This window comes from Thiothrix fructosivorans (assembly GCF_017349355.1).
Taxonomy (GTDB): Bacteria; Pseudomonadota; Gammaproteobacteria; order Thiotrichales; family Thiotrichaceae; genus Thiothrix; species Thiothrix fructosivorans.
In genome coordinates, this window is the sequence record NZ_JAFMPM010000006.1 from 1,199,059 (window position 1) to 1,312,580 (window position 113,522).

Genomic DNA, 113,522 nt, shown 5'->3' on the forward strand with positions numbered 1-113,522 from the left:
CCACGCCTTGTGCATGGTTGCCAGCGGAGGCAGCCACTACCCCGTGGGCGCGTTCTTCCGGCGAGAGCAAAAACATTTTGTTGAATGCGCCGCGCAGCTTGAAGGAAAACACCGGCTGCAAGTCTTCGCGCTTGAGGTAAATGTCATTGCCTAGCCGCGAGCTTAAGCTACGCGCTCGTTCCAGCGGGGTTTCAATAGCCACGTCATAGACGCGAGCGGTGAGAATGCGTTTGATCAGCGATTTGTTCATAATTCCAACTTTTGCGGCTCTGCCTTTACGTGTGGGCTAGTATATTGCAAACTTCGGTTTGCGAAAGATTTTTACAACATCACAGGAAAGTTTATGAGCCAAGATGCTATGAAAAAAGCGGCAGCAGAAGCCGCGCTGGTATACGTCCAACCGGGCATGATCGTGGGCATTGGTACGGGTTCGACCGCCAACCACTTCATCGACCTGCTGGCAGGGATCAAACACAAGGTGGAAGCGACCGTTGCCAGCTCCATCGCCAGCGCCAAGCGTTTGGAAGCGCACGGCTTTCGCGTATTGGATTTGAACGATGCAGGGCAATTGTCGCTGTACGTCGATGGCGCGGACGAGTCCAACGAAGATTTGCATTTGGTGAAAGGCGGCGGCGGTGCATTGACCCGCGAAAAGATCGTGGCGGGCGCAAGCGATAAATTCGTGTGCATTGCCGACGATTCCAAGTTGGTGAAAACGCTGGGTAAGTTCCCATTGCCGCTGGAAGTGATTCCGATGGCACAAGCGTTGGTGGCGCGTGAAATGGTGAAACTGGGGGGAAATCCGGTGCTGCGGGCGGGTTTCACCACCGATAACGGCAATATTATTATCGACGTTCACGGGCTGGAAATTACTGATGGGGTGGCAATGGAAAACCGCCTTAACCAGATTCCGGGCGTTGTCACCAACGGCTTGTTTGCGATTCGTCCGGCGGATGTGCTGATTTTGGCAGGTGCAAACGGTGTAAAAACCTTGGTCTAAGCACGCTCAATGCCAGCCCCATTAAAGGATTCGATATGAATGCAGTATTAATGTTGCATTTATCATCACTGTCATATAGATTAATCAATAGATAAAATCTATATGGTTGGGGGTTGTGGATATGGGGCTGTCTTTGCAAAGATCCGGCACGGGATTACTCGTGCTGTGCATGTTGGTGTTATTGCACGGGTGTATTTCACCCAGTAATGCAGTGATTGAAGGGTTAGGCACGCCAGATCCCACGCAATGCAGCAGTTTGCCGAGCGTGGAGGATGGCGCATTATATGCCCCCCGTGAAGCCGTCGAATTGGGTTTGGATGGGCGCACGCACCCCGATGTGTTTTACGCGGCTTGGTCAAAACTCGATACCCGTTCTGACTTGCGGTTTCCCGAAGATGGCTATGACGGCGATGGCTACGAAGATAAGTTGTTGGTGTCGCGCAAACAAGCCGATGGCAAGGTGCGTACTTGGCAGCTTTTACCGCAATTAGATAATAATTGTACCGATGTCGAAAAAATCCGTATTCACAGTTTCGACGTAGCCCCCAATGGGCGCAGCTTGTATGTATCCATGGCACGTACTCCGTTGAGTGGTGCAGGGCGCGATACTCACCTTGGCATTTACCGTTATGACCTGAAAACCTTTGCGTTAACCAAGTTAAGCAAAGATGATGCCACCCATTTCAGTTACCCCACTTACATCGGCAATGACCCTGATACCAAGCATGAAATGCTGGTGGTGAGTAAAACAGTTGCGAAAGATGAAATCCCCGTTAACTACGCTCGCAAAGAGTTGATGCAGGATGAGTACGACCGCGCTCCTACCCCGCTGATTCACAAGATGGACGCGCAAACGGGCGAAACGATTCGCATCGGTTTCAATAATTCCCACCAGACTGAACCGTTTGTGATGACCGGACATGATGACATTCGCATGGCGGTATTTACGCAGTGGGAACACCAAGCCTCAGTGAACCGCTTCGCCTTGTGGAAAATGCAGATTGATGGCAGCGACGAATTCACGTTCTTTGGGCAAGAAAGCTCGACCGATAAAAGTGGTGCAAATCTGTTTCAAGGGCGTGAAGTTAAATCAGGGGCTTACAAAGGCTACGTGTTGATGACGCAAGGCAATCGTTCGGATAAAACGTTTGCCACCGAAGGCGACGTGGTGATGACGTATCGCCATCATCAGGAATTACGCAGCGATAAACTTAAGTTGCAAGCCGTCACGAAGGTTGGGGCAACCGATACCGAGATTGCCCGCAACCCTGAACATTACAACGACCAGAGTTTCATTTATTCCTACCGCTACAGCAGTGAAAATACTTACCAACTTTATGTGAAAGATTTTCCAGCGGATGCCAAGCAGCCTGCGTCCACGGGACAAGGGGAACAATTAACCCCCGATACTAACGACTACCATTTTGTGCAAGCCCGCAGTTTTTATCCGCCAGAACGCGAATTGGTTGCTCCGACCGACAGCCAAGATTTGGGTGAAAATCGCGTGTCATTCACCAATTCGCACTTAAACGGTAAATCTGGCTTTTTGGTGCAAAACCTGACGCAATCGGATAACGGCGTGCAACATCAGTTGGATGGCGTTGCGCCTGAGGATATTTCGCTACAATTTTTCTTGCCATCGCACCATTTTGGCAGTTCACAGACGGTTGGCTTACAAACCAGCCCAGAAATGAGTATTCCCGCCAGCGATTTCATCCAACCAGAAGCCGATGGCTCACTCGGTGTGGTCATGAAAAATGGTTTGTATGTGTGGAAGGTGAATAAAAAGTTTGAACATAACGGTAAGGATATTTGGTTGCCGGTGCGTGCTGAACGTCAAGAAGTCAATTTTGTGCCAAACCGCGTGAATGCGTGTAACCAATGCCATCAAGAACGCGATCAAGCCAATATTGATAAATATGCGACGTATAACTCGATTGCAGCGCAAAAAATGCGCGGTAATCTGACGGGCGTAACGGATATTTCCGATTACGATGCGGCAAAAGACGTTCCCGATTTTCACCGTGACATTATGCCGTTGCTAACTAAACCGGCGGCGAATGGTAAATCCTGTGCCAGTTGCCATAGTGCAGGCACGAAACTCAATTTATCCAATGCCAGCGGTACGGAAGCGATGAATGCCACCTACCGTACTCTGGTACAAGGCGCACATAAATTGGCGGATGGTCGCAAGATTCCTTATTCCAATGCCAGCATTAATCCGCTAGGCATGGATGATAATTACCAACCTGCGCCGCTGTTGTGGAGCTTGCTGCTCAATAATGATTTGAGTGTGCCGGAAGATGCGACACATCCCAATGACCGTAGTCGTAGTTTGGAGCGAGCCGGGGATTACGGTGCAACGTATGATGCGGCCGTGGAGCAGACGATTACTGACATTAATACGCAGTATGACCATAGCCAGCATTGGTCAGCAGAGGATATTCAAACGTTCATTACCTATTCTGCCACGCAAATGCCAGCGGGGCTGTCGGATCGGATTGCCGACAACTTTACCCCCAAAGGTACAGATTACCGTAGCGGTGCAGCAGGGCAAAAAGCCTACCAAGCCTTGGTGCGCAATTGCTTCAGTTGCCATAATAGTTTCACGGGTGCGGCTGGCGGCGGTATTGAAGACCCGGATTTTGGGTTGCCACTGGAGAAAAGTTTCAGTAACAACACCGGGTTGCGTGATAAGCGGCTGCGTTTCATGGTGCATAACCACGTCGCCAAGAAAGATGATACGGCGTACTCCATGTACGGTTGGCAAAGTAACTTGAATACGTCGATGTATGAAACCTTGCTATCCGCCACTTATCGGCTGGACTTTAACAACCCCACTGAATCGGAATTGCTGGCGTATGCCTTGGGTAAAGACCCACAAGGCAATGCCCTCACCGCGCTGACGCATCATGTGAAGCATCAAGCGGTATTGGATGAAGGCAGTGCCGATTACCTCGCGATTAAAAACTGGGTAATGGGTGAGTGGACAGGGATTACCAATACGCCGCCGCAATTAGAGGCAGTGCCGGAAGGTGCTATCACGATTCGGGAGTATGACCCGCCTGCGTATTTGCCGAACGTGATTCGTTGGTCTGACCCCGATGCGTTAAATGAGCTATCACAAATCTTTTTGGATGGCAGCAGTAGCAATACGCATACGTTCCGCGATGCGATGCTGGCGTTGGAATACGACAGTTTCGATTCAGCACGCCTGAAAACCTACGCAATTTTGGGGGATCGTGGGCAGCAAGCGTTCCGCTTTAAAGTGACGGATGGTCAAGCAAGCAGTGTGTCGCAAACCATTCCGGTTACGGTGACATCGGATTATGTCGTGCCTCCACCGGTGAGTAGCTTACCACCAGCGTATGCGTTTTATACCGTGCGTGATACGGGCGGGAATCCCAACGCAGGGCAGTTGCGGAAACTGAGTTATGACCCTGATAACCCAGCACTGCCAAAGGATACACTGATTGGCACGATTGCAGGTTATTCCAATAATTGGACGACGGTGTATCGGCGTGCCAATAAAGGTTGGTTGTATTTCGTGGATCAAGCGGCGCAGCAAATCCATGTTGTTGATGAAACCAATGCACAAGTGCTGTTTACGATTACCTTAGACCATGAGCCAAACCGTGAAACCGATACGCACAAGCAAACCAACTACTTGATTTGGTGGCGTCCGGCGGATGGGTTAGATCATACCAGTGCTAATTGCCCCGATGGTGAGTTGCAAGGTTTGCTGGAATCCAAACTCAGTAATACCAAGAACGGTGACTTTTACATTGGCTTAGGGTGCGGCGACGGGGCAGAAACGGTTGTGCCTGAATACCGCACGCGTTTAAAAGACGGTGCGAATACATTGGCAGTGTATACGTGGAAACGCGCCACCTTCATGAGCAAATGGGTCAATGACGGGGTGGATCGTTTCAATGTCTTGAATCTGGAAACGGGTAAAGACAAAGCTTTGGGTGATTTTAATTTCCCCGAACAAAGCGTTACCTTGAATGACGGTAGTTTACTGACGTATCCCGCTGCGACTTATAACAATGTCCGTGCGGTGGTGGTGGCGGAAGATGGCGCTTTCTACGGCTTTAATAAAGATGCGAATGAGCAGCCCGTGACGTTGTTCAACTTTGACCCGTTGCAGGACATTCAACAGCCTGTGGTGACGCCGGAATGGGTGCAAACCTATTTCAGCAACTACGTGAATTATGGCACACCGTTCTTAGTGATTGAGCCGCGCAGCCATGTTGTGCCGTAACAATTTGCTGCGATTTTACGGGATTTGCTTGGGCGTTAGTGGTTTGCCTGCGCTCAGTGTCGCTGAGGGTATTTTGCCGGATGCGACAGGGATTCAGGCAACCTATACCGTTGACAGTGGTGAAGGTTTGGGGGCGGCGGTGGCTTGGGATGTTGGTGAGCGGTGGCGGGTGCGTGCTAGCGCGGCACATTTCAGTGGTCAGCAGGAACACTTGATTAGCTTGATCCACTTTACCGAAGACCGCGAGCGTACTGATGTTGGTGTGTTTGTAGAGCGCAAACTGGCAGGTGACAGCGGTTGGTATGCTAGCGTAGGCGTGCTGCATCCTAATCACGGGACACGTTGGGATGCGATGCCCGCCACTCGCGCCGCTTATACCTTGAATGGTCGGCAATACGCGGGCAGCCATTTGAGTGAACCGGAAGGGCGGGTCGATTATGCCAATCTTGTTCCGTATGTCGGTTTGGGGTGGCAAACCCCGCAGCGTAGCGGCTGGCAAGTGGGAGCAGAGCTGGGGGTGTTAGCGGGACTTGATCCAACGTTTAGCATTCATACCGATAACCCTTACCAGCTTCCTTATCTGGAGCAGGATTTACAGGCAGAAGCCGATAAATACCTTGCCACGACACAGGCTGAGACGCCGCTTGCTGGAGAGCAAGCGTTAAAAGCTAGCGTCAGCCTTCGTTACTCTTTTTAGGCACTTAACCATGAATAACTTCAAAATACCCGTTGTGTTGATGCCGATACTGCTGACGTTAGCCGCTTGTGGCGGCGGCAGTAGCGCGACGCTTAGCCCGGTGGCAACAACAACTTCAGTTGCTGAAAACGTTGTGACCCCGACGGCGGTGGTGGTTACACCCACTCTGCCTCCAACAGAGGTGACCCCTGTAACACCAACGCCGCCCCCGCCCGTGGTGACGCCAGAGGATCCATCATCGACAGATGAAGACACGTCCACGCCCACGTTTGCAGCGGATAGCGGGCAAAATAGAAGTTACCCCTTGGCGTGGTCGGCAGATGGCGCGTTATTGTTAGCAGCTAACCGTGACAATGTATTTAAAGTGTGGGAAGGGCATTACACTATTTTGCGGCAAGCGGTGGCAGGGCATACCGATTGGATCCAAGCGCTGGCGCTCAGTGCAAATGGCCATTTGCTGGCAACAGCGGGGCGTGATACTCGCTTACGCTTTTGGGTGAATACGGACGGAAAACTCGGTGGTTTCGGTGAAGTGAATCCACAAATCGGTACGATTCGGGCGCTGAACTTTAGCCCTGCGGGTGACTTTTTGGCTGTGGCGGGTAGTCATGGGCAGATTCAAGTGTGGGATGAGCGACATCGGCAAATACAAGCTACGTGGAATGCGCATACGGGGATTATCTATGCTGTGCAATATTCACCGGATGGACAATGGTTAGCCACAGCAGGGGCGGATGGGCAGGTACGTTTATGGAATGCAACCACGGGTGAAAAGCTGGCTGATCTTGGTCGTCATGCCGGTGCTGTGTATCAACTTGTGTTTGTGGATGGTGGTAAGCAATTGCTGAGTGCAGGGGGTGATGGGAAAATTTTGCGTTGGGATGTGAATAACCGTCAAGCATTGGGGACAGTAGGGGAGCATGGCACGGCGGCGGTGTATGCCTTGGCATTAGCAGCGGATGGCGTAACCGTGGCTTCCGGTGATGCGGATGGTATCGTAAAGCTTTGGTCGTTAGATGCCGTGGGGAATGCCACTCGACAGATCAGCGTGGCGGGCAGTGGGGCAATTCATGCACTAGCGTTTGAGCCGACCACGGGGTATTTGGGCATCAGTTCGGAAGATGGCATATTGCGGGTCTGGGATGTGTTGTCTGGAGAATTGCAACGCATGATGGCTACAGCGGGAACAGAGGGACCTTCTGAACCCGATGCTGTTGATCATTCTGCTGACATTTCTAAGCAGTTAGCAGGCTTGCTGTTCGACGGAATGCGTCCGGTATTGGCGATGGATGAACTCTTGGTGCAGCCGGAACGTTTCGCCAATGTATTTTTGCTGGGGATTAACCAAGCGCCATTGGATTGCCCGAAGGGAACGTACCGTTTCACCTTTAGCGATACGGATGCGGATCAGCGTTATGCCAGTGTTGGCGATGATTTTGCGGTGGCGACAACGGCTTGTCAGGAAGATACGGTTGCGTTGACCGGTGATTACGGTTTGCAATTAACCGCGACAAATCGAACGGCAAGTGTGCAATCCACTGGCACGGACGTGCGTTTGCAGGGCTTGGTGGTGGATGATGGTCATTTCCCGGTGACGGCGGATGGACGTTTGCATTTCGAGGTGAATGAGCCGTTGGATGGCGTGAGTACGATAACGACGGATATGCTCAGTCAGCAGCTTGGGTTGGTGATTAAGGATAAAGGCACTTATGCTTTTACACAGTTGCAAGTGCAGATGAGGTCTGACCCCGTGTCAGAAGAGCGCACCGTGACCTATGCTGCTGAATTGGCGTTACAAGGTTTGCGCAACAGTTTCGTCAGTAACGGTCATTATGTGGTAACAACGTTAGAGCCGTTTAAGTTTTCGGTATTTGATGCTTATCCTTATGCAGGCAAGTGGAAAATCCAGCAAGTGAATAGCCATAATAACGGTCAAATTACCCTGATTACCGTGCTAAATAGCCAGAAAGTCCGTATCGAAACGGATAAACGTGCTAATGGTGTGATCGAGCATACCGAGGAACTCGAATGGCAAAACTTGAGCGAACCCTTGCAAGGCAATTGAGTGCTGCTGTATTGCTTGGTTTGACCAGTATCGGTTGGGTGTTGGTACTGTATTTGGGAGAGTGGGTTGTTTTATTGCACATCTATGCGGGGGCAGGTGATGCCGTCGTGCTGCGTCAGGAAATTGTGGCGTACCTATTAGGTGCTGGTGCGGAGAGTTTGCCCAGTATGAATGCTTTAAATCTAGCAGAGGCTCGCCATTTGTTGGATGTTAGGCGTTTGTTTGCGGCGTTGGAAACCCTGTTTTATGGCGTGTTAGCTGTCAGTGTGTTGTTACTGGTGTTACAACGCCATTTTGCAGCGGGACGTATGTGGTTGCTGACGAGCTATGTGGGTTTGATTTCGATTTTGTTGCTGGGTTTATTGATCGCATTGGGCGGATTTGTACCGCTATTTGTCTGGTTGCATTCGGTGGTTTTTCCAGCGGGAACGTGGGTATTTCCTGATAACAGTGTGTTAATTCAGTTGTTCCCGCTGGCGTATTTCTTGCGCTTTGGTGTGCTTTATACGGCAGCGTTAGTGCTGATTTTTACAGGATTGCTGATTGGCAATCATCGCAGATCACGTTAACGGCAAGCAGCCAACATCACCTGATTCCACTTGGCGGAATAGTCCAAAGCCACTGCCAGATAACGGCGGTGGTTTTCCCCGTACAGCGCATCCGTCACCCCATCCAAACATTCTGTTGGGCATTTGTCGCGTACTGTCGCGAATACCTCCGCCGCAATACCGGGCACGGTGGCACTGCGCCCCGCATTGCACAAAAAATAGCGCTTACCTTGCTGAATACTCGCCGTTGCGTCAACAGTGGGATTACGCGCTTGCAACAGCGGTAATTGCTTGGCGTAGTATTGTTCTTGCGTGCCGCTGATTTCCGCCGCCGAGGGAATGTGTACACCGGTGTCAGCGTCAGACGCGACCGGCTCATGACAACCCATCAACGCGGTCGTACACAGCAAAGCTAACAAAGTCTGTTTCAAGAGGCAGCTCCTTTTCGTAAACGGAATAACGCATAAACCCCCGCCAGCAAACCCCATTCCAACGGAATTGAGCCGCCACCGCCGCTACTGCTGCTATCCGAGCTGAAGGTGTTAGGCGTAACCGTAAGGTTAGCACTACCGCCGTTCGCCGTCCGCGCTTGCGCAGGATTCGTCGCCGATAACGCAAAGAAAATATTGTCGCTGCATTTCACGCGTACATAGGTTTTTGTGCCGAGGTTGCTGGGTAAGGTGATGGCGGCGTTGCCATCGTTGGGGGTATTGCTCAATAAGGTAGTGAAGGTCGCACCATTGTCTGTGGTGGCAGCAATATCCACTGCGCTGCAATTGATCGGTAATTGCGTTGTGCCTGCCACGTTCCACGCCACGTTTTGTACACTGCCCGCTGCGAGGGCGGTGGTCGTCGGCGCGGTCACACTGAAGGCACTGCCGGTATTTTGCACGTTAATGTGCATATCATCGTAGCCCGTCCCGCCCACGCCATCGCGTACCAATAAGCGGAAATTGAGGGTGCGGGTGGTAACGGGTAAGACTTCACCCGCTGATTGCACGCGTCCGGTGAGGTCGGACAGTTGCGGTATGGTGCGTAAGGGCGTTGCCGTCGGCAAATGTGCCCGAATCAGCGCATTATTGCCCAAGTCTACGTTAACGTTGGCAGCCGTTCCCGCATCGACTTGTTCCCACGAATAGCTGAGGGTATTGCCATTTACGTCCGCGCCTGTGCCGTTGAGTACGAAGGGCGTTCCAGCGGGAATGGTGTAATTTGCTCCAGCATTCGCAGTGGGGTTGCTATTTTTGAGGCTGGTTTTAGCGGCGCAACTCGCCCCGCTCCCATTGTGTAAGTAATCTTGAATTTGTTGGATGGATGCCGAGTGCATCATGCCATCGCTATCCACTTGGAGGTTATCGCTATTGCATAAACCCGTGTAAGCCATGATGCTGCTGCCACTGCCGGATTCATAGGCAGTCAGTCTTTCGCGATTGCTTCCAGAACACGCGCCGAGCGTACCGTTGAAGGTATGCGTTGCGCCCAATTGATGCCCGATTTCGTGGGATACATAGTCAACAATAAACGATTCCCCTTCTGGCTCGGTCAAGCCGGTCGCGCCTTCTGCTTTGTACGCGCCGCATACGGTGGCAACGCTAGCCAGCCCGCCGCCGTCCGTCGCGAGCACGTGACCAATATCGTAACTGGCATTGCCCAGCACTTTATCCAGTACGGCGGTATTTTCTTCCAACAGGAGGGCAGGGTTGTGGTTACTATACGGGTCGGTAGTGGCATCGCGGTAGACCAGATTCGTACCGCTCACCAGCACTAGGCGGATGGCAAGGTCGCGTTCGTAAATCTGGTTAATGCGGTTGATTGTGGTGACAATCGCGCTGTACGCCGCGCTTTGGCTGCCGTAGAACGCGGTATATTCCCCCGTTGCTGCCATTGCAATGCGGTAGCTGTGCAAGGTTTCCCCCGCTTTGGCAGCTACCGTGCGGGCGGCTGTACCTGTGGGGCGAATGGGGGCAAAGCTGGGCGGCGTGCTGTGTGCTGTCTTGGTGCATGACCAATCCCCGCGCCGAAATGCTTCCAAATTGGCACTTTTGCGGAAGCTGCGGTACTGACGCGTTGTGCCATTGGTGTGTGGATCAATAAACAGCGTGTCGCCGTTTGCCATATCCAGCATGGCGTGGAAGCCTTGCGGGGTTATATCCAGCACACCGCTAATGACTTTGCCATCCGTACCGCGCACTTTCCACGTTTGAATATCGGGGTGTTGTGCGGCAATGTCGGGTGCTAATACCTCGCTGGGGGTGGCAGTGACTTGCGCAAAACCGCCATCCGGTAATGGCAGGCTCAGCGTGGGCAGAGTGGCTTGTGCGGGTAATTGCGCTTCATCCAATGCCAGCAAACGGTAGTGTTGCAGTGGGGTAACGTTAGCGGTTTCAGTGGTATTGCGTGCTTGAATATCTTGCCACAAGGCAGGATTGGCGTGCGTGCTGTTGACCCATGCCAGCGGTAAAATTGCCCATAAAGGATTCATTAGAGCGTGTCCCCATTTGTTTATATGCCCGTTGTTTGGTCATTATCATAAACGATTAAGTTCATTTTATCGACGCAATAAGACATAAATTGCGCCAGTGCCACCATCGACGGGTCGTGCCGAGTGAAACGCTAGAATCCGTTCATGTTGGCGTAACCAGTGATTGATCTTGGTTTTGATGACTGGCCCTTTGTGGTTGGAACGGTTGCCTTTGCCATGAATAATCCGCACGCATTCGCCGTGACCGGGGTGCGCATCGTGCAAGAATTGCAGCAATTGCACTTTGGCATCCCGCGCACTTAGACCGTGTAAATCAAGTTCGCTGGCAATGCGGTAATGCCCTGAACGCAGTTTGCGCACAATACGGTTTTGCAAGCCGGGTAAGTAGTAACTGAGCATGTCACCAGGCTGTATTTCGATCGGGTCATACGCATCTGAGAGCATATCACGCAAGACTTGGCGCTCGTCTTCGAGGGTCTTGATGGGTATAGCAGGCGGTTTTGCGCTATGATGGGCTACATGGTGTGTGTGTCGTAGCGGCTTCACATCCAGCACGGATTCACGAAATAAGGAAAACTCTTCAGCACTCATGGACATACTGCTCAGTAACGATGATGGTGTCAACGCTATCGGTATTAACCGCCTGCGCGAAGCTCTACTAACGGTCGGCAATGTTATCACAGTTGCACCCGATCAGGATTGCAGTGGTGCGAGTAATTCACTCACCCTGCGTAACCCTTTGCGTCTTAGCCAACACGGCGCACAGGTGTATAGCGTCAATGGCACACCCACGGATTGCGTGCATCTCGGTTTGGGATTATACGCCACTGACCCCGATATGGTGATTTCCGGCATTAATGCTGGGGCGAATATGGGCGATGACGTGCTGTATTCCGGCACAGTCGCTGCGGCGATGGAAGGGCGTTTCTTGGGGTATCCATCCCTAGCGGTGTCATTAGCGTCGTTGGATCGCAGCCCCTTGGTGCATTACGATACTGCCGTTAAAGCGGTGTTGCATTTGTTGCCGTTTGTGAAAACGTATCCTGATGCCGCCAATATGATCCTCAATATCAATGTGCCGGATGTACCGTGGGAACAGGTGCAAGGCTTTTGCGTAACGCGTTTGGGGCAACGCCACCGTTCTGAACCGGTGATTCGTGCCGAAGACCCGCGTGGCAAACCCATTTATTGGATAGGCCCGCCCGGTGCAGCGGCGGATGCGGGGGAAGGGACGGATTTTTATGCGATACAAGCCAGTTACGTGTCGATTACGCCGCTCCATGCCGATTTAACCCGGCATCGCGCACTCGCCGAGACAGCGCGTTGGTTGGAGGCTTGCCATGCAGCCCCGTAAACTCGATATTCAAGGTATTGGCATGACTTCGCAGCGTACTCGCAATCGCTTGATTGCCCGCTTGCGCGAACAGGGCATCAAGGATGAAGCCGTGTTGCAAGTGATGCGTACCACGCCGCGTCACCTGTTCGTGGATGAAGCCTTGGGTAGCCGCGCTTATGAAGATACTGCTTTACCGATTGGGCATGGGCAAACCATTTCCCAGCCGTATATCGTCGCCAAGATGACCGAATTGCTGTTGGCGGGCGACAAGCCACCGCCAAAAGTGCTGGAAGTTGGCACAGGTTCGGGTTATCAAGCCGCCGTCTTGTCGCCATTACTGGCAACCGTTTTTACGGTGGAGCGTATTGAGCCGTTGTACCTTGCGACCAAGGCATTGCTGCACGCATTAGGTTATCGCAACGTTTACCCCTCCTTGAGTGATGGCAGTTGGGGCTTGGCGCGAGAAGCACCATTTGAGGCTATTATTGCCACTGCTGCGCCGGAAACTGTGCCGCCGGAGCTGCTTGAGCAATTGGCGGTAGGGGGGAAGTTAATTATTCCCGTCGGTAAGCAAGGGGTATTACAAACCTTGCAAGTGATCACGCGTGAAACGTCCGAAAGTTACACAACGGTGACGCATGAGGCGGTGCAGTTCGTGCCAATGATTCAAGCAAAGACGTAAACGAAAACGAACGTTATTGGAATATTGAGAAATATTTTCGGAAATTTGGTATATATTCCAAAGTTATTTAAGAATTATGTGAGTGTCCTCACATCCCCGAACCCCAAATAACAGAAGGTATAACTATCATGCATAGAAACATCAAACTGGTTACTGCCACGTCACTGCTGGCATTGACCGCTGCCGCTTGTACCCCAAACCCTTACTATGGTAATACAGGCTCAACCGCTTATAATACTGGTAATCGTAGTACTGTAACAGCCGGTGGTGGTAACGGTTCGGGTGTGCCAGTGACGCATACGCATTGCGGTCGCACGCATACGCATGTCATGCCTGCTGGAACGCATCAGCACGGTGATGGCTGTACTGCCACTAGCGGTGCGGCGGCGACAACCAATACCACGGCGTACAACAACAATTACGGTGGTAACTACGGCACACAGCCACAACAACCCGCGACGAACAATTACGGCGGTGGTTATACCGCGCCGACAACAGTGCCTTACTATGATTACAGCGCGGGTACAAATACCAGTAGCACCTACACAGCTCCACCTGCCAATAATAGCTACAGCAACAATACGGCTGGCAACTACAATTCCGGCACAAGCGGCAGCTATTACGATTATGTAGCTCCAAAGGCATCAACGAATACGTCGGGTTATCGTTCCACGCCGCCAGCGGCTACCGCTAACAATGCAGTATCGGGTGCAGGTTCATACACTGTGCAGAAAGGTGACACGGTATTCCAAGTGATGCGTAATACCGGTGTTTATTGGAAGGACATTATTCGTCTGAATAATTTACAAGCACCCAACTACCCACTTAATCCGGGTCAGACATTGAAGCTTAAGTAAGTTGCTGGACTGATCGCGATGCAAAAGCCCGCTGCCTGTTAGCGGGCTTTTTTGTTGGTTAGCTGATTAGCAAACATCACTCTCGCAAGGGACATCTTTTTTGTCTTTTGCGGAGGCTTGTGCACTTTTGTCAGCACGTAAGTAGTTTTGCAAGACGCTCGCGGTCACAGCGCCCATGTGCGTGCCCGCAATCTCACCTTCTGGGTTAACCACGAAAGTCGTTGGAACGCCATACAGCAGACCGAGTGCAAACATGGTGCTGTCTTGGGTAGGAATGACCGGATAGGTGATTTTTTTCTGCGCAACAAATTCTTTCAGCTCGGCAGCCGGGGTTTCGCCCGCTTCCATACCTAGCACGACCAATTTGTCTTTGAAGCGTTTTGCCACGCTGTTGAGCGCTGGCAACTCTGTAATGCAAGGCCCGCAGTAGGTTGCCCAGTAATTGACAACAACCCATTTGCCTTTGTAGTCGGAAAACTTGTGACTTTTGCCATCAATGTCTTTGAAAGCGAAATTTTCTACTGGCGTCAGCTTGTCAGCCACCGCCTTCGCTTTTTCGACCGCACCAGCATTCACTGATGCAAACATCAGCACGGCAAGGGCAATCGCCCGCGTAATTAGTTTCATGTTGAACCCTCAACTTCAATTCTTTAACACACTCTCGATAACCCGCTGTTGACTATTTGCCATTATGGTGCGAGCTAGGGGTTAACCCTAATTGTAGGAGGCATTGTTGGAAACTGCTTGGCTGTTTCCGATTGAATTTTATAAAAATTCAGCCGCTCCGTTTTTACATTGCATCATCAGTTTATTTATAGGCTGTTGATAACAAGCGCATAAGGCTATGCTTATGTCTTTTTGAGTGCAAGTTGTATTTGTACGACAAAATTCCGAGCACCCGCTTGATAAAAATCAAGTTGATGCTCGGAAGTCCAAAAATGTGCGTAGCGTAGCTGCCCTAATTATTTGCCTAAACGCACGTATTTACGTAGTGCGACCGCCCCTAATAACATGCTCAACAATAGCTGCGCCCACTGTGTCAGTGTCGGTACAGAAACACTCTTGACGGTTGGCGTAGTGGGCTTTTCCAGATAATCCGGTATGCCGTTATTGTTTGCATCACCCTTTTCTGCTGAGGTAGGGATGCCGTCGTTGTCATCGTCTTTGTCCAAGGCGTTGATGACACCATCACCGTCGGTGTCGAGTGCTTTGCTGACCGTGGCACCGATTTCGTCTTTATCTAAAATGCCATCGCCGTCGGTGTCATTGCTATTGGGGTTTGTGCCCAAGGTTGCTTCTTCGGCGTCGGTTAGACCATCCGCATCGGTATCTTTCGGTGTTGTATCGGTGCTACACGTTGCTGGGCAGCCGTAATTACCGGCGTAATTATCGGTATCCATTGACCCCCAACCCAAGTTGACGAGGCTATTACCCGGATTTGTTCCCACAGAATTGTTCGGCGCATCAGCCGGTTGATTGAATGCATCGGTGGCGTTGTCAATCAAACTCACTGATCCCAAACATGCGCCTTTGTTGGCAAAGCTGAACACTTCGATTTCTTTACCGGCTTGCCACAGCATGGCTTTGGCATTGCTGATTGCGGGGGTAAAGGAGAGGTAAGAAGCCGCCGCATCTTCTGTCGGGGCATGTACGCTGGAGTTATTGCTCCACGACAAGCCGGTAAAGGCTGATTGCACATCCGTTGGGGTGAAGGCAGCAGCATCTTTGCCGATGGGGGCTTTCAGAGTGACTTGCGCACTGGTCAGGCTATTCGGTGATGGTACGCTACTGGCGTACATGTAGACGTGGTAGCGTTGATCTGTACCACTCCAACCGATCCGATAGTAGGCTTTGTTGGCCTCCGGTGTTGCTGGTGGCTGCGTGCAGGTGTCAACCGTGGTTTCGACATTGATCGTCAGATTGATGCTGGCTTCGGTTTGGTTGCCTGCGGCATCGGTAATCCGGTAAGTCAGCGTATCCGTGCCGGTGTAGCCTGCTGTGGGAATGAACACAATCTTGTTGTTCACGACCGTGGCGGTACCATGCTTGGGCGCACCCACAACCGTCAGGGTAACGCTTTGTCCGGCGGGAATCGTGTCGTTTGCTAAGACATCCAGCGTCATACCGCTAGCGGTTGCTTGCACGTCGAAGTTGTCGGTTTGTGCGACCAATTCCGGTGGCGGCGTAACAGTCGTGAGCGTGACGCTGACTGTGCCCGTGCTTTTCGCACCATCTGGATCGGCGATGGTATAGGTGAAGGTGTCCGTGCCCGTGGCATCCGCTTTCGGAGTGTAAATCAGGCTATTACCGCTTTGCGTAATACTACCTTTGCTGCCTTGTGTGAAGCTGGCAATGACCAGTGTGTCGCCGTCGGCGTCACTATCGTTTTTCAGCACGTCGATCGTCACTGCTTTACCCGCGCTGCTTTCTGCGGTGTCTTTGTTCGCAACGGGGGCGGTATTGATGACGGTTGTGCCGCCGCATTCTGCCGCTGCACCGTAATTACCGGAATAGTCATTGTCGTCGGTAACACCCCAACCGGCGTTAGCAAACTGGTTGCCGGGGTTCGTGCCAGCGGAATTGTTCGGCGCATCGGGTGGTTGGTTGAACGGGTCGGTGTTGTTATTCATCAACGCGACACTGCCCATGCAAGGCCCGGTGTTTTTGAAGCTGAACGCCTCTTGTTCCACACCTGCTTTGAACGCAAAGGCACGGACATCAATCGGCATGAAACTGAACGACAGATAGTCAATTGCTTTGTCTTCACTAGGGCCAAAGACTTCTGAACTCAGTGACCACGTAGTGCCCGCTTTCGGTTTGATGTCCGTGACCGTGAATTTGCTTGTACCTGTCGCATGAGGCACACGCAAGGTCACTTGCCCGGTCATGCTTAAATCAGGATTAGGTGCAGTGGTGGGGCGCATATACACATGGTAACGGCTATCTGCGTTATCCCACGCCACTCGGTATTCCACACTGCCCGCAACCCCCGCAAATGCTGTATGAGCAGCCGGTAGCAGTACCAGCAACGCTACACCCCTTGAAACAGCTTGTCTGATCGATTTTTTCATTGTTACCGACTCTCTATTTTGTTTTTGGATTAAAGTCTGTTGAGATCAAGGCAATTGTTGCCTAATAATATAGTTTGCACTAAACGTGCTGTTCACCGGATGCAGCAATACATTACCCAGCAGCAAGTCAACGTCATTGGATGGGCCTGCAAAAATGCTCAATCCATCCATATTCGTATCCGTTGCTTGATAGCCGCTCAATTTGTAGTTGGTGGTGTAAACGCCATTATCCCCCGCCAACAACACATTGCTGAGTATTGAACCCGCATCATTGCTTGGCCCTTGCGCAATCAAGAAACCATCTGCATTAGCATTGCCTGCCCACAATAACGCTTGCTCACCGGACACTGTTCGCGCATGACTACCGTAAGTTGGCGTGGTTGCTCGGCTGAAATCCACCGTGTTGGGCGTATTGCCCAACGCGATAGGTGCTGCGCTCATTGCATCCAAATGGTTGCGGTGATGTACCGATACGTAGTACTTACCCGGTGTTACACCATCGAGCATGAACGTCGTGCTACCAGTTTGCGCGTCCATTATGTCACCGTCTCGCTGAACCAAACCTGTCACTTCAGCTATGCGTAAGGTTGGGTTATTGGCATCATGCAGCACGAGTTGTACCCAATCGACCGGTGCATCGTGCCCACTGGTATCCAGCAGCGTACTAGCCACCTGTTGACTACCGGCATGGGGGAGGGTGCTTGTCTTGTAAGGTGCGGTGCTTGGCAGCAATTTTTTGGTACGCAAGGTATCACGCATCAGTTTCGTTTGGGTGTCATACGCCCCTTGCAACACCACACGGGCTTGCAGATTAATTACTGGTGTGTTGCATAACGCGGGGCAGCCGTAATTACCGGCGTAATTATTGGTATCTGAACTACCCCAACCGAGGTTAGCAAACTGGTTGCCGGGATTGGTATCCATTGAATTCGGAATAATGTTGAAAGGATCACTGGCATTATTCATCAGCGCGACCGCCCCTAAACACGCGCCACTGTTGGCAAAACTAAACACTTCCAGTGCTTTACCGTCTTGCCACTGGAAGCCTTTTGGATTGCTGGTATTCATAGTGAATGACAGGTAATCAGCGGTTGTGTCTTCCTTGGGCGCATTGATACGGGAGCTTTCTGTCCACGTAATGCCGCTTACGGCAGACGTAAGATTGCTCACTTTGAAGCTATCCGTACCACTAGCGTGTGGCATTTTGAGCGTAACCTGACTGGTTAAACTCATATTGGGGGTAGGCATACTACCGGGGTGCATATAAACATGGTAGCGCTGATCGGTTTTATCCCAGTTGACGCGGTAATATACGCTGTTCGGCACGGGGGCAGGCGGTGCGGTAGCACAATCCATTGGACAACTTGCCGCCTCGCCGGTATTGCCGAGATAATCGTTGTCATCACTCGAACCCCAACCTGCGTTAGCAAATTGGTTGTTAGGGTTCGTATTGGTCGAGTTTTTAGGATTGTTGGGTGGCTGGTTAAACGGGTCGGTGGCATTATCCATCAACGCCACAGTACCAATACAAGGGCCTGAATTTTTGAAGCTAAACGCTTCCTGTTCTTCACCGGCTTTAAACGCAAAGGCTTTTGCATCCAGCGGGGTGAAGCCAAACGATAAGTAATCAAACGTTGGGTTTTCGATGGGTGCAGTCACTTGTGACCCTAGCGCCCACGTTGTACCGGGTTTGGATTGCAGATCGGTAATATGAAATTGACTCGTACCTGTAACGTGTGGAACACGTAGCGTCACTTGTGCGGTGAGGCTTAAATCAGGGCTAGGTGTGCTGCTGGCACGCAGGAAAACGCGGTAACGTGCTGCATCAGCATCCCACGCGATGCGGTAAGTCACGCCGCCATCCGCAGCCCATGCCGCCGTACTGATCTGTATCAGTAGCAGACAAGCGAGGGTGGATAGTCGTGTGGTTAAGGCGTTTACACGCATGATTATATCTTTATTCTAGGTTTGATTAAGTAGCCGAGGGCGGGAAAACCCGCCCCCAAGCTGCGTCTCATCAAAGCAATCGCGGTTTAAGGCAATTGCTGATTGATGATGTAGTTTGCACTGAAGGTGCTGTTACCCGGATGCAACAGAACGTTACCCAGCAGCATGTTCACATCGTTAGATGGGCCTGCAAAGATGGTAATGCCGTCCATATTGATGTCGGTCGGTTGATAACCTGCTAAACGGTAGTTGGTACTGACCGACAGGTTGTCTTTCGCCAGCAGGACATCCCCAAGGATGACACCTGTGTCGTTAGACGGCCCGTTAGCAATCGCCCGCAAGTCCGTGTTAGCGTTACCTGCCCACAGCAGGGAAACCGTGCCACTGTTCGCACTGATGCGCGAGTCTTTACCGTAAACCGTGGTGGTCGGTTTGGTGAAGTCCACGCTCGGCACGGTGTTCGCGGTAATGGCAACGGGTGCTGAGGTCATCACGCCCAAATGGTTGCGGTGACGCACCGACACGTAGTAGTTACCCGGTAACAAACCTGTCAGCATCAAGGAGGTGCTGCCGTTGACATCCATAATGTCGCCATCCCGCTGTACCAAGCCCGCAATGCGTGCTTTGATCGTTGCCGGTGTGGTGGCATCACGGATTTCAACCATTACCCAGTCCACTGGTGCATTGTTGCCGGTCGCCGCAAACACGGTAGCCGCTGCCGCTTCTGTACCAGCATATTTGATGCTGCCGATATTGTACGGTTGCTTCAGTGGCAGCAAACCTTTGGAGCGCAAGTCGTCTTGCATCAGTTTGCTGGTGCTGTTGTAAGCACCTTGCATCATTGCTTTGACTTGCACTTTGACGGCACTGACGGTGGTATCCAGATAGTCTGGTGTGCCATCCATGTCACCATCGGTCGCATCAGTAGGGCTACCATCGACGTTACCATCCGGTGTTTCATTCTTGGTCAGAATGCCGTCGCCGTCATCGTCAGCATCCATGTAGTCAGGAATGCCGTCTTTGTCGGAGTCGTCATCAGCCGGTGTGCCACCGTTGTAGTTTTCGTTCTTGGTCAGAATGCCGTCACCATCATCGTCAGCATCAACCGCATTCGGTTTGCCATCGCCATCGGTGTCGAGTGGTTTGGTTGGGTCAGTGCCTACTTCCACTTTGTCGCCAATGCCGTCACCGTCAGAGTCAGGGTTCAAGGGGTTAGTGCCCGCTTTTTTCTCAACGCCATCCAACAGACCATCACCATCGGAGTCAGGGTTTTTCGGGTCAGTACCCAGCGTTTTTTCATCCGCATTGGTTACGCCGTCTTTGTCTGGGTCAGCCAGTGGACCATCGGTGCTGTCTTTATCCAGATAGTCAGGGATTTTGTCGCCATCGGTATCCAGTGCATCAGTCGGTGCGCCGTCTTTGTTCGGGTCATTGCTTTCCGCAGCGGAAAGGATACCGTCACCGTCATCATCCGTGTCCAGATAGTCCGGGATTTTGTCGCCGTCGGAATCGTCATCGGTCGGTGTACCCGCGTTGTAGTTCTCATTTTTGGTCAGAACGCCATCGTTGTCATCGTCCGTGTCCAACGCGTCAATCTTGCCGTCTTTGTCGGTATCGATAGGCGTGGCTGGGTTTGCGCCGACTTCCACTTTGTCGCCGATACCGTCACCGTCCGTGTCAGTACTGAGTGGGTTCGTTCCGAGAGTTTTCTCTGTGCCATCTGGCAAACCGTCGCCGTCGGAGTCAGCTACTTTCGGGTCAGTGCCGAGGGTTTTTTCGTCCGCATTGGTCAGGCCGTCTTTGTCTGGGTCAGCCAAGGGACCATCGGTGTTATCCTTGTCCAAATAGTCCGGGATTTTGTCGCCGTCGGTATCCAGTGCATCAGCCGGTGCGCCGTCTTTGTTCGGGTCATTGCTTTCCGCAGCGGAAAGGATACCGTCACCGTCATCATCCGTGTCCAGATAGTCCGGGATTTTGTCGCCGTCGGAATCGTCATCGGTCGGTGTACCCGCGTTGTAGTTCTCATTTTTGGTCAGAACGCCATCGTTGTCATCGTCCGTGTCCAACGCGTCAATCTTGCCGTCTTTGTCGGAATCAATCGGCGTGGCTGGGTTTGCGCCGACTTCTACTTTGTCACCGATGCCGTCGCCGTCGGAATCAGGATTCAGTGGGTTAGTGCCAGCGGTTTTTTCCACGCCATCCAGCAAACCGTCACTGTCGGAGTCAGGGTTTTTCGGGTCAGTGCCGAGCGTTTTCTCATCCGCATTGGTTACGCCGTCTTTGTCCGGGTCAGCCAATGGACCGTCGGTGTCATCCTTGTCCAAATAGTCCGGGATTTTGTCGCCGTCGCTATCCAGTGCGTCCGTCGGTGCGCCATCTTTGTTCGGATCATTGCTTTCAACAGCAGAGAGTTTGCCGTCACCATCATCGTCGGTATCCAAGTAGTCTGGAATCTTGTCACCGTCGCTGTCGTCATCGGCAGGTGTACCGCCATTGTAGTTTTCGTTCTTGGTGAGAACGCCGTCGTTATCGTCGTCCGTATCCAGTGCGTCGATTTTACCGTCTTTATCGGAATCAATCGGCGTAGCTGGGGTTGGACCCACTTCGATTTTGTCGCCGATGCCATCACCGTCAGAGTCAGGGTTTTTGGGGTCAGTACCGGCTTTTACCTCGTCTGCATTGGTCAGGCCGTCTTTATCGGAATCACCCAGCGGGCCGTCGGTGTTGTCCTTATCCAGATAGTCAGGAATTTTGTCGCCGTCGGTATCCAGTGCATCAGCAGGAGAACCGTCTTTATTCGGGTCATTGCTTTCTGCGGAAGAGAGGACGCCGTCGCCGTCATCGTCGTTGTCCAGATAGTTAGGTTTGCCATCAGCATCGGTATCGTCGTTGCCAAGGATGCCATCGGCGTTGAGGTCTTCGTTTTTGGTCAGAATGCCGTCGCCGTCATCGTCAACGTCTTGGAAGTCAGGCTTGCCGTCTTTGTCCAAGTCTTGTTTGACTACCGGTGTGCCACCGTTATCGGGGTCGAATGCGTCATCCAGACCGTCTTTATCGGTGTCTTTGCCCAGCGGTGCCACGTCAGCTTTGCCGTCGCCGTTGGCATCATTGCCTTCGATGCTATCAGCAACACCATCGCCATCACTGTCGGTATCCATGCTGTCAGGGATTTTGTCACCATCAGTATCGGTAACACCATTGCCTTCCGCTGTGTCGATAATGCCATCGTTGTCGTCGTCGATGTCGTCAGCGTCTTTCACGCCGTCTTTGTCGGTGTCAGGGCGGCTGTCGCTATTGTCTAAGTAGTCTGGAGTACCGTCACCGTCGGTGTCTTTCGCATCGGTGGGTGCGCCGTCCACGTTAGGGTCGTTGTTTTCATTTTTGGAAAGGATGCCGTCACCGTCATCATCGGTGTCAAGATAGTTGGGTATGGTGTCGCCATCGGTATCATCGTCGGTTGGTAAACCACCGTTGTAGTTTTCGTTTTTGGTTAGAACGCCATCACCGTCATCATCATTGTCCAGTGCGTTGATTTTGCCATCGCCATCCGTGTCAGGAGAGATACCTAATGGGGCTTCTACACCGTCACTGATACCGTCGCCGTCGGAGTCGGGGTTCAACGGGTTAGTGCCAATGGCTTTTTCTACGCCATCTTTCAAACCATCCGCGTCGCTGTCTAAACTGTCTTTACAATCAGCGGCGGTGCCATAGTTGGCAAGGTAGTTGTTTTCATCCGAACCACCCCAACCCAAGTTGGTGAATTGGTTGCCGGGGTTTGTACCTGCCGAGTTATTGCTGCCGTTGAGGAGCGGTTGGTTGAACGGGTCTGTTTGGTTGTCGATCAGGGCGACCGAGCCAAGGCATTTGCCAGTATTGTTGAAGTTGAAGACTTCTTGTTCTACGCCTGCTTTCCATTGGAACGCATCCGACTTGATCATGTTCAAGCTGAAAGATAGGTAGTCGACGGCAGTATCTTCGATGGGTGCATCCACCCGTGAGTCATTTGACCAGATGGTGTTGGTGACAGTGATTTTAGGGTCGTTGACCGAAAACGCATCCGCACCCGTGGCGTGTGGAACGCGGATGGTGAACTGCCCCGTCATGCTCATGTCTTTCGGAGTAGGGGTGGCGTTAGGCTTCATGAAAACATGATAGCGGTCGTCTTTGGTGTCCCAGCGGATGCTGTACTCCAAGGTTTGCGCTGCCCAAGCACTATTACCTGCCAGCAGCAGTACCGAGGCGCTCAGACCAAGGTATTTGCTCAGTTTTTTGGAATCCATAGTTTGAATCTCTCGCTCATTTTTATAATTGATTGCGTAAGAACCCCACGGCGGGAGCTTAGGGGCTCTTGACCGTATTACTTTTTGCAGGTAATCGTGTCGCCGTAGTTGCCTGCGTAATGGTTGTCGCTAACCGCACCCCAACCTAAGTTGGTGAACTGGTTGCCGGGGTTTGTATTGGCAGAGTTGGGGGATGTGTTAAACGCATCATCTTTAGCCATCAGGGTAACGCCATCCACACAGCCACCTTCGTTTTGGAAGCTGAAAATGACTTGTTCTTTGCCTTCTTCCCAGTTGTAGTTGCGGGCGCTTGCACCTTGCAAACCAACGAACGAGAAGGAGATGTAGTCACTTTTGGCATCTTCTTTAGGTGCATCAACGCGTGAGGCTTCTACCCAGTTAGAGCCTTCAACGGTGCTGCTCAAGCCAGTCACTTTAAAGCTGCTGTCATGCGGTGCTTTCAGGGTGACTTGCCCAGTCAAACTGATGTCTGGCTTAGGGGTCGCGGAAGGTTTCATGATGACTTGGTACGTTTTACCGTCTTCTGCGAGTGCCAGTTTGTAAGACAGAATTTGTGTCGCGGCTGCGGCGGCGGCTTCTGCTTTAGCCATGTCGGTTGCGGCGGTGCTTTTCGCCATTGCGCTACCAGCGGTAATGGCTAGGGCAACTGCGCCTGCTAACGTGATGAAATGGCGGATGGATTGGTTCGTTTTCATTTATTGTCTCCTGTTGATTTAGCCCATTGTTATGGTCTGTTTATGATAAAGGCTTTTAGATAAAATAAAATTTTTCGCTGATAAAAGGCAAAGCCGCGTTTATCACGACTCTGCCGTTCATCATTGATTTACTTTGGCAACGCACCATTGATAATGTAATTGGCAGCAAACGCACTATTCAAAGGGTGCAACAACACATTGCCCAGTAGCAAATTGATGTCGTTGCTGGGACCCGAATAGATGCTTGTACCATCCAGATTTAAGTCAGTAACGGTATATCCATTCAAACGGAAATTACTGTTACTTAAGGCATTATCAGGGTGTGTGAGGATTGCGCCTAACACTACATTACTGTCATTGAGGGGACCGGTCGCAATGATTTTGTCGGAGATATTGGCATCCCCTGCCCACAGCAGCGCCGTATTCCCGACGATTAGACGTGCCTCTTTACCCAAGGTGTCGGTCATGGTTTGGGTGAAATCCACCACTGTCGGAGCGGATGACAAGGTGAGTGGTGTCGCGGTCGTGACGGCTAAATGGTTACGGTGGCGCAGCGTGACGTAATACTGACCCGCTGGGATTTGTTCCAAGCTCAGTGTGTTGCTGCCCGTTTTAGCATCCACCACATCGCCATCGCGCTGTAGCAATCCTGCGATGGCGCTGATACGGGTTTTGGGTGTAGTGGCATCGCGCAACTCGACCAGTACCCAGTCCACGACAGCATCATTACCCGATGCTGCCAAGAGCGCAGGGAGAGCCGTTTCTGTGTCCGTGTAAGCAAATGGTGTACCGCTTGCGCCATACGGCTGGATGCTAGGAATCAGCCCCAAACTACGCAAACTGTCACGCATCATGCCATCTTTGCTGACGTATGCGCCTTGTAGGAAGCCGCGTACTTGCAGTTTGATGTCCGCCGCATTCGTCACCGCAATGGTTAAGGCTTGCGTATCGCTCGTACCCGCTTTGTCCTTCACCGTGACCGTTACTTGATACTGATTATCGCTGTTGGCATCGGTGGGGGTTTCAAAGTCGGGTAAGGTTTTGAAGGTCAGCTTGCCTGTTACGGGGTCAATCACCAACAAGCTCGCATCATCACCACCGGTAATGCTGTAAGTCAGCGTGTCATCTTCCGCATCGGTCGCTTGTACGCTGGTCACATTCAGTGCATTTTCTGTCACCGTGACAGTAGCCGTATCGCCAGCCCCGTCGGAGGTAATGGTCGGTGCGGTGTTTTCCTGCACATTCGTCACCGTGACTTTCAAGGCTTGCGTGTCGATGTGATCGACCTCCGTATTATCGGTCACAGCAACGATAACTTCATACACGTTGTCAGCATTCGCATCGCTAGGTTGTTCAAAGTCCGGTGCGGTTTTGAAGCTCAGTTCGCCGCTTACGGGATCAATCACAAATAAGCCAGCATCTTTTCCACCTTGAATCGAGAACGTCAGGGTATCAGCGGTGTCGGGGTCAGCCGCTGCAATAGCTGTGACCAATGTTTGGTTTTCCGGCGTTTGCATAGCGGTACTGATGATATTGGGTGGGCTGGATTCCACCACATTGGTGACCACAATAACTTCCACTTGTTCGGTACACAGGTTGCCGCTGTCACAGACTTGCGTCATGAGGAGGTAAGCATTGTCGCCATTACTGTCTTGCGGTGCTTCGTAGTCCGGTGGGGCTTTGAAGCTGATTGCACCAGTGATTGGGTCAATGTTGAACAGGGCTGCGTCAAACATCGGCTGTAGGTTGTAAGTCAGACCGCTGGTGGCTTCGGTATCGCTGTCATCGCTGGATTGCACATCCAAGGCAATGCCAGTGCCATTTTCCGCAAAGGTGACGTTGTTGCTTGAGGTAATCAGTGGCGCATCATTCACGGGTGTAACGATGATTGTCACGACCGCATTGCTTGTGCCACCTTGCGTATCGTTGACGGCATAGGTGAAGTTGTCTGTCCCACTAAAACCAGCGGCAGGTGTATACGTATATGTGCCATCTGCCAACAACGTGACTGTACCGTGGCTAGGTGCGGTGACGGGTGTGGTATTGACCGTGAGGGTATCGCCGTCAATATCCGTGTCGTTGGTTAGCACGGTATTACCGTTGAGAATGGTATTTTCAGTAACGCTGGCGCTGTCATCCAATGCCGTAGGTGCGTCATTGTTGGGGCTGATGGTTAGGGTAACGCTGGCGGTATCCGTGCCACCGTTGCCGTCACTGATTTCATAGGTGAAACTGTCTGTCCCATTGAAATCCTTCGCAGGTGTGTAGGTGTACGTGCCATCCGCTTTGAGTGCCAATGTGCCGTGTGTTGGCGCAAGCACTGGCGTAGTGTTAACGGTCAGCGTGTCTGCGTCGATGTCCGTGTCATTGCTTAACACGGTTGTGCCATTCAATACGGTATCTTCGGCAGTGGTTGCGGCATCATCCGTCGCACTCGGCGCGTCATTAGCGGGACCGACGGTGAGTGTCACCTTAGCGGTTGCTGTTCCACCGTTGCCGTCACTGATTTCGTAGGTAAAACTGTCCGTGCCGTTATAGCTAGTGGTTGGTGTGTAAGTATACGTGCCATCGGCTTTGAGTGTTACTGTGCCATGAGTTGGTTGGGTGACAGGCGTGGTGTTCACCGTTAATGCATCGGACTCAGGATCAGAGTCATTGCTTAACACGGTGCTGCCGTTCAGTACGGTATTTTCTAAGGTATTAGCCGTATCGTCTAACGCGGTCGGTGCATCATTGCTGGCGGTAATGGTCAGCGTGACGACAGCCGTTGCTGTGCCACCCTTACCATCGCTGATTTCGTAGGTGAAGCTATCTGTGCCGTTGACGTTTGTCGCAGGCGTGTAAACGTAAGTACCGTCAGCTTTGAGGTTGAGCGTGCCATGGGTGGGGGCAACTACAGGTGTGGTGTTGACCGTCAAGGTATCGCCGTCAATATCGGTGTCGTTGATTAATACTGTTGTGCCGTTTAACACCGTATCTTCTGTCGTACTACCCGTGTCAGCGTTGGCGACGGGGAGATCATTCACTGCTGCAATGGTAATGCTTACAACGGCAGTTGCTGTGCCGCCGTTGCCATCGGACACTTCGTAAGTGAAACTATCCGTGCCGTTGTAGCCATTCGCAGGGGTGTAGGTGTAAGTCCCATCCGCGTTGAGCGTCAATGTGCCGTGCGTTGGTGCAACCACAGGAGTGGTATTGACCGTTAACGTATCGCCTTGGTCATCACTGTCGTTCAGTAACACCGTTGTGCCATTTAGGATGGTATCTTCCGTGGTGCTGGTGGTATCCGCATTGGCAAGCGGTGGCGTATTGACGACTAATGCTTTAGCACATACCACGAACTCAATGCCATCCGCACCCGCACCTTCTACGCCTGTACCTGCTAAGTCCAAACTCACACTGTCGTAAGTGCCGTTGATTTGAATGCCGCCCATCGCGGTATAGCGCGTGCTATCTGTGCCTGATTCGGAGCTGCTTTCACCCCAGACGAGAGCCTCATTCGGGGTACGTTGCAGGGCACTGCCACTTACTTCAAAGTGGTTTGTGCCGCCGACTTTGGTAAAGGTTGCCGCTGCATTCGCAGCGTTCGGGGTAATGCGAGCCGCATTACTCAATTGCTGAGGAACAGCCACACTATTGCCACCATAACCCCCTAAACGGTCGATATAAATCACGGGGTCTTTGACCGGAGCGCTGAAGCTGAAGGTCAATTGACCTGTTTTGCCATCTGTATCCGCATTAGCATTACGCCCATCATCAGGGCTGGTATCCCAGAAAAAGATCGTGCTCAAAGAAGGAATGCCGTTGATGTCGGGATTGCCAAATTGACCCGCAGTATTCATGGCATCGTTGGGGGCAAATGTCCATTTCGCGCCATTCGGTGCGCTGGTGGTGGCGGTAATGGTTAAACCTTCTGATGTGTCGCTTTGATAACCGCCTCCACCAGCAGTCCATGCTTTGGTGCTGCCACTTGCGCTACAAGAAGGGGGTGAGGGTTGTGTCGGTACGTTGGGGGTATCGGCTAACGTAATTTGATAGTCTTCCACCTCACCATTGCTGGCGGGGGCGGTAGGATCGGCTGCGGCTACATCACTGGAAAAACGGAAGCGGGCGTAAGTTGTGCCTACCGCTGCGCCTAAGGGTACGTTCATGACCATTGCTAAGGTTTGATTGGTGCCAGCCAACCCGTTAGCAACCAGTTCATTGGGATTGTTACCGAATGTGCCATCGCGATCCCAGTCAAACCAAGCGTACAACTTACCTGTGCCGACCACGGGAACGTGTAAGGTGACATTGCTTTCCACTTCAAAAGTACTGCCTTGTAAACCCGTGGTTAGCCCTGCATTGGTAAAAACCGACCCTTCGTCAGCCGTGCCGGTAGTTTCGTCAAGGCTTGCGGTAGCGCTGGGTTGTGCAGCGGTTTCGCTGTCAGGTGCGGTCGCGCCTAAATAAGTGCCTGCCACGATGGTATGATTCGGTGTGCCATAAGTGGCGGGTGCATCACTGTAATCCTCATTGGCAACCACGTTGTCGGAGGAAATTGTGAAAGATGGTGCCCATGCACCCCATGCCAGCACCGAACTGTCGGCGGCGGATTGCAGTGTAAAATTGCTGGCAACCCCGTTACGGAATTGCGCGGAAGCGCTCATGCCGCTGGGTTCGGTGGTGTTCCACGTCGGCTCTTCGTTGTCGTAACGCCCCCCGCCGTTGTTGGTGCCAACGGATTGTGCGAGTGTATACCCCGCCATCGTGTTAAAACCTCCAGCGGTGCTGGGTTGTCCTAATGCGGAGAAACCCACTACCAACAAACCGTCAGCCGCATCATTCGGGGCTTGCCCTGCATCAAATGCCGTTGCGCCGATGGTAAAGTCACCAGCAAGACCTGTGCCGAGTGAGCTGAGTTGCGGTACGGATGAGCGTACAATACCATCAACCGTTTGCATGGCATTGTTGAAGACAAACGCCGTTAGAACAGCATCATCGCCAGCGCTCTTGGGGTCGACAACATCCGGTAGTGTGATAGCTATATCGCCAGAAGCCGCGCCGCCCAGCAGGGTATTGATCTCGGATTCAAACAGGGCAATGTGGTAGCTCTCTTGGCTGAACAGAGTTGAGTTGGGAATAGCAACGCCTGCTCCATCCTTCAGAGAGGATTCCATCACACTAAAGCGTAAATCCCCACTGGGTGAGCCACCGACGGTGAGCGCATTCTTTTTATCAATTGAGCCACCCGGCCCAGTCAGACGTGCGGTAATCTGGTAGGTGGCAGCGACTGGGCGAGCGAAGTTATCACTTAAGCCTGCGCCAGTGCTGGTTAAATTACATACGTCACTGCCTGCGTCACAGTGGTCACGCTCGAAGCCTGCCGCAATGAATAAAATACGGTTATTGCCTGCCGGAATGGTGAAGTTGGCAATGCTAGGTTTACCTGCTGCACCCGCCCCCGCTGCGCTGCTGGAAGTGCTGGTGAGTAGATTGACGGTTGCTGCATTGGCTAGCAATGGCATACCGAAGCCTGTTGCCATGAGTAAACACAGTAAGCGTCGTATCCAGTGGTGTCGAACAGGGTTGGCTTTTTTAAGGCTAAAAAATTTCATGGTAAAGACCTGCTAGTGATATTTTTATTCGTTGTTGGCTCTAGGGCTGGTTGTGTTGAGTAACCGCATAATGTTACTTGCATATAATCTATAAAATTAATATTGACGGCAATGAAAAGCAGATTAATGGGCTAGGAGGTGGCGAGCGGCACTTTCAGTGTGGTGTGTTACAATCGCTGCATTCAACCAACACGAACGGATAACGATGGACACACAAGCATCGGAGCAGGAAGAACAGCCGAAAAAGCGCCCGTGGTTACGCTGGTTAGTCGAAGGTGTCATTATCCTTGCCATTATTTTCGGCGGGCGGGCATGGCAACAACGCACGATGTTAGTCGGCGAAGCCCCCGATTTTGAACGCTCGACCCTGAGTGGCGAAACCCTCCGCCTCGATAATTACCGAGGTAAACCCGTGCTGCTACACTTTTGGGCGAGCTGGTGTCCGTTGTGTGAATTGGAGCAGGGCAGTATTACCGCACTTGCCAAGGATTGGAAAGTAATTACCGTGGCGTTTCAATCGGGTGGAAGCGAAGAAACCCAGCGCTACATGGAGCGCGAGGGCATTACTGATTGGGTCACGATTGTCGATGAAGACGGTTCATTAGCCACGCAATACGGCATTAAGGGCGTACCGAGCAATTACGTGTTGGATGAAGAAGGCATGATTCGCTTTCGTGAAGTCGGGCTGAGTTCCGGTTGGGGATTACGGCTGCGCTTGTGGTTAGCCGATTGGCTGGTGTGATTATTTAAGCGCTTGCCACAGCAACACCATCCCCAAACTCACGATCAGCAAGCCCGCAATCCGTTTTACCGTTTGGTTGCGGGTGAATTTTGCAAGCTTTGCGGCGGCTGCGCCCATCAGTAATAAGTTAGGCAATGTACCCAGCCCAAATGCCAGCATGAGCAGTGCGCCTTGCAGCACGCTACCCGCTGATAATGCCCAGATCAGCACGCTGTACACCAAGCCACACGGCAACCAGCCCCACACAAATCCCAGCGGTAAGGCTTTCGCGGGGGAATTGACAGGCATAAAACGCCGCCCCAACGGTTCGATATGCCGCCACAAGGTGCGCCCTGCGTTTTCGACTTGTGCCACGCCTGCCCAGATGCCCGCCAGATACAAACCCAGTGCAATGGTGAACAATGCCGCGAACAGTTGCAGCCCTTGCCGCAGACTGTCCAACCCGCCAATCGACAAGAAGGCTGCCCCCAAGCCACCCGCCAATGCCCCCGCGAGGGTGTAACCCCCAATCCGCCCGGTGTTATACGCCAGCAAGATTGGCAACAGCGTGGCAGGGTGGTTACGCTGTGTTGCCGGTAAACTAAACGTGAGGGCGCTAACAATGCCGCCACACATGCCAAGGCAATGTACGCCACCCAACAACCCGACCAGAAACGCGGCGACAAGGCTGGAATGTGCCAGTAAGTCCCACACCATCAGTTAAGCGTCTGCTTTGCCTGATAATGATCGCCGACAAAGCCAGTGAAGAAGGTTTCCAGCAGTGGGTGTTCGACCGGATCAGTCGACGGGTCAGCTTCCAGATTGCGCTCTGCAACGTAAGCGACGCGCCCGTCTTGGTCGATCAAGACGTGATACCACGGCTCTTCCTTAGTGGGGCTGCCGGTTTCCACGTTCTTCTGAAACCATTCTTCTGTGCCTTTGAAATCGGGATCAACGTCGAAAATAACGCCGCGATAATTAAACAGGCGGTGGTGGATAACCTGACCCAGACCGAATGAAGCAATTTTTTCTTCCGTCATGACCATTCCTCGAAATTCTTGATAGTGATGCTTTATTCTCAATATGCGGCTAGTCCGCGCTAATATCAAGATGCCTTAAACATTCACGGATGGCTTCTACCCGCCGTCGATGCATCTCATCCTTAATCTGCACCCCTTGAAAACCTGCTTGAATGACGGCTTGTACATCCACTTGCAGGCAAGCGGCTAAGACAGCGCGAAAGCGGGCGGCTTGCGGATAGGGGCGGTTTTCAAAGCCCGTGCGTCCTTTCGCATCCGCCTCGCACGCTAGCAAGAGTTGCGCAAAGCGTTCGGGTTTGCGGAACGCATCGGTGCTTTCCAGCACTTTCAGGAACGTTTTGGGTTGCAATTCCAGCGCTTTATGGATTCGACCGTGTTGTTCGGCGACATGTTCCGCGAGTTCACGGAAGCGGTTGGGAATTTTCAGGCGTTCACACAACTGCGTCGTTAATTGGCGACTGAGCTGTTCATGCCCGTGATGGCTGGGCAGGATGTCAGCAGGGGTTAGCCCTTTGCCGAGATCGTGGGTGAGAGCGGCGAAGCGTACTTCGGGCGCAGGGCTGAGTTGCACCGCTTGTTGCAGCACCAGTAGGGTATGGATGCCGCAATCAATTTCGGGGTGGTGTTGCGCGGGTTGTGGCACACCAAACAAGCGGTCGAGTTCGGGGAAGAGCACGCGCAATGCCCCGCATTCCCGCAGGATCTCGAAAAAACGTTGTGGGGCGGGTTCGGCTAGGGCTTTGACGGTTTCTTGCCAGACACGTTCAGGTACGAGTGCATCGACTTCGCCCGCCGCTACCATGTCGCGCATGAGTTGTTGGGTGTCAGCGGCGACCTGAAAACCGAGTGGTGCAAAGCGTGCGGCAAAACGTGCCACGCGCAAAATTCGCACGGGGTCTTCCGCAAATGCCGCCGAGACGTGGCGCAATAAGCGCTGCTGCAAATCGGCTTGCCCACCGTAAGGGTCGATGAGATTGCCTGCGTTATCTTGCGCCATCGCGTTGATGGTTAAGTCGCGCCGTGCAAGATCGGCTTCCAGCGTCACATCGGGTGCGGCGTGGAAGTGAAAGCCGTGGTAGCCCTTGGCGGTTTTGCGCTCAGTACGCGCCAAGGCGTATTCCTCACCCGTGTGAGGGTGCAGGAATACGGGGAAGTCGCTACCCACTGGTTTAAAGCCTTGTTGTAATAACTCAGCAGGTGTTGCGCCAGTGATTACCCAGTCACGATCTTTTACAGGTAAGCCGAGTAAGTGGTCGCGGACAGCACCACCAACGAGATAGGTTGTTATATCACTCATGGGTAAATTATCGCTTTCTAGATGATAAGAAGTATATCTTTTTTATGGAATATTAGGTGGAACTAATTTATTGATAAATAAGGCTGAGATTGACCTTCCGCGTGATTTGTGGTGTTATTCTGATTGCTGGAGGAGAAGGCTGGCAAGTGTTTATCATCATAATTAAACAAATACCCTCATTAATCGTTAGGAGTTCGCGCTAATGGCTCATATTGTAATTCTCGGTGCAGGTACAGGTGGGATGCCCGCCGCCTATGAAATGAAAGAAATGCTTGGTAATGGTCATGACGTTACTGTCATTAACGAACGTGACTATTTCCAGTTTGTGCCTTCTAACCCTTGGGTGGCAGTGGGCTGGCGCACACGTTCAGACATCACCTTTCCGATTGAAAAATACCTTGCTAAGAAAAATATCAAATTCATTTGCAGCCGTTGTGACAAGATTGATGCGGTAGAGAGCACCCTGCACTTGGCAGATGGTCAGACCGTGAAGTATGACTATTTAGTCATCGCGACGGGGCCGAAATTGTTCTTCCAAGAAGTTGAAGGCGCAGGCCCACACGGTGGTCACACGCATTCGGTGTGTGACGTAACGCACGCCGAAGGTGCGTATGCGGATTATCAAAAGCTGTTGGCAAAAGGTTCTGGTCACATCATCGTGGGCGCGATGCCGTTTGCAAGTTGCTTTGGCCCAGCTTACGAATTCGCGTTCATTGTCGATGCTGACTTGCGTAAACGTGGTGTGCGTAACAAGTTCAAGATGACGTATGTTTCTTCTGAACCGTACATTGGTCACTTAGGATTGGGTGGCGTAGGTGACTCCAAAGGGATGTTGGAATCCGAGCTGCGTAATCACCACATGCAGTGGATTACCAATGCGAAAACCACTAAGGTTGAAGCGGGTAAAATGTTCGTTACCGAAATGACCAACAAAGGCGAAGTCGAGAAAGAGCACGAACTTGCGTTTGATATGGCGATGATGTTGCCTGCGTTCAAAGGTGTGGATGCGGTAGCAGCGGTAGAAGGCTTGTGTAACCCGCGTGGTTTCGTGATCGTGGACGAATTGCACCGCAACCCGAAATACAAAAACATCTACGCGGCGGGCGTTTGTATCGCCATTCCGCCGGTAGAAGCGACGCCTGTCCCCACAGGTGCACCGAAGACCGGTTATATGATTGAATCCATGGTCACTTCTCTGGTACATAACATTGCAGATGAGTTGAACGGCAAAGAGCCGCACACCACCGGTACATGGAACGCCATCTGTTTGGCGGACATGGGAGACACGGGTGCAGCTTTCGTCGCACTGCCTCAGATTCCACCCCGTAACGTGGCGTGGTTCAAGAAAGGCAAGTGGGTACACATGGCTAAGATTGCGTTCGAGAAATACTTCATCCGTAAAATGAAAAAAGGCAGTTCCGAACCGTTCTACGAAAAATCCATTTTGAAGATGATGGGTATTACCCGCATCTAACACGAATCTGACGAGGAGTCAGGGGCACTTGGTGGGAGGCGTGATTGCCTCCCATTTTTATTTGAGGTTCTGATGAAATTACCTAACGATATTCAAGCAACCGTCGCTCGCGCTTTAGCCGAAGACATTGGCACGGGCGATGTTACCGCTGGGCTGATTCCGGCGGAGAAGCAAGCCAGCGCCACGGTTATTTCTCGCGAAGACGCTACTTTGTGTGGTGTAGCGTGGTTTGATGAAGTGTTCCGCCAGCTTGACCCCACTGTGCAGATTGAATGGCAGTATCAGGATGGCGAGCGGGTAGCGGCGAATGCTTTGCTGTGTACTTTGCGGGGTAGTGCGCGTTCTATCTTGAGTGGTGAGCGGGCGGCGTTGAATTTCCTGCAAACGCTGTCGGCAACCGCGACGGCGACGCGGCGGTATGTGGATTTGGTGGCACACACGTCTTGCCGGATTTTGGATACGCGCAAAACCTTGCCCGGTTTGCGTACAGCACAAAAGTATGCAGTCTTGTGTGGCGGCGGTACGAATCATCGTATTGGTCTGTATGATCGGGTGTTGATTAAGGAAAACCACATTATGGCGGCGGGGTCGATCACCAAGGCGATTCAGCAGGCGCGGGCGTTACACCCCGGCATTCTAGTGGAGGTGGAAACCGAGAATTTGCAGGAATTGGCGGAAGCGACGGCTGCACGCGCCGATATTATTATGCTGGATGAGTATAGCCTTGCGGATATGCGCGAAGCGGTGCGGGCGACGGGGGGGAGATTCCGTTGGAAGCCTCCGGTGGGGTTAGCCCAGAAACGTTGGTGGCGATTGCTGAAACGGGCGTGGATTTCGTGTCGATTGGCGGGATTACCAAGCATGTGCGGGCGGTGGATTTGTCGATGAGGTTTAAAGCATGAAAAAATACCTAGGATTCGCTATCGTACTGGCTTTACTGGCAGGCTGTGGCAACAAAGGCCCGTTAACCTTGCCCGATCAGTCACAACCAAAACACGAACAGGCGAAATAAATCATGGATCATTTTGAATACCGCAACGGGCAACTCCACGCCGAAAATGTCGCCGTCGCTGACATTGCCCGCGCTCACGGCACACCGTGCTACGTTTATTCCCGCGCCACGCTGGAACGCCATTGGCACGCTTTCAACGACGCGTTTGGCGCACAACCGCACCTAGTGTGCTACGCAGTCAAAGCCAATTCCAACCTCGCCATTCTCAACTTATTCGCTCGTTTAGGCTCAGGTTTCGACATCGTATCCGGCGGCGAATTGGAGCGGGTATTACGCGCAGGCGGCGACCCCAGCAAAGTGGTGTTTTCCGGTCTTGGCAAAAAAGCCGCTGAAATCCGCCGTGCATTGGAAGTGGGTATCCGTTGCTTCAATATCGAATCCGAAGCCGAACTCGACCGCATCAACGCAGTAGCGGGTGAAATGGGCAAAGTAGCCTCTATCTCCTTGCGCGTTAACCCCGATGTGGATGCGCAAACCCACCCCTACATTTCCACTGGCTTGAAAGAAAACAAGTTTGGTATCGAAATCGGTCGTGCCGAAGCCGTGTATTTGAAAGCCGCCGCCATGCCTCACCTGAACGTGGTCGGTATTGACTGCCACATCGGTTCGCAATTGCTGACGCTTACGCCATTCATGGATGCGTTGCAACGTTTGCTCGCCTTGGCGGAACGCTTGCAAGCGCAAGGTGTGAAGATTCACCACCTCGACATCGGCGGCGGTTTGGGCGTGCGTTATCAAGAAGGACAAGCAGCGCCTTCCCCTGCCGACTACATGGCGCAATTGTTCACCGATGAACGTTTATGCCAGTACGAAATTTTCGTCGAACCGGGCAGGGCAATTGCCGCGAATGCAGGCATTTTGGTCACAGAAGTCGAATTCCTGAAACTGTCGGAATACAAAAACTTCGCCATCGTGGATGCTGCCATGAACGACCTGATCCGCCCTGCTTTATACAGTGCGTGGCAGGAAATCATTCCAGTTGTGCCGCGTACCGAGGGCGAAATGGCGACCTACGACATCGTAGGCCCGGTGTGTGAAACCAGCGACTTTTTAGGCAAAGAACGCGATTTGAACCTTCAGCCGGGGGATTTCCTCGCGGTACGTTCAGCAGGTGCGTATGGTTTCACGATGGCATCCAATTACAATACGCGTCCACGCGCTGCCGAAATTATGGTGGATGGTGATACGGTGCACGTCGTGCGCCGCCGTGAATCGCTGGATGACCTATTGCGTGGCGAAACTATCCTTCCTTAATTTTCTCTATCGCCCTGCGATTTTCGCGTTTTAACTGGGCAGAAAAAATCCGCTGTGACCGTCCGGCGGATTTTTTTTGCACTTTACCTTTTTTGTAGCCTTAAATGCGTGTCAGCCCGTTAGGCTAGTCTATCCTTACGAATGCAAACCCATACCGTGAGTCAATCCCCAACCGGACGGAGATCGTTTATGCCAGCACCGAATACCACAATCGAACGTCAGGAAGCCGGTACGGTGCTATCCAAGCGTGGCAAGGTGACAGCAAGAAGCACGTTGAATAGCGAGATGCGCATCCTCAAACGGGGCGATGTTGTTTTCGCTGATGACATGGTACATACCGTGCGCGGTGCCAATGTGCAACTCAAAATGAACGACCGTAATATCGTCATGTTGCGCGGTGGCTGCGCGTTTCGGATGAGTTTATACCGCTCGCAAAGTTATACCGAAGGTCAAGGCTTGCGCTATGAATACATTGGTGGTGCATTACGCGAAAGTCGTCGTGAGTCAGTGCCGCTGATCGATTTGGGTATTTATTAATCTGCTATTGTAAGCATTGCTGAAAACGTTCAGCCGCCTGTCGCAATAAGGTGATGTAAGTATTGTCATCCAGCGGTAATCCCATTCCCAGCGGGTCAAGTTCACCGATACGGATGTCGCTGCCTTCCACCAAGGTTTTCACTAGCGTGGGCGAAAATTGCGGCTCTTGAAACAGGCAGACCGCCTGTTTTTCCTCAACGATCTTGCGAATATCTTGGACGTGTTTTGCCCCTGGTAAGCGCGACACATCCAAGGTCACTGCCCCCGCAAAGTTTAAGCCGTAATGTGTATCAAAATGTTGCCAAGCATCGTGAAAGCTCAAATACGGTTTATTGCTGAGTGGGGCAAGTTGCTGGCGGATGGATAAATCGGTTTCGTGGATACGTTGAATCAGCTTGTCGGCATTCAAAGCATAGTCGGCTTGATGACCAGGGTCGGCTTCCCCCAAGGCCGTGGCAATGGCGCGGCTCATCGCAATGGCGTTGTCGGGGTTTAACCACACATGCAAGTCTTCGCTATGGGCATCATGCCCTGTCATTGCTGCGCCGTGGCTAGCGCGGGCGTGCAAGTGCTGAATGCCCGTGGCATCGGCAAGGGTAAGCACCCGCTGCTGTGCTTGCAGATTTGCCAGCGGTTTGTCTAAAAATGTTTCCAAGCCACTGCCGATACGCAAGACCACGGCAGCACTATTTAAGGTACGCATATCGGACGGTTTCAGGGCGTAATGGTGCGGCGATGCGCCATCCGGCAAGAGTTGGCGCAGTTCCAACGGGCTGTTTGCGCCGCCTGCAATGGCGTACACCAAGGCGTGAAGGGGCTTGATCGTGCTGACGACCAGTGGTTTGCTGGTCGGGTCGGGTTGACAAGCGGACAAAACGGCTAAGCACGCCACTAGGAAAATCGTTAGAATACGGAACATTTTTTCACTCTTATACGTTGGCAGGGATGTCCATCACACACTTAGCAAAACTGGAAAATATTGGTCTGCACTTTGGGCAGCGGGTGATTTTGCACGATGTCAGCCTTGAAGTGTACCCGCAAAGTGTTTTAACACTGATTGGCCCTAATGGTGCGGGGAAATCGACCTTACTGAAAATTCTACTGGGTTTGCAAAAACCGGACAGCGGCAGCGTGTGGCGGCAACCCGATTTGCGGATTGGCTATGTACCACAAAAATTTCACTTGGATCGGCTGCTCCCGCTCACGGTTGAGCGTTTCATTGGCTTGAATTTGTGGCGGCATGATGCGGCAGCAGTGCGGTTGAGCGCGGAAGAAGTCGGCGTGCAAGCCTTATTGCCGCAAGCGGTGCAATCCTTATCGGGCGGTGAGTTGCAGCGCGTGTTGCTGGCACGCGCCTTGCTGAATCAGCCACAATTGTTGGTGCTGGATGAGCCGGGGCAGGGCGTGGATGTGAGCGGTTTAAGCGAGTTATACCAACTGATTACGCGCTTGAAACAGAAGCATGGCTACGGCGTGGTGATGGTGTCGCACGATTTGCATTTGGTGATGGCAGCGACCGATCAGGTATTGTGCTTGAATCAGCATATTTGTTGTTCGGGGCAGCCGGAGGCAGTGTCGCGCCACCCCGAATATTTACGTCTGTTTGGGGATGCCCGCGCTGCGGGGTTCGCGGTGTATACGCATCATCATGATCATCAGCACGATATACACGGTTGCGTCGTGCCTTTGCCAACAGATGGAGAGGAGCAACGGCATGGATGATTTTATTGGGCGGGCATTGCTGGCAGGTTTGGCGGTGGTGCTGATGAGCGGTGTGCTGGGCGTGTTTTTGCTGTGGCGGCGTATGGCGTATTTTGGCGATACCTTGTCGCATTCGGCCTTGTTGGGCGTGGCGATTGGACTGATGACGGGCACAAGCATGAATCTGTGGATTATGTTGGTGTGTGCGTTGGTGGCGTTGCTGATGCTGTATGTGCAAAACAATCCGGCACTAGGCAGTGATACGGTGCTGGGGATTATTGGGCACAGTGCGCTGGCGTTGGGTACGGTGGCGTTGACCTTCTTGCCGAATGTGCGCGTGGATCTGATGGCGTATTTGTTTGGGGATATTTTGGCGGTAACACCGTTCGATATTGCGCTGACATGGGGTTTAACCGTGCTGGTCGTGGGGGTGATGGTGTGGCTATGGCGACCGCTATTATCCTTAAGTGTCCACGCGGAATTGGCGCAGGTGGAAGGTGTTAAAGTGTGGTGGGTGAGCGCGACTTACATGCTGTTGATTGCCTTGATGGTGGCAGTTGCCATGAAAGTTGTGGGAGTATTATTGCTCACGGCATTGCTGATTATTCCAGCGGCGACGGCGCGGCGCTTTGCGCGAACGCCTGAACAAATGGTCGTGTTTGCGGTGCTATTGGGCGTGGTGGCATTGCTGGCTGGGATGGGACTTTCTTTGCAAATGGATACGCCTACAGGACCCAGTATTGTGGTGGCTGCCAGCGGTTTATTCTTGTTAACACAGGTAATTTCGCAGCGCAGCACATAAACGGTGCAGCTCAGCGAATGGGATATTGTGCAATGCACCATAAGGTGTTACAAGGTGATGAATAGGACATTCCCTACTTCTTTTGTCATCAATCTATATGGCTTGTATTCATGGAAATTACTGCTGTCTATCCGGGCACATTCGACCCGATTACCAAGGGACACCTTGACCTGATTAAGCGTGCGGGCAAATTGTGTGCACGGGTCGTGGTGGGGGTGGCGTACAACCCGAAAAAGAAGCCGCTATTTTCGTTGGAAGAACGGGTTGCGATGATTCAGCGTGAATTGCACGAACAAGGTTTAGCGGATCGTGTCACGGTGAAAGGCTTTGAAGGGTTGCTGGTGGACTTTGCACGGGGCGAAAATGCACGCGTGCTGGTGCGCGGAATGCGTGCAGTGTCCGATTTCGAGTTTGAATTCCAATTAGCTAGCATGAACCGCAGCCTTGCGCCGGAAGTCGAGTCGGTGTTTTTGATGCCGGGTGAAAGTTTCTCCTTTATCTCGTCTACCTTGGTGAAAGAAGTCGCTATCCTTAACGGGGATGTGTCCCGTTTTGTTGCGCCGCATGTGTTGGAAGCGTTGAAGCAGAAAATTGCACAAGTACGTACTGATCGCGGGTTGGGTTAGAAAAAGTCTGAGTATTGTTATTTTGATAGAAGTTAATGTTATCTTTTGGGGCAGATAGGTAAAATCGCCGCAAATAAACATTTAAGAGGATTTAGTACATGGCATTGATGATTACTGACGAGTGCATTAACTGTGACGTTTGCGAGCCAGAGTGCCCCAACGACGCGATTTCTGCTGGTGATGAAATTTATGTGATTGACCCAAACCGTTGCACTGAGTGCGTCGGGCATTACGATGAGCCGCAATGCGTATCGGTTTGCCCCGTGGATTGCATTCCACATGACCCAGAGCACGTTGAATCCAAATCGCAATTGCAGTTGAAGTATGAACAACTGATGGCGAAAGGCTAAGCATTTAGCTGGCGCTGTTTTGGCTGCTCTGAAATGCCCGCGTTTGCGGGCATTTTTGTTTATACCCATCATTTCACCTAGAATGGTGCTTTCTTCGAGGTGAAATAATGGAAAACTTAGATCTGACCGGAACAGGCTTTGGCATTACTGCGCTGATTCTGTTCGTCTTCGCCTACGCGCTAGTGATTGGTGAAGAGCGCATCCATTTGCGCAAGTCTAAGCCCGTGATGGTCGTGGCGGGCATTATTTGGGTATTGGTGGCAATCGCCTACGCTGGTATTGGGCAAACCGACAAGGTGGAGGAAATCCTCGACCATAACTTGTTGGAATACGCCAAGCTGTTTCTGTTCTTGCTGGCGGCAATGACCTTCATCAATACGCTGGAAGAGCGTCATGTGTTTGCGGCGTTACGCTCAAAGCTGGTATCGAAAGACTTTTCGCTTTATGGCATTTTCTGGACGACGGGGATACTGGCGTTCTGCATTTCCCCGATAGCCGATAACTTGACTACCGCTTTGCTGATGGCAGCCGTATTGGTATCGGTAGCCGCCGACCGACCCAAATTTGTGGCGATGGGCTGTGTCAATATCGTGGTGGCAGCGAATGCAGGCGGGGCTTGGAGTCCGTTTGGTGATATTACCACTTTGATGGTATGGCAGGCAGGTCTGGTTAAATTCACGGAATTTTTCGCTTTGTTTATCCCCTCGGTGCTGAACTGGCTTGTACCTGCGGTGATCATGTCGTTCTTTGTTGAAAAGGGTAAGCCTGCCGCCAATCATGATTTGGCGGTAGTCAAGCAAGGCGGCTTTGTGGTGCTGGGGTTATTTATTGCCACCATTGCGATGGCAGTCATCTTCCACAACTCGCTGCATTTGCCGCCCGTGCTGGGCATGATGACGGGTTTGGGTGTGCTGAAATTATACGGTTGGTATTTGAAAGTGGCTGAACACGATCCACGCAATCAGATTGGCGAGGGGAATATTGGGCGGTTTGATATTTTCAGCCAGTTGCAGCGCTCGGAATGGGATACGCTGATGTTTTTCTATGGGGTCATTTTGTGTGTGGGCGGTTTGGGGGCATTCGGGTATTTGACACTGGTTTCGGAACTCCTTTATACCGATCTAGGGGCAACCTGGGCGAATGTGCTGGTAGGTATCTTGTCCGCATTGGTGGATAACATTCCGGTGATGTTTGCGGTGCTGACCATGCAGCCAGAGATGTCGCAGGGGCAATGGTTATTGGTGACGCTGACGGCGGGGGTCGGTGGTTCGATGCTGTCGATTGGTTCAGCAGCAGGTGTTGCGTTGATGGGACAAGCGCGGGGCATTTATACCTTTGCTTCACACCTTCAATGGACGTGGGCAGTAGCGCTCGGCTACGTGGTGAGTATCTGGGCGCATTTATGGATTAATGCCGCGATACTCTGAACGGTTATAGCACTTTCAGGAAAGCGATCAGGTCACGCTTTTCCGCATCGCTCAATTCGATTCGCGGCAAATCATGGTCTTTATTGGCTTGCTGCGCGGCTTGCACGTAGTAATCAATCACCGCGTCCAGTGTTGCCATGCGTCCGTCATGAAAATACGGGGCGGTTTGGGCAACATTGCGCAGGCTAGGCACTTTGAATGCGCCTGCGACACTGTGGCGGTTGCGGGTGAGGAATTGCAATTCGGTACAGGTTTCCGGCGCAGCATCGCTGTATTTGCCTTGGCAATTGAAGCGGTCGTTGCGCACGCTATCCAACACGGTGGCACGTCCGCTGTCTTTACCGAGCATTCCCGTGCCAATATTCTGGAAAGTTTGGTTGGTGAGCATTGCGCCAGAATGGCACAAGATACATTGCGCTTTGCCCATGAATAAACGCGCTCCGGCAATTTCAGAGGGGGTTAGGGCGCTGCTGTTGTTGATCGCGGTGTCGAGCCGATTGGGGGCAAGCGCTAAGCTGCTAACGTAAGCGGCGATGAATTTCCCGGTTGCGGCGAATACTTGATCCACCTGTTCACGCGCTGCTGGCGGCATACTTTTCCATGCCTGCAATTGTTCCAGCGTGCCGGAAGGGGAGGCGCTAGTGGGCAAAGTCGCTACCGTTTCGGGTGTCGGCAAGTCGGTGAGTAAGGCGTGGTATTGGGAGGCGTAGGCGGTATCTTCCAGCAGCAAGCGCACGATTTCCACGCGGGTGAAACCGTGTTCCGCCGGATTTTCCAACGGTGCGAGGGCTTGCGACCACAGGCTGTCTTTGCGCCCGTCCCAGAAAAACCAGTCGTTGTGCGCAACGCCTAGCAAAGAGGGGGTATTGCGCGTGCCTTTCGCTAAGGCTTCGGCAACGGGTTTGCCGTCACTGAAAGCGTGTTCGGGGCGATGGCAGGTCGCACAGGCAACTTGCCCATTGCGGCTCAAACGTGGGTCGAAGAATAATTGCTTGCCCAATGCTGCTGCTTGCGGGTTATCGGCAAAGCGATTGCTGGGGTCATGCGCGGCGGGCAAGGTGGCGAGGTTGAGCGATTGCAAGGTGGCGCGTTCTTGCGCTGTCCACACGCTGCCGTCGTTACAAGCACTCATGCCCAGCACCAAGGCAATGCCGAGTAAGTAAGCGGTTGTGCGCATCAGAAGGTGAACCGGAATACGATTTTGTCTTGCCCAGCCGCAGAGTGCAGCCAGAAACCCAGTACCCATTCACCCACCATGCTGTATTTCAGCCCGTCAATACGATACTCACCAACCTTACCCGTTGGGACAGCTTGCGGTGCGGTGGGTAAACCGTGTCCGTGGGCGGGCATTCCGCCATCCACGGTAAGGCTCAAGTCGGGCGGCAAGGCTTGCTCGCTGCTGAGTTGCAATGCACATTCCTGAAAGATTGCCACGGTGGGGGCGGTGGCGCAGGTCAGCGTGGCTTGGTACAGCCCGCTGCTGCTGACTTGGTGTTGTTGCCAAGTCGTCGCCGCATTGCCGCTACAGCCTGCCAAGAGCAGACTGAGCGTAGAGAATGTGAGCCATTTTGTTAACATCGTTGTGTGCTCGCTGCTTCAGGTGTAATGAGGCGTTACTGGAAACGATACTCGAAATAGCGCGGTGTTGCCGTGTCATTCGGATAAATGTCCGCAACCGTGCCACCGAACGCCGCATTATTCCCCTTGAACATTAACCGTAGTTTACTGGGATTGCCTAACCAGCTACGTGGCAGGCTGAATTCGGCTGTTTGTCCACTGATCGCATAGGTGGTAACGCCTTGTTCGACCCAGCTCCAACTCTCACCATCCCCCGTGTAACGCCACAGTGTGCTGCCTTCAAGCATGTATTCCGCGCCCATCGCATTAGCGGATGAGCCGCTGGTTTGGTAGCCCGTGGCAGTCGTGCTGTCGGTATCCAAATAGGCTTGATAGCCCCAGAAGCCGTCGGTATTCACCGCGTTCAAAGTGCGGTAAGCGATATACACGGTGCTGCTATTGTGCGCCATCCAACCTTCTTGCCAATCCAGCGGGTTGTTTGCGCCGGAAACATCGGTCGGGTCAGTGCCGAACGAGGTTAATGCGCTCCAATCGCTGAGGTTGCCATTGATGCTTAAACTGCTCACGGGGTTGCTAATGCCGCTATTGCTTGTGCCGCCACCGCCAGTATTACCGCCGCCTGTGGTCGTGGATACGTACATTTTGTAGGTAAAGTAACGCGTGGTTGCGCCGTTGATGAGTGCGCCATCGGGGTAAATGTCGCGGGTAGTGCCACCAAACGCCGCATTGTTGCCCCAGAACATCAGGCGCAATTCCGTGCTTGCGCCTAACCAACTGCGCGGGAAGCTGAATTCCGCGACATTGCCGCTGGTTTGCGTGGTCATTTTGCCTTGGTAAGCCCAACTCCAGCTTGTGCCTGTGCCGGTGTAACGCCAGACATTGCTGCCTTCGATTAAGTAATCCGCACCCAATGCGCCAGTTTTGTAGCCAGTGGTGGTGCTGGAATCGCCATCCAGATACGCCTGATACCCCCAGAAACCGCTGGTGTCGATCGCGTCTTTGGTTTTGTAGGCAAGGTATACGCGGTCGGTATCGTTGGCTAACCAGCCTTCCAGCCAGTTGAGCTTATTGTTTGCACCCGTGATTTCATCAGGGTCAGCACCAAACGAGGTGAGGCTTGCCCAATCGGTCAGATTGCCGTTCACGCTAATGCCGCTGGCGTTATTGGAAATTGTGCCAGTGGCAGGCGGTTGTGGTGGTGGGGGCGGCGGAGGTGGCGGCGTAGTGGTATCTGGTACGGTTTCCGCGCTGGTGCTCAACGGATTTTTATCGTGCCAGTCACGCGGAATCACGCGGATGTGACTCCAATGTGCATCCATGCGCGGCGCATCTTCCGCACGCGGCATGTGGTAGAAGGTGGTGGAAGGCCACACCACGATGTCTTGCCCACTGAGGCTTTCACCGTTCACGAACGTGCTCAAGTCAGCCGCACACGCATTGGTGGTGGGGTTGTGAGACGCAAACAGTTCGCAACTTTTTTGCTTGGTCACAAAAAAATCGTGTTGGGTAAACGGTTCACTGCTAGGGCCGTCATCGCGTTGCACCGATTCGGGCAGTTGGATTTCGTAAGACATCGGCAACCCTTTGGCGTTTTTCAGGTTGCTATCCATGATCCGCCAAGAGCGCACTTGCGTGGGGTCAACCGAACGCGCTGCTTCGCTGGTGAGCGCGGTATGGGTACGCGCCATTTTGCCGTTGCTTTGGGTGTAGTTGATTTCTTCCACCACGTCGTCTGAGCCTGTGCCGCCGAGATCGAAGTCGAGTTTCCAGAAGAAATTGTGCAAATGCGCAATGCCGATTTTGTTGCTTTCCAGCAGCCAGCCGTGCGGGGCGAGGGTGCTTGCGCCAAAGCGTTGCAATGCGCCCGTAGCACCAATGCCCGGTTCGATTGCGCCGTCATCCAAGAAACGCCATTCGGGAATGTAGTTGTATGCACCAATTGCGGACACGCTGAATAGGCTGAGTGCATCCCCTTGCAGGCGGTCATTGTCAACGCTATAGGCATCATCGCGAGGACTGATTTGTTTGCACAGAATGTTTTTGCCTGCGTAATTCAGCAGTTGCCCGCCCACACATTCTTGCGTGGTGAGTGCGGACATATAACCGCCGCCTAGCCCGTAGTCGGACACGTCGTGGTAGCGAGCGCCATTGTCGTCATACGGGACGTGAATTTGTGCGACAGCGGCTTGGAATAACACCATGCGGCGCGTGCCATTGGGCGGGGTGTAATGGACGTGGTGCAACACCACGCCTTCGCGGTTGCGGTGTTCCCAGCACATATCCCAGCGGGCTTGGTTGGGAAGCGTCGTGTCCACGTAATATTGGTCAGCACAGAATTCGGCAGCGTGCGCGGTGCTGGGCAGGAAGCCGTGCAGCGCTAACAGTGCGAGGGCGGCATAGGCGTAGTTGGTTGTTTGCATGGTTGTTGTTCCCTGCCTCAAAACGGATTGGTGGAATGCCAGTCGCGTGGCAATAACTGAAAGCTGCTCCAGACGGTGCTGATGCGGTTGCTGTCTTCACTGCGCGGCAGGTGGTGATAGCTTTGCTTGTACCAAACCACTACATCTTGCTGGTTGATGCTTTCGGCATTGGCGAATTGGCTGACATTGCCGCCGCAAGCGCTGGTGGGATTGTTGGCAGCGTATTTTTCGCAAGCGTTGTAACGGGTGAAAAATACGTCTTGCGCTAACCAGCTTGCATTGCTGCTATTGGCGCGGCTGGCGTCGTAATGGTTGGGCACGAGTTCGTAGGAGATTTGCCCGACACTGCCATTGGTGAGGATGCCGTCACGGATGCGCCAGAAACGTTTGGTTTCGGGGTCAAAGCTGCGTCCTGTTTCGGTGTTTAAGGCGGTAATCGCTTTGGTTTTGCGCAAGCGATCGGTAGTCGGCGTGCTGGTGATTTCTTCCACAACATCGTTGGCGTGAGTGGTGTCGAGGTCGAAATCGAGTCGCCATAACGCGTGATCGGTAAAGCCCGTGGCAATTTTGCCGCTTTTCATCGCAGGCCAGCCGTATTGGGCGGCAGTGGCATCGACCACGGGTAATTCGCCACTTAAACCGACACTGGGTTCAATCGTGCCGTTTTCAAAGAACCGCCAGCGCACGCTGTAGTTACGTGCACCGATTTGCGAGTGGCTGGCGAGTTCCAGCAATTGCCCTTGGCGTTGCGTAGTGTATTTATAGAAATAGCCGTGGCTACGGGTGGTTTCGCACAGCACATTGCGTCCATTGTCAGCGCGAAGTGTACCGCCAGCGCAGTCTGGCGCGGTGAGGGTTTGCAGGTTGTTGCCGCCAAAGCCAGCCTCGGTGGTGAGCATGAGCGGGGCGACTGAGCCATCGTCGAATGCGGTTTCCAGTTGGGAAAGCGCGGCTTCACCGAGAACACGGCGGGCGGCGTTATTGGGGGCTTTGTAGGTGACTTGCGAAAGCACGATGCCTTCGGCGGGGCGCACTGCCCAGCACAAATTCCAGCTTGCGCCGGAGGCAAAGGTTTTGCTGAGGGTTTGTCCATTGCAAGCGGTGCTGGGGGCGGCAAACGCAGGGCTTTGCCACAAGGCAAGCAGGCTCAGTGCGAGTAGGGGAGTGCGGTAGTGCATGGTGGTGTTCCCTTAGAAGCCGATATTTTGGGTAATAACGCCTGCGGACAGGTTGACGATGGGGCTGACTTCAAACACTACTGAGTCAGCGGTGTAGAGCAGCACTTGGGCGCAACGGTGTAAACCGCATTGCTTGGAGGCATCATTGAGTTGTTCGGGCAAGCTGGAGGCGTGGAAAACAAAGGCTTTGACTTGCAATTGCTGCGGGTCGGTCAGGGTTTTACCGGTAATGCGCTTGAATTCGGCATCCAGCAGGCTGCGCTGTTCGTCATCAGCAAAGATTAGGTCGGAGGCGCGTTTGAGTTCGTTATCGGTCAGCGGTAATTGCAGGTTTTTCTCGCGTTTGTTGGACAGGATTTTATTGGTATCCAAGTCAATCACGCTAATGATGGTTTCATTGGTGGCGTAGTCGTAGGTGTACACGTCGGCAAGGCGGGCAGTTTCGCCTTTGGCATTGAGATGGCGTTCGACCAGCAAGCGTTCTGGGGCTGGGATGCTGGCGTTGTTGGCGTTGTTGGCGTTGTTGGCGTTGTTGGCGAGTTGGCGGGTGGTGGCGACGGGTGGGGCGCTGCTAGCTTGCTGAATGGCACGTTCCATTTCGGCGGCGCTGAGTGGATCGAGGCTACCCGCCTGAGTAGGCAACGCTGCCAGCACTAAGGGGAGGCAGAGCAATAAAGAACGCAGGGACGGTACGTTTGGCATGACTGAAACCATTTATTGTGAATCTTGGTAACAGTCTAGGCAGGGAGTGAGCTGGTCATCCATCGTGTGGATGCCAGCCTATTTTGTTTTTATGATAAGCGGTGAGAGGCGTTATTGAGCGGTCGGTTTTGCCGGTTTGGCGGCGCTCAGTACCATGAGGATATTGCGGTCGTTGTCTAACAAATGCAGTTGATCCAGCACGATGGCGTATTGGCTGGTTTTGGCAAGTTGCGCAAAAAACTGTTGTTCCAATTGGCTTTTGTCACCCATGCACGCCATTTTGGTTGCACCGATACCGCTGCTGCTAAACACGCCATCGCTGCTGCCAGTGTAGTTACCGAAAAATTGGTTGCATCCGGCGTAGCCATTCATGCGGCTGGTATCGAACTGAATCGTTGGCAATTTATCCGTTTTCACGGTTTGCCCACTGAGCGTTTTTAAGTCCCATTGTGTGCCGGAAAGCGTCATGGGCGTCACCGCTTTCTCGGTATCGAGGCTGCAAGCGGAAATGATTGCTAAAAAAGCGAGCACGCCAAGCATTTGTGCTGAGACGGAGGGGAAGAATGTTTTGAGCATTGCGGAACTCCTAGGTGGTTTTAGTTATTGTCTATAAGAGAGTAAAAACAGCAAAAAGTTGCTATGTTTAACTCTCTATCGTGTGCTTTTGTGGCGAAATCCGCAAAATAAGCAGACAAACTGCATGATTACGCTATTTGAGGAGAAACGTTATGAGTAAACACCCTGAGGAGACACTGGGGCAATTACTGGAAAGCGCAAAAACTCTGCAACTGGCAACGCTGGATGCAGGGGGCGAAGCGTCGATCAGTTATGCGCCTTTCGTGCGGGATGATGCGGGTAATTTCTACATTTTTGTAAGCGGGCTTGCCAGCCATACGCAAGAAATTTTGCATCATCCGCAGGTGGCAGTGTTGTTGATTACGGATGAGCAAGATGCCCGACAGATTTTTGCGCGTACCCGTGCGACCTATCGTTGTGTGGCGGAAGTGGTGGCGCGGGAAGAGGCGGCGTATCCGCTGATGCTGGACAAGATAGAGGCGCGGTTTGGCAATGTGGTGGGCTTGCTGCGTGGCTTGGGTGATTTTGTGATGTTCCGCTTGAAACCGCAGTCTGGGCGGTTTGTGATGGGATTTGGGCAAGCGTTTGTGCTGGCGGGTGAGGGGCTGCGTGACGTGCAGCACATTGGGGCGGGGCAAGCCTAATGCCAGAGTGCGGGTAACGGCACTGCCCACAGCTTTTCACCAAACGGGACGGTTTCTGTGCCTTGGTACAATACCACGCCACAGAGAAAGTCATCGCCTACCTGTTGTTGCAGTTCTTGCAAGCCTTTGAAATCAATGCTTTGGACTTGCCCTGCGGCTTTGACTTCAACACCTGCTAATTGTCCGTTAGGTTGTTCTAAGACGAAATCGACTTCTTTACCGTCACTGGTGCGGAAATGAAACAGGTTGGCGCGGGTATTGCTGAACGACAATTGCTTGATTAGTTCGCTGGCGACAAAGTTTTCCAGTACATGCCCAAACAGCGTAGGGTTGTGTAATGGTAAATCTTGTAGGCGGTAGCCGAGCGTGTGGCAGAGCAAATTGGTGTCCAACAAGTAGGCTTTGGGTGCTTTGACTAGGCGCTTTTCAATATTGCGAAACCACGGCGGAATGTCGGTAGTGAGGTACATGAATTCCAATAGGGTGCGGTAACGTTTGCCTGTCACAGCATTCAGACCGACACTGCGGGCGATTTCACTGTCATTCACCAGATTGCCTGCGCGTGCTGCCATTAGACGTAATAGGCTGGGTAGCAAGGTGATTTTTTCGACTTCGGCAATTTGGCGCATGTCACGTTGCAAGAGAGTGCTGATGTAGTTGTCGAACCACCGTTCGCGTTCTGCCTCGGTTTTGCCGGGGAGTTCTGGAAATGTCGCATCGCGGATGGTGGTGAGCGTGGCTTCCATACTGGTGCTGAGGGTTTGATAGGGGAAGCGGTTGTTGAATAAGTTGCTGAGGAATGTGCCGCTTTGTTCATGCAATTCCAGTGCGGATAAGGGGTAAAGGCGTAGCAATGCCATGCGCCCGACCAGTGCATCCGCGAGTTTGGGCAGTGCCATGATATTGGCTGAACCTGTTAGTAGGTAGCGTCCGTTACTGTTGGCTTTGTCTTTGAGGCGCAAGTCGTCGATGCGTTTTTTGAGGGCGCGGAAGATGTCGGGGACAAGCTGAACTTCATCAATAATCAGCGGGCGGTCGCGGCTTAGGAAGAAGTCGGGGTTGCTGACAGCGGCAGCCATCGCGGTGGGGCTGTCGAAGGTGACGTAATCCGCTGGGAAGTGGCTGGCGGAGAGCGTTTGTACCAAGGTGCTTTTTCCGGCTTGGCGTGCGCCGCTGATGAATACAATCGGGCTGCTGTTGAGGGCAGTCAGGAGCTTGGGGGCGAGGTGGCGTTGGGTGAACATAGTTTGCAAATGTAAAGTTAAGCTTTAGATGTTTTAAAGTATAGTGTTTGATTTACAAAATCACGAGATGTATTTGAGTGACATTATGAGTTTCCAAGATAAAATCCTGTTCAACCCCATCGGCACAATCTCTTCCCCCTACAAAGAAAAATTCGGCATCCCCCGCCAACCCGGTTTGGTCACAGCCGCTCGTGCCACGCTCACGCTCTTGCCACCGTACAACCAACCCGAAATTGTGCGCGGACTCGAAGGCTTTTCCCACGTCTGGCTAATCTTCGTATTCCACGGCACGCAAGCGCAAGGCTGGAAACCCACCGTGCGCCCACCACGCCTCGGCGGCAATGCACGGCTGGGCGTATTTGCCACCCGTTCCACTTTCCGCCCCAATCCCATCGGGCTTTCCGTTGCCGAATTGTGCGACATTACCATCCAAGGCAATCACATCACCCTCGAACTCGCGGGTGCTGATTTGCTGGATGGCACGCCGATTTTGGATATTAAACCGTACCTGCCGTATGCCGATGCGCTTACTCATGCCAGCGCGGGCTTTGCCCCCGATGCGCCCAGCCCGCAACAAACCGTGGTCTTTTCCGCCAAAGCCAGCCTGCAATGCGCCCAAAAACAAGCGCAGTATCAGACGGATGTTCGTTTACTGATCGAACAGATTCTGAGCCAAGATCCGCGCCCCTCCTACCAACACGGACAGCAAGCGGGGCGGGTGTACGCGATGCGTCTGTACGATTTCGATTTGCGTTGGCATTACCCCGCGTCTGGCATTGAAGTGCTAGAATTAGCCGACTTTGATCAATCCCTCTAAAAACCACAACGAATCCATTATGTTGAAGAAATTTGTTATCACAGCGGGGCTATGTGCCAGCGTTGCTAGCGTCAGTGCGGAAGCGCTTCGCCCTGTGCCTGCCGCGCCCCAACCGGCGGAACTGACCCTGATTCGCCATCAGCACACCCTCGATTTGCCGGAAGAGATTACCGCGCTGATGCAGCAAGCCAAGATTCCAGCGCAGAATTTGAGTGTGTACATCCGTGATTTGAGTGCGGATGTGCCGATGGTGGTACACAACGATAAAGTGCCGCGCAACCCCGCATCCGTGATGAAATTGCTGACGACGTGGACGGCACTCAAGCTGCTCAGCCCTAGTTTTACGTGGAAAACCGAGGCGTGGACACGCGGTGAACTCAAGGATGGGGTTCTCAATGGCGACTTGATTCTGAAAGGTCACGGCGATCCCTATCTCACCGATGAAGCGTTCTGGCAATTGCTGCATGACTTGCAACTCAAGGGCGTGAAAGACATACGCGGTAATTTGGTCGTCGATAATAGCTATTTCAGTGTGCCTGATTATGACCCCGCCGCGTTCGATGGTGAGCCGACGCTGGTGTATAACGCCCGTCCGTCGGCGTTGATGTTTAACTTTCAGGCGAACCGTTTTCTGCTGGAAGCCGACCCAGTGAATGGCAAGGTGGGGATTACGCCGTTTCCGCTGATTCCCGGTTTGCAATTGGAGAACAGCATGACGCTCGCCAAAGGCGGTTGCAGTAAATGGCATTACCACCCGACGTTTCAGCCAGAAGAAGCCGCGCTCAAAGTCTCTGGCGCGTATTCGGCGGATTGCGGTAAAAACTTCGTCATGCGCGTGATGTCTACACCAGAAGAGCACGTTTTTAATGCCTTCCGTGACGTTTGGAAATCACAGGGCGGCGTGTTTAACGGTAAACTGCAAGTCGGTCAGGTGCAAACGACGGATGTATTGCTGCATACGCACGAGTCACGCACGTTGGGTGAGCAAATCCGCTTTGTGAATAAGTGGAGCAATAACGTGATGGCGCGGAATATGTTTCTCACCGTGGGTGCGCAAACCCTTGGCGTACCTGCTACATTGGATAAGAGTCGTATGGCTACTGCGAATCTGCTGCAAAAAGCGGGGATTGATTACACCGACCTAGTGGTGGAAAACGGTTCTGGCTTGTCGCGTGTGGAACGTTTGAGCGCTCGGCAGTTAGGGCAGTTGCTTGAAACGGCATGGCGCGACCCGTATATGCCGGAGTTCGTGGCATCCTTGCCGTTGCTGGGTGAAGATGGCACGTTGGCTGCCCGCTTTAAAGACGATGATTTGCGCGGACGTAGCCACATGAAAACCGGCACGCTCAGTGATGCCACGGCGATTGCAGGGTATATGTTGACTCGTAGCGGTAAGCGTCTAGTCATCGTATTGCAGCATAATGGTCGGGAAGCCCAAGGAAGTGGACGCCGCTTACAGGATGCGATTCTGAAATGGGCGTTCGAGCAATAATCAAAAAGTTGATCTGACAGTAAGGAGCGGAAGCCGCCGTGAAAAGCATCGTTTGGGGGTTGTGTTTACTGAGCGTAAGCCCGCAGGGATTTGCGGCTTTTTTCCAGCAAACCGAAGAAGAGGTGGCAGCCAAAGCCGAATCACCTGTGCAGGTCACTATTCAAGGGGCAGAAACGGCGCTGGCGGATAATTTGCGAGCGTTTATGCCGTCGTTGCGCAACCTGAAATGCGATAGTGCGGCGGATCGGGTGGCACGTTTTATTGAGTCGGCAACCGAAAAATTACACGAAGGCGCGGAAGCGATGGGTTATTACGCGGCGCGTTTCAATGTAACCCCCGTGCAACAGGGCAATTGTTTGGCACTGCATGTGGCAGTACAGCCCGGTGAACCTGTGAAAGTGACGCAGATTGAGGTGCAAATTACGGGGGCTGGCAAAGATTTGCCTGACTTCCGTGAGATTATCGCTGTGCCCCCCTACCAACGCGGCGAGGTGTTGGTGCATCAAAAGTACGAAGATTTCAAAGCGAATTTGAACCGTACTGCCAATAATTTGGGATTTTTTGATGCGGAATACGGGGTGCATGAGCTGCGGGTAGACCCTGCTACGCGCCAAGCTCAAGTGCGTTTGCATTTTGACACGGGCAAGCGTTATCAGGTCGGCAAGGTCAAGGTGGAACAGGATGTGCTGGCGGATAAGTACCTGAAGCGCTATTTGCGGGTGCGTGAAGGCGATACCTATAATGCTGAAAACTTATTGAAACAGCAGCGTATTTTGGAAGGCAGTGGCTATTACAGCGACGTACAAGTAAGCGGCGCTTATCAGCAAGCGGAAAATGGTAATGTGCCCGTGGGGATTACCGCGCAACGCCGCAAACGTTACACCTATACGGGGCAAGTGGGTTACGGCACGGATACGGGCTTCCGCGTGGAAACAGGGATGGAGTCGCATTGGGTCAATAATAAAGGGCATAAACTCAATGCCAAAGCGGTGTTGGCGCAACACGAGCAATCCGTAGAGGGTACATACAAAGTGCCGTTGTGGCAGCCGGAACACGAATACGCCAGCGCATCGGGCGGTTGGCAACATACCAGCAATAACGACATTGAAAGTCAAGGCATTAAGTTAGGCGTGGATTACAACCGCCGCACGGACAGCGATTGGCAACAAACCGTTTTTGTGAATTACCTCGATGAAACCACGCGGGTGAGCAGTGGGGGCGAAACCCATTCCCAGCTCACGCTTGGCGGGGTGCGTGCGAAAAAAACCAAAACGGACGCGCTCTTGTTCCCCCAACGCGGTTGGCAAGTAGCGGCTGAGGCGCAAGGCGCGGTGGCAGGCGTATTAAGTGATCAAAGCGTCTTGCAGGGCAAGGTGAACGGTAAATACCTGCATACCTTGGATGGCGGTGACAAAGTGATTGCGCAAGGCGCGTTGGGGACAACGCTGACCAATGATTTGAATGAAATGCCGAAGTCGTTGCGTTTCTTTGCGGGTGGGCAAGGTTCGGTGCGCGGTTATGATTTCGAGTCGTTGGGGGAAAGCAATGCGGCGGGCGATGTGATCGGCGGCAAGCATTTGCTGACTACGAGCGTGGAATATGAACACCCGTTGCAAGACGCATGGAGTGGCGCGGCATTTGTGGATGCGGGGAATGCGTTTGACAATACCGCGCATTTGACCATGAACGTGGGGGCGGGGTTTGGGGTGCGTTACAAGTCGCCGGTGGGACCGATTCGGGCGGATATTGCTGTGCCTAAAGAGGATACCCAAGATGTGCATTTCTATTTCAGTTTAGGGCCGGATTTATGAAGCCTTGGGCGAAATATTGGTTGGTGAATCCATTGGCGGTGTTGCTGTTGCTACTGATGTCGGTATTGGGATTGCTGGTATTTTTAGCTGCCTCACAAACGGGGACGCAGTTATTGTTGAACAATGCGTCGCGGGTGGTGACGGGGTTGATATTGGAGGGGGCTGGCGGGGCATTGATCGACGGGGTGTCGGCGACCAAGTTGCGTTGGGGCGATACGACGATGCAGGTGGAGGCGAGTAATCTTGCGCTACGGCATTCGGCAGATTTGGGAACGCCAACCACCTTCCGTATTGAACGTTTGCACATGGATAAGTTGGTGCTGACACTTCAGGAAACGCCTACAGCAGCGGGGCAACGCGAGCCGTTTGTATTACCGAGTCTGGTGCTGCCCTTCAATGTGGATGCGCGGGATGTCAGCATTGGTGAGTTGGAAATTCACAACGGCGGCGAGCCGTTGCGGTTGCGTGACGTGGCGTTGGTGGGGCATACCCGCGATGGACGTTTGCAAGTAGATAGCTTGAAGGCGCAACTTTACGATGCACAGGGCAAAGTTGATCTTGCACTGGATGGCAGTATGGAATTGGGCAAGCCGCATGAGCTGAAGGTGCATCTGAAGGTGGTGTCAGACAGCAAAACGTGGGGCGTGGGCAATGGCACGATCCAGCTTGGTGGTGAGTTGGCGCATTACGATTTGGATACGGTGGCGGATTGGCAATACGATACTTACCCGCGTTATCAGGGCAAATTGCAGGGTAAGGGGACGTTTACGAATTTGGCAGTAAGCCACTTGCAATTGGAAGGGGCGGCGGGAAACTTTGCGGCGAATGGCACAATTGATTGGCAGACGGGGTTTGCTTGGGATGCGATGCTGAGCGGGAAGCAGTTGAATCCTGCTCCTTTTGCGAAAGAATGGCCTGCTAATCTTGAGGTGGCGCTGACTTCTAAGGGGGCGTTGACGGAGGATACGACGAACATCGCGGTGGATATTACGCAGTTGCAGGGCAAGTTACGTGAGTATCCGGTGGATGTGAAGGGGCAGGGCGATTGGAACGGTAAGTTGTTGGTTGTAAAAGCGCTGGATGCGTTGGTGGGTGATAACCGCTTGCTAGCGAAGGGCAATGCGGGCGATAAGCTAGCGGTGGAATGGCAATTGGACGCGCCTGTGCTTGCCCAGCTTTACCCCAAGATTAAGGGTGCGGCGAAGGGGAATGGCACATTGCGGGGCTTGCCGGACGGTTCGGAATTGCAATTGGATGTGGTGGATTTATCGGGCAAGGTGGAAGGTTACGACCTGAATGCGAAGGGTAAACTTGATTGGGGTAAGGCAAAGCTGGCGGCGCAAGAGGTGGTGATTCAATCGGGGGGCAATCGGCTGGAGGTGTCGGGGCAAGCGACCGAGCCGTTTGATTTGCGTTGGAAAGTGGATGCGAAAAATCTTGCGAAAGCGTGGAAAGGCTTGGAAGGCAGTTTGCAGGGCGAAGGTATTTTTAAGGGCAAGCTGGATCAGCCGGAGATTCAGGCGGATTTGCAAGGCAGCAAATTGCGCTTTCAGGATTACCGTGTTGGAACGTTGGATGTACAGGCGCAACAGACGGGTGAACGTTACGAGCTGAAGGGTTTGCTCAAGGATTTTAAAACGGGTGATACGTTGCTTGCGTCGGCGCAAGTCGAGGGGCAGGGCACGGTGTTGAATCATCGGATGACGGCGCAAGTGGTGCATGAGGCGGGTAAGGTGGATCTTGCGGCGAACGGTGCTTGGAAAAATGGGCAGTGGTCGGGGGAGATTCCGCGCTTTACTTTGCGTGATACGCCAGCGGGTGATTGGACAATGACCGCGCCGATTACGTTGCAAGCCTCGGCGCGAGCGTTTAGCAGTTCCAAGATTTGTTTGAGTAAACGCGAGTCGCGAGCCTGCGGTAAACCGGCGTGGACTCCGCAGGCAGGTTTTAGTGTGACGGGTGATTTGCAACAGATTCCGCTGGTGATGTTGCACCCGTGGTTGCCGGATACGGTGAGTTTGGCGGGCAGTGCGGATGCAGATTACCGTTTTGAGCAGCGTGGCGGGAAGCCAGTGGCGGAGATGGCATTGCGCTTGCCAAACAGTTCGGTGAGTGTGCGCGGCAGTAAGGGCAAGACGGAGACTTTGCAATACAGCAATACGCGGGCGGATATGCGGCTGAATGATCGGCAGATGGATGTCGATGCGCAAGTGGATTTGGTGAATTACGGGCAGTTACGGGCGGATGGGCGTATCAATCTTGCTCCAGCGGATGGCAATCACCGTATCAATGCGCGTGTGACGGCAGATATGCCCGATATTGGCTGGTTGGAGCGCTTTTCGCCGCAGCTAGAGCATTTGCAGGGCAAGGTAAATGGCGATGTGGTGATCAGTGGTTTACTGAAAAAGCCTGAGGTGACGGGCGATGTGCGTTTGATAAATGGGGCGGTGCATTTGCCGGAAGCGGGGGTGACGTTGGATGCGATTAACCTCAGTATGAAAGCCAGCGGTACGGAGCGTGCGGTCATCAATGGCACATTGCGTGCGGGGGCGGGAATGCTGAGCGCGAATGGTGTATTGTCGTTAGCCAATTTACCGCATTGGCAAGCCCAGGTGAATTTGCAGGGGAATAATCTGAAGTTGATGGATACGCATGAGGTGCAGGCGTTGGTGTCACCTGATCTGAATCTTCAGATAAGCCCGCAAGAAGTGGCGATTAGCGGTAGTGTGCTGATTCCTGAAGCGACGGTTAGTTTGCGGGAAATTCCTAAAACGGCGAGCGTCCGGTCGGATGATGTGGTGATTGTGGGACGTAATGCCACTGCTGTTACAGCGCAACAGACGGAGGTGTTGGTTAAGGATGCGCCGTTAAATATTAAGCCCAATGTGGTGATTGAGCTGGGTGATAAGGTTAAGTTTAATGGGTTTGGATTGGCGGCACGCTTGACGGGCAAATTGCGGGTATTGCGGACGCGGCAAGATATTATTGCTGAGGGGGTGTTGAGCGTGGTGGATGGCGTATACAAGGCCTATGAGCAGAATCTGGCGATTGAACGTGGGCGATTGCTATTTAATGGACCACTGAATAATCCGGGGCTGGATGTGAAGGCGGTGCGTGAGGTCGATGATGGCGACATTAAGGTCGGTATTTCTTTGGTGGGGACGGTGCAACAGCCGGAATCCAGTCTGTTTTCGACGCCGTTGCAAACACAAAGCGATACCTTGAGCTATTTGCTGACGGGGCGGGCGATGTCGGGGTTAAGTGGCGATCAGTCTTCCTTGCTGATGGATGCGATTACGGGGTTGGGGATTGCAGGTGGTGAAAATCTGGCGCAGCAACTTGGCGGCAGTTTGGGTTTGGATGAAGTGGGCTTGAAAACCAAAAACGGTGATTTCGATCAGAGTGAGCTGGCGTTAGGGAAGCGGCTAGGGGCGCGGTTGTATGTGCGCTATATTGTAGGCTTGTTTGATGCGTTGCAACGGGTGGCGATTACCTATCAAATCAATAAGCATTTGCAAGTAGAGGCACAAGCAGGCGTGCAGCAAGGAGTCGATTTGATTTACAAAGTTGACACGAATGCGGGGCCATTGGGTAATTGAGGCAATATATCTGCACATTCTTGAATAAATAGCTGGATTTTTGGGTGAGATGCAGATTATGATGCGACACGCTAATTTTTGTGAAATTTAACTGATGTGCTTTACCGTCTAGCCATCAAAAATTAAAAACAAAATTCTGCTTTTCCAAGGTTGACATTGATGAGTGATTCACTCAAAATGCCGTCCTTTCCAGTCGGAGGGGTTCCCGAGCGGTCAAAGGGGACAGACTGTAAATCTGTTGGCTCTGCCTTCGAAGGTTCGAATCCTTCCCCCTCCACCATATTTTAGTTTGCACGTTCAGCTTGATTTATATCGTCATGCGGTACGGTGCGGGCACACGACTTCAGGCGGGTGTAGTTCAATGGTAGAACTTCAGCCTTCCAAGCTGATTGCGTGGGTTCGATTCCCATCACCCGCTCCAATTTCTGGCTGAGTCGTTAAAATGGTTTTGCTCTCATAGCTCAGGTGGTAGAGCGCATCCTTGGTAAGGATGAGGTCGGCAGTTCGACTCTGCCTGAGAGCACCAATTATTCAGGAATTTAACGGGAAGTTATCGATCATGGCAAAAAGTAAATTTGAGCGTAATAAAACGCACGTAAACGTTGGCACAATCGGCCACGTTGACCACGGCAAAACCACACTGACAGCAGCATTGACAGTTGTACAGGCCAAGAAATTTGGCGGTGAGTCAAAAGCTTACGATCAGATCGATGCAGCTCCTGAAGAAAAAGCACGTGGTATCACTATCTCCACAGCACACGTTGAATACGAATCTGAAACACGTCACTACGCGCATGTAGACTGCCCAGGTCATGCTGACTATGTTAAGAATATGATCACTGGTGCTGCTCAGATGGACGGCGCAATTCTGGTGTGTTCTGCTGCTGACGGCCCAATGCCACAAACACGTGAGCACATTCTGCTGTCCCGCCAAGTTGGCGTTCCATACGTTGTTGTTTACATGAACAAGTGCGACTTGGTTGACGACGAAGAGTTGTTAGAGCTGGTTGAAATGGAGTTGCGTGAGCTGCTGTCTAGCTACGACTTCCCAGGTGATGATACACCTATCGTCAAAGGTTCTGCGCGTATGGCACTGGAAGGCGATGAGTCTGATATCGGTGTTCCATCTATCGCACGTTTGATCGAAGCTATCGATACTTTCATTCCAGATCCAGTGCGTGCAATTGATGGCACGTTCTTGATGCCAGTTGAAGACGTATTCTCTATCTCCGGTCGTGGTACTGTAGTAACTGGTCGTATCGAACGTGGTGTGGTTAAAGTGGGTGAAACCATCGAAATCGTTGGTATTCGTGATACGAAATCCACTACCGTTACGGGCGTTGAAATGTTCCGTAAGTTGCTGGATCAAGGTATGGCGGGTGACAACGTTGGTTTGTTGCTGCGTGGTACTAAGCGTGAAGAAGTTGAGCGCGGCCAAGTTCTGTGCAAGCCAGGTTCAATCAAGCCACACACTCAGTTTGAAGCAGAAGTTTATGTTCTGTCTAAAGATGAAGGTGGTCGCCATACGCCATTCTTTAAAGGCTATCGCCCACAGTTCTATTTCCGTACTACGGACGTAACCGGTGCTTGCGAACTGCCAGAAGGCGTTGAAATGGTTATGCCAGGTGACAACGTTAAATTGGTTGTTACCCTGATTAACCCAATCGCGATGGAAGACGGTCTGCGTTTCGCTATCCGCGAAGGTGGTCGTACCGTTGGTGCTGGCGTTGTTGCTAAGATCCTTGCGTAAATAATACCTTGTGTTTTGAAAGAGTAGAGAGTATCCTCTCTGCTCTTTCTTGCCTTTACAGGCCAATAGCTCAATTGGCAGAGCGGCGGTCTCCAAAACCGCAGGTTGGGGGTTCGATTCCCTCTTGGCCTGCCATCTTTATAGATGGCTTTGGACAATAAATTGTAAGCGTTATCGTTAAACTGTTCGCAGTGTGTTATCCAAAGTCATTCGACTATCAGGTTTGGTAAAAATAAATGTCAGTACATACCGAAGAACAGGGCTCGTCGCTTGATACAGTAAAGCTCGTTATTGCCATTGCCTTGCTGCTTGCGGGGATTGTTGGCTTCTACTATTTCGAAAGCTGGCAGGGTCAACCTGTTTCTGTTCTATTCCGTGTCTTAGGTTTATTAGCTGCTGTCGGTGCAGGTGTTGCTGTTGCGTTGTCGAGTCTTTCTGGTAAGCGTTTGTTGAGTTTCATGCACGACTCGCGCCTCGAAGTTCGCAAAATGGTATGGCCTACCCGTGCTGAAACGCTGCAAACCACTTTAATGGTGATGGTCATCGTCATAATCCTTTCCATCTTCCTCTGGGGTGTTGATTCCCTGCTTGGTTGGGGAGTCAGAAGTCTGCTTGGTGGGGGAGGTGTCTAATGGCAATGCGCTGGTATGTTGTGCAAGCCTATTCTGGTTTTGAAAATCAAGTAAAGCGCTCGCTTGAAGAGCGCCTTGTGCGTTTTGAATTACAAGACGCTTTTGGTCGTGTGCTCGTTCCTACAGAAGAAGTCGTGGAAATGCGTGATGGTCAGAAGCGTAAAAGCGAGCGTAAATTCTTTCCTGGCTATGTCTTGGTAGAAATGGAAATGAATGATGAAACGTGGCACATGGTAAAAGAAACACCTAAAGTGCTGGGTTTCATTGGTGGTAAGGCCGATAAGCCAGCCCCGATTACGCAAAAAGAAGTCGATAACATCATGCGTCGAGTGGAAGAAGGGGCTGAAAAGCCACGCCCTAAAGTCCTCTTCGATGCGGGTGAAGTCGTGCGTGTTACTGATGGGCCATTTAAGGATTTCAACGGCGTGGTCGAAGAAGTCAATTACGAAAAAAGCCGCCTGTTGGTTGCCGTGCAAATTTTTGGTCGCTCAACGCCCGTTGAGTTGGAGTTCTATCAGGTCGAAAAAGCCTGATCAGATAGTCACGGGGAGCCGTCAGGCGCTATTACCCATTTATAGGAAAGTATCATGGCAAAGAAAGTCATCGCCTTTATCAAGCTGCAAGTTCCGGCTGGTAAAGCAAACCCAAGCCCACCAATCGGTCCTGCGCTGGGTCAACGTGGTCTGAACATCATGGAATTCTGCAAAGCATTCAATGCGGCGACACAGAACCTTGAAGTCGGTCTGCCTACGCCTGTCGTCATTACTGCGTATAGCGACAAAAGCTTTACGTTTGTGATGAAAACCACACCGGCTTCCGTTCTGCTGAAAAAAGCAGTCGGCATCAAGTCTGGTAGTGCTAAGCCGAATAGCAACAAAGTGGGTAAAGTCACCGTTGCGCAACTGGAAGAAATTGCTAAAGCAAAAACACCAGATTTGACAGCAGCTAGCATGGAAGCGGCGATCCGCACCATCGCAGGAACTGCTCGTAGTATGGGTCTTGAAGTGGAGGGTTTGTAAGATGGCAAAGCTGACTAAACGCCAAAAAGCGATTGCTGAGAAAATCGATCGCACCAAGTCTTACGGTATTGCTGATGCACTGGATACCCTGAAATCTCTGCCGCGTGCAAAGTTTCTGGAAAGCGTTGACGTGAGTTTCAACCTCGGTGTTGACCCACGTAAATCTGACCAAGTAGTGCGTGGTTCTACCGTATTACCAAACGGTAACGGTAAAACAGTCCGCGTTGCAGTTTTTGCGCAAGGTGCAAATGCTGAAGCAGCGACTGCTGCTGGTGCAGACATCGTTGGTTTTGATGACTTGGCCGCTGAAATTAAAGCAGGCAAGATGGATTTTGACGTGGTTATTGCCAGCCCAGACGCGATGCGTGTCGTGGGTCAGTTGGGTCAAATTCTCGGTCCGCGTGGTTTGATGCCTAACCCGAAAGTTGGCACTGTGACTCCTGACGTTGCTGGCGCTGTCCGCAATGCTAAGGCTGGTCAAGTCCGTTACCGTACAGACAAGGGTGGTATCATCCATTGTTCCGTTGGTAATGTGGATTTTGATACCGATAAGTTGGTTGGCAACATCAATGCGCTGGTAGCGGATTTGGTAAAAATGAAGCCATCCACTTCCAAAGGTATCTACCTGAAGAAAGTTTCTGTATCCACCACGATGGGTACTGGTTTGACAGTCGATAACGCATCACTGTCTTACTAATGGATTGGGGCGATAACGCCCTATTCTCCGTTTCCAAGGATGGAAACAGCCTCAAGGCAAAAAGATATACAGGATGTATGTCGTCAGAGACCGTAGGTGCTTCTTTAAGAGGCTTAATGGTTCTACATTTAATAATGTAGAGAACCTGCGCAGATGGCGTTCCCCGAGTCAGTAAGATGGTTTGGGACGCTGTTTCCTTCGCAAACCGGACAACCGGTACGTGATCGATAAATGGTGGATTATCCGCCAAACCAGGAGTAGATAACGTGGCATTAACACTGCAAGAGAAAAAAGAGATTGTCTCTGAAGTGGCCGCAGTTGCTGCAAGTGCTTATTCTGCGGTAGCTGCTGAGTACCGTGGATTGACCGTAGCTCAACTCACTACGTTGCGTCAAAACGCACGTAAGAATGGGGTGTACCTGCGTGTTGTGAAGAATAATCTGGCGCGAATCGCTGTTAAAGGTACTGCTTTCGAGTGTATCCAAGACGGTTTGGTTGGCCCGTTGGTATTGGCGTTTTCTCAGGAAGACCCAGGCTCAGCGGCACGTCTGATTAAAGACTTCAAGAAAGACAAAGCCCATGACAAGATGGAAGTAAAGTTCGTCGCTATCGACGGCGCTATGCTCCCAGCTTCTGAATTGGATCGTCTGGCGAAATTGCCAACCCGCGATCAGGCACTGGCCACCTTGGCTGCTGTCCTGCGTGCACCGTTGGATAAATTCGCTCGCACTCTTGCTGCATTGCGTGACCAAAAAGCTGAAGCCGCTGGCATTAGCTTAGATTGATTACTGATTTAGGTTTTGGAGAAAGAAAATGGCTTGTACTAAAGACGATATGTTGGAAACCTTTGCCAACATGACTGTAACTGAAATCGTTGATCTGATTTCAGCGATCGAAGAAAAGTTTGGCGTAACTGCGGCAGTTTCTGTTGCTGCGGGGCCTGTTGCTGAAGCGGCTGCGGTCGTTGAAGAACAAACTGAATTCAACGTTGTAATGACTAGCTTTGGTGCTAACAAAATCAACGTTATCAAAGTTGTCCGTGGCGCAACCGGTCTGGGCTTGAAAGAAGCGAAAGACATGGTTGAAGGCGTTCCTTCTGTTGTGAAGGAAGCAGCAAGCAAGGATGACGCAGCTAAGTTGAAAGCAGAGCTAGAAGCCGCAGGCGCTACTGTCGAACTCAAGTAAGATTGAGGGCGAGCGTGTTGCACGGCAACTAGTTCTTACATACCTTGCAGGCTGGCAGTACATAAGTACTGTCGGCCTTTTCTCGCTTATTAGAGCGAGTGAAAAAATCCGGCAGTGTTGTTGTGAGCCGGGGTTCTGATTCCAGAGAGGAAAGACGATGGGACTGAGTTATACCGAAAAGAAACGGATCCGCAAAGACTTTGGGAAACGGCCACAGATACTGGAAGTGCCTAACCTGCTTACCATTCAGTTAGACTCCTATCGACATTTCCTGCAATTGGAAAAACCCGTCGCAGAGCGCCGAGAAGTGGGTTTGCACGCGGCTTTTTCCTCGGTGTTCCCGATTATCAGCTACAACAACTATGTTGCGCTGGAATATGCAGATTATCGTTTGGCTGAGCCTGTGTTTGATGTGCAGGAATGCCAGTTGCGTGGTTTAACGTTTGCTACATCTCTGCGTGTAAAATTGCGTTTGGTCATTTATGACAAAGACGCCCCTGCGGATGCCAAAGTGGTTAAGGCCATTAAAGAGCAGGACGTTTATCTCGGCGAATTGCCGCTGATGACGGATAAAGGCACATTTATTATTAACGGTACTGAGCGTGTGATCGTTTCTCAGTTACACCGTTCACCCGGCGTGTTCTTTGAACATGATAAGGGCAAATCCAATTCCGCTGGTAAGTTGCTGCACAGTGCACGCGTTATTCCTTACCGTGGTTCGTGGTTGGACTTCGAGTTTGACCCTAAAGATTCCATTTTTGTGCGTATTGACCGTCGTCGCAAATTGCCTGCGACTATTTTGTTGCGTGCATTGGGAATGCAGAACGAAGGCATCTTGGATGTATTCTTCGATAAAACGGCTGTGCATTTGAGCGATAGCAGTGTGGAAATGGAGTTGATTCCAGAGCGCTTGCGGGGCGATTTGGCTTCGTTTGACATTATGCTGGACGGGCAGATTTTAGTCGAAACAGGTCGCCGCGTGACGGCTAAGCACATTCGCCAATTAGAAAAGTCTGGGATGAACAAGCTGGTCGTCCCCAGCGAATACATGAATGGCAAGATTCTGGCGCAAAACATCATTGATTCCTCTACGGGCGAACTACTGGCTTCTGCGAATGATGAAGTTACCGCTGCATTGCTGGAAAAGTTGCGTGACAATGATGTTAAAGCATTCAATATTCTTTATACCAACGAATTAGATCGTGGCCCATTCGTCTCGAATACGCTGAAAATTGATCCAAGCACCAGCCAACTGGAAGCACAGATCGAAATTTATCGCATGATGCGTCCCGGTGAACCCCCGACGAAAGAAGCCGCAGAAAATCTGTTCAACAATCTGTTTTTCGTGGATGACCGTTATGACTTGTCCGGCGTGGGTCGGATGAAATTCAACCGTCGTTTGGGTCGTGAAGAGGCGACAGGTTCTGGTGTATTGGATCAGAACGATATTCTGGACGTGTTGAAAAAGCTGATCGACATCCGTGACGGTCGTGATGACGTGGATGACATTGATCACCTCGGCAATCGCCGCGTGCGTAGCGTCGGAGAGATGGCAGAAAATGCCTTCCGTGTCGGCTTGGTGCGTGTCGAACGTGCAGTCAAAGAACGCTTGACGATGGCGGAAAGTGAGGGCTTGATGCCGCAAGAACTGGTGAATTCTAAGCCAGTATCAGCAGCGATTAAAGAGTTTTTCGGCTCTAGCCAATTGTCCCAGTTCATGGATCAAAACAATCCACTCTCGGAAGTGACCCACAAGCGCCGTATTTCGGCGTTAGGGCCGGGCGGTTTGACTCGTGAACGTGCAGGCTTTGAGGTGCGCGACGTACATCCAACCCATTACGGTCGTGTATGCCCAATCGAAACACCGGAAGGCCCAAACATCGGTTTGATCAACTCCTTGGCGGTGTATGCGCGTACCAACGATTATGGTTTCTTAGAAACACCGTATCGCAAGGTTATCGACAGCAAGCCGACTATGCAAATCGACTATTTGTCAGCGATTGAAGAATCCAACTACGTGATTGCACAGGCGAGTGCGGAACTGGATGAAGAAGGTCGTTTGTCCGATGAGTTCGTTTCTTGCCGTCATCGTAATGAATTTACCTTGAAGCAAGCGATTGAAGTTCAATACATGGACGTATCGCCCAAGCAGATTGTATCGGTGGCAGCCTCGTTGATTCCGTTTTTGGAACACGATGACGCGAACCGCGCCTTGATGGGATCTAACATGCAACGTCAGGCAGTACCCTGCTTGCGTGCTGATAAACCTTTGTCCGGTACGGGGATGGAACGTGCAGTAGCGCAAGATTCCGGTTCAGCCGTTACCGCCCGTCGCGGTGGTTTGATTGACTCCGTGGATGCCGGTCGTGTTGTTGTGCGCGTGAATGACGATGAAGCCGATGAAGCACGCGGCGGTGTCGATATTTATAGCTTGATCAAGTACACCCGTTCCAATCAAAACACCTGCATTAACCAACGTCCGATCGTAAAAGTCGGTGATATGGTCGCGCGTGGTGACGTGTTGGCGGATGGTTCTTCCACGGACTTGGGTGAATTGGCGTTAGGGCAGAACATGTTCATCGCCTTCATGCCGTGGAATGGTTACAACTACGAAGACTCGATTTTGTTGTCTGAGCGCGTGGTTGATGAAGACCGTTACACGTCTATCCATATCGAAGAAATGTCTTGCTTGGCACGTGATACTAAGCTTGGGCCAGAAGAGATCACGGCGGATATTCCGAACGTGAGCGAAAGCTTACTGGCGAAGTTGGACGAATGCGGCATTATCCACGTTGGTGCGGAAGTCAAACCGGGTGATATTCTGGTCGGTAAGGTCACGCCAAAAGGCGAAAGCCAGTTAACCCCAGAAGAAAAGTTGTTGCGTGCGATCTTCGGTGAAAAAGCGTCTGACGTAAAAGATACCTCCTTGCGCGTACCAACGGGTATGGCGGGTACGGTGATCGACGTGCGCGTGTTCACCCGTGACGGCGTAGAACGTGATGCACGTGCCTTGGCGATTCAGGAAGAAGACCTGAAGAAAGTTCGTAAAGACTTACGTGACGAACTGCGTATTTACGAAGCGGACATTTTCGACCGTTTTGCGAAACTGGTGATTGGTAAAGAAGCGTTGGGTGGCCCTAGCCGTTTGACATCTGGCACAGTCGTCACGGAATCTTATCTGGATAATCTGGAGAAGAAGGATTGGTTCGCCATCCGTATGCAGGACGAGGAAGTGAATCTCCAACTCGAATCGCTGTCTCACCAGATCGACGAGAAGAAAAAGCACTACGAAACGCGTCTGCACAAGCAACGTGACAAACTCATGGCGGGCGATGACCTCGCGCCGGGTGTGTTGAAAATGGTCAAGGTGTACATTGCGGTGAAACGCCGGATGCAGCCGGGTGATAAAATGGCGGGTCGTCACGGTAACAAGGGTGTGGTTTCACGCATTGTGCCGGTTGAAGACATGCCATACCTCGCCAATGGTCAGACCGTTGACATCGTATTGAACCCGTTGGGCGTTCCATCCCGGATGAACGTTGGTCAGGTTCTGGAAACGCACTTAGGTTGGGCGGCAAAAGGCTTGGGCGAAAAAATTGCTCGCATGATCGACACCAAGGCGAAGATTGATGAATTGCGTCAATTCATCAGCGAAATCTACGCCACGGGCGGTAATCCGAACCAAGATGAAGTCATTGCCGAATTGAGTGATGCTGAGGTCGTCACCTTGGCGAACAACCTGCGTAAGGGTGTGCCCATGGCGACACAGGTCTTTGACGGTGCTGATGAAGCTGAAATCAAAGCGATGTTGCGCTTGGCGGACTTGCCTGAAAGCGGTCAAACCCAATTGTGTGACGGTCGTACCGGCGATCTATTTGAGCGTAAAGTAACCGTGGGTTACATGCACATGCTCAAACTGAACCACTTGGTCGATGACAAGATGCACGCACGTTCTACAGGTCCCTACAGCCTTGTTACCCAGCAACCGTTGGGTGGTAAAGCGCAATTCGGTGGTCAGCGTTTCGGGGAGATGGAGGTTTGGGCACTGGAAGCTTACGGTGCAGCCTATACCTTGCAGGAAATGCTCACGGTTAAGTCGGATGACGTTAATGGGCGTAACAAGATGTATAAAAACATCGTGGACGGCGACCACTATATGGAAGCGAGTATGCCTGAGTCCTTCAACGTCTTGATGAAGGAAATCCGCTCACTTGGTCTGAATATCGAACTGGAACGGGATTAATACAGGATTGATTGGCGATGAAAGATTTATTGAATTTCCACAAGAAAGAGCAGGAAACCCAAGACTTTGATGCGATCAAGGTCGGTTTGGCTTCCCCTGAGATTATCCGTTCGTGGTCTTTTGGCGAAGTCAAAAAGCCCGAAACCATCAATTACCGTACTTTCAAGCCGGAACGTGACGGTTTGTTCTGCGCCAAAATTTTTGGCCCGGTGAAAGACTACGAATGCTTGTGTGGTAAATACAAGCGTTTGAAACACCGTGGCGTGGTGTGCGAAAAGTGTGGTGTAGAAGTTACCCAGACTAAAGTACGCCGTGACCGCATGGGTCATATTGATTTGGCAAGCCCAGTTGCGCACATCTGGTTTTTGAAATCGCTGCCATCCCGTATCGGTTTGTTGCTGGATATGACATTGCGTGATATTGAGCGCATCCTGTATTTCGAGACCTTCGTAGTGACTGAGCCGGGCATGACAACGCTGGAGCGTGGTCAATTGCTGGGCGATGAAGCGTACTTGGAAGCGGTAGAAGAATTCGGTGATGAATTTGAAGCCAGTATGGGTGCGGAAGCGGTGTTAGAACTGCTGAAAACCACTGATCTCAAAGAAGAAGTTGCGCGGATGCGTGAAGAAATCGCTGAGACAGGTTCTGAAACCAAACTGAAGCGTTTAGGCAAACGTCTGAAACTGATGGAATCCTTCATCAATTCCGGCAACAAGCCTGAGTGGATGATCATGACGGTGCTACCTGTATTGCCACCCGATTTGCGTCCATTAGTGCCATTGGATGGTGGTCGTTTCGCCACGTCCGACCTGAATGACCTCTATCGTCGCGTCATTAACCGTAACAACCGTTTGAAGCGTTTGTTAGAGCTGAATGCGCCAGATATTATCGTGCGCAACGAAAAGCGTATGTTGCAAGAGTCTGTGGATGCGCTGCTGGATAACGGGCGTCGCGGTCGTGCGATTACGGGTTCTAACAAGCGTCCGCTGAAATCCTTGTCCGACATGATCAAGGGTAAGCAAGGGCGTTTCCGTCAGAACTTATTGGGTAAACGGGTCGACTACTCTGGTCGTTCGGTTATCGTGGTCGGCCCTGCATTGCGTTTGCATCAGTGCGGTCTGCCGAAGAAAATGGCATTGGAACTGTTCAAACCGTTTATTTTTGGCAAGTTGCAACGCCGTGGTTTGGCAACCACCATTAAAGCGGCGAAGAAATTGGTTGAACGCGAAACGGCTGAAGTGTGGGACATCCTCGCGGAAGTTATCCGTGAACATCCGGTCATGCTCAACCGCGCACCCACCTTGCACCGTTTGGGGATTCAGGCGTTCGAGCCGACCTTGATCGAAGGTAAAGCGATTCAGTTGCATCCACTGGTTTGTTCAGCGCTCAACGCGGACTTCGACGGTGACCAGATGGCGGTACACGTACCGTTGTCACTGGAAGCGCAGTTGGAAGCGCGTACTCTGATGATGGCGACTAACAACGTCTTGTCACCGGCGAACGGCGAACCGATCATTGTGCCGTCGCAAGACATCGTTTTGGGTCTGTATTACATGACCCGTGATGCGATCAATGCGAAAGGCGAGGGTATGATCTTCGCTGACCCGCAGGAAGTGCAACGCGCTTATGACACGGGCAATGCGTCCTTGCACGCCAAAGTCAAAGTACGGATTACTGATAGCATCAAAGACGAAGACGGTGAATTCATCAAGCGTACCCGCGTGTTGGATACCACGGTTGGTCGTGCCTTGTTGACTACGATCATGCCGGAAGGTCTGCCGTTTGAACTGTTTAATACCGTTCTGAAGAAAAAAGCGATTTCCAAGCTGATCAACGAAGCGTACCGCCGTGTCGGTTTGAAAGCTGCGGTCGTGTTTGCTGACCAATTGATGTATACCGGTTATCGTTATGCAACCCGTGCTGGCGTATCGTTCTGCGCGGATGACATGATGATCCCGGAAAAGAAAGCCGGTTTGTTGGCAGAAGCCGAAGAAGCTGTTTTGGAAATTCAAAAGCAGTTTTCCAGCGGTTTAGTGACCCAAGGCGAACGCTACAACAAGGTCGTTGACATTTGGGCAAGTACCAATGAAAAAGTCGCGAAAGCGATGATGGAAAAAATTGGTAAACAAGAAGTTATTGATGCGGAAGGGAATTTGGTTTACCAAGAATCCTTTAACTCCATCTATATGATGGCGGATTCTGGGGCGCGGGGTTCTGCGGCACAGATTCGTCAGTTGGCGGGGATGCGGGGTTTGATGGCAAAACCGGATGGTTCGATCATCGAAACACCGATTACCTCGAACTTCCGTGAAGGGTTGAACGTCCTGCAATACTTTATCTCGACGCACGGTGCGCGGAAAGGTTTGGCGGATACCGCACTGAAGACCGCAAACTCCGGTTACCTGACACGTCGTTTGGTTGACGTGGCACAAGATATGGTAGTCACGATTGATGACTGCGGTACGGTCAAAGGCATTAAAATGCGCCCGATCATCGAAGGTGGTGACGTGGTAGAAGCCTTAGCCGAACGCGTATTGGGTCGTGTGGTGGCGCAAGACGTTACCCGTGGCGACGAGGTGTTGATTCCAGCCGGTACGTTCTTGGATGAAGCATGGGTCAAGCAGATTGACGCGCTGGCGGTTGATGAAATCGTGGTACGTTCTGCGATCACTTGCGAAACCCGGTACGGTGTGTGCAAACATTGCTACGGACGTGACTTGGCACGTGGGCACTTGGTGGGCAAGGGTGAGGCTGTCGGGGTTATTGCCGCACAGTCCATCGGCGAACCGGGTACTCAGTTGACCATGCGTACCTTCCACATCGGGGGTGCGGCGAGCCGGTCGGCAGCAGAAAATAGCATTGCGGTTAAATCCGGTGGTCAGGTTCACTTGTTGAACGTGAAAACTGTACGTAATAAAGATGGCAAGTTAGTGGTAGTGTCACGTTCCGGTGAACTCGGCGTAGTCGATACCAGCGGGCGTGATAAAGAACGTTACAAACTGACTTACGGTGCAATCCTCTCCGTTGAACAATACGGTGAAGTGTTGCCGGGTCAGGAAGTGGCAACGTGGGATCCGCATACCCATCCGATTATTTCCGAGGTGGCGGGTCAGGTCAATTTCAGTGACTTCATTGATAACGTGACCGTACAGACTAAAGTGGACGAGATGACCGGTTTGTCTTCCATCGAAGTCATGGATCCTAAAAACCGTCCAGCGGCAGGTCGCGAATTGCGTCCAACCGTGCGTTTGTTGGACGAACGTGGCGACAGTGTGTTCTTTGAAGGTACGCGCATTCCGGTGCAATATCCTTTGCCTGCCGGTGCAATCGTCAGCTCTACGAATGGTGCAACGGTACAGGTGGGTGAGGTTGTGGCACGTCTGCCGCAAGCATCCTCCAAAACGCGTGACATCACGGGTGGTTTACCACGGGTTGCGGACTTGTTTGAGGCGCGTAAGCCGAAAGACGGCGCGATTCTTGCCGAAAAAACCGGTACGATTTCTTTTGGTAAAGAAACCAAGGGTAAGCAACGCGTGATTATCACTGGCGAAGACGGTGAGCATTACGAGGAGCTGATCCCTAAATGGCGTAATCTGGATGTGTTTGAGGGTGAGAAACTCAACCGTGGTGAAGTTATCGCCGACGGTGAGCCGAATCCGCATGACATCCTGCGCTTGTTGGGTGCGACTGCACTGGCAGAATATCAAGCCAAGGAAATCCAAGACGTTTACCGTCTGCAAGGCGTAAAGATCAACGACAAGCACATCGAAGTCATTGTGCGTCAGATGATGCGTAAGGTCGAGGTGATTGATCCGGGTGATAGCAAGTTCTTGCGTGGTGAACAAGCCGATTACTGGCGCGTGGTGAACACGAACAAGGAATTGGAAGCCGAAGGCAAGCTCAGAATTGTGTATGAGCGCTTGCTGATGGGCATCACTAAAGCATCCTTGGTGACGGACTCCTTTGTATCAGCGGCGTCCTTCCAAGAGACTACACGCGTTCTGACGGAGGCTGCGGTACGTGGTGCGCGTGATGAGCTGCGTGGTTTGAAAGAAAACGTTATTGTGGGACGTCTGATTCCGGCAGGTACGGGTCTGGCTTACCACGATGATCGTCGTAGCCAGCGTAATGAGTTTGCTTATGAGCGTCCAGCCCCGATTGAAACCATCAGTTTTGGTGAGCCGCTAGACATGGATTCTGATTGATCATTCAATCAAGTTTTCGATTTAACTGACTGATCGGGAAAACTTCCTTGACAGGAAGCTCCCTGATCCCTAAAATCTGGCGTCCTTAAACAGACCGATTTTCGGTCTGTTGCTTTTATGGGGACAAGGCAAGCCAGGCAGGTTCCTCGTGATTCCAGGAGACAATTTCAGGATATGGCAACAGTAAACCAATTGGTGCGTAAGCCGCGCCAAAGCAAAGTAGAGAAAAGCAAGGTGCCAGCGCTAGAGGCTTGTCCGCAGCGCCGTGGTGTTTGCACCCGTGTTTATACAACCACGCCTAAGAAGCCGAACTCCGCTATGCGTAAGGTTGCTCGTGTGCGTCTGACCAATGGTTTTGAAGTCACCAGTTATATTGGTGGTGAAGGCCATAATCTCCAGGAACACTCGGTTGTACTGATTCGCGGCGGTCGTGTAAAAGACCTTCCGGGTGTCCGTTACCATACAGTTCGTGGTAGTCTGGATACACAGGGTGTCAAAAACCGTAAGCAGGCTCGTTCCAAGTACGGCACGAAGCGTCCTAAGAAGTAATTCACAGGTGATATGAATCATGCCTAGAAGAAGAGAAGTCCCCAAACGCATCGTGCTGCCCGATCCTAAATTCGGAAGCCAATTGCTGACTAAATTCATGAATGCCATCATGCAAGATGGTAAAAAGTCTGCCGCTGAAAAAATCATTTACGGTGCGTTGACTGAAATTGCTGGCAAGAAAGGCGGCGATGGTATTGAAGTGCTGGAATACGCGCTGGATAACGTCCGTCCTGCAGTAGAAGTTAAATCCCGCCGTGTCGGTGGTGCAACTTACCAAGTGCCGGTAGAAGTACGTCCTTCACGTCAAAATGCGCTGGCTATGCGTTGGTTGATTGATGCGGCTCGCAAACGTGGTGAAAAATCCATGGCGCGTAAGCTGGCAGGTGAATTGATGGATGCTTCTGAAAAGCGTGGTACTGCTGTGAAGAAGCGTGAAGACGTGCATCGCATGGCAGAAGCCAATAAAGCTTTCGCACACTTCCGTTGGTAATGGCAAGAGTGACCATCAGTGGCACGTAGCACCCCTATTGAGCAGTACCGTAATATCGGCATCATGGCACACATTGATGCGGGTAAAACCACTGCCACTGAGCGCATTCTGTTTTATACGGGTGTGTCTCATAAAATTGGGGAGGTGCATGATGGCGCTGCGACCATGGACTGGATGGAGCAGGAGCGTGAGCGTGGTATTACTATTACCTCCGCTGCTACTACCTGTTTTTGGTCGGGAATGGATAAGCAGTTTCCACTGCATCGTATTAATATTATCGACACGCCAGGACACGTCGACTTCACCATTGAAGTAGAGCGTTCATTGCGGGTGTTGGATGGTGCAATGTTTGTGCTGTGTGCCGTCGGTGGTGTGCAGCCGCAGTCGGAAACGGTGTGGCGGCAGGCGAATAAGTATCATGTGCCGCGCATGGCTTTCGTCAACAAGATGGATCGTTCTGGTGCAAACTTCCTGCGCGTCTATGAGCAGTTGAAGGCTAAGCTGAACGCTAATCCTGTACCGTTACAACTGCCCATTGGGGCAGAAGAGGATTTTGCTGGTGTCGTTGATCTGATTCGCATGAAAGCAATCATGTGGAATGAGGCTGATAAAGGTGTTACCTATGAAGCTGTTGATATTCCGGCTGATATGGTGGCTGCTTGTCAGGAGTGGCGCGAAAAAATGGTTGAGGCTGCTGCCGAAGCCGATGATATTTTGATGGATAAATACCTTGAAGAAGGGGATTTGTCCACAGAAGAGATTATTGCTGGTTTGCGTAAGCGTACCATTAATCTTGAAATTATCCCGATGACCTGTGGCTCGGCATTCAAGAATAAGGGCGTGCAAGCGGCACTCGATAAGATTGTTGAGTTACTGCCCTCACCGCTGGATGTGCCTGCGATTAAGGGTCATCTGGATGATAAGGCGGAAACTGAGGCGGAGCGTCATGCGAGTGATGACGAGCCGTTTGCTGCATTAGCTTTCAAGATTGCGACTGACCCATTTGTGGGCACATTGACGTTCTTCCGGGTATACTCTGGTGTGTTGACATCACAAAGTGCTGTCTACAATCCTGTTAAAGGTAAACGTGAGCGTATTGGACGTTTGGTGCAAATGCACTCGAATGCGCGTGAAGACATTGATGAAGTACGTGCGGGTGATATTGCGGCTGCTGTCGGTCTGAAGGACGTGACAACGGGCGATACGTTGTGTGACATGAGTCGTGTCATTACCTTGGAAAAGATGGATTTTCCTGAGCCAGTGATCGCGGTAGCCGTTGAGCCAAAGTCTAAGGCTGACCAAGAACGTATGGGTATTGCGCTGAGTAAGCTCGCGCAGGAAGATCCTTCGTTCCGTGTGCGCACTGACGAAGAGACTGGGCAAACCATTATCGCTGGTATGGGCGAATTGCACTTAGAAATCATCGTGGATCGAATGCTGCGTGAGTTCAAAGTCAACTGTAATGTGGGTGCGCCCCAAGTAGCTTACCGTGAAACCATCCGTAAGATGGTTGAGGTTGAGGGTAAGTTTGTGCGTCAGTCCGGTGGGCGCGGGCAGTATGGTCACGTTTGGCTGCGTCTTGAGCCACTAGGCGAAGCAGAAGGCTACAAATTTGAAAATGCCTTGGTGGGTGGTGTTGTGCCGAAAGAATTCGTGCCAGCCGTCGACAAGGGCGTGCAAGAGCAAATGGGTAATGGCGTATTGGTCGGTTTCCCACTAGTCGATATGAAAGTCACCCTATTTGATGGGTCTTATCATGATGTCGATTCCAGTGAAATGGCATTTAAGATTGCAGGCTCTATAGCACTCCGGCAGGGGGTTATGGATGCTGCTCCGGCTCTCCTAGAGCCAGTGATGAAGGTTGAAGTGACTACGCCTGATGAGTATATGGGCGATGTTATCGGTGATCTGAACCGCCGCCGTGGTGTCATTCAAGGTATGGATGAAGAAAGCGGCAGTTTGGTGGTGCGAGCAGAAGTGCCGTTGGGTGAAATGTTTGGTTATGCAACTGACCTACGTTCTGCTACCCAAGGTCGTGCTGCTTACAGCATGGAGTTTGTGCGCTATGCAGACGCACCTGCTACTGTGACGCAAGCGGTGATAAGAAAAGTGAAAGGTGAGTAACGATACACTTGAGTGTCGGTACTATGTGCATTTGAAATGAAAAACGGTCTGCGTTTTGCGATCCGTGAAGGTGGTCGTACTGTCGGCACCGATGTTGTTGCTAAAATTATTGAGTAATAGTTATGTCTGATCAAAGAATCCGTATTCGCCTGAAAGCATTCGATCATCGTCTGATTGACCGTTCTGCGACTGAGATCGTCGAAACAGCCAAGCGGACAGGTGCACGTGTCAAAGGGCCAATCCCTTTGCCTACACGTATCGAACGTTACACCATTCTGGTTTCTCCGCATGTTGATAAAGATGCGCGTGACCAGTATGAGATCCGTACTTACAAGCGTCTGATGGATATTATTGATCCGACTGACAAGACTGTTGATGCCCTGATGAAGCTGGATTTGGCTGCGGGCGTTGACGTGCAAATCAAGCTTAACTGATTTGTAAAAAGATCATAGACGGCAGAAGATTTTCTGCTATAATGCGCGGCTTTCCACGGCTCGACTCATGTCGAGCCGAGTTTTTCTAGAAGTATAGAATGAAAGTTGCTCGGTGTGAGTAATTCGAAGAGGTATGCAAATGGCTATCGGTCTGCTGGGTCGCAAAGTAGGTATGACCCGGATATACGGTGAAGATGGAGGTTCAACCCCCGTCACTGTGCTTGAGATTGCGGCGAACCGTGTATCACAAGTCAAGACGGTAGAAACGGATGGCTATAGTGCTATTCAGTTGTCTACAGGCGAGAAAAAGTCTTCCCGCGTTTCCAAGTCGGAAGCTGGTCATTTTGCCAAAGCAGGTGTGCCTGCCGGTACTTGTGTTCGTGAGTCGCGTATTGAAGATGCGTCAGGTTACGAACTGGGTGCTGAGCTTGCAGTAAGCATGTTTGAGGCAGGTCAAATGGTTGATGTGACTGGCGTTAGCAAAGGTAAAGGTTTTGCTGGTGTTTTGAAGCGTCATCATTTTGCTGGTCAAGACCGCACACATGGTAACTCTTTGTCACACCGGGTTCCGGGTTCCATTGGTCAGAACCAAACGCCAGGCCGGGTATTCCCAGGCAAAAAAATGGCTGGTCATATGGGTGCTGTACAGCGTACTGCCCAGAATCTGCAAGTGGTACGTGTAGACGCTGAGCGCAATCTGTTGTTAGTTAAGGGTGCTGTTCCAGGCGCTACTAACGGCGATGTGGTTGTCAAGCTGTCGGTCAAGGCATAAAGGTGGCAGCAATGGAATTACAGATTGCAAATGGTGGCTCTGTCGCGGTAAGCGATGAGATTTTTGCGCGCGAGTTTAACGAAGGTCTGGTGCATCAGGCGGTTGTTGCTTATATGGCAGCAGGTCGTGCGGGTACTAAAGCACAAAAGACGCGTTCTGATGTGAGCGGTGGTGGCTGTAAGCCTTTCAAACAGAAAGGCACTGGTCGCGCACGTGCAGGTAGTATCCGTAGCCCATTGTGGCGTACAGGTGGTAAGTCTTTTGCAGCACGTCCCCGTGACTTCACGCAGAAGCTGAATAAGAAAATGTACCGCGCAGCTATGCGGGCGATTTTCTCTGAATTGTTGCGTCAAGACCGTTTCTTGGTGGTGGATTCTTTTAATATTGAAGAACCTAAAACCAAATTAATGCTGGCAAAGCTGAAAGAGTATGGTTCTAATGATGTGCTGCTGGTGTCTGATGTAGATGATGTTAATGTGTTGCTGTCTGCTCGCAACATCCCTTACTGTGAAGTTACTACGGTTGCGGGTTTGAATCCGGTTAGCTTGGTAGGTCATCAGAAGGTTGTGGTGACAACGGGTGCAGTAAGCAAAATTCAGGAGTGGCTGGCATGAGTGTAGAACGTCTCTATCATGTTTTGGTTGCGCCGCGTGTGACAGAAAAAACTGTCCGTGCTACTGAAAAAGCAAACCAGTACGTGTTTAAGGTTGCTAAAACAGCGACCAAACAAGAAATCAAGGATGCTGTCGAGACTTTATTTGAAGTCAAAGTTGATAAGGTTCGCACCATCAACATGAAAGGCAAGCAGAAGAACTTTGGGCGTCGTGGCGGTCAGCGTAACGACTGGAAAAAGGCTTATATTAGCCTGTCCGAAGGTTTCTCTCTGGATGCGGCAGCGGAATAAGGCAAGGGTGAATCATGGCAGTCGTTAAGGCAAAACCAACCTCCCCAGGGCGTCGCTTCCAGGTTAAGGTTGTTAACAAAGAATTACATAAGGGCGAACCTTGTAAGAGTTTGTTAGAAAACAAGCGTAAGAGTGGTGGTCGTAATAACACCGGTCGTATTACAGTTCGTCATGTAGGTGGTGGTCATCGTCAGCACTACCGTCTTATTGATTTTAAGCGTCGTAAAGATGATATTCCGGCGCGTGTTGAGCGTTTGGAGTATGACCCTAACCGTAGTGCTAACATTGCATTGCTGTTGTATGCCGATGGTGAACGTCGTTATATCATCGCACCTAAAGGCTTAAGTGCCGGTGCAGATGTTATTTCTGGTGTTCATGCGCCGATTGCTGCTGGTAACTGCCTGCCAATGCGCAACATCCCTGTGGGTAGCGTAATTCACTGCATTGAAATGAAAATCGGCAAAGGTGCTCAATTAGCGCGTAGTGCGGGTGCTTCTGCTCAATTAGTAGCGCGTGAAGGTGCTTATGCTACCATTCGTCTGCGTTCAGGCGAGATGCGTAAAGTTCCAATTGACTGCCGTGCGACGGTTGGTGAAGTCGGTAACTCTGAGCATGGTCTGATTAAGCTAGGTAAAGCTGGTGCGAAGCGCTGGCGTGGTGTTCGTCCTACCGTCCGTGGTGTGGTCATGAACCCAGTAGACCATCCACACGGTGGTGGTGAAGGTCGTACATCTGGTGGTCGTCACCCTGTTACTCCTTGGGGTGTTCCAACCAAGGGTTACAAGACTCGTAGCAACAAACGCACTGACAATATGATTGTCCGTCGCCGGAACAAGAAGTAAGAGGATTAAACAGTGCCACGTTCACTCAAAAAAGGTCCTTTCGTTGACCATCATCTGATGAAGAAGATCGAAACCGCTAAAGCAGCTAACGATCGTCGTCCAATCAAAACATGGTCACGCCGCTCCATGATCCTGCCCGAATTTATCGGCTTGACAGTGGCAGTACACAACGGCAAGCAGCATGTTCCGGTGCTGGTTAATGAAAATATGGTAGGCCATAAGTTGGGTGAGTTTGCACTGACCCGTTCTTACCGTGGTCACGTTGCCGACAAGAAGTCGAAGTAAGAGGTCGAAATGGAAATTGCAGCACATTTGCGTTTTGCGCGTATTTCACCTCAGAAGTGCCGACTGGTCGCTGATCAGATTCGTGGACTGCCGGTGGACAAAGCACTGAATATTCTGGCGTTTAGCCCGAAGAAAGGTGCGGCGATGCTGAAGAAAGTTCTGGAGTCTGCGATTGCTAACGCTGAACACAATGACGGTGCCGATGTGGACGAATTGTGCATTAAGTGCGTATTCGTTGATCAAGGTCCAACCATGAAGCGTATCATGCCGCGTGCTAAAGGTCGTGCTAACCGCATCCTGAAGCGCACCAGTCACATTACCGTCGCTGTAGGCGAGAAGTAAGGTTTAGTATGGGTCAGAAAGTACATCCAACCGGTATCCGTCTTGGTATCGCCACCGACTGGCGCTCTAAGTGGTACGCTGAAGGCAAGGATTATGCCGACTTCCTATTTAAAGATTTGGAAGTGCGCACATTCTTGAAAAAGAAGCTGAAAGAAGCTTCGGTTAGTCGCATTCAAATTGAGCGTCCTGCAAAATCTGCATTCATTACCATTCACACGGCGCGTCCGGGTGTGGTTATTGGTAAGAAGGGCGAAGATATTGAGAAGCTCCGCGCAGAAACGGCTGCAAAGCTGGGCTTGCACGTCAATAACGTGAAGCTGAATATCGAAGAAATTCGTAAGCCTGAATTGGATTCTCAATTGGTTGCGGAAAGCATTGCTAGCCAGCTTGAGCGTCGTATCATGTTCCGCCGCGCTGCGAAGCGTGCTGTTGCGAACGCGATGCGCTTAGGTGCGTTAGGCATCAAAGTTTGTGTGGCAGGTCGTTTGAATGGTGCAGAAATCGCGCGGACTGAGTTTTTCCGTGAAGGTCGTGTGCCGCTTCATACGCTGCGTGCTGACATCGACTATGCAACTGCGGAAGCTCTCACCACCTATGGTATCATCGGTGTGAAAGTTTGGATCTACAAGGGCGAAGTCTTCGACCTGGAACAGAAACAGCAATCTAGCCAAAGCCAGAATCAAGGCCAAGGCAGAAAGAAGAAGTGATAGAGGTTTGAGATGTTACAACCCAAGAGAACCAAATTCCGCAAACAGATGAAAGGCCGCAATCGTGGTCTGGCATTGGCGGGCAGCAAAGTCAGCTTCGGCGATTTCGGACTAAAAACGGTAGAACGCGGTCGCTTGACGGCACGTCAAATTGAATCGGCACGTCGTGCTATCAACCGTTATGTACGTCGTGGCGGTAAAATCTGGATTCGCGTGTTCCCGGACAAGCCAATCAGCAAAAAGCCGTTGGAAGTTCGTCAAGGTAAAGGTAAAGGGAACGTTGAATACTGGGTGGCACTGGTTCAGCCTGGCAAGGTTCTCTACGAAATTGAAGGTGTGGCAGAAGAAATTGCACGCGAGGCTTTCCGTCTTGCCTCTGCAAAGCTGCCGGTTAAGACTACATTTGTTTCCCGTCAGGTGATGTGATGAACGCAGCAGAACTTAAGCAAAAATCAGCTACTGAGCTTAAAGCCGAGCTGGTAGAAAACCTGAAGGAGCAGTTCAAGCTGCGTATGCAAAAAGCCGCTGGCCAGTTATCACGTCCTTCCGAAGTGAAGCGTGTGCGTCGTCAGATTGCCCGTATCAAGACAGTGCTTGCACAAAAGCAAGTGGCAGGTGAATAACGATGACTGTTAGCGAAGAAGCAAAAGTTGAACGCAGCCTGATGGGTCGTGTAGTCAGTAACAAGATGGACAAGTCAATTGTGGTGCTGATGGAACGTCAAGTAAAGCACCCGATGTACGGTAAGTTCATTAAGCGTTCTAAAAAATACCATGTTCACGACGAAAACAATGAATGTCGTGAAGGTGATACCGTAATGTTCAAGGAATGCCGTCCTTTGTCTAAAACAAAGCACTGGACCTTGATCAAAGTTGTTGAACGCGCCCCAGGCCAAGCATAAGGGACGGAGAACGTAAATGATCCAGATGCAATCCATTCTGCTAGTTGCAGATAATAGTGGTGCCAAACGAGTTATGTGCATCAAAGTTCTGGGCGGTTCTCATCGTCGTTATGCAGGCATTGGTGACATCATCAAAGTCAGCATCAAAGATGCGATTCCGCGTGGTAAGGTCAAGAAAGGCGATGTCTACAACGCTGTGATCGTGCGTACTGCCCACGGTGTACGTCGTAATGACGGTTCTAAGATCCGTTTTGACAATAATGCCGCAGTCTTGCTGAACAACAAGCTCGACCCCATCGGCACACGTATTTTTGGGCCTGTCACACGCGAATTGCGTGGTGAAAAGTTCATGAAGATTATTTCTCTGGCACCTGAAGTGCTGTAAGACTGCAACGACAGAAGTAGGTGACGAAATGCGTAAAATTCGCAGCAATGACGAAGTAGTTGTCATCACCGGCAAAGATAAAGGCCGTCGCGGCAAGATCATGCAGGTGTTGGTAGACGAAGGTAAGGTTTTGGTTCAAGGTATTAATCGTGTTAAAAAACACGTTAAGCCTAACCCAAATGCAGGTGTTCAAGGTGGCATTATTGAAAAAGAAATGCCGATGGATACTTCAAATGTGATGCTGGTCAACCCTGCTACTGGCAAGGGTGACCGCGTTGGATTCAAGCTCCTGGACGATGGTAAGAAAATCCGTGTCTTTAAGTCCAATGGTGAGCGCGTAGACGCTTAAGGTGTAAAATGTCGAGACTGCAACAGTATTACCGCGATACTGTCATCAAGGAATTGATGGACAAGTTCGGGTACAACAATGTGATGGAAGTGCCGAAGTTGGTAAAAGTCAGCCTGAACATGGGTTTAGGTGAAGCTGTCGGTGATAAAAAAATTATTGAACATGCAACGGGTGATATGTCTAAAATCGCGGGTCAAAAACCTGTGGTGACATTGAGTCGTAAATCAGTTGCGGGTTTCAAAATTCGTGACGGTTGGCCGATTGGCTGCATGGTAACGCTTCGTGGCGAAAAAATGTACGAGTTCATTGATCGTCTCGTTAATATTTCCATCCCCCGTATCCGTGACTTTCGTGGTCTCAATGCCCGTGCATTTGATGGACGTGGCAACTACAACATGGGCATCAAAGAACAGATCATCTTCCCAGAGATCGAGTACGACAAAATTGATGTGCTGCGTGGTATGAATATTACGATTGCGACCACCGCAAAAAACAACGAAGAAGGGAAGGCACTGCTCGAAGCATTCAAATTCCCTTTCCGTCAGCAGTAAGAGGATAAGATCACATGGCTAAGAAATCCATGATCGCTCGTGAAACACGCCGTACTGCTGCTGTCGCAAAATTCGCAGCTAAGCGTGATGAACTAAAAGCTATCATTAGCAGCCCTGACAGCTCGTTTGAAGCTGTGATGGAAGCAAACGAAAAGTTGCAAAAGTTACCACGTGACAGCAGCCCGGTTCGTCAAATGACCCGTTGCCGTCTGACCGGTCGTCCACATGCCGTTTACCGCAAATTCGGCCTGTGCCGTAATAAATTGCGCGAAGCTGCGATGCGTGGCGATGTGCCTGGTTTGACCAAAGCAAGTTGGTAAGGGAGAAACAAAATGAGTATGAGTGATCCTATCGCCGACATGCTGACCCGCATTCGTAACGGTCAAATGGCAACTAAGGCGAGCGTTAAATTTCCGTCTTCTAAACAGAAAACGGCAATTCTAGAAGTATTACAAAGTGAAGGCTATGTTGCTGAGTTTGCAACAGATGCAGTTGATGGCAAGCCTGTTACAACAGTTAAGCTGAAGTATTTTCAAGGCAAGCCAGTTATCACTAAAGTGAAGCGCATTAGCCGTCCCGGTTTGCGTATTTTCCGTGGTGCAGATGAACTGCCGACAGTTATGGGTGGCTACGGTGTTTCTATCGTTTCCACATCCAAAGGTGTCATGAGTGGTCGCGTAGCCAAGGCTTCTGGTCAGGGCGGCGAAGTCATTTGCACGGTTGAATAAAGGCGGGCTTTGAAATGTCTAGAATTGCAAAGAAAGCGCTGACTGTGCCACAAGGCGTAGAAGTCAGCATTAGCGGGCAAAGCCTGAAAGTCAAAGGTGGCAAAGGCTCTTTTGATTTCGCAGTGCACGATGCCGTAGAAGTTTCACAAGAAGACAATGTACTGAAGTTTAAAGCTAAGCGTGACGGCGATTCTGCCGGTTGGGCATTAGCGGGTACTACACGCGCATTGGCAAACAACATGGTGATTGGCGTTAGCCAAGGCTTTGAGAAAAAATTGCAGTTGGTCGGGGTCGGTTATCGTGCCCAAGCGCAAGGCAATAAATTAAATCTCAGCTTGGGTTTCTCCCACCCTGTGGTACACGATATGCCAGAAGGCATTACGGTCGAGACCCCTAGTCAGACAGAAATTCTGATCCGTGGTAGCGATAAGCAGAAAGTTGGTCAAGTTGCGGCAGAAGTTCGTGCATACCGTCCACCAGAGCCTTACAAAGGCAAAGGTGTGAAGTATTCAGACGAAGTTATTCTGCGTAAAGAGACCAAGAAGAAGTAAGGTGAACTAAAGATGGACAAGAAAACATCCCGCATCCGTCGTGGTAAGCGTAGCCGCATGAAAATGCGTGAGTTGCGTGTTAACCGTCTGAGTATTCACCGTACTTCTCTGCATATCTATGCACAAGTGGTGACTTCTGATGGTTCTCAAGTGCTGGCTTCAGCTTCCACGCTGGATAAAGACCTGAAAGCAGGTCTGGACTACACCGGCAACGTCGCCGCTGCTATCGCAGTCGGTAAGTTGGTTGCTGAGCGTGCATTGGCAAAAGGTATTGACGCGGTTGCTTTTGATCGCTCTGGTTTTAAATATCATGGTCGCATCAAGGCGCTGGCAGATAGCGCTCGTGAAGCCGGTCTGAAATTCTAAGGATTTATCATGGCGAAGGCAGAACATACATCAGCACCGTCCGACGGCTTGCAAGAAAAGTTGGTTAAAGTTAACCGCGTTGCTAAGACCGTTAAGGGTGGTCGTATCATGAGTTTCACTGCGTTAACCGTAGTGGGCGATGGTAATGGTCGCGTTGGTTTTGGTTACGGTAAGGCGCGTGAAGTGCCTGCTGCTATTCAAAAAGCAATGGATCAAGCACGTCGTAACATGGTGACAGTTTCTTTGGTAGACGGTACCTTGCAATACCCTATCAAATACGAACAGGGCGCAGCACGCATTTACATGCAGCCAGCTTCTGAAGGTACAGGCGTTATCGCCGGTGGTGCGATGCGTGCAGTTCTAGAAGTTGCGGGGGTACGTAACGTACTCTCCAAATGCCAAGGTACACGTAATGCAGGCAATGTGGTGCGTACTACTATCGCTGCACTGGGTTCAATGCAATCACCTGAAATGATTGCGGCGAAACGTGGTAAAGCCATTGCAGACATTAAGGGGTAAACAATGACTTCCGCGAAACAACTCAAAGTGACGTTATACCGCAGTCTGAATGGTCGCTTGAAAGCGCATCAGCAGTGTGCGCGTGGTCTTGGTATCCGTAAGATTCACAATGCTATTACTGTGATTGATACCCCTGAAAACCGTGGCATGATCAATAAGATTTCTTACATGCTCAAGGTTGAGGAAGCTTAAGATGAAATTGAATACGCTACAACCTGAATTAGGTAGCCGCCCTGAGCGTACCCGTGTAGGCCGTGGTATTGGCTCTGGTCTAGGTAAGACTGCTGGTCGTGGTCACAAAGGTCAAAAGTCTCGTAAAGGTGGTTTCCATCACCGTAAGGGCTTCGAGGGTGGTCAGATGCCGATGCATCGTCGTCTGCCTAAGTTTGGCTTTACTTCACGCATTGGTCAGCGCACCGCTGAAGTTCGTTTGGGCGAGTTGGCTCAGATCGAAGGCGATGTTATTGATCTGGCTGGTCTGATTGCTGCGAATGTGGTTGATGCGCGTACCTTACAAGCTAAAATCATTCTTTCTGGTGAAGTTGCGAAAGCAGTCACTGTAAAGGGTGTTGGCGTGACTAAGGGCGCACGTGCCGCTATCGAAGCAGCAGGCGGCAAAATCGAAGAATAACGGATAAAAAATATGCGCAAGAACCCTACAGGTTCCCTTGGGGGCTTCGGAAATATGGTCGAGATTCGCCAGCGGTTAGTTTTTGTACTGCTGGCGTTGATCGTTTACCGGATTGGTACTTATATCCCTGTTCCGGGTGTAAACCCCGCAGCGATGGCGCAATTTTTCGACCAGAATAACGGCACAATCCTTGGTGTCTTTAACATGTTTTCAGGCGGTGCATTGCAGCGCTTGAGTATATTTGCGCTAGGTATTATGCCGTACATTTCGGCTTCCATCATCATGCAGTTGATGGCAACCGTGATTCCTACTTTCGAGCAAATTAAGAAAGAAGGGGAATCGGGTCGTCGTAAAATTACTCAGTATACGCGTTATGGTACGGTCGTTCTTGCTTTGTTCCAGAGCTTTGGTGTGGCGATTGCGTTAGGTGGTACGGATGCTGGTAATGGTCAAACAATTGCGTTGAACCCAGGTATCGGCTTTACCATTACAACGGTAGTTACACTGGTAACAGGTACGCTGTTTTTGATGTGGTTGGGCGAGCAGATTACTGAGCGTGGCATTGGTAATGGTATCTCCTTGATTATTTTTGCGGGTATCGTTGCTGGTTTGCCTGCTGCGATTGGTGGCACATTGGAACTGGTTAATACTGGCGAGCTGCATTCTTTATTTGTCATTGGTTTGTTATCGCTGGTTTTGGCAGTGACGGCATTGGTTATTTTCGTTGAACGTGGGCAACGCCGTATTACGGTGAACTATGCCAATCGTCAACAAGGTCGTAAGATGATGCAAGGGCAGTCCAGTCACTTACCCTTAAAGCTCAATATGGCAGGGGTTATCCCACCGATTTTTGCTTCCAGTATCATTCTGTTTCCGGCGACATTGGGTCAATGGTTTGGGAATGCGTCTGGTATGGGCTGGTTGAAAGGCTTCTTTGACATGTTAAAGCCGGGTGAGCCGGTTTATGTCTTGCTTTATGCCACAGCTATTGTATTCTTCTGCTTCTTCTACACAGCCTTGGTTTTCAACTCGCGTGAAACCGCTGAAAATTTGAAGAAAGCAGGTGCATTTATCCCCGGCATTAGACCCGGTGAACAAACATCTAAATATATTGATGGTGTCATGACTCGCTTAACCGCAGTTGGTGCTATCTACATTACATTGGTCTGTCTGCTGCCTGAATTTCTGATTCTGGTCTGGAAAGTTCCCTTCTATTTTGGGGGTACTTCGCTGCTGATCATCGTGGTTGTGGTCATGGACTTTTTGTCTCAATTACAAGCGCACATGATGTCACACCAATACGAAGGTCTGATGAAAAAGGCCAATTTCAAAGCGCAGACACGCCCCGGCACTGTGCGCTGATTTGATCATTTCGAGAGGTTTTTATCATGAAGGTTCGAGCTTCAGTTAAAAAATTGTGCCGTAACTGCCGCGTTGTTCGCAGGCACGGTGTAGTTCGTATTATCTGTTCTGACCCACGCCACAAACAGCGTCAAGGTTAAGAGTCGATTTAGGTTGATAATTAAAAGGGGTTCTGGCACAATCGCCCGTTTTCCCGGTAGTCTGGAGAGATTTTAATGGCTCGTATTGCGGGTATCAATCTTCCTGTTAATAAACACGTAGTGATCGGTTTGACCGCCATTTATGGCGTTGGTCGTCCACGTGCTATTGACATTTGTAAGGCGGCGGATGTTGTGTCAAGCACCAAAATTCGTGACCTGAGTGAAGATCAAGTTGAACGTCTTCGTCTTGAGGTAGGAAAGCTCCTAGTTGAAGGCGATTTGCGTCGTGAAGTTTCCATGAGCATCAAACGTTTGATGGACATGGGTTGCTATCGTGGCATCCGTCACAGACGTGGTCTACCGATGCGCGGTCAGCGTACCAAGACCAATGCGCGTACCCGTAAAGGGCCGCGTCGTCCTATTCGCAAATAATACATCGATTGCAGGTAGAGTAAGTAATGGCAAGACAGCCTAGAAAAGGTGCAACTGTTAATCTTCGCAAGAAGATCAAGAAAACTGTCACTGACGGTGTTGCACACGTCCATGCATCATTTAATAACACTATTGTGACTATCACAGACCGCCAAGGCAATGCGCTGGCATGGGCTACCTCCGGTGGTTCAGGTTTTCGTGGTTCACGTAAAAGCACCCCGTTTGCTGCACAGGTTGCTGCGGAACGTGCGGGTAATGCAGCGAAGGATTATGGTTTGAAGAACCTTGATGTTGAAGTTAAAGGTCCAGGTCCTGGTCGCGAATCCGCTGTGCGTGCCCTGAATAGCGTTGGCTTCAGGATTAATAGCATTGTGGATGTAACGCCGATCCCGCACAACGGCTGCCGTCCACCTAAGAAACGTCGTGTGTAGGAGATAGTCATATGGCACGTTATATTGGCCCTACCTGCAAACTGAGCAGACGCGAAGGCACTGATCTTTTCCTGAAAAGTCGCAGTGTTTCCCTCGAAAAGAAATGCAAACTGGATAAAGTTCCTGGTCAGCACGGCGAAAATAAAGCCCGTTTGTCTGACTACGGTGTGCAGTTGCGCGAAAAGCAAAAAGTTCGCCGTATGTACGGTGTACTCGAACGTCAGTTCAGTAACTACTTTAAAGAGTCTGCACGCCGCAAAGGTTCTACGGGTGAAAACCTGTTGAAATTGCTGGAATGCCGTCTGGATAACGTCGTTTACCGTATGGGTTACGGTTCTACCCGCGCTGAATCCCGCCAACTGGTTAGCCACAAATCTATCACAGTCAATGGTCAGTCGGTGAATATCCCGTCCTATCAGGTTAAATCTGGTGACGTCGTAGCTGTTCGTGAAAAATCCAAAAAGCAAATTCGTATACAGGACTCTGTCGCTGTAGCGGAACAACTTGGCTTCCCATCATGGGTTGAAGTTGATGTCAAAGGATTGTCCGGTACGTTTAAATCAGTACCAGACCGTAGCGACCTGCCAGCCGAAATTAATGAATCACTGATCGTGGAATTGTACTCCAAGTAATCATTGATTCGTTCGAGAGGAAAAGTATGACCTCGAAGACAACAGAATTGCTGAAACCACGCAATGTTCATGTGCAAGAGACAGGTTTAAACACCTATCGCATTACGCTTGAGCCATTAGAGCGCGGTTTTGGTCACACGTTGGGTAATGCACTGCGGCGCATCTTGCTGTCCTCTATTCCGGGCAGCGCTGTGACTGAAGTGCAGATTACCGGTGTGGTACATGAATACACCAGTATCGAAGGTGTGCAAGAAGACGTGGTTGAGATTCTGTTGAATCTCAAAAATCTGGCAATTCGTCTCAATGCGCGTGATGAAGCAACCTTGACCCTGAAGAAAAAAGGTAAAGGCGTTGTAACAGCAGCGGACATTGAACGCGATCATGATGTTGACATCATTAATCCAGATCATGTTATTGCACACATCACCAAGGACGATTCTGAGCTGGAAATGAGCCTGACCATTACCCGTGGTCGTGGCTATCAGCCAGCTTCTGTACGCCGCGGCCCCGATTCACCAGAACTGCCGTTAGGCACACTGGTATTGGATGCAAGCTACAGCCCAATCACGCGTGTTGCCTACAACGTAGACAGTGCCCGTGTTGAGCAGCGTACTGACATGGACAAGCTGGTGCTGGAAATCCAGACCAATGGTTCCGTTAACGCGGAAGAATCCATTGGAATGGCAGCACAGATTCTTCAACAGCAATTGGCTGTGTTCTTTGATCTACGTATCGAAGAACCTGTCCGTCGTGAAGAATCTCAGCCAGAGATTGACCCGATTCTGTTGCGTCCGGTTGACGATCTGGAGCTGACTGTACGTTCAGCGAACTGCCTCAAAGCAGAGAACCTGTTCTACATCGGTGATCTAGTACAACGTACTGAGACTGAACTGCTGAAGACACCGAATCTGGGCAAAAAGTCTCTGACTGAAATTAAAGATGTGCTGGCACAGCATGGTTTGACACTGGGAGCTAAGTTAGATAACTGGCCACCGGCAGGTCTTGATCACCGTGACAGCAAAGTGGCTTAACCACGGGTTTTGAAGGATATAGAAGATGCGTCACCGTAATACTGGTCGTCAATTAAGCCGCGATAGCAGCGCCCGTAAAGCCCTGCTGCAAGCTTTGACTAACTCACTGCTTCGTCACGAGACGATCAAAACAACTCTGCCAAAGGCCAAAGAATTGCGCCGTGTAGCGGAGCCACTGATCACTCGTGCGAAAGAAGACTCTGTTCACAACCGCCGTATCGCTTTCTCACGCCTGCGTGATAAAGAAGTCGTCGGCAAACTGTTCAATGACCTCGGCCCTCGTTTTAAAGAGCGTCAAGGTGGTTATTTACGTATCATCAAGTGCGGTTTCCGTGCCGGTGATAATGCGCCGATGGCTTACGTTGCACTGGTTGATGAGGCAGATGCTGCGCAAGCCGCAGCAGAGTAAGCAAACGCTTCATGCTTCCTGAAAGGCCGACATTGTTCGGCCTTTTTGCGTTTCTCATATTCAGGGGATAGTATGGACAAGAATCCGCAAGTCGTGACCTCCGCGAGCGCACGCAAAACCGCCAAAATCTTTTATTACGGCAACATTCTTTCAGTGTTGATTCCTTTTCCCATCTTTATTTTGTGGTTTGGGGCTGGAATACTCGTTTACGCCTTGCTTCGCCATAATCCCAATCCGCGAGTAGGCTATTACACGCAGATCGCCACTTACCATTACTATGGGTTGGCGGGTGGCTTAGTGCCCGTATTGACGTTTGCCCCTGGTGATTTTTTCGTGAATTGGTGGTGGGCATTGTGGATTATTTGTGTTGTTGTATTAGTGCCATTGTCTATTCGTCAAATCCTGCGAATCAACCGTGAAGAATGGCACGATACGGTTAAATCGTCCCACTGAGGAGTGGAAAATGTCTGAATTACGTCATGATTGGCGCGTCGAAGAAATCAACGCCTTGTTAGCAATGCCGTTTAGCGACCTAATGTTTAAGGCGCATCAAGTGCATCGCGAGCATTTCCCCACGAATCAGGTGCAAGTTAGCACACTGTTAAGCATTAAAACGGGGGCTTGCCCAGAAGATTGCGGCTATTGTTCGCAAAGTGCCAAACATGATACCTCGCTCGAACGCGAAACCTTGCTGCCGTTGCAAGAAGTCATCGACTCCGCCAAAACAGCGCAAGCACACGGCGCAACCCGTTTCTGCATGGGAGCCGCATGGCGTAATCCTACTGACAAAAACCTTGAACGTGTGATCGAAATGGTGCAAGCGGTGAAGGGGATGGGCTTGGAAACTTGCGTGACCTTGGGAATGCTCAACGATCGGCAAGCCAATAGCCTTAAAGACGCGGGTTTGGATTATTACAACCATAATCTCGATACCTCGCCAGAATTCTACGGTAATGTTATTTCTACCCGCACCTTCCAGGATCGCTTGGATACACTAGAGCATGTGCGTAATGCCGGTATCAACGTTTGTTCGGGCGGTATTTTGGGGATGGGCGAAACCCGTGTGGATCGGGCGCGTTTGTTGCAACAACTTGCCAACATGAAATTCCATCCCGAATCTGTCCCCATCAACGATTTGGTGAAGATCGAAGGTACGCCACTGGCGGGGGTGGAAAAACTCGACCCGTTTGAATTCATTCGCACCGTCGCTGCTGCGCGGATCATGATGCCGAAATCCTACGTGCGTCTCTCCGCTGGTCGTGCCGAGATGACGGATGAAATGCAGGCATGGTGCTTCTTTGCGGGTGCGAACTCGATCTTTTACGGCGACAAATTGTTGACCACCGACAACCCCGGCGAAAGTCATGACCAGCAACTGTTTGCCCGCTTGGGGATTCAGGCGGAAGCAGGGCAGGCTGGCAGTGTTCACATGTAAGGAGCGCATCATGCACTACCCACAAGCCTACGATGTCATCGTTATCGGTGGCGGACACGCCGGAACAGAAGCCGCTCTTGCCGCCGCCCGCATGGGGCAGCGCACGTTGCTGTTGACCCACAATATCGAAACCATTGGTGCGATGAGTTGCAACCCCGCCATTGGCGGCATTGGCAAAGGGCATCTGGTCAAGGAAGTTGACGCAATGGGTGGTGCAATGGCGCACGCTGCTGACCGTGGTGGCATCCAATTCCGCACCCTCAATTCGAGCAAAGGCGCAGCGGTACGGGCAACTCGCGCCCAAGCTGACCGTATTCGCTACAAATCCGCGATTCGCACCATCGTCGAAAATCAGCCCAATCTCCATCTGTTCCAACAAGCGGTGGATGATTTGCTGGTAGAGGGCGATAAAGTCGTCGGCGTGCGCACCCAAATGGGTTTAAGTTTTTCCGCCCGCGCCGTCGTACTGACCTCAGGGACATTCCTTGCGGGTAAAATCCATATCGGTCTAAGCAATCACGCCGGTGGGCGTGCTGGTGATCCGCCCTCCATCGCCCTGTCGCAGCGCTTACGAGAACTGCCATTCCGCGTGGATCGCCTGAAAACGGGTACACCACCACGCATTGATGCCCGCAGTATCGACTTCAGCAAGATGGAAGCGCAGCCCGGTGATACCCCCACGCCCGTGTTTTCGTTCTTGGGTAGTGTCGAGGAACACCCGCCGCAAATTTCGTGCTACATCACCTACACCAATGCTGATACGCACGAGATTATCCGTGGCGGCTTAGACCGTTCGCCGATGTATACCGGCGTGATTGAGGGGATTGGGCCACGCTACTGTCCGTCAATTGAAGACAAAGTGGTACGCTTTGCCGATAAAGATCGCCATCAGATTTTTATTGAACCCGAAGGCTTAGATACGCACGAAGTTTACCCCAACGGTATTTCCACCAGCTTGCCTTTTGACGTGCAGTACGCGTTAGTCCGTTCAATGGCGGGTTTGGAAAATGCGCACATTACCCGCCCCGGTTACGCTATCGAATACGATTTCTTTGACCCGCGTGATCTCAAGCAGACATTGGAAACTAAAGCGATGCGCGGGTTGTTTTTCGCAGGGCAAATCAATGGCACGACGGGTTACGAAGAAGCCGCCGCACAGGGTTTACTCGCAGGCTTAAATGCGGGCTTGTATGCCCAAGAAAAAGACGGTTGGTATCTGCGCCGTGATCAAGCATACCTCGGTGTGTTGGTCGACGATTTAATCACGCTGGGTACGAAAGAACCTTACCGGATGTTCACGAGCCGCGCTGAACACCGTTTGTTATTGCGCGAAGACAATGCCGACTTGCGCCTGACCGAAGCAGGCAGGGAACTCGGCTTGGTCGATGATACGCGCTGGGCAGCCTTCTGCGACAAGCGCGAAGCCATTGAGCTGGAACAGCAACGCTTGCGTGCTACTGTCTTGCAACCGACAGCAGTGAGTGCGGAAGACAGTCAGCGTGTGTTTGGTGACGTATTGGCTCGCGATTATAAGCTACACGATCTACTGCGTCGCCCTAACGTCACTTACGCTGCTTTAACCAGCTTAACTGCCGTCGGCAGCCCAGTGATGGATGAAAAAGTCGCGGAACAAGTTGAAATCCAGTGCAAATACGCCGGATACATTGACCGCCAGCAAGATGAAATCGCCAAACAACGCCGCAACGAAGAAACCCGCTTGCCCGATTGGTTGGATTATGCCCAAGTACGCGGTTTATCCAACGAAGTTCGCCAGAAATTGCAAATGCAGCGTCCCGCGACCATTGGGCAAGCCGCTCGTACACCGGGGATTACCCCCGCTGCCATTTCGTTATTGTTGGTTCACTTGAAAAAGGCGGGTTGAGGCATGGATGTGAATGCCCACGAAAAAGTGTTACTGAATCGTTACCTACAATTGCTACAACGCTGGAACAAAGTGTTCAACCTGACCGCCGTGCGTGACCCTGCTGAAATGCAGTCGCTCCACATTGCTGACAGCATCAGTGTTGCTCCGTATTTGCACGGCGCAACGTGTTTGGATGTGGGTAGTGGAGCAGGCTTGCCCGGTATTCCGCTGGCGATTTTGCAACCCGAACGCCAATTCACCTTGCTGGACACCAACGGCAAAAAGACCCGTTTCATCCAGCAAGCCGTGTTGGAGCTAGGTTTGCCGAATGTGCAAGTGGTGCAAACCCGTGTTGAAAGTTGGCAGCCTGCTGCGTCTTTTGACGCGATTATTAGCCGTGCGTTTGCCTCATTACACGATTTCGTGACCTTTACCGGCAAACACGTCGCTGAAAATGGTATCCTCTACGCCATGAAGGGGCGTTACCCCGCCAGCGAACTGGCAGAACTCCCAGCAGGCTGGTGCGTCACTGCACAGCACCCTCTGCACGTTCCCGGTCTAGATGCCGAGCGGCATCTCTTGGAAATACAGCGAGACTAAATCCATGACGCGAGTTATCGCCATCGCCAACCAGAAAGGCGGCGTGGGTAAAACCACGACCACTGTGAATCTGGCAGCATCCCTCGCGGCCATGAAACGCCGTGTGTTACTGGTCGACATAGACCCACAAGGCAATGCCACTACCGGCGTTGGTTTGGAAAAGCACGGACAAGCCGTCACTCTGACAGACGTGCTGTTGGGCGAAGCTCATGCCGCTGATATTTTGGAAGAACTACCCAACAGTTCGCTGCATGTGTTGCCCGGTTCACCCGATGTGACGACCGCCGAAGTGAAGCTGATGAACCGCGAGCGGCGTGAATACCATTTGCGTGAGGCGCTTGCACCGTTACTCGATGATTACGATTACATCCTGATTGATTGCCCGCCCTCTCTCAATATGCTCACCGTGAATGCACTGGTGGCAGCGGATGGGGTGATTATCCCCATGCAATGCGAATACTACGCGTTGGAAGGCTTGAGCGCCTTGGTCGGCACGATTGAGCGCATTACGCAGACCGCCAACCCTAAGCTGCAAGTGATGGGGTTGGTACGTACCATGTACGACCCGCGCAGCAATTTGGCACGGGATGTCTCCGAGCAGATTCACGCGTTTTTTCGCAACAAGGTCTACAATACCGCTATTCCACGCAATATCCGCTTGGCGGAAGCGCCGAGCCACGGTTTATCCGTGCTGGAATACGACAAAGGTTCACGCGGTGCGCTGGCATACTTGGCCTTAGCGGCCGAAGTGTTGCGCAAGGATGGTAGCAAGCTCGCCCCTGAGGGTGAGCAGGCAGGAGAATAGGCATGGCAAAGAAACCGAGTCTGGGGCGCGGTCTTGACATTTTGTTGAGTTCCGTTCGAGGCGACGGCGAGCAGTCTGACGATACCGTGTTGAAACAGCTTCCGGTCGAACGTATTCGTCCCGGTCAGTATCAGCCGCGTACCCGTATGAATCCTGATGCTTTGCAAGAGCTAGCCGATTCCATCAAAGCGCAAGGTTTGGTGCAACCCATCGTGGTGCGCAAACTCGGTGGCGGCGAATACGAGCTGATTGCGGGTGAACGCCGCTGGCGAGCGTCGCAGTTAGCGGGGCTGCATACGATTCCTGCTGTGGTACGCGAAGTCCCTGATCAATCGGTGGCAGCGATGTCGCTGATCGAAAATATCCAGCGGGAAGACCTGAATGCGCTAGAAGAAGCCAGTGGTTTGCGTCGCCTGATTGATGAGTTTGGTCTGACACATCAGCAAACGGCGGAGGCGGTCGGGCGTTCGCGTGCAGCGGTGACGAACTTGCTACGCTTATTGGAGTTGCAAGCAGAAACCAAAGCACTGGTGGATGCAGGCCAGCTCGAAATGGGACATGCCCGTGCCTTACTGGCGTTGCAAGGGCAACAACAAGTCGACATCGCCCAAAAAGTAGCACAACAACAGCTTTCGGTGCGTGAAACCGAACGTCTTGTCCAAAGTCTATTGGAAGCAGGGCAGAAGCCTGTTACCGTGTTTAAACCTTCCCCTGATGTGGTGAAGTTGGAACAAACCCTTACAGATACCCTTGGTGCGAAAGTGGCGATCCGTTACAACCGCACGGGAAAAGGTAAATTGGTCATTGAATACAACAGTTTAGACGAACTCGACGGTATTCTCGGTCATATTCAGTAAATTTTATGCTCAAGGTGTTGAAGCGAGCGGCGAATCGCTGCATAATACGCGCCTTGTTTTTCGGATTGGTTTTTCGGGAGAATACCCTTGCCTAACATAGCTTCAGCTAAGAAACGTGTTCGCCAGAGCGAAGTAAGCCGTATGCACAACCGTCATATGCGCACGCGTTTACGTACACAAATTAAAAATGTCTTGCGTGCTATCGACGCTGGCGACCGCGAAGCTGCCCTGTCTGCTTACCAAGCGGCTGTGCCTGTGATTGATTCCATTGCTGACAAAGGTATCATTCACAAGAATAAAGCAGCACGCCATAAAAGCCGTCTGAACGCACACATTAAAGCGCTGCAAGCTTAATCGTTCGATTAGTTTGCTGCGTTTTTCAAGGCCGGTATGTAACAACCGGCCTTTCGCGTTTGTGTGGGGTTTATGCTAAAGGTTGGTTTAACGGGTGGTATCGGCTGTGGTAAGTCCACAGCAGTGCAACGTTTTCGAGAACTCGGTGTGCCGGTTATTGAAGCCGATCTTATTGCGCGTGAAGTCGTGGCAATAGGGCAGCCTGCGTTGCAGGAAATCGCTGGTTTATTTGGTACTCAAGCACTTCAAGTCGATGGTGCGCTTGACCGTGCGTGGCTACGGCAAACGGTCTTTAGTGACCCCGTGCGTTTGCAACAACTTGAGTCTATTCTGCATCCGCGCATTCGCGCCGACATTCTCTCCAAAATTGCCGCTTGCAGCGACAGTGCTTATGTCATTGTTGATGTCCCGCTATTGTTTGAAAAGGGCTATACTCAACTTTTCGAGCGTATTCTGGTCATCGACTGTCAACCTGACCAGCAACGCACGCGTGTTCAGCAGCGTGACGGCAGCGACGATGCGGTGATTACGTCGATTATGCAGTCGCAACTGGGGCGTGAAACGCGTTTGCAGCAAGCGAACGATATTATTAGCAATACCTCATCAATTACTGATTTTTATGAAAAAATTGATGATTTAAATAATCAATATCTCAGAATCTCAAACGCTTAGTTGCTTGTTCTATTAGCTTTTTGGTATAAAGGTAATTCAATAGGGCTTGCAAAGTATTTTATGATGATTTATGCACAACCGTTAAGTGAAAACATCCGCCGAATTTCTGAGCCACACATGATTGGTTATGAACAACCGCTGAACGAGAAAATTCGCCTGTTTATGCGGCTAGAGCTGCTAACAGCAAGGTTTCAATACCACATCTCTACTGATCCCAAACCAGAGGATACGGTAGCGGCACTGCATTTGCTCTTGGATTTGTACAATCTCTCCGCCCGCCTCGACGTTAAAAGTGAAATCCTCAAAGAAATTGACCGCATGGGGCAGTCGGCACGTCTGTTAATGCGTCGTGAAAATGCGGATGCAGTGCGTTTAGATGCGGTGCTAGAAAAACTCAATTACCACAGTGACGTGTTGTATCAACAACGCGGTCAATTGGGACAGCACCTCAAAAATCATATGTTTTTCAATAGCCTGCGGCAACGTTCCACTTTGCCGGGTGGTTTAAACGGTTTTGACATTCCTTTATTTCATTATTGGCAAGAGCAAGCGATTAATGTGCGCGTCGATGATCTGCGTGAGTGGATTGAGCCGTATGTAACAGCTAATGCTGCTGCCCGAGAATTGTTGAATACCGTGCGTGATTTTGGCGAGCGTCACGAAGAAGTCGCTAAAGAAGGTTTCTACCAATCCATGTTGGAAGCGCGGAAGACGTATCAAATGATGCGGGTGGAATTGCCGAGTACGGTTGACTATTACCCTGAAATTAGCGCGGGTAAACAACGTTTTACCTTGCGTTTTGTGAATGCTGATATGTTGGCAGAACGCGGTAAGCAGAATCAGAAAGATGTGCATTTCACCTTGGTGTTGTGTTCTTTCTAAGTCCTTCCATGTATGGCTGATCCAATCGACAAACGGGCTTAAAGCCCGTTTGTCGGTTCTGGCGGTTGCATTAGCGTGGTAGCTTATCCCAAATGGCTTGGGAATCTGTAGTAGGGGTAACGGCGGTGGGGCGATCAATAGGTTCTTTACGAATTTCGGGCGGAATCTCGGTCAACGGTTGTGCTGGTGCTGGAATAGCAGGAGTAAGCGTAGCTGGTGCTGGTATAACGGGCGCTGCGGTAGGAATAGTGGGTTCTACTGGCATGATGGGGTCAACGACTAAGGTATCTTGACGCAAGGTCGTGCCGTCGTCATTTTGCACCGTCACTGTCCATGTTCCCGGTAAGTTGGGTGTCATCATTTTGCTGGAATGGACGCGCCAGCGTTGCCCACCGACCGGAAATTGTAGCCCCAGTTGGAATGCACCATCTTTCTCCCAACGGTGGGTAATCACATGACCTTGTAAGCCTACCAGTTCCGTAAAGTAATACACGGTTTGCCCCGCGCTGACGCGTGCTAATTGGCTATCCGGCTCACGCGCGGTGATGCCTGTGGTAAAGGCAGCACGAGCGACTTGCGGTGTCAGCATGGGTGCAGAGACTGGCGCAGTGGCTGCGGGGATGGGGGGAGTAAGGCTGGTGATTGGTAAGCGTTCTTCTGCCCAAGCGTGCGTGGTCAAGCTGGTCAATAATAGCAAGACGGTGCTCTTCAAATAGATGTGTAACATGATTTGGCATCTCTCAATAATTAGATCATTAGAATATTATGATATTCATGCGACATAGTTTACTGTATTTGTTGGCGGTTCTCCAAAGAATGCGTGGTGTAGGCTTGCCCCTGAGGGCAACTTAGGTTTTACTATCTTTTTTGCATAAACGCGGGATTAAAAAATGCCGAAAAAACAGGTGGAAACCAGCACGGCAACACAACCAAACTTCGAGACTGCGATGGCAGAACTGGAAATACTGGTGCAACGCATGGAAGGCGGGGAGTTGTCCTTAGAAGATTCCCTCAAAGAATTCGAGCGCGGGGTGACATTGACGCGTTTGTGTCAAGACGCGCTTAAAGCCGCTGAACAGCGTGTGAAATTGCTGAGTGCCGACGGTCAAGCAAGCGATTTCCCCAGCATGGGGGATGCCTGATGCTGAATGTGCGTACCCGTTTGCAAGCATGGCAAGAGCGCATTGAAGCCGTGCTGGAAGATGTTTTGCCACCTGCTGCAACACACCCCACTAAACTGCATGAAGCCATGCGCTATTCGGTACTGAACGGTGGTAAGCGGATGCGTCCGTTATTGGTGTATGCCACGGGGGAAGCCTTAGGGATTGCGCCAGAGAAGCTGGATATTCAGGCAGCAGCTGTGGAATTGATTCATGTGTATTCGCTGGTGCATGACGATTTACCGGCGATGGATGATGACGCTTTACGACGTGGCAAACCAACTTGCCACAAAGCGTTTGATGAGCCAACCGCGATTTTGGTGGGGGATGCGTTGCAGGCGCTAGCATTCCAGATTCTGGCGACACATCCGCGTATGCTGGCATTGCCTGCGCAACGTTTGCGTATGATTGAGCAATTGGGGCAAGCGGCAGGTTCACGCGGCATGGTAGGCGGGCAAGCGATTGATCTAGCCGCCGTCGGACAAACCTTGACCGAGATGGAGCTGGAAAACATGCACATTCACAAAACGGGTGCATTGATTCGCGCCAGTGTGCTGTTGGCAGCTTACAGTGCGGAGGGGGTTGAGGCGCAACGTTTACAGCAGCTTGACCATTTTGCTAAGTGCATTGGTTTGGCGTTTCAGGTGCAAGATGACATTCTTGATGTCGAAAGCGATACTCAAACACTGGGGAAAACGCGTGGTGTGGATGCTGCCGCAGGTAAACCGACTTATCCCTCGATTATCGGTTTGTCCGCTTCCAAAATGAAATTACAGGATTTGTATGACGAAGCGATGAATGCTTTGGTATCCTTGGGAGAGTCTGCTCATTTACTGCGTGAAATTGCCGAGTTTACGGTCAAGCGCATACGATAAATAGAAGGTACGATCTGACGATTAGGGGTTAGTTTAAGTGCTTGATACGATTCATTCTCCCGCTGATTTACGGCGCTTGGAACTTGAGGCGCTGCCCGCGTTATGCGGCGAATTGCGCGAATTTTTGCTGAACTCCGTGTCGACTGGAGGCGGTCACTTCTCGTCCAATCTGGGCACGGTGGAGCTGACCGTGGCACTGCATTATGCGTTTGATACGCCCCGCGATAAGCTGGTGTGGGATGTGGGGCATCAGGCTTACCCGCATAAAATCCTCACCGGACGGCGCGAGCAAATGAGCAGTATCCGCCAAAAAGACGGGTTGGCGGGTTTTCCGAAACGCTCCGAAAGTGAATACGATACGTTCGGGGTGGGGCATTCCAGCACCTCGATCAGTGCTGCGTTGGGAATGGCGTTGGCTGCCCAGCAAAAAGGCGAAGATTACCAATCGGTTGCGATTATTGGTGATGGTGCAATGACCGCAGGGATGGCGTATGAAGCGCTGAATCATGCCGGTGATTTGGATGCAAATCTGATCGTGATCTTGAATGACAATGAAATGTCGATTTCGCCAAACGTGGGTGCATTGCGTAAATACCTAACGCGTTTGCTGTCGGGGCGGATGTATTCGACCATGCGCGAAAGCGGCAAGAAAGCGTTATCACACAGCAAATCCCTCTCCAAATTGGTGAAACTGACTGAAGAACACATGAAAGGCATGGTATTGCCGGGAACGCTGTTTGAGGAGATGGGCTTCAAATATTACGGGCCGATTGATGGGCATGATGTGGAAGAATTGGTGCGGGTGTTAGAGAACCTGAAAAGCATCAAAGGCCCCCGTTTACTGCATGTGCTCACGCAAAAAGGCAAGGGTTATGAGCCTGCTGAGGAAGATCCTTGCACCTATCATGGCGTTACCCCTTTCAATCTGAAGACGGGTTTGGTTGCCAGCGCCAAAAAATCCACGCCTACTTACACGCAAGTGTTTGGGCAATGGCTGTGTGATATGGCGGAACGTGATGCGCGTTTGGTGGGAATTACCCCCGCAATGCGCGAAGGTTCGGGTTTGGTGGAATTTTCTGAGCGTTTTCCGACGCGCTATTTTGACGTGGGAATTGCCGAACAACATGCAGTAACGCTGGCAGCCGGTTTTGCGTGTGAAGGCATTAAGCCAGTGGTGGCGATTTATTCCACTTTCCTGCAACGCGCGTATGATCAGTTATTGCACGATGTGGCGGTACAAAATTTGCCAGTGGTGTTTGCCATTGACCGTGCGGGATTGGTTGGCTCAGATGGTCCAACGCATTCGGGTAATTACGATCTATCCTATTTGCGCTGCATTCCGAATATGGTGGTGATGGCACCGACGGAAGAAAACGAATGTCGCCAGATGTTGTACACCGCATTCCAGATGGATTGCCCGACCGCCGTGCGTTATCCGCGTGGTAAAGGCATTGGTGTCGTGCCACAAACCGAGATGCAGGCGATTCCGTTGGGCAAAGCGTTGAAGTTGCGTTCGGGGCAATCGGTAGCCATTCTATTGTTCGGTTCGTTGTTGGCTGAGGCGCAAGCCGCTGCCACAGAGCTGGATGCAACGCTGGTGAATATGCGTTTCGTGAAACCACTGGATAAGCTCATGATTCGTGAATTGGCGCAGTCGCACGATTTGCTGGTGACATTGGAAGACAATGCAGTCATGGGTGGTGCAGGCAGTGCTGTGAATGAATATTTGCATGAAGCGGGTTGTGCAGTGGAAGTGCTCAATCTTGGTTTGCCGGATAGTTATATTGACCATGCGCAGCGTGAAGAGCAACTTGCCGCGTGTGGCTTGGATGCGCAGGGCATTGTTGAGAAGATTAATGCGGGTTACGGCGGGCGTATTCGGATTGGCGTAACGTTGTATCCTGTGCCACAATACGTGACAAAATGATGTGTCAGGAATCGGCTATAATCTTATGAAAAGTTTGATTCCGTCTGTATCCCCCAATTCCTGAGGAGTTCTTCATGAAGTTTCTTGTTGGCTTTTTTAGCCTCGAATGGATGCGTGTTTTCGATTTTATTGCGCCGCTCATCATCCGCTTATTCCTTGCTCCCATGTTCTGGATTTCAGGGGTAAAGCATCTAGGGTTGTTCTCCAGCCCTGATTTTGTCCTTTATAACCCCATGACATGGGGAAATGCAGAAGCCTTCCAGCAAAGTGTTACCGCCATGAGCAATACACTGTTTGCGGGTATGGGTGCAGAAACCTTGATCATTTTGCTGGGCAGTATTGAAATTGCGGCAGCAATCATGTTGGTGTTGGGTTTTGCCGTGCGTTGGGTTGTCTTGGCACTCATGTTCGTTGTGGTCGTATTGGGCTTGATTGCGATGGGTGATGCAGGTTTTCTCAACACCATGCAGCAGTTGGTGATGAGCCACGGCTACACCGATATGACGAATAATCTGACTGAAGTATATTTGGTGTACTTCGTTCTGTTGTTGGCTTTGTTCTTTATGGGCGCTGGGCGTTGGTTTAGTTTGGACTGGTACATTTACCGCAGCTTCCAAAAGCGTTTGAATGACCATACTGCACATCATGATCCGTTCGAGATTGATGCAACCGACGAACCGGGTATTAGTAAGTACTAAGTAGCGGTTCTCGTTAGAAAAAGGCTGTCATCGACAGCCTTTTTTGTGTCGGGGTTTTAATAGGATTAGTGAATTTCGCCGCGTTCCCGTTGTGCTTTGACTTTCTGATCATTACGCTTCATCAGTTGCAGGGTGAGGTAAATTTTTGCGGGAATGGAGAGAAACAAGCCGCCTGCAATCAACCCAGCCACCAACGCAATGCCTTGGACACCATGCCCGGTTACGATGTCGGTGAAGATGACTAAGCCCACGCCCGAAGCGGCAATCCCCAAGCCCACCACGATGAGTGCGTACATAAAGCGGGTGAGTTGTTGTTCTTTCATGGGTGTGCCTGTGTGCCTGTGTGCGAAGGGTAGGTTTGTTATTATCCGATGCTGACGCAGCACGTAATTGATGGTTATCAATAATACCTGCGTTATTGCGTATTTAAGCGGTGGCGCTATACGCGCGTAATTGTTGCCCCAGCTTTTGCAGCATCAGATCACGTTGTTGCAATGCCTTTTCCTTGTGCAGCAATTGCTGGTTGAGTTGCGCAATAATGGTATCTTTGAGGGTGATGACTTTATCGCGCTGCTCCAGCTTTTGCTCAACATTATGGCGTTCGTTGTCGCGTACTTGCTGCTTATCAGTGAGTTCACTGAGGGTTGCGATGTGTTGTAACAACACGGTTTCACGGCTGGTGTGTTGGCGTTCGCGCTCGGCAAGCTGGGTTTCCCGTATTTGTAATGCCGTTTCCCGTGCAAGGATGTGTTGCTCGCGTTCGTTCAATAAGCGGTTTTGGTCGAGATTATGCTGGTTGTGCGAGTCGATGTGGTTTTGTTGTTCGAGTAGGCGTTGGTCAAGTGTGCGCAGTTGTGCTTGCAGCGTGTTGATTGATTGATCACGGTTGTGAATATCTTTGTCGCGTTCCTGAAGCTGTAAAAATTGCGCGGTAATTTGTTCGTCACGGCGTTGAAGGTTGCGTTCGCGTTCGCCAATGGCTTGGTCGCGGCTGACGATGTGCTGCTCTTTTTCGAGAGCCTGTTTACCTTGTTGCAGAATCAGTTGCTCGCGTTCTTGGGCAATCTGCTCCTTTGCGTTTAACAGGCGTGTTTGTTCCGCGAGTTGCTCATTGCGTAGGCTGATTTGTTCCACTTTGCGGCGCACCAGCTTGTCACGTTGGTGAATTTGCAGGTCTTTTTGCAGCAGTAAATCGTCGCGACGTTGTAGCAAGCGATCCAACTCACGCAGGCGCAGATCACGCTGCTGCGTGTGTTGGTCGCGGTCCTTAATCTGCCGGTCACGCTCGGACAGTTGCCGGTTACGTTCGCTAAGCAATTGCTCTTGGGTATAGATGCGCTGTTGGCGATCACGTATCCAGCGATTCAGATCTTCGAGGCGCAGGCTTAGTTCTTGAATGCTGTCGTCGCGTTTACTGAGTTGTTTGTCGCGGTTGTCGATTTCACGATCACGCTTGCCGATGTGGTTATCTTTTTCTTCAAGACGGCGGTTACGGATGTGGATTTGGTCTTCGCGTTCCAGAATGAATTTCTCTTTCTGGTTGGCGAGTTGCTCGGTTTCACGTGTGCGGGTTTCTAATTCACGAATAATTTGGTCACGTTCATGGATAACCGCTTCTTTTTGTAACAGTGCCGCGTCGCGTTGGGCGATTTGATTTTCACGCTCTAAGGCATTGTTTTGGTTGTTTTGCAGCAATTGTTCTTTGTCATGCAATAAATGTTCTTTGCGTTCCATGTGGTGGTCGCGTTCCAGCACCGCTTGTTCGAGTGTCTCGATGAGCTTATCTTTGCTGTGTAGAATCTCATTGAAGCCATTTAAGCGGGTTTCGCTGGCATGTAGGCGTTCAGTAGCATCCCGCCAGCGATCAATCAAGGTTTGGCGGTCAGTAGCCGTGAGGAAGCGGTTGCCCTCGATTTTATCGATCAGAGTCTGTTCTTCGCGGTTCATTGTTATTCTATTCTGTTTATCTGTTTGTTCGCTGTCTTGGATGATAATGTGCTAAAAATAACGTGGCATGAACCGCTATAAAATAGAAACTAAACGGGGTATTAGCACTCTAACGTCGCGAGTGCTAAGATAGCTAGAGAATGTACAGAAGGAGATTACGCATGACTAACGCATTGATGCTCAGAGGACAAACCCTTCCTGTTCCCTTGGGGAATTTGGAGAGCTACGTCCATGCTATCCACGCCATTCCTGTGTTGGAAACCGAGGAAGAGCGCAGTCTGGCAGAGCGTCTGAAATACCAAGGGGATTTGGAAGCGGCGCGTCAATTGATCCTGCACAATTTGCGCTTTGTGGTGAAAGTGGCACGTGGTTACAGTGGCTATGGGCTGCCGCTGGGCGATTTGGTACAAGAGGGCAACGTTGGTTTGATGAAAGCGGTAAAACGTTTTGACCCTGATATGAATGTGCGGTTGATTTCGTTTGCGGTGCATTGGATTCGCGCCGAGATTCACGAATTCATCCTGCGTAACTGGAAAATTGTTAAAGTCGCCACGACCAAAGCCCAACGCAAATTATTCTTTAACTTGCGTAGCAGCAAAAAGCGCTTGGGTTGGTTAAATCAAGAAGAAGCGCAGTCAATGGCGGCAGACTTAGGCGTGAGCACGGCGGAAGTGCTGGAAATGGAAAAACGCATGAGTGCGCACGATGTCGCATTTGATCTGAGCGTGGATCAAGACGATGACGATACCAGTAATTTCTCACCCAGCCAGTACCTCACTGCAGAATCCGCTGATCCCGCCGAACGTTTAGAAGCGGAAGAGTGGGATGCGTACACGCGTGAACGTTTCCAGAATGCAATGGCTGGTTTGGATGCACGGAGTCGCGATATTCTCGCCAGTCGTTGGTTGGTCGAAGAAAAAGCCACGTTGCACGAGCTGGCTGAAAAGTACAGTGTGTCTGCTGAGCGTATCCGCCAATTGGAAAATGCCGCAGTGAACAAGCTACGCTTAGCGGTGGTCGAAGCTGCATAAAAAAAAGCCGCGAAAGCGGCTTTTTTTACATCAACGTATTTGGTTTAACCAAAGAACGCGACGGATAGGAAGCTGAACCAAGCCAGAGCAATCATCCCAACCACGATAATCATCGGAATACCAAAATCCCAGCTAAACATACCTGCATACCTCTAAAATACTTATGTTTATAGAGGATAAAGGAATAGCTTCTCCCTGACAAGATCAGGGAGCACCAATGTACGCCAGCGTGTTATTCCCGACTTAGCCGGAAAAAACCACTGAGAAAAAGCTGAACCAAGAAAATAGAATCAGTGCAACAACAATGGCAGCGGGTAAACCGTAATCAAAACTGAACATGGGTATTTCCTTCCGAGTGTTTCAATAATCAATGAGCACAGTGTGCCTGAAGCTACTCGTGTGAAACTTGATATGGCTCAATGATCTGCTGCTGTCATGACGACTTCATGAAAGAATTCATGAATACTTGATTTATGTCAGAAATCTGTAATGATGCTTGACCATGATCAGCTTGAACCAACTCATCCTGCGCACTGATGTCAGTGGGATGCCGTTGGAATGGATACATTTCCAGACGGCAGTCAAACTGTACTATTCAAAACAGGTGGCTTACACCTGCGGAACTCCCATTCTCTCGATTCGGGGCGGTATCAACGCCAAAACTGGGCGAGTCAGTCGCATCGAACTCAACTCCATCATTGCCACCCACGGCAGCAAGCAGCAATTGCATGAAGGTTACGCGCCCCCCCTCAACAATACGTTGCTGTTTCGGCGTGATGATTTTCTTTGCTTGTACTGCGGTGAACATTTTCAGGAAAAAAACTTGTCGTGTGATCATGTGCATCCACTTGTGTTGGGCGGACGGGATCATTGGACGAATGTTGTGACTGCTTGTAAACACTGTAACAGCCGCAAGGGTGGGCGCACTCCTGAGCAAGCACACATGCCGCTGTTAGCCATTCCTTTTCAGCCAACCTATGCGGAATACATCTTTTTGCAAGGGCGCAATATTCTCGCTGATCAGATGGAATTCCTGAGTGCGCACTTCCCGCGTACCAGCAAATTACGCGAACGTGGGCGTATAGTTAGCGTTTAGTTGGGTTGAGCGCGGCATTTTTGCCTATAGTCATCATACGTTGATCAAGGAGTTCTCCATGCCCGAGTCGAATTCATTTTGGAGTTGGTTGTCATCACTGTTCCGGCGGCGTACCCCGACTGCGGTGATCACGCCTGCACCAATCCCTACACCCGCGCCTGCTGTATCTACGTCCGTTCCCATACCAGCACCACCCGCTCCTCCGATATTGAGTGTACCGCCCGTAACATTGCCGGAACGTGAGGTGGTGACGGAAGAATTGCGTGATGCCCCTGCATTACCCCCCGCGCCGCCAACGTTGCGTCCTCAAGGTGGTGGTATTGCCCCGACATCCTTGCCGACAGAAGGGTTGAACTTAGGGTTTCGCCGTATTTGGAATAATCACCCAACGGTGGAAACGGGGGAAACCTTTCCGTGCCGTGATGCCGAAGGTACGCCAAATTTTGGCAATCAATGCGCAATCCTGATGGGAACGTGTTTATTACGCAGTAATCTGTTGCAAGGCTACGATAAGCCGACGTGTTGGTATCGTGGGCATGTCGGGCATACCTTGCGGGCGCGCGAAGTGGCGGATTGGATGCGGCGTCATCCTGAGCGTTTTGGGCGGGTTGAAGTGCGCAGCAATGTGACGTGGGGTGCATTTAAAGGGCGCACGGGTTTCATTTGTTTCCAAAATTTCTGGGGTGAAAACAATCAAGGAGATCACATCGACTTGTGGGATGGCACGGGTATCTTGATGCGTGAAAAAATCCCCAATTGGGAGGGCCCAGCACTTGCCGATGGTGCGCTGGATTATTTCGAGCGTTCCGAGGAGGTATGGTTTTGGCCCATCCATTAAGCGTTGTGAATCTCGCCCTGTTAGCCGTGTTATTGGTAGCGTGCGAACCGAAGAAGTCGGCAGAACAACAACAAACCTTGGTGTTGCCCGAACGTTTGGATGCCCCGCATGTCACGGATCAGATGACCGCTGCCGGTATGGCACTCGCTTTGTGGGATGATGCAGGCGGTTGTAAGTTGCAAGTGGGCAAAGCCGCGCCGAGCATTTGGTTAAAGCCGATGGCACCGTGCTATTTTATTAAATCCCCCGGTGGGGAGGTGGGGCAGGTTTACCGCCATGATAAAACCACATCAGTCGTTGCAGTACTGGGCACGCCCGTTAAAGGCAGGCGTTGTGGTCAGGAAGTGCAGGGCTTGGTATTAAAAAGCAATACGGTGACACCTTCAGCCTACGTCATGCAGGGCAGCGTGCATTGCGCTGAGCAAGGTTTGCATAATTTCCAATACGACTTGTTTACGCGCTAATCGCCTTCGATGACGAAACTTTCACCGAAATTGGTGGGGTAACGGTTGCGTAACTTGGTTTGCAGGGCTTCAGCTTGCGTGCGGGAGTTGTATGCGCCTACCCGTAGTTTGAACTGCAAGCCGCGTGGCGTGTTTAAGCTCACCAGATAAGCATTATAGCCATCATTTGCCAGTGCATCACGCCACGCATACAGTTGGCGGGAATCGTAGCCAGCCGCCACTTGTACCGCGTAACGGTTATTGGTGTAGTTGGTGTCTTCGCGCTCACGTACCACTGGCACTTTGCGTTGACTGGCTTGGATGTAACGCCCGCTGCTGCCAGAATCCCATATATCGTCATCACTGTTATAGCTACCGTGGGTGCTACTACTAGTATTGCCGATTTCCCAACTGGGTATGTTTAAATTGGGTCGGTAATTCAAAAAAGGTATTTTGCCCGCTTTATACAGCAGTACCAAGGTCACAAAGCCCAACACCAGTAGCAATGAATGCACTAGCTTAAACACAAAGCCTCGCTGTTTAGCGAGAGAACTTGATGACACCCGATTTGAATTATTCACTCCAACCTCATTCGACCTATTGTTACCTTATAACTATAGACAAAAAGACGCAGAGAAGGGAGGCACATTTACGCTAAAATTCACGGTTTATTTTATGGCGGATACAAGATGAGCCTTGATATTTGGAATGCTAACTTCGCTACGCTGCATCCGTGTTTCCAGCAACTACAAAATGTGCGTTGTTGGGATGGGCTAACTGACTGGGCTACGTGTGAGCATTTAGCGCAATTTTTACCCGCTGATTTGTACGCAGCATCGGGTTTGCCGATTGTGTTTGTGCCGCAGGATGACACGCTACCGTTTCCCGAATTGTATTACGAAGAGCGGATTTTCCAGAAAGGCATGGTATCCACTCGCCCCAATTGGCACGACTTTTTTAATGCGCTGATGTGGTGTCTATACCCGCACAGCAAGGTGATGATTAACGCCCGCCATGCGGCGGATATTAGCGAGTACGGCAAGCCGCGCACTGCCCAACGCGATGCTTTAACGGTATTGGACGAAAGTGGCGTGATTATCGTGTCGAGCCGCCGCGAGCTATTGCAACAGGTGCTGAATTTCGCGTGGGAAGATTTGTTTTGGCACGAACGTGCGGCGTGGGAAAGCGAAATTGCGTGTTTCATGATCGGTCATGCTACTTTGGAAAAGATGCTCACACCTTACGTGGGAGCAACCGCTCATGCCTTGTTGGTCGAAGTTGATGCGTCGTTCTTCATGCTAACCTTGGCACAACAACATACTCATTTGGATACGGTGGTGGCAAAAACGTTGCAACACGGTGGTTTGGCATCGACGGCGCACTTGAATCCATTGCCGTTATTGGGTGTGCCGGAGTGGTGGGAGAATGCTTCGTTGGCGTTTTATCAAAACAAAACGTATTTCCGTGAAAAAAACCGCGAGCGGGCGGTTAGTATCCTGCGTTAAACACTTTATCCGTGAATGCGTGTTAGCGGCTTTATTTGGTGCTAACGTTTATCTTTTACCTGAAAGGACAATAACGATGAGTGTTCAAGATGCGTTTGCAGCACCGCGTTCGGCAGTGCGTGATGTAAATGGTGGCACGGGTGCTATCACCGATACGGTGATTAATGCCCTGAAAAAGACGCGCCCGTGGGTATTATTCTTAGCCATTTTGGGATTTATCGGGGCAGCACTGACCTTGTTGGTGGGAATTGCTGTCGTGATAAGCAGCATGATGATGGGCAATTTGGAAGGTATGGATGCGGAAATAGCCCCGTTTGGCAGCGGTATGATGATCGGTGTTGGTGTGTTGTATGCGGTAATGGCAGTGATTTACTTCCTGTCAGCGCTGTATTTATTGCGTTACGCGGGCGCAATCAAGCGCTTGAGTAGCTCCTTAAGTGTGGCTGATCTCGAAGCCGCGTTGGAGCAGCAAGCGAGTTTCTGGAAATTGATCGGTATTTTGGTGTTGATTTCCATCGTATTAACGGTGGTCATGCTATTGGCTGGTCTGGGTGGTGCATTGTTTATGGGTGCAGCGGGCTTATAAGCGGTAGTAAATTTCCGACCGTTTGGAGGAAACTGCTTGCATGTTTCCTCCTCTTGCCTAGAATAAGCCAGCATTATAACAAGAAAGATACATTATCATGCAGGTTGCGACATCCCATGCTCCAGCCGCACTGTTTGGCGAAAGGCTGGTCAAACTAGGCAAATTAAAACCCGTCGATTTAGAACGCGCCTTGCGTGCGCAGGCTGAAATACGCCAGCCGTTGGGGAGCGTGTTAGTACGCTTGGGAATGCTCACCGAACAAGAAGTCGCGTTTGTGTTGTCACGGCATTTGAACGTGCGCATGGCGTTGAGCAAAGATTATCCTTCCATTGCCATCGAAAATCCCGGTATTGCCATTAATTACATGCGCAATGCAGAAATTATCCCCGTGCAGTCCGATGACAATCGCCTGATAGTGGCGATGTCGAATCCTCAAGACGAATTTGCCAAGCAAGCGATTTGCATGGCGAGTGGCAAATTGATTGATCCATTATTGGGGCTGCCCAGTGAAATTCGTGCCAATATTGAACGCCTATACGGTGCGGAAGCGATTAAAAAAGACAACGCAGGCGGTGGTGACGATGATTTTGAAATTACCAGCCACGACAATCATTCGGATGACGTGGAACACCTGAAAGACATGGCGAGCGAAGCGCCCGTGATTCGTTTGGTGAACCAAATCATGACCAATGCGATGACGCAACGCGCTTCTGACATTCATATTGAGCCATTCGAGAGTCATCTCAAAGTGCGTTACCGGATTGACGGCGTGATTCACGAAGTCGAATCGCCGCCGCCGCAACTCACCCCCGCGATTATTTCCCGTCTCAAACTGATGGCGCGGCTCAATATTGCCGAACGCCGTTTGCCACAAGATGGGCGTATCCAGCTCCGAGCGCAGGGTAAGGAAATCGACATGCGGGTATCCACCGTCCCTACCATGCACGGCGAAAGCGTGGTCATGCGCTTGCTGGATAAGCACAGCGTCAAACTCGACCTGAATACGCTGGGTTTTTCCGACGATAATTTACGCAAAGTGCAACAGCAATTGGACGCACCGCACGGCGTTATTCTGGTCACAGGGCCGACGGGTTCGGGCAAAACCACCACGCTGTATTCCGCCTTGACGCAATTGAATACCCCAGAAAATAAGGTATTGACCGTCGAAGACCCCGTGGAATACGAACTCGAAGGCATTAACCAAATTCAAGCCAATCCCAAAATCGGGCTGAATTTTGCGGATGCGCTGCGTTCCATCGTGCGCCAAGACCCCGACATTATTATGATTGGGGAAATGCGTGACGTGGAAACAGCGCGTATCGCCATCCAATCCGCACTTACCGGTCACTTGGTATTATCCACCTTGCACACCAACGACGCTGCCAGCGGTATTACCCGTTTGATGGATATGGGGATTGAGGATTACCTGATCACATCCACGGTGAATGGCATTTTGGCACAACGTTTAGTGCGTCGCCTGTGTCCGCAATGCCGTGAATCCCACCCCGTTATGCCCGAAATCGAACAAGAACTCGGGTTGCGTCAATACCAGCCCGAAGGCGAGTTGCGTTTGTGGCGTGCCAAAGGCTGCAATGCGTGCAGCAACACGGGTTACAAAGGGCGAAGTGCGATTCACGAAGTCTTGGTGATGGATGATGCCATTCGTCGGCGTATTTTAAAGCACGAAGACGCAGGCGTGTTGCAGGAACAAGCGCGTAAAGGCGGAATGCGCACCATGTACGAAGACGGCTTGGCTAAGACCCTCAAGGGCGTAACCACGTTGGAAGAAGTCCTGCGCGTGGCGGAGGAAACCCCTAATGCCAACGTATAGTTATAAGGCGATTACCCCGCAAGGCGTTGCCAAGGAAGGCACGTTGGAAGCCGCCAGTGAGGCACAAGCGGCGGAAAACTTGAACGCGCAAGGGCTGATTCCCATCAAAATCAGTGCCGGTAAAAACGCAGCCACGGGGAATAATCCTGCCACCGCCAGCAAAAAGCCGCAGGGTTTATTTGCCAGCAAACACGTCAGCCAACCTGACATCATGGCGCTGACTCAGCAAATGTCCACTATGTTGAAAGCGGGGCTGCCGTTGGATCGCGCTCTGGGTATCTTGCTGGAAATTGGCGATAAACCACCCGTGTTGGAATTGGTTCAAGGCATCCAAAACGCTGTGCGCAGCGGGAAACGCTTCGCCGATTCGCTGGAAGAAAGCGGTAAATTTACGCGTTTCTACGTCAATATGGTACGAGCGGGCGAGGCGGGCGGCTCGATTGATGATGCACTGGCGCGTTTAGTCGACTACATGACGCGTGCTAAAGAATTGCGTGGCACGGTGATTTCGGCGCTGATTTATCCTGCCATCCTCGCCTTTGTGGCGGTGGTGTCGATTTTTGCCTTGCTGACTTTTGTAGTCCCGCAATTTTCTTCGATGTTTGCGGATATGGGGGCGGAATTGCCCACGATTACCAAAGTGGTGATGGGAACGTCGGCAACCTTGCAAGAATACTGGTGGGCGGTATTGGGTGGCTTTCTGCTGATTTTGATGGTAGCGCAATACATTCTCCGCAATGAAAAAGCGCGGACGCGGCTAGATCGCAGCATGTTGAGCTGGCCTATTGTCGGCGACCTGATCGGCAAGATCGAAACTGCTCGCTTTTCTCGCAGTTTAGGCACATTGCTGCATAACGGCGTGCCGTTACTCGGTGCGCTGAAAATGGCAAAAAATACCGTCGGTAATCGCGTTATGGCAGCAGCGGTAGAAGAATCGGCGGATAGCCTTAAGCAAGGCGAAAGCCTCACCCGTACATTATTGAGCAAAGGCGTATTCCCTGCGTATGCCTTGCACATGCTGCGTGTCGGTGAAGAAACCGGACGCATGGAACAACTGTTGCGCGAAGTGGCTGATATTTACGACGACGAAGTAAAAACATCGGTCAAACAAATGTTGGCATTGCTTGAACCGTTGTTAATCATGATCATGGCAGTCGCTATTTTGTTGATTATCGGCTCAGTCTTATTGCCCATGATCAATATGGCAGATTTGGTTAAGTAATTAATAATAACAAGGAGTTAATGATGAAGTACACGTTGCGTCAGTACCGTGGTTTTACCCTGATTGAATTGATGATTGTGTTGGTCATTTTGGGGTTGATCATGGGGATTGTGGGACCGCAAGCGATGAAATACCTCGGCAAAGGCAAAACCCAATCCACCAAGGTGCAAATTGAAAACTTGAGTGCGGCGCTGGATATGTACCGTTTGGAAGTTGGCAGTTACCCCGAAGATTTGAAAGCACTGGTTGCCGCCCCATCAGGCGCTCGCGGCTGGAACGGCCCTTACCTGAAAAAAGGCGATGTGCCGAAAGACGGTTGGAACAACGATTACCAATACAAGCGTAAAAGCACCAATGGTCAGCCGTATGAGCTGATGTCGTTTGGCGCAGACGGGGCAGCAGGCGGCGAAGGCGAAGATGCAGATATTTCCCTCTGGGACAAATAAACCCCAGCGTGGTTTTACCTTGTTGGAAGTCCTACTGGTGCTGGTCATCGGTGGGCTGCTGGTGGGGGCGGTGGCAACCTCGTTAAGCGAAGGCCCCGTCTTGCGCAAAAGCGGGCGGGAAGTCGCGGCGAGTTTGCGCCATGCCCGCGCCCAAGCGGTGATGCGCCAACAACCTACCTTGTGGAAAATGAATATCCAAGAAAAACGTTTCTGGATTGATGGCGGGGCTGCGAATGCTGAGCGCAGCCTTAGCCCCAGCATTGAAGCCAAAATCAATACAACCTCCGCTGAAGTGGACGCTGCCAATCAAGGCGGCATTCGCTTTTTTCCTGATGGCAGTTCTACGGGCGGTTCAGTGGAACTGACGCACAATAAACAGACCTTTAAGGTCAACGTAGAATGGGTAACGGGGCGTGTCGCAATTCAATAAAGGTTTTTCCCTGATCGAAGTCTTGGTCGCGTTTGTGGTGATGGGCTTGGTGGTGGGAACACTGTTGCAATTATTCGGCTCGTCGATGCGCAGCGTGGCGTTATCCGACGAATACAGTTTCGCGGTGCAGGTCGCGGAATCCCGCCTTGCTGCGATCGGCAGCGAAATCGAAGTCGAAGACGGCAACACCAGTGGCGAGGAAAAAGGTTCTGATTACCGCTGGACGGTGAGCATGTCGCCGGTCGAACTCAGCGATAAGCTGGAAAAACTTCCTTTACCCTTGCAACTCTACCGCGTCGAAGTGGTGGTGACTTGGCAAAGTGGCGATAAAAACCGCGAGTTTCACCTGTCATCCTTACGCTTTGGAGAGGAAAAATGAAGCAACGCGGATTCACTTTGCTGGAAATGCTGATTTCGTTGGGGCTGGTTTCCTTATTATTCCTCGCCTTATTCGCCAGTTTTAACACGATGGCACGCGGTTGGGATGCGGCGGATACGCGCTTGAACAAAACCGAGGATATGCGCCTGATCACCGACTTTTTGCGCCGCCAATTGGGGCAGGCGATGGTGGTGCGTCTCAAGGGTGAGAAAGAGGAGCGGGTGTATGCGTTTGAAGGCACGGCAACATCCTTACGTTACGTCGCACCCTTGCAACCTTTGCAGCACCAAGGCGGCGTATTTCTGATCGAACTCAATATTGTCGCGGCTAAAGACGGCAAAAAATTGGAAATGCTGTTTGCGCCGTATCGCCCTGAACTGACGTGGGAGGAGGCGTTTAAAGATGCAGAACCTGTATTGGTGTTCGAGGGCTTGAAAGACGCAGGATTTGCGTATTTTGGCGCGGAAGAAGAGGGCAAAGACCCCGATTGGACATCCGATTGGGAGGATATTCCTCGCTACCCCGATATGTTGAAATTAACCTTAGCCGATCAGGAACGCGCTTGGCCTGACATGCTGGTAGATTTGCCACAGGTAACAGATTATGCACGTTAAATTTACCCCCCATCCCAGCCTTCCCCCGCAAGGGGTGAAGGGGCAATCCGGTGTTGCGATGATCGTGGTATTGTGGATGATCATGGTCATGATGACGCTGGCGGCTAGTCTTGTTTACGCGACCCGTACCGAAACCAGCATGGTGGATTATGCGCGTCGTACCGCGCAATCGCGTGCAGTAGCGGATGCTGCCGCGCATTACGCGGTGATGCAATTATTCCTGCCCAATAAAGAGCGTGATCTCAAATTAGGCGGTACGCCTTTGCTGTGGGAATACGAAGGCGCAAAAGCGGAAATTCGGGTTGTCGGTGAGAATGGTCTGATTGATATTGGTTTTGCCAGTCCCCCTTTGCTTAGATTGATCTTTAAACAAGCGGGCTTAGATGAGCAAGCGATTGATCGAATGCTGGATATTTTGGAAGATTTCCGTGATGTCGATGATCTGAAACGCATTAATGGCGCAGAAGATGGCGATTATGAAAATGCCGGTTTGCCGTTTGGGGCAAAAGACGCACCGTTTGACCGAGTTGAGGAATTACAGCAAGTCTTGGGCATGACACCGCAGCTTTATCAAGCTTTGACA

General features: G+C 51.3%; 114 protein-coding genes, 4 tRNA genes and 1 pseudogene (2 of these 119 only partly in view). 94 read left to right on the plus strand and 25 right to left on the minus strand.

Annotated elements, in window-relative coordinates:
- A protein-coding gene (gene ilvA, locus J1836_RS09255) for a threonine ammonia-lyase, biosynthetic (RefSeq protein ID WP_207250837.1) crosses the window boundary here: on the minus strand, positions 1 to 250 show its beginning. It extends 1,262 nt beyond the left edge of the window; the window shows 250 of its 1,512 coding nt (coding positions 1–250); its start codon is at positions 248 to 250; its stop codon lies off the left edge, out of view.
- A 93-nt stretch (positions 251 to 343) separates the two neighbouring features.
- On the opposite strand from ilvA, the gene rpiA reads away from it, so the two are divergent.
- The 5 genes from rpiA to J1836_RS09280 all read left to right on the plus strand — a co-directional run bounded on the left by rpiA (position 344) and on the right by J1836_RS09280 (position 8,595).
- Positions 344 to 1,000 carry a ribose-5-phosphate isomerase RpiA gene (gene rpiA, locus J1836_RS09260; protein WP_207250838.1) on the plus strand — a complete coding sequence of 219 codons (657 nt, stop codon included), beginning with the start codon at positions 344 to 346 and terminating at the stop codon, positions 998 to 1,000.
- Between the two features lie 121 nt (positions 1,001 to 1,121).
- Positions 1,122 to 5,264 (plus strand): hypothetical protein, encoded by a 4,143-nt coding sequence (locus tag J1836_RS09265; RefSeq protein ID WP_207250839.1) that lies wholly within the window; start codon positions 1,122 to 1,124, stop codon positions 5,262 to 5,264.
- Positions 5,251 to 5,961 carry a hypothetical protein gene (locus tag J1836_RS09270; RefSeq protein WP_207250840.1) on the plus strand — a complete coding sequence of 237 codons (711 nt, stop codon included), beginning with the start codon at positions 5,251 to 5,253 and terminating at the stop codon, positions 5,959 to 5,961. Before J1836_RS09265 ends, J1836_RS09270 begins: the two co-directional genes overlap by 14 nt.
- Positions 5,962 to 5,971: 10 nt before the next feature.
- The gene (locus J1836_RS09275; RefSeq protein WP_207250841.1) at positions 5,972 to 8,026 is read left to right on the plus strand and encodes a WD40 repeat domain-containing protein; all 2,055 of its coding nucleotides are present in this window, start codon (positions 5,972 to 5,974) and stop codon (positions 8,024 to 8,026) included.
- On the plus strand, positions 7,990 to 8,595 hold the full coding sequence (locus J1836_RS09280) for a lipoprotein intramolecular transacylase Lit (protein ID WP_207250842.1): 606 nt from the start codon (positions 7,990 to 7,992) through the stop codon (positions 8,593 to 8,595). The genes J1836_RS09275 and J1836_RS09280 overlap by 37 nt, the downstream gene beginning before the upstream one ends.
- Here J1836_RS09280 and J1836_RS09285 read toward each other — a convergent pair.
- The 3 genes from J1836_RS09285 to J1836_RS09295 form a co-directional block, all read right to left on the minus strand.
- Positions 8,592 to 9,005, minus strand: a complete 414-nt coding sequence (locus tag J1836_RS09285; protein WP_207250843.1) for a hypothetical protein — start codon at positions 9,003 to 9,005, stop codon at positions 8,592 to 8,594. The two genes, J1836_RS09280 and J1836_RS09285, sit on opposite strands and share 4 nt — an antisense overlap.
- On the minus strand, positions 9,002 to 11,056 hold the full coding sequence (locus J1836_RS09290) for a reprolysin-like metallopeptidase (RefSeq protein WP_207250844.1): 2,055 nt from the start codon (positions 11,054 to 11,056) through the stop codon (positions 9,002 to 9,004). The genes J1836_RS09285 and J1836_RS09290 overlap by 4 nt, the downstream gene beginning before the upstream one ends.
- Before the next feature lie 66 nt (positions 11,057 to 11,122).
- On the minus strand, positions 11,123 to 11,647 hold the full coding sequence (locus tag J1836_RS09295; RefSeq protein ID WP_242632790.1) for a Smr/MutS family protein: 525 nt from the start codon (positions 11,645 to 11,647) through the stop codon (positions 11,123 to 11,125).
- On the opposite strand from J1836_RS09295, the gene surE reads away from it, so the two are divergent.
- The 3 genes from surE (at position 11,646) to J1836_RS09310 (ending at position 13,931) form a co-directional block, all read left to right on the plus strand.
- Complete coding sequence (surE, locus tag J1836_RS09300) at positions 11,646 to 12,410, plus strand: 5'/3'-nucleotidase SurE (protein WP_207250845.1); 765 nt, start codon at positions 11,646 to 11,648, stop codon at positions 12,408 to 12,410. The genes J1836_RS09295 and surE overlap by 2 nt on opposite strands.
- On the plus strand, positions 12,397 to 13,074 hold the full coding sequence (locus J1836_RS09305; RefSeq protein WP_207250846.1) for a protein-L-isoaspartate(D-aspartate) O-methyltransferase: 678 nt from the start codon (positions 12,397 to 12,399) through the stop codon (positions 13,072 to 13,074). The genes surE and J1836_RS09305 overlap by 14 nt, the downstream gene beginning before the upstream one ends.
- Before the next feature lie 128 nt (positions 13,075 to 13,202).
- A complete protein-coding gene (locus J1836_RS09310; protein ID WP_207250847.1) occupies positions 13,203 to 13,931 on the plus strand; it encodes a LysM peptidoglycan-binding domain-containing protein in 729 nt (242 codons plus the stop codon).
- A gap of 66 nt (positions 13,932 to 13,997) precedes the next feature.
- Here J1836_RS09310 and J1836_RS09315 read toward each other — a convergent pair whose 3' ends face one another.
- From J1836_RS09315 to J1836_RS09340, 6 genes are all read right to left on the minus strand, one after another.
- Positions 13,998 to 14,558 carry a TlpA family protein disulfide reductase gene (locus J1836_RS09315; protein WP_207250848.1) on the minus strand — a complete coding sequence of 187 codons (561 nt, stop codon included), beginning with the start codon at positions 14,556 to 14,558 and terminating at the stop codon, positions 13,998 to 14,000.
- Between the two features lie 335 nt (positions 14,559 to 14,893).
- A complete protein-coding gene (locus J1836_RS09320) occupies positions 14,894 to 17,002 on the minus strand; it encodes an Ig-like domain-containing protein (RefSeq protein ID WP_207250849.1) in 2,109 nt (702 codons plus the stop codon).
- 45 nt (positions 17,003 to 17,047) lie between these two features.
- Entirely contained in the window at positions 17,048 to 18,949 is a 1,902-nt protein-coding gene (locus J1836_RS09325; RefSeq protein ID WP_207250850.1) for a hypothetical protein, read from the minus strand.
- Positions 18,950 to 19,035: 86 nt separating this feature from the next.
- Positions 19,036 to 23,229: a hypothetical protein gene (locus tag J1836_RS09330; protein ID WP_207250851.1), complete on the minus strand. Its 4,194-nt coding sequence runs from the start codon at positions 23,227 to 23,229 to the stop codon at positions 19,036 to 19,038.
- A gap of 77 nt (positions 23,230 to 23,306) precedes the next feature.
- The gene (locus J1836_RS09335) at positions 23,307 to 23,945 is read right to left on the minus strand and encodes a cadherin (RefSeq protein ID WP_207250852.1); all 639 of its coding nucleotides are present in this window, start codon (positions 23,943 to 23,945) and stop codon (positions 23,307 to 23,309) included.
- A 128-nt stretch (positions 23,946 to 24,073) separates the two neighbouring features.
- Complete coding sequence (locus J1836_RS09340) at positions 24,074 to 29,542, minus strand: cadherin-like domain-containing protein (RefSeq protein WP_207250853.1); 5,469 nt, start codon at positions 29,540 to 29,542, stop codon at positions 24,074 to 24,076.
- A 205-nt stretch (positions 29,543 to 29,747) separates the two neighbouring features.
- Between J1836_RS09340 and J1836_RS09345 the strand changes: the two genes are divergently transcribed.
- A complete protein-coding gene (locus tag J1836_RS09345; RefSeq protein WP_207250854.1) occupies positions 29,748 to 30,284 on the plus strand; it encodes a protein disulfide oxidoreductase in 537 nt (178 codons plus the stop codon).
- Here J1836_RS09345 and J1836_RS09350 read toward each other — a convergent pair whose 3' ends face one another.
- The 3 genes from J1836_RS09350 to J1836_RS09360 are packed head-to-tail and all read right to left on the minus strand — an operon-like array spanning position 30,285 to position 32,600.
- Complete coding sequence (locus J1836_RS09350; RefSeq protein ID WP_207250855.1) at positions 30,285 to 30,980, minus strand: sulfite exporter TauE/SafE family protein; 696 nt, start codon at positions 30,978 to 30,980, stop codon at positions 30,285 to 30,287.
- A complete protein-coding gene (gene hspQ / locus J1836_RS09355; protein WP_207250856.1) occupies positions 30,980 to 31,303 on the minus strand; it encodes a heat shock protein HspQ in 324 nt (107 codons plus the stop codon). Before hspQ ends, J1836_RS09350 begins: the two co-directional genes overlap by 1 nt.
- A 49-nt stretch (positions 31,304 to 31,352) precedes the next feature.
- On the minus strand, positions 31,353 to 32,600 hold the full coding sequence (locus J1836_RS09360) for a multifunctional CCA addition/repair protein (protein ID WP_278189470.1): 1,248 nt from the start codon (positions 32,598 to 32,600) through the stop codon (positions 31,353 to 31,355).
- Positions 32,601 to 32,802: 202 nt separating this feature from the next.
- Between J1836_RS09360 and J1836_RS09365 the strand changes: the two genes are divergently transcribed.
- The 5 genes and pseudogenes from J1836_RS09365 to J1836_RS09385 all read left to right on the plus strand — a co-directional run bounded on the left by J1836_RS09365 (position 32,803) and on the right by J1836_RS09385 (position 36,877).
- Complete coding sequence (locus J1836_RS09365) at positions 32,803 to 34,074, plus strand: NAD(P)/FAD-dependent oxidoreductase (RefSeq protein ID WP_207250857.1); 1,272 nt, start codon at positions 32,803 to 32,805, stop codon at positions 34,072 to 34,074.
- Positions 34,075 to 34,146: 72 nt separating this feature from the next.
- Positions 34,147 to 34,976 (plus strand): annotated as a pseudogene (gene nadC / locus J1836_RS09370) (carboxylating nicotinate-nucleotide diphosphorylase).
- The gene (lptM, locus tag J1836_RS09375) at positions 34,973 to 35,086 is read left to right on the plus strand and encodes an LPS translocon maturation chaperone LptM (RefSeq protein ID WP_207250858.1); all 114 of its coding nucleotides are present in this window, start codon (positions 34,973 to 34,975) and stop codon (positions 35,084 to 35,086) included. Before nadC ends, lptM begins: the two are co-directional and overlap by 4 nt.
- 3 nt (positions 35,087 to 35,089) lie before the next feature.
- Positions 35,090 to 36,340: a diaminopimelate decarboxylase gene (gene lysA / locus J1836_RS09380; RefSeq protein ID WP_207250859.1), complete on the plus strand. Its 1,251-nt coding sequence runs from the start codon at positions 35,090 to 35,092 to the stop codon at positions 36,338 to 36,340.
- A gap of 189 nt (positions 36,341 to 36,529) precedes the next feature.
- Complete coding sequence (locus tag J1836_RS09385; protein WP_207250860.1) at positions 36,530 to 36,877, plus strand: FecR family protein; 348 nt, start codon at positions 36,530 to 36,532, stop codon at positions 36,875 to 36,877.
- 4 nt (positions 36,878 to 36,881) lie between these two features.
- Here the strand turns inward: J1836_RS09385 and J1836_RS09390 are convergent, their stop codons facing one another.
- Entirely contained in the window at positions 36,882 to 37,796 is a 915-nt protein-coding gene (locus J1836_RS09390; protein WP_207250861.1) for a zinc ABC transporter substrate-binding protein, read from the minus strand.
- A gap of 26 nt (positions 37,797 to 37,822) precedes the next feature.
- Between J1836_RS09390 and znuC the strand changes: the two genes are divergently transcribed.
- The 5 genes from znuC to nhaD all read left to right on the plus strand — a co-directional run bounded on the left by znuC (position 37,823) and on the right by nhaD (position 41,783).
- Entirely contained in the window at positions 37,823 to 38,599 is a 777-nt protein-coding gene (znuC, locus tag J1836_RS09395) for a zinc ABC transporter ATP-binding protein ZnuC (RefSeq protein WP_207250862.1), read from the plus strand.
- Complete coding sequence (locus J1836_RS09400; protein WP_207250863.1) at positions 38,592 to 39,380, plus strand: iron chelate uptake ABC transporter family permease subunit; 789 nt, start codon at positions 38,592 to 38,594, stop codon at positions 39,378 to 39,380. Before znuC ends, J1836_RS09400 begins: the two co-directional genes overlap by 8 nt.
- Positions 39,381 to 39,490: 110 nt before the next feature.
- Positions 39,491 to 40,006, plus strand: a complete 516-nt coding sequence (gene coaD, locus J1836_RS09405; RefSeq protein ID WP_207250864.1) for a pantetheine-phosphate adenylyltransferase — start codon at positions 39,491 to 39,493, stop codon at positions 40,004 to 40,006.
- A 98-nt stretch (positions 40,007 to 40,104) separates the two neighbouring features.
- Entirely contained in the window at positions 40,105 to 40,356 is a 252-nt protein-coding gene (locus J1836_RS09410) for a YfhL family 4Fe-4S dicluster ferredoxin (RefSeq protein WP_207250865.1), read from the plus strand.
- 107 nt (positions 40,357 to 40,463) lie between these two features.
- Positions 40,464 to 41,783, plus strand: a complete 1,320-nt coding sequence (gene nhaD / locus J1836_RS09415) for a sodium:proton antiporter NhaD (RefSeq protein ID WP_207250866.1) — start codon at positions 40,464 to 40,466, stop codon at positions 41,781 to 41,783.
- A 4-nt stretch (positions 41,784 to 41,787) separates the two neighbouring features.
- Here nhaD and J1836_RS09420 read toward each other — a convergent pair whose 3' ends face one another.
- From J1836_RS09420 to J1836_RS09445, 6 genes are all read right to left on the minus strand, one after another.
- Positions 41,788 to 42,960: a cytochrome-c peroxidase gene (locus J1836_RS09420; protein WP_207250867.1), complete on the minus strand. Its 1,173-nt coding sequence runs from the start codon at positions 42,958 to 42,960 to the stop codon at positions 41,788 to 41,790.
- Positions 42,960 to 43,361: a hypothetical protein gene (locus tag J1836_RS09425; RefSeq protein ID WP_207250868.1), complete on the minus strand. Its 402-nt coding sequence runs from the start codon at positions 43,359 to 43,361 to the stop codon at positions 42,960 to 42,962. The genes J1836_RS09420 and J1836_RS09425 overlap by 1 nt, the downstream gene beginning before the upstream one ends.
- Positions 43,362 to 43,396: 35 nt before the next feature.
- A complete protein-coding gene (locus J1836_RS09430; RefSeq protein WP_207250869.1) occupies positions 43,397 to 45,781 on the minus strand; it encodes a copper amine oxidase in 2,385 nt (794 codons plus the stop codon).
- A 17-nt stretch (positions 45,782 to 45,798) separates the two neighbouring features.
- Complete coding sequence (locus tag J1836_RS09435; protein ID WP_207250870.1) at positions 45,799 to 46,959, minus strand: copper amine oxidase; 1,161 nt, start codon at positions 46,957 to 46,959, stop codon at positions 45,799 to 45,801.
- A gap of 12 nt (positions 46,960 to 46,971) precedes the next feature.
- Positions 46,972 to 47,661, minus strand: coding sequence for a hypothetical protein (locus tag J1836_RS09440; protein ID WP_207250871.1), 690 nt, complete (start codon positions 47,659 to 47,661; stop codon positions 46,972 to 46,974).
- Between the two features lie 111 nt (positions 47,662 to 47,772).
- Positions 47,773 to 48,237: an META domain-containing protein gene (locus tag J1836_RS09445; RefSeq protein WP_207250872.1), complete on the minus strand. Its 465-nt coding sequence runs from the start codon at positions 48,235 to 48,237 to the stop codon at positions 47,773 to 47,775.
- Positions 48,238 to 48,389: 152 nt separating this feature from the next.
- Here J1836_RS09445 and J1836_RS09450 point away from each other — a divergent pair, with 152 nt between their 5' ends.
- A complete protein-coding gene (locus tag J1836_RS09450; RefSeq protein ID WP_207250873.1) occupies positions 48,390 to 48,881 on the plus strand; it encodes a HugZ family pyridoxamine 5'-phosphate oxidase in 492 nt (163 codons plus the stop codon).
- Here J1836_RS09450 and J1836_RS09455 read toward each other — a convergent pair.
- The gene (locus J1836_RS09455; RefSeq protein WP_242632835.1) at positions 48,878 to 50,125 is read right to left on the minus strand and encodes an ATP-binding protein; all 1,248 of its coding nucleotides are present in this window, start codon (positions 50,123 to 50,125) and stop codon (positions 48,878 to 48,880) included. The genes J1836_RS09450 and J1836_RS09455 overlap by 4 nt on opposite strands.
- 85 nt (positions 50,126 to 50,210) lie before the next feature.
- On the opposite strand from J1836_RS09455, the gene tsaA reads away from it, so the two are divergent.
- The 57 genes from tsaA (at position 50,211) to zapD (ending at position 95,911) form a co-directional block, all read left to right on the plus strand.
- Entirely contained in the window at positions 50,211 to 50,942 is a 732-nt protein-coding gene (tsaA, locus tag J1836_RS09460) for a tRNA (N6-threonylcarbamoyladenosine(37)-N6)-methyltransferase TrmO (protein ID WP_207250875.1), read from the plus strand.
- A 19-nt stretch (positions 50,943 to 50,961) separates the two neighbouring features.
- On the plus strand, positions 50,962 to 52,434 hold the full coding sequence (dacB, locus tag J1836_RS09465) for a D-alanyl-D-alanine carboxypeptidase/D-alanyl-D-alanine endopeptidase (RefSeq protein WP_207250876.1): 1,473 nt from the start codon (positions 50,962 to 50,964) through the stop codon (positions 52,432 to 52,434).
- Positions 52,435 to 52,472: 38 nt separating this feature from the next.
- On the plus strand, positions 52,473 to 54,245 hold the full coding sequence (locus J1836_RS09470; RefSeq protein WP_207250877.1) for an autotransporter assembly complex protein TamA: 1,773 nt from the start codon (positions 52,473 to 52,475) through the stop codon (positions 54,243 to 54,245).
- Positions 54,242 to 57,844: a translocation/assembly module TamB domain-containing protein gene (locus J1836_RS09475; protein ID WP_207250878.1), complete on the plus strand. Its 3,603-nt coding sequence runs from the start codon at positions 54,242 to 54,244 to the stop codon at positions 57,842 to 57,844. Before J1836_RS09470 ends, J1836_RS09475 begins: the two co-directional genes overlap by 4 nt.
- Before the next feature lie 195 nt (positions 57,845 to 58,039).
- A tRNA-Tyr gene (locus J1836_RS09480) sits at positions 58,040 to 58,124 on the plus strand.
- A 67-nt stretch (positions 58,125 to 58,191) separates the two neighbouring features.
- A tRNA-Gly gene (locus J1836_RS09485) sits at positions 58,192 to 58,265 on the plus strand.
- Between the two features lie 29 nt (positions 58,266 to 58,294).
- A tRNA-Thr gene (locus tag J1836_RS09490) sits at positions 58,295 to 58,370 on the plus strand.
- 33 nt (positions 58,371 to 58,403) lie between these two features.
- Positions 58,404 to 59,594, plus strand: coding sequence for an elongation factor Tu (tuf, locus tag J1836_RS09495; protein WP_207250879.1), 1,191 nt, complete (start codon positions 58,404 to 58,406; stop codon positions 59,592 to 59,594).
- A 59-nt stretch (positions 59,595 to 59,653) separates the two neighbouring features.
- Positions 59,654 to 59,729 (plus strand) — tRNA-Trp (locus J1836_RS09500).
- A 101-nt stretch (positions 59,730 to 59,830) separates the two neighbouring features.
- On the plus strand, positions 59,831 to 60,226 hold the full coding sequence (gene secE / locus J1836_RS09505; protein WP_207250880.1) for a preprotein translocase subunit SecE: 396 nt from the start codon (positions 59,831 to 59,833) through the stop codon (positions 60,224 to 60,226).
- On the plus strand, positions 60,226 to 60,759 hold the full coding sequence (gene nusG, locus J1836_RS09510) for a transcription termination/antitermination protein NusG (RefSeq protein WP_207250881.1): 534 nt from the start codon (positions 60,226 to 60,228) through the stop codon (positions 60,757 to 60,759). Before secE ends, nusG begins: the two co-directional genes overlap by 1 nt.
- A gap of 54 nt (positions 60,760 to 60,813) precedes the next feature.
- Positions 60,814 to 61,245, plus strand: coding sequence for a 50S ribosomal protein L11 (gene rplK / locus J1836_RS09515; RefSeq protein ID WP_093064440.1), 432 nt, complete (start codon positions 60,814 to 60,816; stop codon positions 61,243 to 61,245).
- 1 nt (position 61,246) lies between these two features.
- Positions 61,247 to 61,942: a 50S ribosomal protein L1 gene (gene rplA, locus J1836_RS09520; protein ID WP_207250882.1), complete on the plus strand. Its 696-nt coding sequence runs from the start codon at positions 61,247 to 61,249 to the stop codon at positions 61,940 to 61,942.
- A 266-nt stretch (positions 61,943 to 62,208) separates the two neighbouring features.
- Entirely contained in the window at positions 62,209 to 62,727 is a 519-nt protein-coding gene (rplJ, locus tag J1836_RS09525) for a 50S ribosomal protein L10 (RefSeq protein WP_202718504.1), read from the plus strand.
- Between the two features lie 28 nt (positions 62,728 to 62,755).
- Entirely contained in the window at positions 62,756 to 63,127 is a 372-nt protein-coding gene (gene rplL, locus J1836_RS09530) for a 50S ribosomal protein L7/L12 (protein WP_207250883.1), read from the plus strand.
- Between the two features lie 157 nt (positions 63,128 to 63,284).
- Entirely contained in the window at positions 63,285 to 67,370 is a 4,086-nt protein-coding gene (gene rpoB / locus J1836_RS09535; protein ID WP_207250884.1) for a DNA-directed RNA polymerase subunit beta, read from the plus strand.
- A gap of 17 nt (positions 67,371 to 67,387) precedes the next feature.
- The gene (gene rpoC, locus J1836_RS09540; protein WP_207250885.1) at positions 67,388 to 71,575 is read left to right on the plus strand and encodes a DNA-directed RNA polymerase subunit beta'; all 4,188 of its coding nucleotides are present in this window, start codon (positions 67,388 to 67,390) and stop codon (positions 71,573 to 71,575) included.
- Between the two features lie 174 nt (positions 71,576 to 71,749).
- Positions 71,750 to 72,124, plus strand: coding sequence for a 30S ribosomal protein S12 (gene rpsL / locus J1836_RS09545; protein ID WP_028489190.1), 375 nt, complete (start codon positions 71,750 to 71,752; stop codon positions 72,122 to 72,124).
- A 19-nt stretch (positions 72,125 to 72,143) separates the two neighbouring features.
- The gene (rpsG, locus tag J1836_RS09550; RefSeq protein WP_093064453.1) at positions 72,144 to 72,614 is read left to right on the plus strand and encodes a 30S ribosomal protein S7; all 471 of its coding nucleotides are present in this window, start codon (positions 72,144 to 72,146) and stop codon (positions 72,612 to 72,614) included.
- 18 nt (positions 72,615 to 72,632) lie between these two features.
- Complete coding sequence (gene fusA, locus J1836_RS09555; protein WP_207250886.1) at positions 72,633 to 74,738, plus strand: elongation factor G; 2,106 nt, start codon at positions 72,633 to 72,635, stop codon at positions 74,736 to 74,738.
- 122 nt (positions 74,739 to 74,860) lie between these two features.
- Positions 74,861 to 75,172: a 30S ribosomal protein S10 gene (gene rpsJ, locus J1836_RS09560; RefSeq protein WP_028489194.1), complete on the plus strand. Its 312-nt coding sequence runs from the start codon at positions 74,861 to 74,863 to the stop codon at positions 75,170 to 75,172.
- Positions 75,173 to 75,311: 139 nt separating this feature from the next.
- Positions 75,312 to 75,944 (plus strand): 50S ribosomal protein L3, encoded by a 633-nt coding sequence (rplC, locus tag J1836_RS09565; RefSeq protein WP_207250887.1) that lies wholly within the window; start codon positions 75,312 to 75,314, stop codon positions 75,942 to 75,944.
- An 11-nt stretch (positions 75,945 to 75,955) separates the two neighbouring features.
- Positions 75,956 to 76,558: a 50S ribosomal protein L4 gene (gene rplD / locus J1836_RS09570; protein ID WP_207250888.1), complete on the plus strand. Its 603-nt coding sequence runs from the start codon at positions 75,956 to 75,958 to the stop codon at positions 76,556 to 76,558.
- Positions 76,555 to 76,848 carry a 50S ribosomal protein L23 gene (gene rplW, locus J1836_RS09575; protein WP_202718497.1) on the plus strand — a complete coding sequence of 98 codons (294 nt, stop codon included), beginning with the start codon at positions 76,555 to 76,557 and terminating at the stop codon, positions 76,846 to 76,848. The genes rplD and rplW overlap by 4 nt, the downstream gene beginning before the upstream one ends.
- A gap of 14 nt (positions 76,849 to 76,862) precedes the next feature.
- Complete coding sequence (gene rplB / locus J1836_RS09580) at positions 76,863 to 77,690, plus strand: 50S ribosomal protein L2 (RefSeq protein ID WP_207250889.1); 828 nt, start codon at positions 76,863 to 76,865, stop codon at positions 77,688 to 77,690.
- A gap of 12 nt (positions 77,691 to 77,702) precedes the next feature.
- The gene (rpsS, locus tag J1836_RS09585) at positions 77,703 to 77,975 is read left to right on the plus strand and encodes a 30S ribosomal protein S19 (protein ID WP_028489199.1); all 273 of its coding nucleotides are present in this window, start codon (positions 77,703 to 77,705) and stop codon (positions 77,973 to 77,975) included.
- A gap of 9 nt (positions 77,976 to 77,984) precedes the next feature.
- On the plus strand, positions 77,985 to 78,317 hold the full coding sequence (gene rplV / locus J1836_RS09590; protein WP_207250890.1) for a 50S ribosomal protein L22: 333 nt from the start codon (positions 77,985 to 77,987) through the stop codon (positions 78,315 to 78,317).
- A gap of 8 nt (positions 78,318 to 78,325) precedes the next feature.
- Positions 78,326 to 79,024 carry a 30S ribosomal protein S3 gene (rpsC, locus tag J1836_RS09595; RefSeq protein WP_207250891.1) on the plus strand — a complete coding sequence of 233 codons (699 nt, stop codon included), beginning with the start codon at positions 78,326 to 78,328 and terminating at the stop codon, positions 79,022 to 79,024.
- Between the two features lie 12 nt (positions 79,025 to 79,036).
- The gene (gene rplP / locus J1836_RS09600) at positions 79,037 to 79,450 is read left to right on the plus strand and encodes a 50S ribosomal protein L16 (RefSeq protein WP_028489202.1); all 414 of its coding nucleotides are present in this window, start codon (positions 79,037 to 79,039) and stop codon (positions 79,448 to 79,450) included.
- Positions 79,450 to 79,647, plus strand: coding sequence for a 50S ribosomal protein L29 (rpmC, locus tag J1836_RS09605; protein WP_093064471.1), 198 nt, complete (start codon positions 79,450 to 79,452; stop codon positions 79,645 to 79,647). The genes rplP and rpmC overlap by 1 nt, the downstream gene beginning before the upstream one ends.
- Positions 79,648 to 79,649: 2 nt before the next feature.
- Positions 79,650 to 79,925 (plus strand): 30S ribosomal protein S17, encoded by a 276-nt coding sequence (gene rpsQ / locus J1836_RS09610; protein WP_093064473.1) that lies wholly within the window; start codon positions 79,650 to 79,652, stop codon positions 79,923 to 79,925.
- A gap of 16 nt (positions 79,926 to 79,941) precedes the next feature.
- Positions 79,942 to 80,310: a 50S ribosomal protein L14 gene (gene rplN, locus J1836_RS09615; protein WP_028489205.1), complete on the plus strand. Its 369-nt coding sequence runs from the start codon at positions 79,942 to 79,944 to the stop codon at positions 80,308 to 80,310.
- Between the two features lie 28 nt (positions 80,311 to 80,338).
- Positions 80,339 to 80,659, plus strand: coding sequence for a 50S ribosomal protein L24 (gene rplX / locus J1836_RS09620; protein ID WP_093064477.1), 321 nt, complete (start codon positions 80,339 to 80,341; stop codon positions 80,657 to 80,659).
- Positions 80,660 to 80,667: 8 nt separating this feature from the next.
- On the plus strand, positions 80,668 to 81,210 hold the full coding sequence (gene rplE / locus J1836_RS09625; RefSeq protein ID WP_207250892.1) for a 50S ribosomal protein L5: 543 nt from the start codon (positions 80,668 to 80,670) through the stop codon (positions 81,208 to 81,210).
- Between the two features lie 14 nt (positions 81,211 to 81,224).
- A complete protein-coding gene (gene rpsN / locus J1836_RS09630) occupies positions 81,225 to 81,530 on the plus strand; it encodes a 30S ribosomal protein S14 (RefSeq protein ID WP_028489208.1) in 306 nt (101 codons plus the stop codon).
- Positions 81,531 to 81,542: 12 nt separating this feature from the next.
- The gene (rpsH, locus tag J1836_RS09635; protein WP_202718488.1) at positions 81,543 to 81,938 is read left to right on the plus strand and encodes a 30S ribosomal protein S8; all 396 of its coding nucleotides are present in this window, start codon (positions 81,543 to 81,545) and stop codon (positions 81,936 to 81,938) included.
- Positions 81,939 to 81,952: 14 nt separating this feature from the next.
- A complete protein-coding gene (rplF, locus tag J1836_RS09640; protein ID WP_207250893.1) occupies positions 81,953 to 82,489 on the plus strand; it encodes a 50S ribosomal protein L6 in 537 nt (178 codons plus the stop codon).
- A gap of 12 nt (positions 82,490 to 82,501) precedes the next feature.
- On the plus strand, positions 82,502 to 82,855 hold the full coding sequence (rplR, locus tag J1836_RS09645; RefSeq protein WP_028489211.1) for a 50S ribosomal protein L18: 354 nt from the start codon (positions 82,502 to 82,504) through the stop codon (positions 82,853 to 82,855).
- 9 nt (positions 82,856 to 82,864) lie between these two features.
- Positions 82,865 to 83,374: a 30S ribosomal protein S5 gene (gene rpsE / locus J1836_RS09650; RefSeq protein WP_207250894.1), complete on the plus strand. Its 510-nt coding sequence runs from the start codon at positions 82,865 to 82,867 to the stop codon at positions 83,372 to 83,374.
- Positions 83,375 to 83,377: 3 nt separating this feature from the next.
- Positions 83,378 to 83,566, plus strand: coding sequence for a 50S ribosomal protein L30 (gene rpmD, locus J1836_RS09655; protein ID WP_207250895.1), 189 nt, complete (start codon positions 83,378 to 83,380; stop codon positions 83,564 to 83,566).
- Position 83,567: 1 nt separating this feature from the next.
- A complete protein-coding gene (gene rplO / locus J1836_RS09660; protein WP_207250896.1) occupies positions 83,568 to 84,005 on the plus strand; it encodes a 50S ribosomal protein L15 in 438 nt (145 codons plus the stop codon).
- Between the two features lie 12 nt (positions 84,006 to 84,017).
- Positions 84,018 to 85,367 (plus strand): preprotein translocase subunit SecY, encoded by a 1,350-nt coding sequence (gene secY, locus J1836_RS09665; protein WP_207250897.1) that lies wholly within the window; start codon positions 84,018 to 84,020, stop codon positions 85,365 to 85,367.
- Between the two features lie 26 nt (positions 85,368 to 85,393).
- Positions 85,394 to 85,507: a 50S ribosomal protein L36 gene (rpmJ, locus tag J1836_RS09670; RefSeq protein WP_202718481.1), complete on the plus strand. Its 114-nt coding sequence runs from the start codon at positions 85,394 to 85,396 to the stop codon at positions 85,505 to 85,507.
- Between the two features lie 75 nt (positions 85,508 to 85,582).
- A complete protein-coding gene (gene rpsM / locus J1836_RS09675) occupies positions 85,583 to 85,939 on the plus strand; it encodes a 30S ribosomal protein S13 (protein ID WP_207250898.1) in 357 nt (118 codons plus the stop codon).
- A 26-nt stretch (positions 85,940 to 85,965) separates the two neighbouring features.
- Complete coding sequence (gene rpsK, locus J1836_RS09680) at positions 85,966 to 86,370, plus strand: 30S ribosomal protein S11 (RefSeq protein ID WP_207250899.1); 405 nt, start codon at positions 85,966 to 85,968, stop codon at positions 86,368 to 86,370.
- Positions 86,371 to 86,381: 11 nt separating this feature from the next.
- Positions 86,382 to 87,002, plus strand: a complete 621-nt coding sequence (gene rpsD, locus J1836_RS09685; protein WP_207250900.1) for a 30S ribosomal protein S4 — start codon at positions 86,382 to 86,384, stop codon at positions 87,000 to 87,002.
- Between the two features lie 26 nt (positions 87,003 to 87,028).
- The gene (locus tag J1836_RS09690) at positions 87,029 to 88,033 is read left to right on the plus strand and encodes a DNA-directed RNA polymerase subunit alpha (protein WP_207250901.1); all 1,005 of its coding nucleotides are present in this window, start codon (positions 87,029 to 87,031) and stop codon (positions 88,031 to 88,033) included.
- A gap of 25 nt (positions 88,034 to 88,058) precedes the next feature.
- Positions 88,059 to 88,442 (plus strand): 50S ribosomal protein L17, encoded by a 384-nt coding sequence (gene rplQ / locus J1836_RS09695; protein WP_093064501.1) that lies wholly within the window; start codon positions 88,059 to 88,061, stop codon positions 88,440 to 88,442.
- A gap of 72 nt (positions 88,443 to 88,514) precedes the next feature.
- Entirely contained in the window at positions 88,515 to 88,895 is a 381-nt protein-coding gene (locus J1836_RS09700) for a hypothetical protein (protein WP_207250902.1), read from the plus strand.
- 10 nt (positions 88,896 to 88,905) lie between these two features.
- Positions 88,906 to 89,877 carry a biotin synthase BioB gene (gene bioB / locus J1836_RS09705; protein WP_207250903.1) on the plus strand — a complete coding sequence of 324 codons (972 nt, stop codon included), beginning with the start codon at positions 88,906 to 88,908 and terminating at the stop codon, positions 89,875 to 89,877.
- A gap of 10 nt (positions 89,878 to 89,887) precedes the next feature.
- The gene (gene mnmG, locus J1836_RS09710; protein ID WP_207250904.1) at positions 89,888 to 91,759 is read left to right on the plus strand and encodes a tRNA uridine-5-carboxymethylaminomethyl(34) synthesis enzyme MnmG; all 1,872 of its coding nucleotides are present in this window, start codon (positions 89,888 to 89,890) and stop codon (positions 91,757 to 91,759) included.
- Between the two features lie 3 nt (positions 91,760 to 91,762).
- The gene (gene rsmG, locus J1836_RS09715) at positions 91,763 to 92,341 is read left to right on the plus strand and encodes a 16S rRNA (guanine(527)-N(7))-methyltransferase RsmG (protein WP_207250905.1); all 579 of its coding nucleotides are present in this window, start codon (positions 91,763 to 91,765) and stop codon (positions 92,339 to 92,341) included.
- 4 nt (positions 92,342 to 92,345) lie between these two features.
- A complete protein-coding gene (locus tag J1836_RS09720) occupies positions 92,346 to 93,146 on the plus strand; it encodes a ParA family protein (RefSeq protein WP_207250906.1) in 801 nt (266 codons plus the stop codon).
- 2 nt (positions 93,147 to 93,148) lie between these two features.
- Positions 93,149 to 94,003: a ParB/RepB/Spo0J family partition protein gene (locus J1836_RS09725; RefSeq protein WP_207250907.1), complete on the plus strand. Its 855-nt coding sequence runs from the start codon at positions 93,149 to 93,151 to the stop codon at positions 94,001 to 94,003.
- A gap of 87 nt (positions 94,004 to 94,090) precedes the next feature.
- Positions 94,091 to 94,357: a 30S ribosomal protein S20 gene (rpsT, locus tag J1836_RS09730; protein ID WP_093064516.1), complete on the plus strand. Its 267-nt coding sequence runs from the start codon at positions 94,091 to 94,093 to the stop codon at positions 94,355 to 94,357.
- A 72-nt stretch (positions 94,358 to 94,429) separates the two neighbouring features.
- A complete protein-coding gene (coaE, locus tag J1836_RS09735; protein WP_207250908.1) occupies positions 94,430 to 95,029 on the plus strand; it encodes a dephospho-CoA kinase in 600 nt (199 codons plus the stop codon).
- Positions 95,030 to 95,089: 60 nt separating this feature from the next.
- Complete coding sequence (gene zapD / locus J1836_RS09740) at positions 95,090 to 95,911, plus strand: cell division protein ZapD (RefSeq protein ID WP_207250909.1); 822 nt, start codon at positions 95,090 to 95,092, stop codon at positions 95,909 to 95,911.
- 70 nt (positions 95,912 to 95,981) lie between these two features.
- Here zapD and J1836_RS09745 read toward each other — a convergent pair whose 3' ends face one another.
- On the minus strand, positions 95,982 to 96,638 hold the full coding sequence (locus tag J1836_RS09745; protein ID WP_207250910.1) for a DUF2914 domain-containing protein: 657 nt from the start codon (positions 96,636 to 96,638) through the stop codon (positions 95,982 to 95,984).
- A gap of 163 nt (positions 96,639 to 96,801) precedes the next feature.
- On the opposite strand from J1836_RS09745, the gene J1836_RS09750 reads away from it, so the two are divergent.
- From J1836_RS09750 to J1836_RS09765, 4 genes are all read left to right on the plus strand, one after another.
- On the plus strand, positions 96,802 to 97,053 hold the full coding sequence (locus tag J1836_RS09750) for an exodeoxyribonuclease VII small subunit (protein WP_207250911.1): 252 nt from the start codon (positions 96,802 to 96,804) through the stop codon (positions 97,051 to 97,053).
- Positions 97,053 to 97,946, plus strand: a complete 894-nt coding sequence (ispA, locus tag J1836_RS09755; protein WP_207250912.1) for a (2E,6E)-farnesyl diphosphate synthase — start codon at positions 97,053 to 97,055, stop codon at positions 97,944 to 97,946. Before J1836_RS09750 ends, ispA begins: the two co-directional genes overlap by 1 nt.
- A 37-nt stretch (positions 97,947 to 97,983) precedes the next feature.
- Positions 97,984 to 99,873 carry a 1-deoxy-D-xylulose-5-phosphate synthase gene (gene dxs / locus J1836_RS09760; RefSeq protein ID WP_207250913.1) on the plus strand — a complete coding sequence of 630 codons (1,890 nt, stop codon included), beginning with the start codon at positions 97,984 to 97,986 and terminating at the stop codon, positions 99,871 to 99,873.
- Positions 99,874 to 99,947: 74 nt separating this feature from the next.
- Positions 99,948 to 100,571 carry a DoxX family protein gene (locus J1836_RS09765; RefSeq protein ID WP_207250914.1) on the plus strand — a complete coding sequence of 208 codons (624 nt, stop codon included), beginning with the start codon at positions 99,948 to 99,950 and terminating at the stop codon, positions 100,569 to 100,571.
- A 65-nt stretch (positions 100,572 to 100,636) separates the two neighbouring features.
- Here J1836_RS09765 and J1836_RS09770 read toward each other — a convergent pair whose 3' ends face one another.
- The gene (locus J1836_RS09770) at positions 100,637 to 100,894 is read right to left on the minus strand and encodes a hypothetical protein (RefSeq protein WP_207250915.1); all 258 of its coding nucleotides are present in this window, start codon (positions 100,892 to 100,894) and stop codon (positions 100,637 to 100,639) included.
- Positions 100,895 to 100,997: 103 nt separating this feature from the next.
- On the minus strand, positions 100,998 to 102,518 hold the full coding sequence (locus J1836_RS09775; protein ID WP_207250916.1) for a coiled-coil domain-containing protein: 1,521 nt from the start codon (positions 102,516 to 102,518) through the stop codon (positions 100,998 to 101,000).
- 161 nt (positions 102,519 to 102,679) lie between these two features.
- Between J1836_RS09775 and rpoH the strand changes: the two genes are divergently transcribed.
- From rpoH to J1836_RS09795, 4 genes are all read left to right on the plus strand, one after another.
- Complete coding sequence (gene rpoH, locus J1836_RS09780; protein WP_207250917.1) at positions 102,680 to 103,549, plus strand: RNA polymerase sigma factor RpoH; 870 nt, start codon at positions 102,680 to 102,682, stop codon at positions 103,547 to 103,549.
- Positions 103,550 to 104,051: 502 nt separating this feature from the next.
- On the plus strand, positions 104,052 to 104,645 hold the full coding sequence (locus J1836_RS09785) for an HNH endonuclease (protein WP_207250918.1): 594 nt from the start codon (positions 104,052 to 104,054) through the stop codon (positions 104,643 to 104,645).
- A 58-nt stretch (positions 104,646 to 104,703) separates the two neighbouring features.
- A complete protein-coding gene (locus J1836_RS09790; protein ID WP_207250919.1) occupies positions 104,704 to 105,483 on the plus strand; it encodes a T6SS effector amidase Tae4 family protein in 780 nt (259 codons plus the stop codon).
- On the plus strand, positions 105,468 to 105,947 hold the full coding sequence (locus J1836_RS09795; protein WP_207250920.1) for a hypothetical protein: 480 nt from the start codon (positions 105,468 to 105,470) through the stop codon (positions 105,945 to 105,947). Before J1836_RS09790 ends, J1836_RS09795 begins: the two co-directional genes overlap by 16 nt.
- Here the strand turns inward: J1836_RS09795 and J1836_RS09800 are convergent.
- A complete protein-coding gene (locus J1836_RS09800) occupies positions 105,944 to 106,453 on the minus strand; it encodes an SPOR domain-containing protein (RefSeq protein ID WP_207250921.1) in 510 nt (169 codons plus the stop codon). The two genes, J1836_RS09795 and J1836_RS09800, sit on opposite strands and share 4 nt — an antisense overlap.
- Before the next feature lie 162 nt (positions 106,454 to 106,615).
- On the opposite strand from J1836_RS09800, the gene J1836_RS09805 reads away from it, so the two are divergent.
- From J1836_RS09805 to J1836_RS09845, 9 genes are all read left to right on the plus strand, one after another.
- On the plus strand, positions 106,616 to 107,431 hold the full coding sequence (locus J1836_RS09805; RefSeq protein WP_207250922.1) for a DUF3025 domain-containing protein: 816 nt from the start codon (positions 106,616 to 106,618) through the stop codon (positions 107,429 to 107,431).
- Positions 107,432 to 107,507: 76 nt separating this feature from the next.
- Positions 107,508 to 108,017, plus strand: coding sequence for a DUF5362 family protein (locus J1836_RS09810; protein WP_207250923.1), 510 nt, complete (start codon positions 107,508 to 107,510; stop codon positions 108,015 to 108,017).
- 97 nt (positions 108,018 to 108,114) lie between these two features.
- A complete protein-coding gene (gene gspE, locus J1836_RS09815) occupies positions 108,115 to 109,848 on the plus strand; it encodes a type II secretion system ATPase GspE (protein WP_207250924.1) in 1,734 nt (577 codons plus the stop codon).
- Positions 109,835 to 111,070 (plus strand): type II secretion system F family protein, encoded by a 1,236-nt coding sequence (locus J1836_RS09820; protein ID WP_207250925.1) that lies wholly within the window; start codon positions 109,835 to 109,837, stop codon positions 111,068 to 111,070. The genes gspE and J1836_RS09820 overlap by 14 nt, the downstream gene beginning before the upstream one ends.
- A 20-nt stretch (positions 111,071 to 111,090) precedes the next feature.
- The gene (gspG, locus tag J1836_RS09825) at positions 111,091 to 111,516 is read left to right on the plus strand and encodes a type II secretion system major pseudopilin GspG (protein WP_207250926.1); all 426 of its coding nucleotides are present in this window, start codon (positions 111,091 to 111,093) and stop codon (positions 111,514 to 111,516) included.
- Positions 111,488 to 111,946, plus strand: coding sequence for a GspH/FimT family protein (locus J1836_RS09830; RefSeq protein WP_207250927.1), 459 nt, complete (start codon positions 111,488 to 111,490; stop codon positions 111,944 to 111,946). Before gspG ends, J1836_RS09830 begins: the two co-directional genes overlap by 29 nt.
- A complete protein-coding gene (locus J1836_RS09835; protein WP_207250928.1) occupies positions 111,930 to 112,325 on the plus strand; it encodes a prepilin-type N-terminal cleavage/methylation domain-containing protein in 396 nt (131 codons plus the stop codon). Before J1836_RS09830 ends, J1836_RS09835 begins: the two co-directional genes overlap by 17 nt.
- A complete protein-coding gene (locus J1836_RS09840; protein ID WP_207250929.1) occupies positions 112,322 to 112,939 on the plus strand; it encodes a prepilin-type N-terminal cleavage/methylation domain-containing protein in 618 nt (205 codons plus the stop codon). The genes J1836_RS09835 and J1836_RS09840 overlap by 4 nt, the downstream gene beginning before the upstream one ends.
- Positions 112,929 to 113,522: the 5' portion of a type II secretion system minor pseudopilin gene (locus J1836_RS09845; protein WP_207250930.1), read on the plus strand. It continues 336 nt past the right edge of the window; 594 of the gene's 930 nt are visible here — the first part of the coding sequence; its start codon is at positions 112,929 to 112,931; its stop codon lies off the right edge, out of view. Before J1836_RS09840 ends, J1836_RS09845 begins: the two co-directional genes overlap by 11 nt.

Excerpts from the sequence above, each read along its gene's own strand:
- rpsN (WP_028489208.1), top strand. The coding sequence starts at position 81,225 with ATGGCTAAGAAATCCATGATCGCTCGTGAAACACGCCGTACTGCTGCT.
- J1836_RS09275 (WP_207250841.1), top strand. The coding sequence starts at position 5,972 with ATGAATAACTTCAAAATACCCGTTGTGTTGATGCCGATACTGCTGACG.
- rplA (WP_207250882.1), top strand. The coding sequence starts at position 61,247 with ATGGCAAAGCTGACTAAACGCCAAAAAGCGATTGCTGAGAAAATCGAT.
- rpoB (WP_207250884.1), top strand. The coding sequence starts at position 63,285 with ATGGGACTGAGTTATACCGAAAAGAAACGGATCCGCAAAGACTTTGGG.
- zapD (WP_207250909.1), top strand. The coding sequence starts at position 95,090 with ATGATGATTTATGCACAACCGTTAAGTGAAAACATCCGCCGAATTTCT.
- rsmG (WP_207250905.1), top strand. The coding sequence starts at position 91,763 with ATGGATGTGAATGCCCACGAAAAAGTGTTACTGAATCGTTACCTACAA.
- gspG (WP_207250926.1), top strand. The coding sequence starts at position 111,091 with ATGATGAAGTACACGTTGCGTCAGTACCGTGGTTTTACCCTGATTGAA.
- rpmC (WP_093064471.1), top strand. The coding sequence starts at position 79,450 with ATGAACGCAGCAGAACTTAAGCAAAAATCAGCTACTGAGCTTAAAGCC.
- rplX (WP_093064477.1), top strand. The coding sequence starts at position 80,339 with ATGCGTAAAATTCGCAGCAATGACGAAGTAGTTGTCATCACCGGCAAA.
- J1836_RS09420 (WP_207250867.1), bottom strand. The coding sequence starts at position 42,960 with ATGCGCACAACCGCTTACTTACTCGGCATTGCCTTGGTGCTGGGCATG.
- J1836_RS09295 (WP_242632790.1), bottom strand. The coding sequence starts at position 11,647 with ATGAGTGCTGAAGAGTTTTCCTTATTTCGTGAATCCGTGCTGGATGTG.
- rpsL (WP_028489190.1), top strand. The coding sequence starts at position 71,750 with ATGGCAACAGTAAACCAATTGGTGCGTAAGCCGCGCCAAAGCAAAGTA.
- J1836_RS09805 (WP_207250922.1), top strand. The coding sequence starts at position 106,616 with ATGAGCCTTGATATTTGGAATGCTAACTTCGCTACGCTGCATCCGTGT.
- J1836_RS09385 (WP_207250860.1), top strand. The coding sequence starts at position 36,530 with ATGCCAGCACCGAATACCACAATCGAACGTCAGGAAGCCGGTACGGTG.
- J1836_RS09310 (WP_207250847.1), top strand. The coding sequence starts at position 13,203 with ATGCATAGAAACATCAAACTGGTTACTGCCACGTCACTGCTGGCATTG.
- coaD (WP_207250864.1), top strand. The coding sequence starts at position 39,491 with ATGGAAATTACTGCTGTCTATCCGGGCACATTCGACCCGATTACCAAG.
- J1836_RS09435 (WP_207250870.1), bottom strand. The coding sequence starts at position 46,959 with ATGCACTACCGCACTCCCCTACTCGCACTGAGCCTGCTTGCCTTGTGG.
- J1836_RS09265 (WP_207250839.1), top strand. The coding sequence starts at position 1,122 with ATGGGGCTGTCTTTGCAAAGATCCGGCACGGGATTACTCGTGCTGTGC.
- lptM (WP_207250858.1), top strand. The coding sequence starts at position 34,973 with ATGAAAAAATACCTAGGATTCGCTATCGTACTGGCTTTACTGGCAGGC.
- J1836_RS09425 (WP_207250868.1), bottom strand. The coding sequence starts at position 43,361 with ATGTTAACAAAATGGCTCACATTCTCTACGCTCAGTCTGCTCTTGGCA.
- rplR (WP_028489211.1), top strand. The coding sequence starts at position 82,502 with ATGGACAAGAAAACATCCCGCATCCGTCGTGGTAAGCGTAGCCGCATG.
- nusG (WP_207250881.1), top strand. The coding sequence starts at position 60,226 with ATGGCAATGCGCTGGTATGTTGTGCAAGCCTATTCTGGTTTTGAAAAT.
- J1836_RS09785 (WP_207250918.1), top strand. The coding sequence starts at position 104,052 with ATGATCAGCTTGAACCAACTCATCCTGCGCACTGATGTCAGTGGGATG.
- rpoC (WP_207250885.1), top strand. The coding sequence starts at position 67,388 with ATGAAAGATTTATTGAATTTCCACAAGAAAGAGCAGGAAACCCAAGAC.
- J1836_RS09775 (WP_207250916.1), bottom strand. The coding sequence starts at position 102,518 with ATGAACCGCGAAGAACAGACTCTGATCGATAAAATCGAGGGCAACCGC.
- J1836_RS09840 (WP_207250929.1), top strand. The coding sequence starts at position 112,322 with ATGAAGCAACGCGGATTCACTTTGCTGGAAATGCTGATTTCGTTGGGG.
- J1836_RS09450 (WP_207250873.1), top strand. The coding sequence starts at position 48,390 with ATGAGTAAACACCCTGAGGAGACACTGGGGCAATTACTGGAAAGCGCA.
- nhaD (WP_207250866.1), top strand. The coding sequence starts at position 40,464 with ATGGAAAACTTAGATCTGACCGGAACAGGCTTTGGCATTACTGCGCTG.
- J1836_RS09290 (WP_207250844.1), bottom strand. The coding sequence starts at position 11,056 with ATGAATCCTTTATGGGCAATTTTACCGCTGGCATGGGTCAACAGCACG.
- J1836_RS09820 (WP_207250925.1), top strand. The coding sequence starts at position 109,835 with ATGCCAACGTATAGTTATAAGGCGATTACCCCGCAAGGCGTTGCCAAG.
- J1836_RS09410 (WP_207250865.1), top strand. The coding sequence starts at position 40,105 with ATGGCATTGATGATTACTGACGAGTGCATTAACTGTGACGTTTGCGAG.
- znuC (WP_207250862.1), top strand. The coding sequence starts at position 37,823 with ATGTCCATCACACACTTAGCAAAACTGGAAAATATTGGTCTGCACTTT.
- J1836_RS09770 (WP_207250915.1), bottom strand. The coding sequence starts at position 100,894 with ATGAAAGAACAACAACTCACCCGCTTTATGTACGCACTCATCGTGGTG.
- J1836_RS09430 (WP_207250869.1), bottom strand. The coding sequence starts at position 45,781 with ATGCAAACAACCAACTACGCCTATGCCGCCCTCGCACTGTTAGCGCTG.
- rpsQ (WP_093064473.1), top strand. The coding sequence starts at position 79,650 with ATGACTGTTAGCGAAGAAGCAAAAGTTGAACGCAGCCTGATGGGTCGT.
- rpmJ (WP_202718481.1), top strand. The coding sequence starts at position 85,394 with ATGAAGGTTCGAGCTTCAGTTAAAAAATTGTGCCGTAACTGCCGCGTT.
- J1836_RS09475 (WP_207250878.1), top strand. The coding sequence starts at position 54,242 with ATGAAGCCTTGGGCGAAATATTGGTTGGTGAATCCATTGGCGGTGTTG.
- gspE (WP_207250924.1), top strand. The coding sequence starts at position 108,115 with ATGCAGGTTGCGACATCCCATGCTCCAGCCGCACTGTTTGGCGAAAGG.
- secY (WP_207250897.1), top strand. The coding sequence starts at position 84,018 with ATGCGCAAGAACCCTACAGGTTCCCTTGGGGGCTTCGGAAATATGGTC.
- J1836_RS09725 (WP_207250907.1), top strand. The coding sequence starts at position 93,149 with ATGGCAAAGAAACCGAGTCTGGGGCGCGGTCTTGACATTTTGTTGAGT.
- J1836_RS09455 (WP_242632835.1), bottom strand. The coding sequence starts at position 50,125 with ATGTTCACCCAACGCCACCTCGCCCCCAAGCTCCTGACTGCCCTCAAC.
- J1836_RS09330 (WP_207250851.1), bottom strand. The coding sequence starts at position 23,229 with ATGGATTCCAAAAAACTGAGCAAATACCTTGGTCTGAGCGCCTCGGTA.
- rplO (WP_207250896.1), top strand. The coding sequence starts at position 83,568 with ATGAAATTGAATACGCTACAACCTGAATTAGGTAGCCGCCCTGAGCGT.
- rplP (WP_028489202.1), top strand. The coding sequence starts at position 79,037 with ATGTTACAACCCAAGAGAACCAAATTCCGCAAACAGATGAAAGGCCGC.
- secE (WP_207250880.1), top strand. The coding sequence starts at position 59,831 with ATGTCAGTACATACCGAAGAACAGGGCTCGTCGCTTGATACAGTAAAG.
- J1836_RS09360 (WP_278189470.1), bottom strand. The coding sequence starts at position 32,600 with ATGAGTGATATAACAACCTATCTCGTTGGTGGTGCTGTCCGCGACCAC.
- J1836_RS09365 (WP_207250857.1), top strand. The coding sequence starts at position 32,803 with ATGGCTCATATTGTAATTCTCGGTGCAGGTACAGGTGGGATGCCCGCC.
- J1836_RS09325 (WP_207250850.1), bottom strand. The coding sequence starts at position 18,949 with ATGCGTGTAAACGCCTTAACCACACGACTATCCACCCTCGCTTGTCTG.
- rpsG (WP_093064453.1), top strand. The coding sequence starts at position 72,144 with ATGCCTAGAAGAAGAGAAGTCCCCAAACGCATCGTGCTGCCCGATCCT.
- J1836_RS09700 (WP_207250902.1), top strand. The coding sequence starts at position 88,515 with ATGGACAAGAATCCGCAAGTCGTGACCTCCGCGAGCGCACGCAAAACC.
- rplF (WP_207250893.1), top strand. The coding sequence starts at position 81,953 with ATGTCTAGAATTGCAAAGAAAGCGCTGACTGTGCCACAAGGCGTAGAA.
- J1836_RS09445 (WP_207250872.1), bottom strand. The coding sequence starts at position 48,237 with ATGCTCAAAACATTCTTCCCCTCCGTCTCAGCACAAATGCTTGGCGTG.
- J1836_RS09280 (WP_207250842.1), top strand. The coding sequence starts at position 7,990 with ATGGCAAAACTTGAGCGAACCCTTGCAAGGCAATTGAGTGCTGCTGTA.
- J1836_RS09810 (WP_207250923.1), top strand. The coding sequence starts at position 107,508 with ATGAGTGTTCAAGATGCGTTTGCAGCACCGCGTTCGGCAGTGCGTGAT.
- J1836_RS09400 (WP_207250863.1), top strand. The coding sequence starts at position 38,592 with ATGGATGATTTTATTGGGCGGGCATTGCTGGCAGGTTTGGCGGTGGTG.
- lysA (WP_207250859.1), top strand. The coding sequence starts at position 35,090 with ATGGATCATTTTGAATACCGCAACGGGCAACTCCACGCCGAAAATGTC.
- J1836_RS09315 (WP_207250848.1), bottom strand. The coding sequence starts at position 14,558 with ATGAAACTAATTACGCGGGCGATTGCCCTTGCCGTGCTGATGTTTGCA.
- rpsC (WP_207250891.1), top strand. The coding sequence starts at position 78,326 with ATGGGTCAGAAAGTACATCCAACCGGTATCCGTCTTGGTATCGCCACC.
- rpsJ (WP_028489194.1), top strand. The coding sequence starts at position 74,861 with ATGTCTGATCAAAGAATCCGTATTCGCCTGAAAGCATTCGATCATCGT.
- J1836_RS09790 (WP_207250919.1), top strand. The coding sequence starts at position 104,704 with ATGCCCGAGTCGAATTCATTTTGGAGTTGGTTGTCATCACTGTTCCGG.
- J1836_RS09335 (WP_207250852.1), bottom strand. The coding sequence starts at position 23,945 with ATGAAAACGAACCAATCCATCCGCCATTTCATCACGTTAGCAGGCGCA.
- rplV (WP_207250890.1), top strand. The coding sequence starts at position 77,985 with ATGGAAATTGCAGCACATTTGCGTTTTGCGCGTATTTCACCTCAGAAG.
- rplB (WP_207250889.1), top strand. The coding sequence starts at position 76,863 with ATGGCAGTCGTTAAGGCAAAACCAACCTCCCCAGGGCGTCGCTTCCAG.
- J1836_RS09350 (WP_207250855.1), bottom strand. The coding sequence starts at position 30,980 with ATGGTGTGGGACTTACTGGCACATTCCAGCCTTGTCGCCGCGTTTCTG.
- dacB (WP_207250876.1), top strand. The coding sequence starts at position 50,962 with ATGTTGAAGAAATTTGTTATCACAGCGGGGCTATGTGCCAGCGTTGCT.
- J1836_RS09830 (WP_207250927.1), top strand. The coding sequence starts at position 111,488 with ATGCAGATATTTCCCTCTGGGACAAATAAACCCCAGCGTGGTTTTACC.
- hspQ (WP_207250856.1), bottom strand. The coding sequence starts at position 31,303 with ATGACGGAAGAAAAAATTGCTTCATTCGGTCTGGGTCAGGTTATCCAC.
- rpsD (WP_207250900.1), top strand. The coding sequence starts at position 86,382 with ATGGCACGTTATATTGGCCCTACCTGCAAACTGAGCAGACGCGAAGGC.
- J1836_RS09320 (WP_207250849.1), bottom strand. The coding sequence starts at position 17,002 with ATGAAAAAATCGATCAGACAAGCTGTTTCAAGGGGTGTAGCGTTGCTG.
- rplK (WP_093064440.1), top strand. The coding sequence starts at position 60,814 with ATGGCAAAGAAAGTCATCGCCTTTATCAAGCTGCAAGTTCCGGCTGGT.
- J1836_RS09440 (WP_207250871.1), bottom strand. The coding sequence starts at position 47,661 with ATGCCAAACGTACCGTCCCTGCGTTCTTTATTGCTCTGCCTCCCCTTA.
- J1836_RS09305 (WP_207250846.1), top strand. The coding sequence starts at position 12,397 with ATGCAGCCCCGTAAACTCGATATTCAAGGTATTGGCATGACTTCGCAG.
- rpsM (WP_207250898.1), top strand. The coding sequence starts at position 85,583 with ATGGCTCGTATTGCGGGTATCAATCTTCCTGTTAATAAACACGTAGTG.
- rplW (WP_202718497.1), top strand. The coding sequence starts at position 76,555 with ATGAGTGTAGAACGTCTCTATCATGTTTTGGTTGCGCCGCGTGTGACA.
- rplD (WP_207250888.1), top strand. The coding sequence starts at position 75,956 with ATGGAATTACAGATTGCAAATGGTGGCTCTGTCGCGGTAAGCGATGAG.
- ispA (WP_207250912.1), top strand. The coding sequence starts at position 97,053 with ATGCTGAATGTGCGTACCCGTTTGCAAGCATGGCAAGAGCGCATTGAA.
- J1836_RS09340 (WP_207250853.1), bottom strand. The coding sequence starts at position 29,542 with ATGAAATTTTTTAGCCTTAAAAAAGCCAACCCTGTTCGACACCACTGG.
- mnmG (WP_207250904.1), top strand. The coding sequence starts at position 89,888 with ATGCACTACCCACAAGCCTACGATGTCATCGTTATCGGTGGCGGACAC.
- rplL (WP_207250883.1), top strand. The coding sequence starts at position 62,756 with ATGGCTTGTACTAAAGACGATATGTTGGAAACCTTTGCCAACATGACT.
- J1836_RS09765 (WP_207250914.1), top strand. The coding sequence starts at position 99,948 with ATGAAGTTTCTTGTTGGCTTTTTTAGCCTCGAATGGATGCGTGTTTTC.
- bioB (WP_207250903.1), top strand. The coding sequence starts at position 88,906 with ATGTCTGAATTACGTCATGATTGGCGCGTCGAAGAAATCAACGCCTTG.
- J1836_RS09750 (WP_207250911.1), top strand. The coding sequence starts at position 96,802 with ATGCCGAAAAAACAGGTGGAAACCAGCACGGCAACACAACCAAACTTC.
- rplQ (WP_093064501.1), top strand. The coding sequence starts at position 88,059 with ATGCGTCACCGTAATACTGGTCGTCAATTAAGCCGCGATAGCAGCGCC.
- tsaA (WP_207250875.1), top strand. The coding sequence starts at position 50,211 with ATGAGTTTCCAAGATAAAATCCTGTTCAACCCCATCGGCACAATCTCT.
- J1836_RS09270 (WP_207250840.1), top strand. The coding sequence starts at position 5,251 with ATGTTGTGCCGTAACAATTTGCTGCGATTTTACGGGATTTGCTTGGGC.
- rplE (WP_207250892.1), top strand. The coding sequence starts at position 80,668 with ATGTCGAGACTGCAACAGTATTACCGCGATACTGTCATCAAGGAATTG.
- surE (WP_207250845.1), top strand. The coding sequence starts at position 11,646 with ATGGACATACTGCTCAGTAACGATGATGGTGTCAACGCTATCGGTATT.
- J1836_RS09720 (WP_207250906.1), top strand. The coding sequence starts at position 92,346 with ATGACGCGAGTTATCGCCATCGCCAACCAGAAAGGCGGCGTGGGTAAA.
- rpmD (WP_207250895.1), top strand. The coding sequence starts at position 83,378 with ATGACTTCCGCGAAACAACTCAAAGTGACGTTATACCGCAGTCTGAAT.
- J1836_RS09745 (WP_207250910.1), bottom strand. The coding sequence starts at position 96,638 with ATGTTACACATCTATTTGAAGAGCACCGTCTTGCTATTATTGACCAGC.
- rpoH (WP_207250917.1), top strand. The coding sequence starts at position 102,680 with ATGACTAACGCATTGATGCTCAGAGGACAAACCCTTCCTGTTCCCTTG.
- J1836_RS09390 (WP_207250861.1), bottom strand. The coding sequence starts at position 37,796 with ATGTTCCGTATTCTAACGATTTTCCTAGTGGCGTGCTTAGCCGTTTTG.
- rplN (WP_028489205.1), top strand. The coding sequence starts at position 79,942 with ATGATCCAGATGCAATCCATTCTGCTAGTTGCAGATAATAGTGGTGCC.
- rplC (WP_207250887.1), top strand. The coding sequence starts at position 75,312 with ATGGCTATCGGTCTGCTGGGTCGCAAAGTAGGTATGACCCGGATATAC.
- J1836_RS09345 (WP_207250854.1), top strand. The coding sequence starts at position 29,748 with ATGGACACACAAGCATCGGAGCAGGAAGAACAGCCGAAAAAGCGCCCG.
- coaE (WP_207250908.1), top strand. The coding sequence starts at position 94,430 with ATGCTAAAGGTTGGTTTAACGGGTGGTATCGGCTGTGGTAAGTCCACA.
- tuf (WP_207250879.1), top strand. The coding sequence starts at position 58,404 with ATGGCAAAAAGTAAATTTGAGCGTAATAAAACGCACGTAAACGTTGGC.
- rpsK (WP_207250899.1), top strand. The coding sequence starts at position 85,966 with ATGGCAAGACAGCCTAGAAAAGGTGCAACTGTTAATCTTCGCAAGAAG.
- rpsE (WP_207250894.1), top strand. The coding sequence starts at position 82,865 with ATGGCGAAGGCAGAACATACATCAGCACCGTCCGACGGCTTGCAAGAA.
- rpiA (WP_207250838.1), top strand. The coding sequence starts at position 344 with ATGAGCCAAGATGCTATGAAAAAAGCGGCAGCAGAAGCCGCGCTGGTA.
- rpsH (WP_202718488.1), top strand. The coding sequence starts at position 81,543 with ATGAGTATGAGTGATCCTATCGCCGACATGCTGACCCGCATTCGTAAC.
- J1836_RS09690 (WP_207250901.1), top strand. The coding sequence starts at position 87,029 with ATGACCTCGAAGACAACAGAATTGCTGAAACCACGCAATGTTCATGTG.